Below are 115,343 nucleotides of genomic sequence, written 5' to 3' on the forward strand. Positions count from 1 at the left end.
GACAGCGGACCTCCGATACTACCTCCGAAAGTGTTGAAATGTTTCGGTGCCTTTTCCGTAAAATTCAGTACGCGAGCATCAAGCGCGTCATTCTGCAGATACTCGAAGAGGCTCCCGTGAAACTGATTTGTTCCTCCCTTGGTCGTAAACGTCACATCGCCAACCTGGGAAAACTCAGCATTGTTGTTATAAGCCGAGACCTTGAGTTCCGCGATGCCCTCTGCGGATGGATAAGGGTTTGTTCCTGCGGCACTCAGGAAGACGTTCGCCGTTGAAATGCCATCCACGGAGAAGCCGATCTGGTTCGCAGTCGCACCACCGATGGCGGTATTTCCCTGGCTATCTTGCTGCACATTCGGCGAAGTCGTTAATGCCGCAAGTGGACTTGTCGACGATGCGCGGAAATTCAGCGGTAGCTGGCCTATCTGCGCCGTATCCTTTGAATCGCCAATCGTGCCATTCTCCGTGTTGATCACAGTGGCAGAGGAGTTCACTTCGACGGTGGTTGATTGCTCAGCAAGCTTCATCGATAACGTAAACCGTAGAGCCTGCCTCGCATCCAGTGTAATGCCGTCAATTACCGTATCCGCGAAGCCATCATGGTGAGCGCGAAGACTGTACTTGCCAGCCAGGACATTCTCGATTGAATAGCTGCCAGTGGCGTCGGCCTTCACGATACGGTCGGTGTTCTGATCTGTGCTGTGAAGTGTGATCTGCGCATCTGGGATTGCAGCCTCAGAACTATCCAGAACAATTCCTCGAATACTTCCGAACGTCGACTGAGCATCTACAGTTGGAGCAGCCAGAAAGAGCATGCTCAATAGAACAAGGAACGGACCTGATAGATGACGTTTCCGAACTCGCCGTGATGAAAGGATCTGGGAATTCGCTTTATCTTTTACTCGGGAAGATGCGGCCTGTTGCTCAATTAGAAGTGCTGCCTCCAAATGCAAACACATCAAAGAATGTGCGGAAATGAGTGAAGCATGATATACCGACCCTCTGGGAGAGGTCATGAGTATTCTCCAATCTGCCGATTCAATTAGCGGCGATGTCTCATGACAACTCTTCGCGCATAACTATGGCATAACGATCACCCCGGGTTTTACGGTTTACTTATAACTTTTAATTTGTGGCAACGATGTCTATGAAGACTCGTCCCAGAGCATTTGTTGTTGGGGGATAAATTGGCTAGAAATTATGCCCTGTAACTTGCCTCATTTCAAAACGGTTAGAGTATCTAGGCTCATTAAACTTTACGATTTGTTTACAACTTTTTAGTTCGGGGTCGAATATGCCTAACGATTTGGCGATATTCTGATCTTTCGAGATGAGATACACGCATGTAACCAGGCGTCTGCTCCGCACTCTCGCTACCGGCCCGATCGTAGTGTTAGTAACGACAGCGGTATACGGTAGCCATGGCAAGGCGTTGACTGCGGGACTTATCGATCTTGTCCTCATTATGCTAATCGCATTTCGATGGGGATTTATTGAAGCAGTAGCTGCTTCAGTGCTGTCCGTTGGATGTCTGGACTACTTCTATATGGCCCCGATCTTCTCTCTTTACTCCCGTGAACCTCAGGACTGGATTTCATCGGCCACATTTGTGGCAATCGCTTTGACCGCAGGTCATTTTGTTGACCGCATCAAGGAGAAGGCTGCACAAACCGAGAGTGAACGAACGAGACTGGAAAGACTTTACTTCACAAGCCGGGACATCATCATCTTGGACCGGAGTCAGGACGTTGGGGTGCAACTTACGCGTCTGATCGTTGATGCATTCAACGCCGATGCCGTGGCCCTGTGGGATGCCCGCGAGGTTCGGATGGATAAAGCTGGAAAAGAAGCCATACCGGATAGCGACGTACTTGCAATTTATTTTCACGAGCTTTGCGAAAACGATCTCACCGCATGCAGATTTAAACGAGTATTGAGACTAGGCGCAAGGCCCGTCGGTGCCCTCTATATCAAGGGCTCTCATCATGAAAGCCATTTCGATCCTCGATCGGTGGACGCGATTGCGTCCCTTTCCGCAATCGCCCTGGAAAGGGCACACTCGTTTATAGCGGAGAGCAATGCCGAAGCAGCCAAGAGGAGCGAGCAGTTGCGATCCGCGGTTCTCGACGGTCTCGCCCATTCATTCAAAACACCTTTGGCGACCATCCAGAGCGCCAGTTCAGGACTGATCGAGATCAGCAACCTTGGGGACGCAGAAAGAGAACTTGTGTCTCTCATTGATGAGGAAACAACTCGTCTGGTGAAACTGACCAACCAGATACTTCAAACCGCGAGATTGGATGAGGGGCAATTAGTGGTCCGTCACGAGAAGATCTCGCTGACGGATTTGGTTGAACTTTATAAGGAGCAACATAAGGCCCTTCTGGAAGATCATCCGCTGAGCGTTATTCATGAGCGTGGGGTGAACTACTTGTGGGCAGATCCCAATATGCTTCAGATGGCGCTCTTTCAACTACTCGACAACGCCTCGAAGTACGCTAGCCCAAAGTCGCCAATTACCCTTCGTGTCGCTTCCACCGACACCGAAGTCGTGTTTAGCGTTCAGAATGAAGGGTCTTTCATCGCTCCTGAAGAGAGATTACGCATCTTTCAGCGTTTTTACCGAGCCCCGGGTTCGCAGTACAAGGCTTCTGGGACTGGCATAGGTCTGTCCGTAACCAAGCGGATCGTGGAAGCTCATCGCGGCCGGGTGTGGGTAGAAAGCGATCCAGATACTATTACAACGTTCTTTCTGGCATTACCGCACATACGTAAGGAAGTTTTGAGATGGACGAATCACAAGGAAAATTGCTCATTGTAGAAGACGATTCCGCGCTACGTCGAAGTCTGCGTACTACTCTCGGTTCTCTTGGCTTCGATGTAGCGGAAGCGAGCAATGGCGAAGAGGCGTTGATGAGGGTACGCATGACGGACTTTGAGGCCATCCTTCTCGACATCAACATGCCGGGAATAGGAGGCATAGAGGCCTGCCGGCGTATTAGGCGGATCTTCACTAAGACACAGATTCTTGTGCTGACGGTCCGCGATAGCGAAGATGACAAGGTGGATGCGTTAGAGGCTGGGGCTGACGACTACGTGACCAAACCATTTCGGACACGAGAATTGACGGCCAGAATCCGCGCTGCTATCCGTCGATTTAGGGCACCTGAAACACCTGAGGATATGACGATCGTCAACGGAGTCCTCATGCTGGATCCTGTTCGTCGCCGTGTCGAACGAGCCGGGGTTGAGGTGCACCTGACACCAAGGGAATTTGATGCTCTCGCCTTTCTGATGGCACGTGCCGGACGTCCAGTCACACACGCCCGATTGCTAGCTGTCTTGCGCGGTCCTGGCTTCGGAGATGAACGCAGCTATCTGCGAGTTCTTATCGGTCAACTACGAAAGAAACTGGAAGACGATGCTGCCAATCCGACCTATCTCTTGACAGATAGTTGCATCGGTTACCGATTTCGTGCTCCGTAGTTAGCTCCAGTCATGAGCAGTAAGTGAAGGGATTCGCTTGTGTTTCTCACACACAGAGGTTTTAGTTATCGACACGATGGAGCTATGTTGCAAACTGAAGAAGATGATCCCGGCTCGCTGCCCCAAAAATCCCAAAATAGTTTGGTGAAATGCCTGCCGAGATGCGACAAGGAACAAGAGTTGCAGCGCAAGGGTGACTTCTCCACAATCTCGACGCCCCATCAGATCATCAGGCGCATCGCCATCGCGATTCTTGATGGAGAAGAAGTATACCGATATCGACCTGCCGGTACCGGCGACCTTCACGGTGACCCCCATCCATCACCGAAACCATCTAATGGGGAAAGGTCCGGCGATACGGCAGTATGTGCAGAATTTCCCGGAGAGTGTAAGGAAGATTGGTGTATACGATGCTGACGAAAGGAGAAAATTGCAGCAGCCGTCTGATGATTTTGCTACCAAGAAGCTTCCAGCGTTTCTCAAGGGCTGCTGTAAGCGATTGAAATATATGGCGGCCACGAACGGATTCGAACAGCTAACCTCTAGCGTCGCAGAATTTGGGCGCTGCTAATTCATCGACTCAAGGCGCCCTCGTTAGGGCGCTCAGGTCAGGGCTCCAGTCTAAGTGTGGCGCGAAGATTGGACGTTTTTTGCATTTTGCTTGGGGGCCGAGTCGTCGTCACTATGTACCGGAATTGGATAAGGGTTGGCATGCAGAAGTTCAGGCATACGGTCGTTACCTTTCAGGAGCTGCAGGAGAAACAAAGCGACGAATCTTGGGTTGTGCTTTAAGTAGCGGCCTGCGAGGCGACGCGGTTCTGATGCGAGGCGAAACGCCCACTCCAACCCGTTGCGCATCATCCAGCGCGGCGCCTGCCGCTTGGATCCCGCTAAGAAATCAAAAGCGGCTCCGACGCCTAACATCACGGCAGGAATTAGCCCTCTGTGCTCCATAATCCAACGCTCCTGCTTAGGACAGCCAAGCCCGACAAACACCATCCGCGCGCCTGAGTTGGAAATTTGCCGTGTTATCTCTTCATCTTCATCTGCTTCCAGAGGGTAAAACGGAGGCGACATCGTGAACACGATCTCTAAATCTGGGTATAGACGTCGCACTTCTGCGATGAGTTTGGCCAGTGTCTCCTCGCTTCCTCCATAGAAGCCCACCGGAATAGCCGCCGCTTGCGCGGCATCAAGGAGCACTTGCGTAGCGTCCGGTCCATACACCCGAGTTGCATCGCGCTCGCCCATTGCTCGGAGCCCCCAAACGAGAGGCATGCCATCCGGATTCACCAAATCTGCGGCATTCAATTTGGCGCGAAAACTCGAATCATCAAACGCTTCCATTACTACGTGTACATTTGCGAAAAAAACGGCGCGTGACTCTCTTTGCTTCGTCCATGCGACGCTCTTTTCCACAGTTTCACCGTAGCTACTCGCGGTAATTTTGACTCCAAGAATTTCACGCATTGGAGCTCCCTTCCACTCGGCTCAAGTTTTGATATCAAATTGTTTAATGCTGATCGGCACTATTCTTGAATGCCTCTGGTGATCGTCATTCCTCTCTGCTTTATTCCGTGTTGATTTGCAGGAAGCTCGCCGATGTGCCATGATTAACCGAAATCCAACTCGTGTAGGTGTCGTCGTAACTTAACCCAGGGCTCTCCCTCCGAAACGTTCAGCACTCAATTTCTTACATCAAGGATCAGGGTGGCATGTCAGCTCATTCAAAGCGACGCCATGACGTACGTGTTATTTGCGCTAGCACGTATCTGATCTGGTTTATTGCAACCAGAAGTGGAAAGTATTTCTGGTACTTGATTGGCGTTCTATTTCCCCGAGCAGAGTTACATTGGCTTCCCCTGTCTTGAAAAATTAAAAAAATAAAGGTGGTAAGCGTGCGTACTCCTCCCCATACGCTCATGCAGACGTGTTTTTCCGTGATGCTGACAGGTTTGATTGTCGGCTGCTCTAACCCAGCTAACCCTCGTACTGCCGATGTTGAGAGCAATCACCGCAGGGCATCCGGTGCAGTCAATGCGAGCGGAACCTCCGAAGGAACACCCACATCAACGTCAACACCCACATCGACATCAACACCCACATCGACATCAACACCCACATCGACATCAACATCGACATCAACATCAACACCCACATCAACACCCACATCAACATCAACATCGACACCCACATCAACAGCGTCAGCAACGCCCACTGTCACGCCAGCGGCGGGCTCTGCTGTCACACAGCCGCAGGCTGCCACGACCGCCAATGCAATTCAAATCGACCCATCGATGAGTCAGAGTCAGATTCAAAGTAAGATTAATGAAAGTCCGAATGGGGCTACGATTGCTTTCGCAGCCGGAACCTATAGCTTGGCTGGCAACGGATCGAATCCGAATGGAGCTGCACTCAATCTAGTCGCTGGGCGGATTTATACAGGGCCTTCTTCCGGATCGTCAGCCCATCTTGTAGGTGCTGGTGGATATCCACTGGTGTACTTTTCTGGAACAACTGTGACCATTGAATATCTCACCCTCGACAACGGGACCTTATTTTTGGAAAATGGGGTCGCGAGCGCAACCATCGGCAACAATATCTTTGAGAACATCGATTGCGGAGTGAATGCCTCTCAGACGTCAGCCATCTTTGTTGCGGGAGGACTCAATGATTCCGATATTTCGTACAATACATTCAAAAACATCGGACAAACCTGCAACTCGCAGTTCCAAGATGCCCAAGGCGCGGGCGGAATTCAGATGTACGGATTCCATAACCTTAACATTACTCACAATACCTTCGACACGGTTTATGAAGGAATTGCGATCGTCATCAGCAACAGCGATCAATATGACGGTGTAGGGGGTCACATCAACTACAACACCTTCACCAGAATTCATCGCATGGCGCTCGAGCTACTCGGTACTACTACCAATCCGAGCGGACTCGAAGTCGCCTACACGAACTATTCCAACGCACTTCTCCCATGGGCGTACACGTTTGGCCTGTCGCTTACGGCTGGTCAGAATATGATTGTTCATGACAACGTCTTGAATGGAAACAACAACCAGCCTGGTTATGTTCCTTATGCCGTCGAAATTGGCGGCGTCAACTCTTCCGCTTACAACAACACTATAGAAGGCTACTGGGGATGGGGTTTCGCTATCGGCACCAATACCCCCATCAGCATCACAAACAATCACATCTGCGGGCCGGCAATGGCAGCAGCAGCTCCGGAATCGGGTAGTATTCCGGTAGCAGGCAATGCAGGTGGATTCATCTCGTGGCAAGGAAGCGCCGTGGATGGGACGTTTACAGGCAATGCAACATCGTCTGCCTTGACCTGCGCGCCATAGATCTGGCATGTGGGATAACAAATAAAGAGGTGTGCTGGGGAAAATGCCCAGCTCACCTCTTTTATTTTCGGAGTTAGTGCGCGCCTACAAATACCAACATTTAGGCAGCGCCAAAGATACTCCCGGTATGTTATCCATATCTAGCTTGTGTGGGAAAACTACCTGGGGTTTCGTCCGGCTCACCCGCTTCTTATTGAGAAAAGTGAATTCCATGCTTCTTGGAATTTCAAGGTCGCCGTATCGGAGGCATCCGTCGTAGCCATTTGGATGGATGTGCGCGACATGGAATGATCCGCACAGTCTCTCGAAGCACGACGAAATAAGACGAAACGCAAACGGATCGAAGAGCCTATCTAAATTGTGAAATTCGATCACCATGATCCTGAACTGATCGAGCAGGTTATCTGGCAAGCTGAGAATTACTTCGTACTCGGAACCTTCAATATCCATCTGTAAGATCAGATCGCCGGTATAGTCCTTAAGATACTTAGCCTTCCAGGATGCAAGAGTGAAATAATTTTCCTGATCAGATGAGCCAAGGAACTTTCTGTCAAAGGTGAATTCCGGTCTATTGATCGGAGGCGAGGTTACTGAGTAATCCGCAAGATAAGACTTGATGCGGAGATCTGCCAAATAATTCTCGAAATCTGCAACAGTACTTACTCCCGGAGAAAAGCAATACTCGAGTCCTTCGAGGTCGTCTGGGATCAGATAGCCTCCATCACCACTACTTCCGATCCTGATCAAATTTATTCCGCAATCTTGAGGCCTTAGTTTTTTTATAAGATCAAGAATGTCCGCGAACTTAGTTTGTCCGGTCACACGAAAACCTAGCGCAAAAAGACCCGACCTTATCGCTGTCTTGACTTTGGGATTCATATCGACTTATGACCTCGCGGTACGATGAAGCTCTGCGGTGCATGTCCATAGGCTCGCTATCAACGTGTACTCAGGATGTCCACTCGGCGTGTCACACCTGCCTGACATCGCACGGTCGCCTCTTATGCGTTGCAGGTGCCTACGGCTATCCATGAGTACCTCTTAATTCTTTTGATCCGTAGACATGTGACTATATTCCGATGCTAACGACGGAAAAACTCCCTTAGGATCAAACTTCCAGTTTGATCCTATTGCATCCGCATAGCGCGAAATATGCAATTCGCCTGCTGGAAGGGGAAGCGCCGCTGCATCGGTAAAGCGTGTGTACTTATAACTGGCCATCAAATCGTAGAAGAGTTTTCGTGGAAGAACCCGCCAGAGTACCAACTTAGTGAGTAGCTTCAGCTGCTGAACAGGAGACGTAGTTTCCTTCAGGCGGCGTAGTACAACATTAATCCTCGAGTAGCTGGTGGAAACACCGCCGAGCGAAAATTCGCAAATGACGGCAGGGAAGAAGACGGCTCCACAATAGTAGATTCCTCGAGCTGTGAATTCCCCGTCGCCACCTACCGGCATGTCACAGCGAAATCGGTTAGTGTTTATGAAATGGCGTGGATAGAATGTCGCTTGGTGGCTTGGCGCCATAAATACATCTGTTTCCCTGCCAAGCCCTGGGCGTAGATATTTCCGTTTGCCGTATACTTCTGCCGAATACCCGAGGATCACCGGCGGGATTTCCTCTCCTTGAGATCGCAAAATTAAGGTTCGCAGACTTGCCATAGGAAACGGTGTTTGAAATCTGTCACCAGCGTTCAAAAACAAGACATAGCTTCCCGATGCGAGGGAAAGTCCTTTATTCATTGCGTCGTAAATTCCGTCGTCAGGACCGCTGATCCATTGAAGTCTTCCCGTACGCCGAAGCGACAAAAAATCTCGTACGTCGCTCTCCGTGCTGCCATCGACGATGACGTGCTCGATGTCATCCGCCAAGATAGGTTCCAGCGAATCGCAACTTGTAGTGAGCCCGGGCAAATCGTTGCGCACGATTGTAATGATGCTTAGTGTGACGGGGAGCTCAACTTCGTTGGCGGTTCTGTTGACGGTCTGATCCATGGATGACATAACACCTCACGGCACACTGTTTCGGGAAAGCCGCATCGCGTGGATGCTTAGCTTGGGCGTATGACGTGCGTTTGTATTGGAGGCCGTTCTTTATTCCGCCTCAAGATAATTCATCAGAAAAAGCGAGATTGGAAAGAAAAATGCGTTATATTGTTTGATCACCGGTAACGGGGGCAGGCATTCATTATGACGCGAATCCAACTCTTCGCCTGTTTGCTAGCGCCGCTGCTGTTCATACGTCCGGCACAAGGCGCTGTTTTGAAAGTAGACGCGAAAATGTCGGCCGCGGAAATTCAATCAAAGATCAACCGAGCCGTAGTTGGCGATACCGTTGAATTTGCCCCGGGAATTTATTACTTAGCGAGCAATGGACCAAATTTCTATGGGGCGGCACTTCGTCTTGCAGCCGGCGTAACTTATACAGGTCCCCGTCCCGGAGCGACAGCTCGTCTCGTCGGCACTGGTAGATATCCACTGATGTACTTCAGTGGAAGACGTGTAACTATTGAATATCTTACTTTTGACAACGGCCCATTGTTTTTGGAGAATCAAGTTACAAACGCAACCATTGATCATAACGTGTTTGCGAACATAGACTGCGGATCTGTCGCTTCTCAAACGACTGCAATCTTTGTAGCGGGAGGTCTAAATGATTCCGATATTTCGTATAATGCATTCCAAAACATCGGACAGACCTGCAACTCACAATATCAAGATAAGCTGGGTGCCGGAGGAATTGGTTTATTCGGGTTCCACAACTTGACGATCACGCACAATAGCTTCAATACGGTGTATGAAGGTATCGGTATATCCATAAGCAATAGCAATGAGTATGACGGTGCTGGAGGAAAGATAAATTACAACGTCTTCTCTGGAATACACCGGATGGCCATCGAGATTCTTGGGACGAATACGAATCCGAGTGGGCTGGAAGTAGCATATAACCACTACTCGAATGCTTTACTACCATGGGCATATACATTTGGTTTTTCGCTTACTGCCGGGCAGAATATGATCGTCCATGACAACGTCATCAACGCAAATAACAACAAGCCTGGCTATGTTCCCTATGCGATCGAGATCGCGGGAAATAACACACGCGCATACAACAATATTATTGAAGGCTACTGGGAGTGGGGCTTCGCGATCGGCAATGCCACGAACATGAGCATTACGAATAACTATATCTGCGGCCCGGCTATGGCTGCACATTCGCCAAATCAGGCTGCAGTCTCGGGCAATGCCAAAGGCTTTGTCTCCCATGAAAGTAACCCCAGACCAGGGACTGTGGTGTCGGGTAACACTACTTCAGCCAGCTTGACGTGTGCTCCACCGGAGCCTAAGCCTCAAAATGGTGTTCGCACAACGAAATGAGTTGAAAAATGCCAAGTTACTATCGACATAGTCGAAGACATTTCCCGACTCGAACCTCAAACTCAGGGACTCGCTTCCCAGAAAAAGAGTTGCTACCCTTTAACGAGCTCACCATAAAGGGCGTTCATCATCTCAGCCCTGCGCGGCCATGTTTGCTCGTTTGCAAAGACAGACGAAGCCTTCGACATCTTATGCATGGAGTCTGGATTCGATACGAGAGTGTCGATGGCGACTGCGAAGTCTCTGATGATTTGTTCGGGAGTTGTGACGGGAATCTTGATGGCTGCGTCTTCAGGAATAAACGCTCGCATGCCCTGATGGTTAAGAGTGATGATCGGGAGTCCGTGTGCCATGGCTTCCAGAACTACCGCGCCAGAAGTGTCACGCATCGAGGTGAATACAAATGCATCACAACGCTGAAACAGCGCCGGCATATCCTCATGCGGGATGCGCCCCAGAAACTCGACGCGATCTGTCAAGCTAAGCTCCCTTGTGAGGTCCTCCATTCTAGCGCGTTCGATTCCGGAGCCAGCCACGAGCAAGCGGGTCTGAACGTTCTTACATTTCGCTAACGCTCGTATAGCTATCACCAATCCTTTGGTCGGTTCAAGTCGTCCTGCCCAAAGTAGGGTGATCTGCTCTCCTGTTGATTGCCTCGTTGGCATGATGGGTTGTCCATCGACACCGCAATCCAAAAACAGCTCCACACCAGAGGCGCCAGCCTTCTTCAACAGGCTTTTTGTCTCGAAATTGGCAGCCAATACCATACCAACATTAGCAAGGGTCCTTCGCAGCCTTGGCGAAAAGGGGAGCATGCTTACATATAAGCTTCTAAGCTGCTCCGTAACTCGCTTTTCGTGAAGGAATGAAGTCAACGCAGGCGGAAATATCTGGCCGCCGCCAACTGGCCCCCAAAGAGACCGGACAGGTAGCTTCCAGAAGGGAGGGGAAATTGCCATCGTGGTCCAGCTAACGTGATGGACGAGATCGAACCTCACCTCTTTATTAAGAACAGCAGCCCGCTCGTAAGCTTCGCTCAACCAGAGCCAATAATGGAGCCTGATGCCTTTTTCTTGACCTTGGCCAGGAACCCAACAATCGAAGCGACTATCTGTAGTGACCCAATGGAATTCGAGGTTATCATTTGGCTCCGATTCTAGAAACCTGTCTACACGCTCTTTATATTCGGGATGAGCGATGACCCAGACCTGGTTTGTGCGCGACAGATGCCACGCCCAATTCCAAGTGTTTGCCGGTTCAGATCCTAGCCCCGGACCGCAAGGATGACCTATGATGAGTATCTTCATGATCTCAGAGATTTACTTTATTGCCCTGTGACGATCGCGATCCTTTGGGCCGACGAGTTCGAACCACTGAAAACAACGTTCTTGCGTGTGATGTGTCGGATAGTTTTACAAGGCAGAAAGTTGTACCGCCAAGCTTGGTTCAACGGTCGGTCGATGAGAAGAATGTGGCGCAAGAACTGTGATTTTGCCGCACAGGATCGGGCCGATGATCAAACCGATGGCTATGTAATTCGGAATCGATCCCATGGGAGACTCGAAAGAGTTGCCAAAAAGGGAGGCGGTCAATGTGGCAATCCAAATTGCTAAGCCATAGGATTGCCCAGTCAGCCTATATACACGCCACAACATGGCGAGGATAGAGGCTTGGAGCGATAAGAATAAAAAGACGCCGATCCAGCCTGAATATCCAAGCGCAAAGAAAAAAATACTATGCGGCGTTCGGATGTCCATGCCTTTGAGATATGGCACGAGATCCTTCAGAGGAAATCCATAGCCATTGCCAATGAGGGCTTTTGGGAAGGACTCATGCACAGAGTTCCAGATCGCACTCCACCACCGGGTACGCCAGGTAATAGTGCCAGCATACATTCCAATGTTCCTGGAGTCGGTGTACTCCTTCGCCAGGTCAGGGCTGACCGCCGATAGGCCACGAGCCGCGATCTCGCTGGAAGAAATTCTTCCGCCTCGTGCTGCAGGGCCGGGAAGATCAACATCGGCGATAAATCCTACCGACAGAAGTACTAGCATTAGAACGCCTACAGATAGCACCTTCCCCGTCTTCCGCTCCAGAAGGCCCCAAACCGAGAAAGCAACGGCCGTGCTTATCCATTCCTCTCGTTCCTGGATGGCCAGCGTCATGAATGCGCCAACCACCATCGGCAGCCAATAACGCAATGGTTTCCGTTCAAGAGAGAGGAGAGCTAGAATGATAAATCCGCCCCCGCCGACCTGATTAAAGATCATAACGTCGCTACCTGGCATCGTGAGTTTGATGTGATCCAAGAACAATAGGTAAGCGGGGCCATAGATCGCCAGCATCCATGCGTAGCACCGGATTATCTTGCGATACAGAGTTGGGTGTTCGGTGCCTACCCATAGACCGAGAAAAAAATAGACTGGATAGATATTGAAAGCGAGATTTTGGAGGGCAGTAAGAGGAGGGTAGTCGGAATAGAGCCCATAGAGTACCTCAAACATGCCGAACAGGATGGACAGCAACAGCGACCATGCAAACGGACCGAATACGCTACCTACGGTCAGAGCAGTCATCCAGCGGTCGAGGAGTGCTCTGGGACGAAGTGAAAAGAATAGGAATAGGACTATATCACCAATGAAAACCTTGGCTGGCGGAATGCCGAGGTAATAAAATGCGCGTCCAAAAAAAGAGCCGAGCATCATGAAGAACACTAACCTCGCCCATCCGTGGATGGATGAAATCGGTTCGGTCTCCAGCGGATGGATCGCGTGGAATCTGATCTGTGTTCGCATCCCCGTCCCATGGCAGTCTTGTCTGACCGCGGCTTCCTGTAGATTGCACTGCTAAAAGTGAAGTTGCTAGCCGATGGCGGGACAGATTGCTGCTCCAGAACTTTGGGAGGGAATTCCTCTGCGGATTTCCTAGGATCTACCGGTAGGTGCTGACGCCTCGCTCACCCATTTCTCTATCGTGACGAACTCATGCTCCTCTTGAGGCCATGATTCCAACATCATCCTCGTCGCCTCAAGCGTCCGCTCTCGGTCCACTCCCAAGTCTGCCTGCCCTCCGTCATGCAGAAGGATATTGCTCCCCTTCTTCCGTTTTTGGTTCATGCGCACTTTCTGCGCTACACGGCGGAGAATCTGTTCCGGTTGCAACGGAGTCCAATCACGACCTGTCACGTTCCACATCACTGGAATCAATCCCAACTCAGCTGCCGTATGGAGAACCCTTTGGCAACGCGCGCCATGCGGAGGGCGGAAGAAGCGTACTGGCTCACCCGTCGCATCCTCAATCGAGGCATTACATCCAGCCAACTGCTCACGTATTTCCAGCGGAGACAATTTGAGTAGGACTGGATGGGTCATGGTGTGATTGCCAAGCAGGTGCCCAGAATCTCGTATCTGACGCGCGATCTGGGGCCGCTGCCGGACAAACCGTCCGATGAGAAAGAACGTGGCACGAACATTGTGTTGGGCGAGAATGTCAAGCAATCGTAGAGTGTAAGGATCGTTCGGCCCATCATCGAAGGTCAGAGCGATCTCCCTTGCATTTTTGCCAGCCAGAACAGTCCGGCCAAAAATTTGCGAACTGGGGTAAGCATACCCGATGGAGAAAAGTGCAGCCGCCACTCGAGCGGTTGTCTGGTCGACAAGTGTGCGTCGTGCCATCGAAATCGAAGGCAAAATCTTTTCGAGCTCCCAGGATCTACTACTTGCGCGCATAGCTTGCTCTCGCTACTCCTAAAGCTTGCAATCAGACCGACGGTGAGGGCGCGTTATGTCATCCAGACAAGCAGGCTAATGATGGTGAGCTAGGCATCATACCGTCGATTGGAATGTCAACGTGCTGAATGGCCATCCTGTGGGCTCTCTGGCGAATCATTTCTCTGTGGACACGCCTTGTTGTTGAAGCCAGTAGTCTCGTTAAGCTGCCGCTCCAGGTGTAATAACTTTGTTGCGAGTGCTTTGGTCTCGAATTGCAGGCGGAGGAGAATTTCTTGCAGGCCGGCGGAATTGATCTCATCACTCACACTCTGGGGAGCCCCATTTTGTGCGCTCGAATTTCGGAGGAGCCACACATCCAACTCGTCGGCGAAAGCCACCACTGCAGTTCTACGGTTGTTGGCAGGTCTGTGGACAGGCATACCAAACCGCAACTCCCAACGCTGCGCTGTCCGCGCACCTCGTTCGATGTGGGAACTAATTTCTTTCCAACCGTTCAGAATTTGGTGTTCCATTTGTCTCCAATCTCGGGAAAAGTAGAGGAATTTTTTTCCGAATTGAATTTGCAGGATCCACAATGTTCTTCGATCTATGTAGATCAAAGCGCAGACATAACGACCTTCGGTTTGTCTGTTCTTTCTGATTTGATTGAAGAAACGTAATTTCGACTAAAAGGGCCGGATGACTCGCAATGGCTGTTCAATACCGCACCGTATATGCCAGTCAAAATAGCATAGTTGGCTTTGGCTGTATATTTCTTTTCGTATTCTTCGCGGCAGGCTCGACGCATCTGCCAAAGCAAATCAGGGTTTGTGAATAAAAAGCGGACCTTGTCGGCGAGCTCAGCGGCATTTCCTGCTTCAAACTGCACGCCGGTTTTTTCCTCCTCAACTAAACCGGCCAGACTTCCGATGCGGCTAACGAGAGCTGGCAAGCCGGTTGCAAATGCCTCAAGAAGAGTAACCGGAAAACCTTCGTACCACTCGGAGGGAATTATCAACATGTCGGCGCGTTGCATCCGCGCCAGTACCTGGTCTTTGGAGAGCCAGCCATGCCAGCGAAGATTGGACATGGTAAGTTGCGCGGCCTTGACCTCTGAAGACAGAGGACCCTCGCCAATAATTTCAAGCTGAAATTTATCTCCGAGTTGCCTCCATGCTCTGAGCAAGGTGACGATTCCTTTCTCTTCGGTCAACCTGCCCACAAAAAGCGCATAACCACCATTCCCGGATCCCATGCCGGGATCGAGTCGAATGAAGTTTGGTTTTACGTGCATTTTGCAAGGATCGAAGCCGTTCTCAACGAATTTTTGTCGGGCAAACTCGGTGAGTGCGATGTAGGCAGCGACACGCCGGTGCCATGAACGCGCAAGACGATGTGCTCTTAACGTGACCGCAGCGGCTGCGGTTGCTAAGTGGCTGTGGCGGTAACAGGCGTGAAACACGGCGGGCAGGAAGTTTCGGCTGTGTACACACTCCTCGCAAACTTGGCCATCTCTGTAGAAAATCGCTGCTGGACAAAGGAGTCTGTAGTTATGGAGCGTATGTACGACCGGAACACGTTCCTCTGTGGCCGCGTAAAGCACCGCTGGGGAGATTACTGGAAAAGTGTTGTGCACGTGAACGACATCTGGCCGAGTTCGTTGGACAAGAGCACGCAATTCACGAAAGCTTGTCTGATTCCACACCATTTGACCAAGTACTGCAAGTGGATTGTGGATGTCTGCGTTGGTCGCTTCGTACAGAAGAACTTCGTGTCCATAAGATCGAAGTAGATTCGCCTCGGCATTAACGACCTGGTCTTCTCCGCCGGGTTGTCGGTAGGAGTTATGAACAAGGAGCACTTTCGAAGCAACACTCGTTTCGAGCGACGAAGACGCTATCACGCTTTCATGTGAGCTGTACATGTGAACCCCAGGCATGGCGCCTGTGCACCGCACGCCAGGCATTCCTTCCATCTACTCTGCATTTGTAAAAGATCGAAATACTTTTAGAGAAGGCGCGACAGAGACAGATCGCGCCTCTAAGAAAATTTTCCATTGACGAGGAATTCAGTTCAGTAAATAGTCTCGCCGCATAGGATCTCATCAGGCCAGTGCGACGGAGTACTACATGCCAACAGTCGCGTCGCCTATTGCTCGAGCAGCTGTTGTTGTATCGCTAGAGAATCTTTCAAGTTGTTATAAAGGTCTCGCCACGCATTGACAAAACGTTCTTCCGAAAATCTCCCTGCCGACTGCTGGGCATTGTGTCCCATCGCCTTGCGTTCTTTTTCGGGGAGGGCCGTAAGGTGTTCCAGGGCAGAGGTTATCGAGGATTTGCTGCGAGTTACTAAAAATCCATTTTCTCCGTCCCGCAATAGATCACATATTCCATTTAAGGGTGGAGCGAGGATGGGAAGTCCAGCTGCCGCGGCCTCGTATGTTACAAGGGAGAAAGATTCATAGGCTGAGGGAAGGATAAACGCATCTCCACTCCAGAGGAATGGTCGCACGTCGGACTGCATTCCTACGAAGTAGATGCGATCTCCAATTCCCATCGCATCCGCCCGCCGCCTGTATTCTGAGATTAGGTCGGGCTCGCCACCGACCACCAACAATTTTGTCTGCACTTGGCTAGGCGCTTCCAGAGATTCGAAGATGAGTGGGAGACCTTTACGGTCGAATTGACCCAGGGCGGAAAACACAAGCACAAAGTCTAAAGAAGTGAACCCGAGTTGGTGTCGGAAATTTTCCCGCTCGAAATCGTCGGGACGCTCCATGCGTTTGACGGGAATTGGATTTGCAATCACGTTCACTCTCTCGGGCGCGACCTGGAAATCGCGTTTCAATTCCTCAGCGAGGCCCGTAGAGGGAGTCACTATGAGCTCGGCAGCGGGATAGCGAAAGTGCTCTGCCCGGGCATGGAGCCAATTATCGATCCAGCGCAACATCCCGCGCAAGCCGTGACGAGTTGTCATATGGTGGCGTAGGTAGGTCGTATGTGAGAAGTGCGAGTAGACGACACTGCCGAAGCACAAGTCGCTTTCCACTGACTGTACGAGATCAAAACGCTCTCCGGTCCGGATCTTGTACATGATGTACATTACTGGAGCCAGCAAATGAAATACCACAAACAGCAGGGCCAGGGGTCGTGTTGGTGCAGGCACGCGGATCCAAGTAATTGCTTGCGGATCAGGATTCTCAAACTCCACCGAGAAGACGGTGAACCTATGTTCCTTCGAAAGTGAGCGCAACAGTGTGAGGTGGCAATTCCCGCTCGGATTGCCAGGTATGATTTTGTAATCGAAAATGGCAATCCGCATGCTTCGAGTCCTATCGTGAGCACGCCCTATCATTGAAACGCGACAGCCAACGTTGAGCGTGAAGTTTGTGGAGCTTGTGCAACGATATGCTTCGCAATCTCCAGCGAAGCGGTTGCTGCTGGGGATCGCGCATTCAATACGTGTAGCGGGCTTTCCACGAGAATGTGTGAGCAGTGGAATCGATTAGCGAGCTCCGCCGCTGTAGCCAAGCCGGCAATTTCCCCCACCGACAATCCCACCATGCATATCTCTAGACTGCTGCCTCGATGGCTTCTATCGGCATCACTGTGGCACGGACTCCATGACGTTTGAGATCAGCCCCGATCTCTGGGATATAGATAGAATTCATGGCGATGACGACCTCAGGCCGATAGGCCGATAGGAATGCCGGTTCTACAATCTCCTGACCTGTCCCGGGCATGAAGTAGCCCTTGCGGTAGGGATTGATGTCCACCGCGTATTCGATACCACCATCGTCTACATGTGCCCCTAACGCAGAGAGAAAGGCGACACCCTTTGACCCTGATCCCCAGATAACAACATGCTGACCTTCTTGCTTCAGACGATTCACTGCATGTTGCCACAGATGGATGCGACGTTCTGCCTCGAACGTGAAACTGCGAACCGCACTGACCTCAGTTTTAGAAGGTGGAATTAGCGACTTCGCATCGCTAAGGTGCCGTTTCGTCGGGCGAGCAGTAATCATTAGATACTGATCGTCGTAATCCGTCCAGACATCAACCACATCAAATCCTGACGCCACGAAGAGATTTCGTAATGCACTGGTCGTGAAATAGGAGCAGTGTTCGTGATAAACATCCCAAAATGCGACATCTTTGAGTACTCGGCTCATGTCTGGGACTTGAAAGAATACTGTAGTGTCGAAATTCTCGCCGACCGCGCGACGAACCATTCTCACAAATTGGTGTGTGTCTGGGATGTGCTCAAGCGTCATCTTGCATGCAATGAAGTCAGCTTTGATGTGCATATACTTTTCAGAGTAGAAATCCTCGATAAATTCAACCGCGTCCCCCCCCCGCACCGGCCGTCGCTGCGGCACGAATGCGGGATCAAAACCGACGCCGCGATTTTCGCCCATCGCGCAAAGCATCGAGATGAATTCGCCTTTTCCACAGCCGATCTCTAACACAGACTTATCATGCAATCCGTATCGTTCGATCAGGTCTTTCGCTAAGCGGTCATGGAAGCATTGAAATGTAGAGGAAAAGCCCTGCGTCTCCTCGCACTTCGGCGAATAATTCATCTTGGAGTCGTCGAATGACGTGTTGGTGATGAACCCACAGGCATTGCAAAACCCTAACGTGATCTTACCGGCCGGAAAGTGCAACGCCTCCTCACGCGTAGGTACAAGCATGACACTATGGACCGGTACCGGATCAACTGTATAGAAGGTTTCGACGGATTTCTTCGTGCAGTTTGGACAAGAGGAGATCTGTTCCATAGGTTGGACCTCGTCAATGTGAAGGATGAATAAAGCGGGCTCGATTGCTCTAAGTTGATTCAAAATTGAGATTAAGTCAGCGACTCCTAGAGGCAATCTGAAGTTGGCCTGTACGCAAGTAGATGTGTGTCACTGTGCTTTACGTCAGGATTTGCTTCGGAAAGTTGATACCCAAGCTCTACAAGAAGAAGCTTGCAGTCCTGACGAATTGCAGGGAACTGGGGAATCCACTGGTGCGTCTCCAGCGAGAGAGTTGGATGTCTTCGTCTGAGCATCTTCCGAGCCCCTTCCAAGATTTTCAACTCTGCACCCTCAGCGTCGATTTTGATGTAATCAGGTTCCGGCAAAGCTCCAGAGTCGATCTCCGTATCAAGGCTGATGGTACGAACTTCCAATGTTCCTGCTGAAGAGAGATGTCCGGCAACCAAACTATCTGCACAATCGAAATGAGAAACGCCGCTCGTGTCGGCAACCGCCACATCCACCACTACTGTGTTGGTAAGATGGTTCATCAGCAGATGTTGTTTGAGGTGCGCGAGGTTGGAGGGGGCAGGTTCAAATGCGAAGACGCGTCCAGAGGGTCCCACGAGCTCTGAAGCATACATAGTGTGGTAACCCGCTTGCGCACCGATGTCGAAGAAGACATCTCCAGGCTGAAGTCTTTGTTTCATCAGCTGTGATTCTTCCGGCTCGTAGGTTCCGTACCAGCAGGCGTGCGTACTTGATCCGACGATCCATCCTTTTCCTTGAAGTGGCCCGCGCATGACAGTGATCTTGAGGCCGGCTGGAATTAAGTTCAAAGGTGTACGCAGCAGCCATTTAATTGGACTGCTACCGGGGGCCGCGGAGAGATGGTCGATGACAGACCCAAGTCTTAAATTCATCGTAGCTCCGTTCGACATCGAGGATTGAAAGCGAACTGACTGGCGTAGAGCACAAGCCAATAACACAAATACAATCTCTACGGAATGGCCGCTACCGTCTGCTCGGGCGCGTATATCAGCACGCCTTCCTTGACAACCGCGTTGTCATACATGGCAATGATGTCGTCAGGCAGTCGCGTGAGATCACTACCGCGCATGAAGTCGCGCAGAGAAGTGCCCAGTGGGCTAGAGTCGATATTCGCAGCTGCTCTCCGTTCGCGAAGATCACCGAGATGAACGGTTCGGAAATCGATGCTGAAGCGAGTACGTCCAGACGTGTTTGGCACTGTAGAGTGCATTTGAGCCGCAGAAAAAAGAATAGCTCCCCCAGGATCGGTTACAAGCCGAATCTGCGGATCGAGTGCGATCGGTTCTAGAGGCTTGGGCTGTGGCCGCGTATCGCTCTTGACATGCTGCGCGGCAGTCGCGCGACTTGTACTGTTCCATTCGTAATAGTTGAAATCTGCCGATCCATTAGCGACAGGCTGGCTCCAATAGATCGGATGAAATGCCATGGAACTCTCTGAAGTCATGGGGAAAATAGGGAGCCACCAATTGATCTGACACATTGGAGCTGAATACCAGGTGTCACGATGCAGATGATGGGCATAACCAACACCAGACGTCAGATAAGCGTCTGACGTGACGGCGCGTAGTCGCGGCACGTCCAAGTAAGTATCATCCATGTCACAGCCGAAATCGAGTAGCATCTCCTGAATTAATTTCTTTGTTTTGGCGTGATGGATGAAGGCGGGCTTCATCGGTGCGAAGATCTTAACGAACTCCTCTACCGGCATGTCGAACTGCGCTAATGTCGGATCGGAACAGTTGAAGCCTTCGCAGATCATTTCGCGGGCGAACTCAGTAAACTGCAGAGCCGTTTCCTTTGGAGGATAGACAAATAACTGTCCGTCATACAGACGGTCGCGGCGTTGATCATCCGTCATTTTTGCATCTACATATACAGTATTGTTCATATACAAAATCCTCCTAAACAATCGCAGGTGACGGAATTGGAACGATAAATTTGCCCCCAGCCTCTTTGTAGCTTTGTTGCTGATTCATGATTTCTGATGCGAAGTTCCAGGCGAGCACCAGCAAGTAGTCTGGCGGATTTTCTTGTAGCCTGTTGGGCGAATATATGGGTAAATGGTTGCCTGGCATGTAGCGGCCCTGTTTGAATTCATTCAGATCGACGATATAGTCGAGAATAGAGTTATCAATATCGCAGAATGAAAGCAGAGTGGTCGCCTTGGCGGCCGCAGCGTAGCCAGCAATCCTCTTACCCGATTCTTTCAGTTCCTTCAGCATCTTGACCAAACTATCGCGCACACCTTCCACGCGGGATGCGAAACTCTGGTAAAACTGGATTTTGTCGAGACCCATTTTTTGTTCTTCATCGAGGAGAGCCATAACGCGCTCACTAGAATGGCCATGATGCTGTACAAACAGGCGTAGCGAGCCGCCGTGGATTGACGTGCGTTCGACATCTGTGAGGCACAAATTGTGCCTCTCGAAGAGACGAAGGAGCGCCGTTACGGAAAAATAGCAGAGGTGCTGATGATAGATGGTGTCGAATTCACACTTCTCGATCAGATCGACGATATATGGACACTCGATGACAGCGACCCCGGATGGCTTGAGCAGTGTGCGAAAGCCTTCGACGAAACCATTAAGATCAGCGACGTGGGCAAGCACGTTGTTCGCGAGGAATATATCAGCCTGTTTGCCTTGCGCCTTTAGATCCTTGGCGAGATCTTCAGTGAAGAATGCGCACATACTCGTGACTCCCTGCTGTTGCGCCTTACTTACTGGCCCTTCTGCAGGATCGATGCCGAGGACTGGAATCTTCTTAGCCGCGAAGTTGCGAAGCATGCAGCCGTCATTTGAAGCAGCTTCCACCACAAGGCTATGACTGTTCAATCCGTGCTTTTCGATGATCAAATTGGCACTAGCCGCGAAGTGCTCGCTTAGGCTCTTAGAGACGGATGAGAAATAAGGATACGACCGACAAAAGAGAATCTCAGGTGGTACGGTCTCTGTAATCTGCACCAAGGAGCAATCAGGGCAGAAGACCAGGTCAAGCGGTGCAGTAACCTCCGGTGCCTCCAATTCTCCTTGGGTAAGCAAACTGTCCGCGAGAGGTGTTCGGCCAAACGAAATAATAGGAATCGCATATGGAGATGCACATGCTCGGCAACGAAAAGTAGTATCTGCCATGACTAGGCTGCCTCGCTGGTTGCTGATCCTCGTTGCTCCGTCCAGCGCAGAGTCGGGTCAAGTTCCTTGTTAGCCAGAAGCTTCTGAATATGGGCGATGCGTTTATAACGTTCGCCCTCAAAGTCATCAACCGTTAGATTTGTAGTACAGAATGTTTCGTAGAGTTCAAGCGCTCCCTTGCGTGCATCCCATTGTGGCTGAAAAGCTGGGAGCATGCGATTTATCTTGGAGCAGTCGACGCGGTAACAGCGCTGATCTGCGGTCCCGCCGCTTGCGTATTCGATCGTTGTGTTCGGGACAGTAGCCTTCACAATGTCTGCGAGATCGCGAATCTGATAGTTGTCTTCAGTGCGACCTACATTAAATGCTTGATTGTGTACGATGGCGATTGGTGCTTCCAAAACCGCTAGAAAGGCTCGCGAGATATCTTCTATATGAACGATTGGTCGCCAGGCGGTGCCATCACTCTTGATATGAACGCGACCGGTAGCATGCGCCCATGCCACGAGGTTGTTCAATACAAGATCAAATCGTAACCGGGGAGAGACACCGAATGCGGTAGCATTGCGCAGGAAAGTCGGACTGAAACGATCGTCCGCGAGCTTCGATACATCCTGCTCGACACGAACCTTTGAAATGCCATAAGGAGTAACGGGGTTAAACGGAGATTCTTCGGTCAACATATCGGTCCCGCCCGCCGCCCCATAATTACTGCAGGACGATGAAAAGACAAAACGTTGAACGCCCGCCTCCTTGGCAAGTTGCGCAAGTCGGACGGACGCGATGTGGTTGATCTCATACGTCAACTCGGGATTGAGGTCGCCGAGCGGATCATTAGATAGACCAGCCAGATGAATGATTCCATCGAAGCCGTCCAGCTCCGCGAGACAAACATCACGCACGTCCTTCTGGATGGAAGGTATAGCAGGAACACCATCGGAGAAGGTGCAGCGCTCGAATAAGTTGGAATCGAGACCAACGACCTCATGCCCTGCTGAGAGTAGCAGCGGGACCAGTACCGTTCCGATATAGCCTTCGTGACCCGTCACTAATACGCGCATCGTTTTCCTCCCAGATCTTCCAAGGTGCGTGACCTTCTTCCCACAGACTTTCCAGGTAACGTTTTTCGCGGATCGTATCCATGCATTGCCAGAAGTCCGAATGGCGATAAGCCATGAGTTGGCCATCTCGCGCGAGCCGCTCGAGCGGTTCCTTCTCCCAGTGCGTGCTGTCGCCATCAATGTAATCGAAGACTTCAGGCTCAAGCACGAAGAATGCACCGTTGATCCAGCCCTCTTTGGTCTGAGGCTTCTCGGAAAACTCGACGATCTGGTCTCCAAGCATTTCAAGGTGTCCAAAACGTGCTGTCGGCCGCACCGCGGTGAGCGTTGCCAGTTTTCCATGTCGGCGATGAAATGCCAACAATTCATTAATATTCAGATTGGAAACGCCGTCGCCCCACGTCAGCATGAAGGTACCTTTTCCCATAAACGGTGCGAGCCGCTTGATTCGCCCACCGGTTTGCGTCTTAATGCCGGTATCGATGAGGTCAACCGTCCAGTCTTCTACCGGAGAGCTTCCCATTTTTACTTTTCCGGTTGCCGTGAAGACTGTCAGATCATGATTGAGTGAACAGTAATCGAGCATGTATTTCTTGATGACCTCGCCTCGGTAACCAAGGCCGATGACGAAGTCATTAAAACCGTAGTGACCATAGTGCATCATGATGTGCCAAAGGATAGGCTTGCCACCGATCTCCACCATTGGCTTGGGACGGACATCAGTTTCTTCGGCCAGGCGGGACCCCAGCCCTCCTGCTAGGATGGCGACTCTCATACCGTTTTGCCTCCTTGAGCCTGCGTCGTGAGTTCCATATCTGATTTCACATCTTCTCCCGGACTTAGTATTTCGAGTCGTCGCACCGCGTGCCGGTTCTGGTAATTGAAGATGATTTGGTCAGCCGCTATAAGTAAATCTTTCGTTATGCGGCGGAAGTGTTTTTTGGTCCAAGGAAACAAAAGGGAGTATGCATGGAGCTTTTGCACGAAAGAAAGCGGAGCTCGCTTCACCGAGGCAGCGTACTCGTAAAGCTGGCGAAGCTCCGGAAAAGTAACTGCATGACTCTTTGCCGGGTCCCACCACTCCGGACACGGTAAAGTGCCATGGCGCCGTATCAACCGAAACCCATCAGATTTAAGGCGAACAGGTAATGTTTGCATCGATTGGCTCTCGTGGCGGGTGCTGATAAACAGAAACTTATCCGATTCCCAAAAGTGTCCAAGGAAACCGACCTGCGCCAAAAGCACGCCGTCGGAATTGACATAACTGCCCTGCGGCGGGCACTGACGAAGGGCCTCAAGCCGGAAGACACCGAAGATTTGAAAGCACATGTGATCGTTCAGCAGAAGATCATGCCAGCGGATCAGCGGGTCCGGTGAATCGAACCGGAGAGGTAAGTTGTAATATTCGACTAACTCACCCGTCAGTGACACAACCTTGGTTCGAGCATGCGCCAACACCAGGCTGGGATTGGCCTCTAGCGCCGTAATACATTCCTCAAGAAACGTAGGTTCTAGGAAGTCATCATGGGCCGCCTGCTTATAGTATTTCCCGGTCGCTTGCGAATAGACGCGTCGGAAATTCCACCCAGCTCCCATATTCTTTTCATTTTTGAAATACCGGATACGTTTATCTCGGGAAGCATATTCGCGGCAAATCTCCTCAGTACGGTCGGTTGAAGCATTGTCCGATATCAGCAGTTCGAAGTCGGTGAAGGTCTGGCTCAGGATAGAATCCAACGACTTGGCGAGAAAGCGATCAGCGTTATAAACGGGCATACCCACCGTCAACATCGGTGATGAAGGCATTGAAAACCTCCTGTGCGTAGAGGAAGGGAAGTAAGAATTACAATGATGTGCCTGGTCGTCTTATTTAGATGATCATCAGGCGAGACCTCGGAGTCTTGCGAGGATCTCTTTGAAGAAACTCTGCCGGTTCATGAGATTAATCATGCGTTCGAATATGAATGATGGAAAGTGGATCGAATTCTTCCAAAACCATAGCATCCGGGCGTCCGGATTAGCCTGCGTGTCACGGATATAGCGCTGGTGGTATAGCGGTGTTAAAGGCGATCGGGAAAGGCGCGCGTGAAGATACTCAAGATATAAGATGTAAGAGCTATCTTCCAGAGGCTGCAGTTGCGGAGCCAGAGTGGGATCGCGGGATTCGAGGAAATCGCGCTGCGCAATCCACAGATTCTGACACATCGTGATCTCCCGCAAGATGGATTCAGCGGTCATCTTCGATCTCTCATAGCTATTTGCACCGTGCAGCCGGTATTCAGCCAACACCTCCTGCCTCCGCAAGATCGATGTAAGCAGCGGAGCGAAACGGATGATGACTTGATCCGCACAGATCCTGAAGCTCTCCGGCAGCGGAAAGATATGTTCCGCCACTGTGCGATGTAAACTCAATCCCGAAGTTGGAGGCATATAGCCCAAGGCGCCGCCATCTTTTAGCATCCGCTCGCCTTGCCAACCTTCCGGAAGCCTTGATCCCAACGGCCAAACACCTTGCGACCGCCTCCGCGTGTTGACCCTCTGCACCCGATGCACACCAAAACCTGCGTCCGGGGCAAGCAGGTGCGCCTCCACCATCAACGCGAGTTTCGTCAGACGGAAAAGGTCGTCTGAATCAAGAAAACAAATCAGTTCGCCCGCACTCGCGGCGAAAGCCGCATTGAAACCTGAAGCTTGGCCGCCATTCTCTTTTGCAATCAGATGAATCCGCGAATCCCGTCGACAATACTCGGTGATAATCGGCTTCGAATTATCGGTTGAACCGTCGTCACAGATAATGAGTTCAAAATTCTCATAGGTCTGAGAGAGAACGCTCTCGATTGCTTGGCTGATGTACTTATCGTAGTTGTAATTAGAGATAAGAACGGAAACCTTTGGCCGCTCCGACAATGCCCTAAGCTCGATTGGCGCAAGAAGAGTGGCAGTCGTCACAGCGATTCTCCTGAGGAAGCAGCTTTCTAAACTAGTAGGCACCTGTACCCCTCAGCACGATTGCGGGAGTATCGAGGATGATTCTGATGTCGAGCAGCAGAGACCAATTTTGGGTGTACTCCAAGTCCAGACGGACCATCTCTTCGAATGGAAGTTCACTGCGTCCTCGAATCTGCCACAGGCCAGTTATGCCAGGCTGCACACATGCACGACCTTCAGCCCACTCTGCAAAAGCCCGGCTCATGCCATCGGGGTCAAGATCGACCGCAGGTAGGGGGCGTGGTCCCACAATGCTCATCTCATTGAGCAGGACATTAAAAATTTGCGGTAACTCGTCGAGACTATGACGGCGTAGCCAATGGCCTATACGTGTAACTCGCGGGTCATTCTTCATCTTGAAGATGTGCCCGTCTTTCTCGTTAGCGGTCGTTACTTCAACGCGGTCCGAGACCGTGTACATCGAGCGGAACTTAAAACAGATAAAATGTCGTCCCCCTTTGCCCACGCGGGGTGCACGGTAAAACACCGGTCCTTCCGAGTCCAGTTTAATGGCGACTGCGATTATCAACATCAACGGAGCTGTTATTACAAGGGCAATGCTGGCCAGAAGTACGTCGAACGCCCGCTTCAACAGTTCTTGTGTCTTCGAGACACTAATTGGCACGATCTCCAGAATTGGGAACCCATAGAAGGTGGAGAGATTCATCCGAGCAGGTCCCGTTGCAAGGTCAAAAGCAAAATTCATTGACATGCCCATTCGCTTGCACACCACTCCGCATCGTTCCACCTCCGTGTGGGGCATGGAGCTATTTAGCACAATGATCTCTCTAATTCGCTCGCGGTTGATCACTTCTGCAAGTTGGGTCGTGGTTCCCAGCACACGCAGAGTCTCGGGGGCTTCTGCCGTAGATTGGCCCTCGGGAACGATCAAGCCCGTGAAAATGCTATCTCCGCGAACCGGTGATATCTGGCCAAGCAACTGCGCGGCAACCTGACAATCTCCAAGCAGAGCGGCACGTAGAGGTGGGAACGATATGTTTTCCGTTTTGAGACACAATAACAGTGTGCCGAATCTTGCCAATGCAAGTGTGACGAAACTCACCGGCGCGAAGAGCAGCATGAAGGATCGCGATGCCTCGATCCCGACGCTGCGATCAAAGACAGTGACCGACACGACAATCATGCTAGCTAGAAGACTCTGGTCGATGACAGCGAGCAAGTTTCTATGCCAGCCCTGCTTTTCTGGTGCACCGTAGTGACCAAGCCTCCAAGCAAGTACGGACCATAGAGCCAAGACGACCAGCAGAGAAGGCGCCCAGAACGTCGCCTCCACGATGGTGACCTGCTGAGAGGCTACAGGATTTAGCAGTATGCGGATGGCGACCGTCAATCGCCACGCGCAGGCAATTGCAATCGCGTCAGCCAATAATCGCAAGACTTGATAAAGATGTAGATTTCGGAGGCGCATTGTTGCTTCTCCATAGAGCGAGTCAAACGATAACGATGATGCCGCTGCGGCTCACTCACTGGCTGCGGCCGATAAAACAGGGAAGGTGTTAGGCCGAGGTCTTACCAACATAGCTCAAATAACTGTTGTAATGAGATGACCCTTCGCGCTGGGAGTCATAGTCATTCAAAATGGTACCGATGATATAAGTGCCGTCTTCAGCCAGAAGTCTGCGCGCTTCTGTCAGATCGTCGCCACTGGTGTGGCCTGCACGGCAGATAAAGATCACGCCATCTGCAAACTTGCCGAGGATCCGCGCATCCGCTAGTCCAAGTAGGGGTGGAGCGTCTATGAGAACAAAGTCGAATCCGCTGCGCGCCGTATGAAGGACTGAAGCAAGGCGGCTGGAGTGTAACAGCCTGGTTACGTTTTCTTTAGCGTTGCCACTTGTAAGAATGGAGACGCCGGGGAAAGCGGTGGTTTGTATTAAGCTGTCGAGATCCGCGCACTCGGCTTCATTGAGCGCATTTGCCAGGCCTTCGATATTTTGCACTCCGAATAGTAGCGGGAGAGCTGGCCGCCGCAGATCACCGTCGATAAGAAGTACGCGTTGGCCGCTTTCGGCTAGGCTTATCGCGAGGTTCGCAATAGTGATCGTCTTCCCGCATCGCGGGTGAGGACTCGTTACCAACAGAACCCTGGGAATGACGGGACCATGCCTGCTGAACAAGATTGATATCCCCGCCGAGCGATAGGTCTCTGTCAAGAAGGTTTTGTCCGCTTTTCTCCAATGCTCGAGCATAGGATGCACTTCTTTGGAGCCAACACCAACCTTGAGCACCCCGCGGGCAAGAGCTTTAGAGCTCTTGTTGAGGAGGCGGGATCGTGGAATTACTGCCAGCTCTGGGCGATCGACATATTGTTCACTCTCACCTGGATTGCGCACGCTATTGTTCTTGCGTTCGGCGATGAGGATATAGAGCAACGACAGGACAACACCGAGCAGTGTGGCCAGAGTTATGCAAATAGAGAGTTTGGGCGAAGTAGGAATCAGGGAAGCCTTTGCAGGACTGACCACACGGGCATTCGCTGCTCGCAGTGCCGCAATGACTCCAGCCTCCTTTGCCTTCTGCAGCATCGACTGATAGACCTGCTCGTTCACGTCCACTTCATGCTTGAGCATATCGAAGCGGACCTGTTTGCTCCCTTGGTCGGCCGCGACTGCGAGTTGCCGATCATATTGTTGCTTGAGTAGTTGCTGCCGCCGTGCCGCTGTGCCATCCTCCACAGAGAGCCGGTGCACGATGATGGACCGTCGCCGCAGCATCTCTGCTTCGATGTCCTTTATCTGCGCTTCAACCTTCTGCACCTTGTAATTTGAAGGGGTAAGCGTCGTGCTTAGATCGGCCAGTTGCCTGCGTAGTTCAGTCAGCTTGGAGCCATCCTCGCGTATTGTCGGATCATCCACAACTTGGGGCAACGTATCAGCGGCGGCGTTCTGAGCCATTTCCACAGCCGACTGCCGATTTGCGCGGTCGACCTCTGCTTGGGCAAGACCCTGCTGAATCTCGCGCAAATGTTCTGCAGCCACTGGCTCCTGAGTTCCGCTCGTCAGGACGATCCCGCTGGCTCGTGCATACTCTTGCAGCGCATTTCCTGCCTCCTGCAGCTTGTGCTTCGCATCTTCCAGCTGCTGCTTCAGGAAAGTGCCTGTTTCCGACGCCGCCGTCAACCGGGCATTCTGTCCCTGCTGAATATATTGATTGGCCCATTCGTTGGCTGTATCTGCCACGAGGTGTGGATCGGGTCCGATTAGACTGATCCTGATCAGATTCGACATCCCTTCTTCCTTAGCCTTCGCGTTTGACATCACATTGCGGATCAATCCTTCTCGGCCCGCATCATCGGAGGCTAATGAGGAAGGTACCTTGGGCACCATCCCTTTCACCACACGATCTACGACAGCCTCATTCTTCAAGAGCATGATCTGGGTTTCAAGATAGCTGTCTGGTGTTACCCCATTTCCGTATGGATCCGCATCCCGAGTGTTCATGAAATCCTGATTGATACCCGTGACTTCGAGCACCGCTTGGGCTTTGTAGGACTTGGGAGCGAGGAAGGCGTAGAGCACGCCAGCAAGTGCACAAAGTCCGAAGATCATCATGACTGCGTGACGATGCCTGCGCAGGAGAAGGAAGTAGTTAATCTGCTCTTCAGGCGTGCCATAGACGGTCGAAGTGTGAAGAGTGTCCAAGGCACCACCGGACGGCAGCCTGGGCTCGGCTGTTTCTGCGGGAGAGATGACTCTTAGCTTTCCATCCGGTGTGCGCATAACTGAAACTCCGAGCAACGGTGGATTATTTCCAGATCAAAAGACCCGTCCCCACGCTCACAGCCGTTTCTATCGTACGAAGGGTCACAGCCTTAGTAAGGCTGTTAGGTACATACAAGATGTCATCGGCATGAAGGGGAATGTCAGGAGATTTGCTGGCCAGAATCTTCTTCAGGTCGATCTGGGTCTCGGTGCGAGGCGAGCCGGTTTCGGTTGTGGGTCGTAGGATTCTGGTACCACCGTACGCGGCAGACTTATTGACTCCGCCTGCGAGAGCGACAGCCTGAAGCACAGTGAGCCTGCTTCTATGTCCGTCAAGAACATACCCTCCGGGCCTTCCCACGTCTCCAATCACATAGACCATCTTTGCTCTAGGCACCGAAATTAGATCTCCCGCCTCGACGATCAGGTTGGCAGAGGGGTCCGTTCCATCGATGATCGTTAGAAGATTGATCTCTTTCAGGTAGAAAGAAGAGTTCGGTTCGGCTAAACCTGGAGAAGGAGGAGCCGGAGCAACGTCGTTGGAGGGGAGCCGGCGCGTGATCAGTATCTTGTCTCCAGCTTCGGGTTTCAGCCCGCCCGACTGAGAGATTACGCGCATTAATCGCGTCGGCCCGCGTAACTGAATGACACCAGGCGCGTTGACCGCGCCAACGACAGTAATTGCTTGGCTTCGATAGTCCGTCACGGTTACGGAAATCTGTGGATCTTTGAAATAGGTTCGATATCGAGCCGTCAGGTCGGCTTCGAGGTCCCGCACGGAAACACGTGAAGCTTGAACCCTACCGACCATTGGTAATTTAATCATTCCATCGGAGCCAACCTCGATAGGGCGATCGGGAATGTCATCCGCTCCGAATACGCGTACCGACAACTGGTCACCTGTGCCAAGAACATACGCACTTTTATCCGCTGGCAGGTTATCGATTTCTGCCGCCGCGAGTTTGTCACCCGTGGTCTGCGACTGGAGAGCTGTCATCGACGGATCTCCCGTTGTCGCTGTCGTCTGTGCAAGTGCTCTAGTAAAAAGCATAGGAGTTAGTAGTAGAAGAATGATCGATTGAGGAGCACTGACGTGAAGTTGTGACATGCTAATGCCTCCTCATTGCCTGACTCCATTTGCGGAACAGTGTGGAACACGTATGAGTAACTGATTGCAGGTCGTCCAGTAGTTCGCTTCGAACTTTAGTTTCTCCTTACCTTTTCTTCCATTTCAATCGCGATGCGCTTGCCCGATTATGTTGCGGTAACTCCCGAGAGCTTCTCAAAAGGTGGAGTGGGAAGATCGGAGAGTACGTAGCTTACACAAGCAACAGAGGAAAGTGGCACTTCCACCAATACTGACCTGCAGAGCAAATCGACGGAAAGGATCAGTCGTTCTTTGCCGCGCACTTGCACCAGCATTCCATCCAGTCCGTTGAGCGGCCCGGAAATAATTCGTAAACGCCCAGCTGTAGACGGATCGATATAAGGCAAACTCTCAAGCTCGAGTTCCGCCTTCGTTGCTTTGCGTAGGCCTTCGATTTCCGCACGATCAGCTGGCAGCGGCATAGATCCGGCACGAATAACATCAAGGATCCCGCGGGTACAGCGGATTTTGCCAATCTCAGTGCGCTCAGTGTCGCAAAAGATGTAGCCCGGAAATAATGGCATTTCGATGATTGGAGATCGATCCGCCCATTTACGTTTTGATTTAGTAAGAGGAAGGAACTCCTCATATCCTTTTCCGCGTAGCGACATAGAAACGAGCTTTTCATGACGAGGTCGAACGCGGAATGCATACCAATCTCGGGATTCGGAAGTCGAGTGCATAGACTCCTCCGCTACGTTCTCGAGGTGAGTGCTTCTTCTGTAGGCTTGTTGTTATCAAGCCAAAGCAGTAGCACTCTCGGTTACAGAACCGAGTACAGAATCATTTAATGTACTTAGCGGGCCCTTGGGGAGTTGGAGTCCCGATATTAGCATGAACGACATTTGCGATACCACAAAAGTCGTACGTCAAACTGCGACATTGGATGTCGCACCGTATTTCCTGCCTGGAGCTATTGGATACTCAGCGCATTTCGTATGTCAGTAACGCAAGTAAAAACTATATGTTACGGACAACGTGGCTCCCAAGTGCGTAGAAAAAATAGGCACGCGGAATGTCCGTGTTTCTGCCGACCGGGGCAAATCTTCGAGCAGAAATACAGCGTCATGTCGTTGTGAGCCTCTTTCCACAACCATGAATGAAATTCTAATCCGCTGGCGTATCAAGGTAAGGGCGAGCCTTCGGCCACGTAAACCCGGTCGGTAACTGATTTGAGAGATTGGCGATGTGCTGGACGCTGTCTTAGCAGGTGTACATGCGTGGGGACGCAAAAGTGACGATTCATTCCGAGACACACAGGGAAACGGGAGGGTCAAACGCTGGGGTCCCTATCAGTAGAAAGACACCCTCTCAAAACTCTTTGTACCAATTCCATCCCCTCGGGTCCGGTCCTGTCTTTTGCAGCGCAATCATCGACCCCTTGATGCCCAGCGAGGCATCGGGATTCAATCGGGTGCTCGCAAACATCTGGTCAAGATAACGCCTGGGTATGACTGCTCCTAGCCCCTGCATACAACCGTCAACAAGCCGTCTTAGCGAAGCCTTCTGGTAGCGGTCGAAGTCTGTCGTGCTTCCTACAATTTTATAGTTGGGATAGTTGAGTATGTACCGAACGGCCCTTCGCACGCCATGCAGATGGAGGTCGTCGATAACCACGATTCCGCCTTCCTCCAGCAACCGGTCGATATAGAAAAGATCGACGAGCGTGTGATCGAAGGTATGCCAACCGTCGATCAGTGCAAACTGAAACGTTCTTCCCTCCGCCAGAAGAGCCGGAAGAGCTATCTCTGACGGCTTCTCGACCAACTCAAAAAAATCAAAGCCCGCTCTTTTCAGATTCGCAATGCCGATTCCATGAAACTCACCATACTGGCCCGGGTCAAGGATGGTGTGATGGCCAGAACCCTGCTGGGACAAGGCTTCACAGATATAAAGAGAGGAAATTCCGAACGCACAACCAACCTCGAGCGTTCGCGTAAATTTGTGCTGGGAAATAAGAGAAAAGAGAAGAGCCCCTTCCTCCGGGTCGATCCCATCCCTCAGTGCGTGAGTATTCCCTTTCTCGTCCGCCACCTGGCTTCTTTCGAAAATGTCCTGGATCAAATGATTCGGATACATGTGGGTAGGATCCTAAAAAGAATTTAACTGTTGTGCGGTAAAGTTCAGGGCCTTAGCGACTCTCTTGCATCAACTGAGGACGCGGTCTCCTCCCCAAGTCTGATACCCGATGGAACTTTGATAGGGAATAGCGATCATATCGAAGGGCTTGACGCGACTTCATTGATCGTAGTCTCGAGGGTGCGGCTCTTACCTGCGGCAAAGATGCGCCGCACCGCCCACTGCTGGATAGGAAAGAAGAAGAGGAGCTTGCTGATCCCCATCGCGGCAGCGACGCCGCTCAGGCCAATCCAGTGGCCGAAGAGGATACCAAATCCGATGGTGCCAATAGCGCAAAGAGTAATGGAAAGTGTTGGTCCGTTCAATCTCTCCAATCCGGTCAGCAATTGTCCCCCTGCCATCAGCACAATGCAGCACAGGTTGTACAGACTTAACCAGAGGATGAGCGATGTATCCGGTACGGCCGCTGAACCCGCCCAAACGCGAATCAACGGCTTCGCCATCAACGCGATCGCCAACATGACCGGTACTCCGGTTGCCACGGAAGCCAGCGTTGCGTTGCGATAGGCTCCTCGGATCCACCTCCAGTCATTACGTGCTTTTGCTTCACCAAATGCTGGAATCAAGGGCGCGGTAACCAGGTAGATCATATCCACCGGTAGGGTGATGATCTTCTGCGCCACGACAAAGATCATGACTTGGGTCGGTCCCAGGATCTGCGTGATGATCATTGGCTGGCTCTGGTAAATGCCAAGCGCGCCCAGTTGGAGCACTAAATACTTGGACCCCACTCTGAAAAGTCGGAGTATGCAATGCCAGCGTACTGCGATGGGCGAAGGACGCAGCCAGCGATAACGCCTGAAGAATAGGTAATAAACATTAATCAGTGCAAGAATCGTTCTTGTACCCGAGAGAGCCAATACCAGCTCTGGCAAACTGCCATGGAAGCGGCTGACGATAACCAAAGCCACAAGCGAAGCTACATTGATCGCGATGCCCCAGACATTCGACAGGAACCCATCCTGATACGCGCTGTAAATCGAGTACTGGACGCTAAGCGGCACGCTGATAATAAAGAACGCAAGCGTGAGGGCGCAGGCCAAAGCCAGCTCATGTGGTGGTATGGTCGTGACCTTGAATACCGAGCTCCACGGGATGAAAGGAAAGCTTGCAAGCGTTATGACGGCCAATAAAACTGCGATAGCGATCAGTGCCCAAACGGCTGAAGAGGTATATTCCTGGGCTGCCCGTCTGTCTTCTTTTCCATGGGCTTCGGAGAGCACATTGACCAGTGCGTTCCCAGCAAGCCCGAAGTCAGTCATCGATAACCAGATCAAAAGACTGCTGATCGTGAGCCAGACGCCGTACCGTTCTGCGCCAAGGTAATGTACGGTAAGCGGCACGGATATGAAGCTGATAGCGATCGTCAGCGTTTTCTGAATCAGCGATGCCGACGCTGTGATACTGGCTCTCCGATAGCGTTCGCGGCCCGGGTTGTGGTGTGCTTTGAATAGGGATCGTAGCGCCCGCGGATTCATCAATCCAATGACCCGATTAGCGGTGCGCTTTGTCGATGAAAGCGCGTGAGACAAATGCAGCGACATGTGTCCCTCGGAAGGATGCAGAACGATCACTGCTCTGGCGGTCGAAGCAGAGTCATCGTGGTTTATAAGGTGCAGGTTGCACGAGTGTGGTTACCCAGGAAGACGCGCTTCACAATATTTTGGAACCCGGGGTGGCAGGCAGAAAGGAAGGGGGCTTTGCGCGTAGCTCCGCCCACTCAATTACGTCGGAGTATTCCAAAGTGGGCGCACCATGTCAACAGAAGAGTATGCATTTTGACATATCTTTAAGCACAAAGTTGCTCTTCCTGCCCGCAAAATCTGCGCCAATTATTCCTGGTCAGGAGCTACGGACAAGTAACAAGTAAGCCCTGTTCCAGGAGAATGTTAGCTGCCTTTCGCAGATCGGAAAATGCGAACTGCGACATTTCTGCGATGTCGAGTAGTGAGTGTTCGCCATCGGAGTAGTTTAAGACCCATAATAGGTGGATCAAGTTCTGTTCGATACTTGGTCCGCCCATTTTGCGGTAGATACCACGTTTGCCCAATTGTGGTTCACCCTTCGGGCTCGTGTTGAGGTACGTTGCATTTCCCTCAAGAATTGTGACGATCCTTGCTGTGAGAGCTAGGCTACCCGCGAGTCTTTCTGGCGACATAAGTGTCAGATCGTCGGCTGAGGTATGGTTTTGCGGGTAATGATGGGAATAGGTTCGGAAGAGGCAACCGACAGGTAAATTGAACCCAGGTGAGCAGAACTGTCGCTCGTCGTAGCCGAAGGGATCAAAGCCCCAAAGCTTATGTTCTTCTTTGCTTTCACGCAACGCACACTTGACCGCCCGGTCAATTTCAGTGCCCCCGCGGCGCGTTTCCTTCCAGGTAAACCCTCCATCATCTCCGATGCAGGTCAAGGTGAAGCCATATTTAATCTGGTCAAGAGTTTCTTCATTGCGGCTGAGCCAGGTGATCGATCCAATTGTTGTTGGGATGAAAATAAACCGATACGAGAGACGTCGATTTTCGACGCGAGATAGGTATTGAGCAAGAAATGTCGCCACAGCTACGCCGGAGAGATTGTCATTGCACATCGCCGGGTGATCGATGTGAGTGGAAATTAGAAGCTCATCGGTGCTAGACCCGGGCAGATAGTATTCACCATAAGTAAGAAGACCATCTTCCAGCGAAGAGTCGATGAGTACCTCGTACTCGCCGTCCTCCAGCTTCTCGAGGTCCCTATGGGCCAAGCAGAATCCCCAATTTCTGTCGTAGTAGGAGTAACGGAATGGAATCCAGTCAGGGTGCTCAGGTATGGTGAACAGGTGTTTCTTCAGCTCATTTAGATGGAATCTCCCGCTCACCGGCGTACTGTATCCTACGACATGCAGGCAGTTCCGTTGAAAGTCGATCACTCGTTCTCCGCGCGCGTTTGCCACATAGGCGTCGCGGATGTTCCATTCTTTGGGAACCGTCCAGTCGAGCGCGGGAGTTCCGCTGGGAACTTCATACTGCTGCAACGGTATGAATTGTGTCATCACCGAGAGCGTCTGGCGAACTCCATCACCAGTGATGCTCCGACATATGGGGTACAGATCAACGATCAGGTCGAAAATTTCTTGGCCAACGTTTGAAAGTTCACAAAGTTGTTGAAGTTCGGTAAGTTCGATCGATTCAGTTTCCAGACCTTCTTTCGGCAACGTCACGCTAGTAGGTAGAAGATCAAACGCAGGCGCTCGGAAATCATTCATGCTCTCGCTCCCAAAAAAAAGATAGTTCCAACGCTGATGTATGGTTGGCCCATGGTGCGATTCGCTAGGGTCTTACCGGAACTGGCAGTGACGTTAGACGTCAACTAATGATGTTTATTTTCGACTGCGAAGCACCTGAGCCCGGGGCAGGAGGGGTAACGAATGAAGCGATCCAACGCAGCACGCTTCCCGAAAGTATCTACCCAAAATCAATCTTTTGGGGATATATTTTTGCAACAACCTCATTTTTGAGGATGGACCCAAAGATGAATCGTCGTCTTAAGTTCAAAACAATAGCTCACCATCGGAACGGAGCGCAAGGCCCGATAAACGTAACGCGCTGGTAGTTCTTTCGTGTTGCAGTACCAGCGAAGGCGTAGATGTCTACTCGGGCAAACGTTCTCGGTTGACACTTTCAGTTGGGTCACGTGCGGATAAGCTCGCGATTGCGATTTCAGGGCAAAGCGCCGCCTTCTTGGCAACCAAAAGAAACTTCTGGGCAACCCAAAAACAGTCGGAGGCCTCATGAACAACGAGACCGCTAGCAGCAGCCTTTCTCTAAATCAACTCGGGCATCATGCGGATATGCATTCGTCGGCTGAAGAGGACATCGTCAATGCTCTTTGTCAAGCATTCGAGAACTCAAGTCTACCGCTTGCTCAGCGCCTCGAGACCTTTCCTCGGCATGTTCGCAGGCAGGACTTGGCACGTTTTCTCGTGCGTTACGAGATTTTTAAACTGAACCTGGGAGTACACGGAAGCGTTGTCGAGTGTGGAGTCTTCGCAGGCGGTGGCTTGATGACGTGGGCGCAATGTTCTTCAATCCTTGAGCCTTACAATCACACCAGACGTGTGATTGGCTTCGACACCTTTGCTGGATTTCCAACGATCCACGAAAAGGATACCTCCTCAGGAACTTCGGAGCACCTTCACGAAGGAGCGTTCGACACCTCGACAAAGATAGTTGAAGAATTGAACCACCTCGCTTCGATCCACGATAGAAATCGCCCGCTCGGCCACATCCCGAAGGTCAACCTTGTTCAGGGTGATAGCTGCCACACCATACCCCAATATCTGGAGTTGAATCCTCATCTTTTGATCAGCCTTCTTTACCTGGATTTTGACCTATACGAGCCAACGAAGACAGCTCTTCAACATTTCTTACCCAGGGTGGTACGAGGCGGGGTGGTTGCCTTCGACGAGTTGAATTCTGCGCATTTTCCCGGAGAGACGGTGGCATTTATCGAATCAGCCGGCATCACCCTGGGGCCGCTTCGCCGTTTTGCCTATGATCCTAATATTTCTTATGCCGTTTTGCCTCTGATGCTTGTATCTCTTTTTCTGTGAAATAAAAAAATCTCATTAACTCAGGCTTGGTTTATTGCCCGAGCGCGTGATCGCAGATGGAAGTCAATAAATAAATCAATAAATTGGACGCGCCGTAAGGATTTGATTTGGAGAAGCCACCATTCGATGGCCACCTTTCACCTTACCTGTGCCTCTTCAATACTTGGACATCTGTTAAATCTCACTTTGAACGATCAGACCCTGTTTCATGAGTCTTCGGAGGGGGCACGTATATTTGCGTCTGCCAACACTAAATAACTGCTCCTGAAGGGAATTTCCATCGAAGTAACGAGTGAGGCTTCAATGTATAACTTAGCTACTAGTCTAGGGAGACTAGTGTGTTGACCTTCTAAATCTGCGCACAGGAGCGGTTTCTATGCCTTCATGTCCTATGTTGACCGTTGGTATGCCCGTTTATAACGCCGATCGCTTTCTCGCCAAAGCGCTGGATTCCATCTTAGGCCAGACCTTCAAAGACTTTGAGCTGGTCCTCTCTGATAATTTTTCAACCGATCGCACAGAGGAAATCTGTCGGGACTACGCTGCTCGGGATCCATGCATCCGTTATTTCCGAAATGCAGAGAACATGGGTGCCGGCTGGAACTTCCGCAGGGTCTATTCGCTGGCAAACGGAAAATACTATAAGAGCGCAGCACATGACGATTTGATCGAGCCGACCTTTCTGGAGGAATGTATCGGGGCGCTCGAGGCCGATCCGGGCCTGGTTCTGGCACACTCGCGCACGAAGATAATCTCACCTGCTGGCGACCTTGTGGAGTATTACAACTTGCCGCTGCGGCTTGACTCACCTGATCCTTTGGTCCGCTGGCGTGATCTTCTGTTGAACGATCATATGTGCTTTCCAATCTTCGGTGTCTTTCGTCTGGATGCGCTGCGTCAGTGCCCGCCGCTAGGCAGCCATGTGAACTCTGACGGCATCTTGTTGGCTCAGGTTGGGCTCATCGGTCGGTTTTGGGAATCGGACAAATTCCTCTTCAGCTACACCCGTCATGAGAACCAGTCGTCGCAGACAGCTCCTGCCCGCCTCAAATCACAAGGTTTCCGCTTGATACGACGGCACGGCACTCTCCCTTGTCCAGAGTGGTGGGACCCGGCGAAGACTCACGAAGTGAATTTCCCGGAATTTCGTCAGTTTTACGAATACGCAGCCTCCGTGAAAAGGTCCACGCTTTCTCCTTGGCAAAAGGTGCGTGCCTATTTGCTCCTTCTGCCATGGGTGAAAAAACATTTCCGTCGTATGGCGAAGGACCTGCTTATTGCGGCTGACCAGATTCTCTTCAACTACCAGAACCGGCGTGCGGCGCGGCGACTGGAAACGCAGAGCGGAGCGACGAAGACGAGGTCGGACGCGAGCTAACAGCAAAACTCAACAAAAAACTTGAGAATCAGCGTGCCGTAGAAAAATGTGTTGCAACGAACGTCACAAAGAACCGTCAGCTGAGCCCTCCTGTGTCGACCAAATAAAGAAGCCCCACAATGTGGATGGGCTGTTGGTCCGTCCCGATGTAGGGATTAACCCAGTCGACTGGATCGGCAAGAGAAATCTGCGGCAGCAGGGAAAACAGGTTGCTAGAACTATGCGTGACCCGACGGGAACGTTTTCATTTGGGCGTGCTGACGAAACGAGCGTCAATCATCGAGTCGACATAGTCGGCGAAGTCCTGCACCGGGCAGGCATAAGCTGGGCCCGGTCCGCTGCATCCCGGAACAAAGACAGGCGCAATGGAGGGCTGCTCGGTGCCCGTTAGCGGACGCAGTTCGCGTATCTGGTCCAATGTCTGGCTAATAAAGAGAACTCGTACCGTTGCAGCGCCTGTCTCCTGGTTGCCGTGAACCTCGAAGACTAGAGCACTCCCTGGCGGCGTGGCATTCAAGGTCTGGTCAGGCAGCACCCAGTCAAGACGAAGCAGGCCGCCAAGCCAAGTGAGGTTAGCGTCATGTCCATCAAGGAGGATGAAATGGTCGTCTGGCGACCCAAGCTGGTACTTTGTAGGCTGTCCGGAAGCGGCAGCGAGGACGGTGTCCTTTAGGTGTATGGCCAGGTCTGACGCTGCGACCTGCGCACCGTATGGAGTACGCAGCATGAAATCGTGGTACTGCGTGTTCATCTGCATCAGATCGTTGAGCTTCGCTCGTGACACTCTTCCCCAACCGACCTGCGACATCGGCATCCCTTCGGTGTATTGAAGCAGGAAGTTCTCAGCGAAGTCCGCTCCAAGTGTGACCGGGTTTTCTTCCCGTAGATCCCGGGGAGCAGCGGGACCATTCTTTACCTTGACGCTGCGGAAGTCCGGCACGGACGCTTTGCAGTCTTTACCTGTGCAGGCTGTAAGAATCTCGTGCATCTCGCCCAGAGGACGGGCGAACGCGGCGGTGAACCAGTCTGGTCGATTCGCCATCCTGCCTAATGTGGCATCCGCTGAGCGCTGGTGATCAACGGCACCGCTCTGAGACGGTGAGAATAGAGGATTCAGATGACCTTCGGTGACATGAACTTGGATCTTGCATTCAGGCGCAAGCCCAGGCAGAAGTGCATTAGTAGAGGCGATCGTGCGTGACGTTGTATTCGCTTCGATATAAATACCCGGATGCTCGCACGAGTTTTCCTGCAGCAACTTCGGATAGCGCGACCGATAGAAGTTGGCTATCAAGCGTAGAGCCTGACCGCCATGCGGCGTGAGGACCCCAGGTTCAGTTGGCCAGGCGGGCCAAGGTTGTGCGTTATAGGCTCCGGAGCGAGTCTCACTTTCAATAGGTGTGCGCACCCCATGCCTCATCAGCACGATGACTGCGCGAAGATCGCTCTGGTCCGAAGTCGTTGACTGGCCAAGAAGCGCTGCCGGCCCCCCAAGCGCTATAAGCAGCAAACCCCTGCGGATGGTTCCGCTGCGCATTCTAAAGAACATTCATGCTCCTCTGAAGGGTTGCAATGCCTGGCGAGGGCTCGACGCCTGCGCTCTGATCGAAGGTGGAGTAGCTATTTGCCCGATGCAAGAGCGGTTGCTGGACGAAGCTCTTTCGCATCCTGCTTTAGGTAGGTGGCGAGTCCTTCGTACTGGTTTGTGGCGATGAAGTTCACGCCAGCAGCGATGGCAGCCTTCCAACGCGGAATAACTGCTTCTCGGGAGCCAAAGTTGTAACCCTGGCCCCATCCCTGATCCTCAGAGGGAGCGAATCCGTCGAGCGCATAGAAGCGCACCCAAAACCCCATCTTGTGAGCATGATCTACCAAGGCTTTTAGGCGCTGGTTGTCACCCGCAGTCCATTCCCCGGCCTTAGGCTCTCCACCCTCTTCTACCGTGTACCAGGAGCTGTTCCACCAGCGACGATAGTTCGTGGGCCGCTCGCTCAGCAGCTCTTCCGGTGTGACGTTAACGGCCCAGTGCATCAGCTCATTCTTGGGCATGCCTTTGGGTGTCGGATGCGTGTGAGCGGAGCCAAAGAGACGCAACCGCCCACCAACCGGCAGGCTGTCATAGAAGACCTTCTGTTGCTCGTCGGACTCTTCTGTCACCACAAGGATCGGTTTGCGCTCGATCGGCGAAAGCTTGCTCGGATCATCCGTCTTTACCGCAGTTGAAAGCCACTCTTGGTGCTCCCCGAGAACCTGCCAGACCGCCCGCAGCAGTGGTTCCTGATTGTCCTTGAAATCGAAGTGCAGGAGAATCAGTGGCCATTGATCCTTTTTGTTTTCAGCGATTGCCTTCTCTACAACGGGCCGTACCTGCTTGAAGAAGTAGTCTTCCAGCGTCGGTTCCGTTCCCGTGGTGTGCGGTGTGTGCGAGACGACAACACGACCCTTTCCGGTCGCCGGATCGACATACCAGGCAAGGTCCTGCTCGATCGAGACTGGATATCCCGAGTTGAGGGCACGCTGAATACGGTCGCTCCAATGCCCCTCGTAGGGATAACAATTATGGGCATCGAGCAGTGGCTGATTATGGTTGAGAAAGTCGAGATCCGCCCCCTGAGCACGAGCTGACACGGAAGACAACGAAACAACCATGAGGGCGAATAGCGAGATAGCCTTATAGCGCATGCCTGGATTTCCTTTTCTCTTGCGACTGCACGTATGGTATCGAACCAACCAACGTGCCGCGGTCCCCAAGGGTCCGCGGCTCCAGCTTCGATCTTAGAACGACAAACGAAGTGCGAATTGCATGATGCGCGGGTCACCCGCAAGCGATGTAATCGTGCCGACACCGCTATCGCTTAAACCGGAGTCGGGCTGAGCAAAGAGTACGCTGTTCGTCAGGTTGAAGACCTCCCATCGGAACTGGAGCTTAGTCCTCTCCATCACATTGAAATCGCGCATCAGAGCAAAGTCGAACACGTTCGTGTGCGGTCCGCGCAGGTTGTTGACACTCCCGTTTCCATAGGGGTTTTCCTTCGTAGGGAGTGCATAGGCGTCAGTAGCATTGGGTGCGAGTGCGGTGCAGGTCTTGTTCCGTGTGGTATAAAACCAGCAATTTACATTGCCAATGATCTTGAGGGTGCCGGTCATGTTGGGCAGCGAGGTTGCGTTTCCGTTGATATCGATGAGACTGCTAAAGTTTCCGGCCGACGTAACCGTGAATGGAGTTCCGGACGAATGCGTGTAGACGCCCGAGGTGCGCCACCCCCAAGCAGAGCAGAGCCTACCCCGGTATTCAAGAATTCCTTGTTGCGCCCGAAAGGCAGTTCATATAGATAGGACACTACTAGATGTTGAGGGACATCTGACCCGCTCAAGGCATGTCCAAAGGTCTGATAGTACGTCGTTCCTGTGTTCTTGGACCAGGTATATGCGGCCTCCAAGGAGAGTCCTTTGTTGAATCGACGCTGCACCGACGCTTCGAGACCACTGTAGTTCCCCGTTCCGACTGCTTGGGAGTACTCGAGATAGCCAAAGTTTGGATAGGGGAAAGTCTGGGTACCTGGAAGGTATTGATTCAGGTCGTGGATGACGTCGAGATTGGAAGACTTGGTACCAACATAGTCCATGGTGAGAACCAGACGCGCCGGAAGTTCACGCTGGAAGCCCACGCTCCATTCTTGCGTTTTGGGTGTGGGCGAGGCGGTCTCCATGGCATGGATATGGAGGCTCGACAAGTTGACGCTGGCAGGGTCAAGCGTATTCGGTGCGAATCCGTTCTTCAGCAGGAAGGCAGGCTGGTTCCCCTTTGGATTGACCGTCACCTCGAGAAGGCCTGGAGGATTCAGTGCCAGCTGGTCCTCGCTGCCGGCACGCTTGAACAGAAGATAGTAAATGCCGTAGCCGCCCCGGATAACGGTCTTGTCGTTCAGCGAGTAAGCTACGCCAATACGAGGAGCAAAATCCGTCTTGTCCACCTGAACGAGGCTTCGATTGAAGAGGGACCCTCCCGACGCCGTCACAAGCGAACCAGAGCCGGCTGGATTGAAGTTTGCCAGCTGGTTCTTCGCCGAATAGGGCGGGGTCGCGAAATCATATCGCAGTCCTAAATTCAAGGTGAGTTTCCTTGTGATCTTCCAGTCGTCCTGAGCGAACGCAGACGCCATCCATATGCGCTGATCTACAAAGAAAACATTAGAGAGCCCACCCTGATAGACATACCCTAGAAGCCCGTCGATATAGGAGTCTCCGGAATAGATCCCAGCAAAGCCGAGACCGCCGTTCATGTAGTCCTGGTCTTCGTAAAGATTGCGCATGGGAGCGCGAACATCCGCTCCAAACCGCAGGAAGTGCTGACCTTTGGTCCAGGACAGAGTATCGGTGTATTGGAATTGCTGTGGCACTTGTTGCTTGGGCAGATAGACGGGCGATCCGATGATGGTGTGATTCACATATTGCGTGATGCCAATTCCACCTGCTGTCGCCGCGCTGAAAGGCACTCCCGGGATGTAGTCAGAGGGAGCATTCATACCGAGGGCTGTTGCTGGTCATACGAGAAGTTACGGACGAAGCCGAAACGGAAGTCATTCGTGAGAGTAGGACCGAATATGTGTGTCCAGCCAAGAGCGGCTGCCCAGGACTTGAGGGTGGAGTTTCCCCAGGACGAGGTACTGCTTCCATCAGCGATGCCGCCAAAGTTTCCGGGAACGTCTCGTGTCCGGTTAGATGTTGTATAACGAGCGAAAACGGAGTCTTTGTCGCTGGCCGCCCAGTCAACTCGACCGTCATAGCTGTCGGTATCGTCTACCACCGACCCGGTACGAGCGTAGTTGTTGAAGTCACCGGGCAGGTTCGGCAGTGGGAACGCATTGAGGATCTTCGATCCGAACGGATCCCACATGGACTGAGGAACCACGTTGTTGACAAACGGCTGGCCCGTAGCTGGATTGCGAAGCGTCGGATACATGACTCCCACCGCCGCAGCAGTCGCGGGGCTGTAGTCGCCTATGCGCTCGTTAGGAAGGGGCACTGTGGAGATACGGGTCACGCCTTGGCGAATGCGGGTGCCTTCGTAGTCAAAGAACCCGAAGAGGCGCTTATGCAAAATTGGGCCGCCAAAATTTCCGCCAAACTGGTTCTGGATCTCCTTGGGCTTGGGTAATCCAGCTCCATGAGTAAAGTAGTCGTTCGAGTCGAACACGCGATTGCGAAGGTACTCGAACACTAGTCCATGGAAGTCATTCGTCCCGCCCTTGGTTGTGACGTCGACCTGGGCACCGGGGCTTCGGCCGTAGATCGCGGTGTACGGGCTGCTAATGAGCTTGAACTCGCTAATAACGTCGACGGACGGTCGCGACGCCGAGGCCGAAAGCTCCTGTAGATTTCTGAAAAAGTATTGTTGTCGACTCCATCGAGAATGTAGTCGTTCTGCTCGTTGCCCACTCCGTGAATCACAAACAAACCGGTGCTGCCTGAAACGCTGCTTCCACTCTGCTGGGTGAAGCGCTGCATCTGGACACCTGGGACCAGGCGGATCAGGTCGTCCCAATTGCGTTGATACAAGGGGGTGCCGACGATGGTCTCGTTGTCGATCACCGTACCAATCGACGCGTCGTCCGTCGCCAGTTCAGGTCCGCTTTCCGAAACCTCGACCTGCGTGGTCATACTCGACACCGCCATATGGAAGTCCTGACGGCCTCTTTCGGAAGGGTCCAGCATCACGGTAGCTTCCTGGGTTTGGAAACCACTTTGTACAACTGCAACTCGATAACGACCGACGGGAAGGCCGACGAAGATGAAGTTACCCGATTTATCGGTCACGGTGGAGCGAGCCGTCTGCGTAGCGATATTGGTCTCAGTGATCTGGGCTCCCACCATGATGGCCCCGGACGAATCGGTAACCTGACCTGTTAGGGAAGCTACTCCAGCTTGTGCAAGGAGCGCGGAAGGGAGCAGAAGGAAACTCGACGCAAGAGAGAGTAGGCGAAGATTGGGAGCAGTCATTAGGATGGCTAGCCTTGATGAATAGGGGTTAAAGACACTACTGTGTTACTCGATTGGCTGTTCTGCCAAATGATTGGAACGTATCCGATGGCTATAGGGCATTTCTAGTGAACGGGTGTGTATACACCGGTCTACACTGAGGAATTCTCGCTGTGGAGGGCGCGTTTCTAGGAGCTGGATTGCAATATCAAAATTGCGTGACAGCAATTTCGAAGGCCAGTCTCTGCGCTGGGTAATCGGCATGTGTAAGTGCCAAACAGGTGGATCCGGATGTGACTGTTACAGCGAAATGAATCCTTAATCTGTCGTTGATAAGTGAACCGTAGGATTGAGTGGAAGAAGCGTATACCGCAATTACCGATGGCAGCTCCTTCCACCGCCACCCCTGATATTCCCTCCGTCGCCTCGATTGGGGTCAGCGACGAACATGCTGCAGTGCGGAACATCGTTGCAAGCAAGCACTTCCTCAAAGCACCTCTGCTTTCTTCATTTCTTCTTTATGTTTCCCAATGCGCACTTGACGAGGGAATGGTTCGTATCTCTGAGTATGAGATCGGCATGACCGTCTTCCAGCGGGACGATACCTTTGATCCACGACAAGACAACATTGTTCGCACCTATGCTCGGCACCTACGTAGTCGTTTGCGGGACTACTACGAGCAGGAAGGCCAAAACGATCCGATCCGCGTCGAGTTGCCGAAGGGCACGTATGTCCCCGTATTCCATAGAGTCCAATCTCGCTTGCCTGAGGTGGAGCAAACAGCGGCCTCCCCGCAGCAGGCGGAGCTTGTCCAACTCCATTCGCCGGTGAAACCAGGAAAGCCTATCTGGCTTATCTTGATCGTGGTCGTCTTGTTGTTAGTGGGCTACTCCGTCGGGCTGTGGCGACTGGCTGCTCATACGACTTCCCCCGCAAGAGAAGGAACACCAATCCGCCAAAGTAGCTCGCATCAACTCTGGACTCAGGTTTTCTCCCCTGACCGGGATACCTTCGTTGTGCCGGGCGATATCGGATTGGTTGTCCTCCAACAGGCAAACCGCCGCACTTTTCCATTGACTGAATACGTGCGCTGGTTTTCCGGAGAAAACACGGATAGCCATCTGGCGATGTCCTATCTCAAAGACGAGACGTACACGAGTATGTTGAACCTCAGCGTGTTGTTGAACCTTCAACAACTGCCAGAGGTAGTGAGAGAACGCTTCATCGTTCGCGCAGCCAAAAATATGCGGCTCGACAACTTACGCGATGGAAACGCAATCCTTCTGGGATCGAACTACAGCAATCCCTGGACGGAACTCTTCGCCGACAAGCTTAACTTCCGCTTCGTGAATCGCCCGCAAGACAATCGATTCTGGATCGTGAATCAACATCCCAGCCCAGGAGAAGCGGGCGTCTATGAATCCACGACAACGGCCGTCTCACACCGCACCTATGCAGTCGTGGCCTTCGTCCACAATCTTAGTAAGAGCGGCCATGTCTTGTTGCTTCAGGGACTGGATGCAACCGGAACGCAGGCCGCAGCGGACATACTCTTCAGCGGTGACGAGATGCAGAAAATTGTCCAGAACTCCAATCAACGACATGCGCCCGTGGGCAGCTTCGAGCTCCTGATCGAGGTCAACAGCCTGGACGCAAATTCGCACCCCACGGGAACCCGAATCGTCGCAACTAGATTTTTCGATTAACGATGACAACTCATCTTGAATGGAATTTCGCTGGGCTTGAAAAACTATGACTACTTTGTCAGGTGTTCCATGTAGTTATTTGGATATGTGGCAAATTGAAAGTCAAGTCCGAGATAGAATGGCTGGGCATCATGCGTAAGTAGGGCGACTCGCTTAAGAGACTTGACGTCAGGATGTTCAAGGACTGAGCGAACCAGCCACGATCCCAACCCCTGTCTCCTTCGCAAGGCTACAATGTAAACGTCACATAAGTATGCATAGGTGACGTAGTCCGTAATAACTCTTGCTATACCGATCTGTTGATTCTCTTCCAACAGAGAAAAGCAAAGAGAGTTGCGCAGCGCACGATCCAAGGACTCTGGAGTAAGGTCACTCCACCAACTTGTCTGCGCAAGGAACCCAAATACTGCCTCGCAGTCCAGGAATTGTGGGTTTGTCGTAATTAAAAAGCCGTCCTGTTCTCGAAGAAAATAATTCACATCAGGCACTATACACGTTCATGATCAAGATCGCTTGATGATAGGTGTCGCGTCTTTTTAGCCGTAATCTGGAATAAAAAATGGATATGTGGGTCAGTAAACAGCTTTGTTAATTATTAACAAAATCCTCAGCTCGAAGAATTTCGGGTTGGTTGGAGGTATCGAAGAAGAACAGTATGCCGGTGGCGAATAGCACAATTGCTGAACCAGCAATTGTGCGGGGTGCCAGACGTTCCTTCAGGATGCAGAAGGCCAGCGCCACACCGGCGATTGGTATGAAATAGAGTGACGCTGAGGCGGTAATAACGTCGACAGCCTCGAGCGCTTTTAGGAAGAACACCATTGCAAGCCCGTAGAAGAACACTGCAAGATATCCAAACGCCCCCCACTGCGTGAGGGTGAGATGCTCCAGTTTGTCAAGGCAATGTGGTTCCACTAGAAAGAGTACGGGTAGGCTGAAGACGGTCGCCGGTAGATAACTGAAGAATAGCGTCTCGATGCCAGAGAAGTAGTTCAACAGGCGCTTGGAGTAGACGTTGTAGAAGGCTGAGCCAATGCATCCGGCAGTGATTAGCAAGTCACCTAGAAGTTCATGGCGACCGTTTCTAGTGATGGACATGTTATGCAGCGGGGAGAGGATGAAAACTCCCGCCAGCCCCAACGAGAGGGAGCTGACACGAAGTGACGACAAGCGCTCGCGCAGCAGCCACGCGGCAATCAAGGCGCCGAAGATTGGGATGAGCAGGCTGAGGATCGCTCCATTGGAGGCCGTGGACCAGCTTACCCCGACTGTCATACCTACCTGAGCCATCAGTTGACCGCATATACCAGCGAGGAAGAATTCGCGATGGAATCTCCATGCAGCTCTGAACTTTTGCACGACACCGGGGCGCAGGATGAGAAGTCCCAAGCCCACGATGGTAATGGAGTAGAGCGGAAGCAGGGCAATCGCTAGCGGGCTGTCGTTTACAGCAAGAATTTTGATCGCGACTCCTTGGCCTGCCCAAAACAGGTTGGCGGCGATCAGAAGCAGGAGGGCGAAGGTGACGCGAACATTCCGCGCTGAAAACACTACCGTCTTCTCCGGAGAAGATCGGGCCGTAAAACTTGAACGCCGAAGATATCAACTCCGTCAGAGCTGCCTTGGAAGATGTGGGGCACATCTCCGCGCTCTTTGCCGTATGCTTCAGCGATAGCGTGTACGGTCTGCTCATCGCCCGAGCGGCAAAGGATGGCAACGACGCCGCCACCCCCACCACCGGTCATCTTTGCTCCAGCAAGGCCGGATTTCACGGCATGTTCGACCAGATCGTCACATGCCTCGCTTCCCAAGCCGCACTCACTGTAAGCCAAATGAGACTGACAGAATAGTTCACCGATCAACCGTAAGGCGCTCTCCGATCCGCTCCGTACCATGGACTCGAGAAGTGTACGTACCATCTGTACGCGAAGATTCTCCTCGGTAGCGTATCGCACGGCAGCGCGGACAGGGTATTGTGTCTCGGGATCGACCTTTGTGAAGGGGTCGACGTGTTCTCCGCCATAGCCAAGAAACTCGCTTCCCTTGATCGATTCGGGCAACAGTCGCTCGTACCTTGCACGAAACTCCGATGGCGCGAGATTAGAGAGATGACCATGCCACCGCTCCTCTGTCCATCGCGGTATCTCGGCGCCTTGCTCTAGAGTGATTTCGATTCCTTCATGCTGGCAGATCAGCTTGTATCCAATGAATGCAGCGGCTCTGGCCGTCTCGTATACGGTGCTGGTCGTCGAGCGGGGGACCATCGAGTCGATTCCCATAAAATGGATTCCGGCAGGCAGCGTCACTAGAGGGCAGGGCTGGCAGGGCTGGCAGAGCACGGGAAGAAGATGACCTTTCTTGCCTAGAACGATCGCCGCCTGATCCATGATTCCGCAGGCAGCGCCTACAACGACGTTCTCTACCCATTGTCCGGCGGTGGCCAGAGTTGTGCCATTGAGGGCGACTCTCCAGGAGGCCGAAACAGCTTTCAAGGCAGCAACTTCCAATGCTGCCGAGGAGCTGACTCCTTTATTTGGAGGCAGGTCTGAGGCGAGAAACAAGTCGACTCCGCCCGTTTCCCCGAATCCTCGAAGGTTCTTCAGGAAGTAGAGCGCACCCAGAATGTAGCAGACCCAGAGCGAGCTGGGATGCGATTTGCATAGCGCTCGCACACTGTCTACATCGCATAGATCGCTCATGCGCGCTTCGAATCTGGTGTTCCATCCGAACTGCTCGGCGCCTGGGTTTACGATACGAATAACTTCGTCGGATCGCGCCTGTGCCGCAACCCATGCGGCCTCGCGTAAAAGTCCCTGCAGTACAGTGCCGCCAGTGTAGTCGACATTGCCACCCATCACGTCCAATCGACCAGGAGCCCGGGATATATAGATGGGCCTCTCCGCAGAAAACAGATCGTCCTCAACGGAGGTTGCGATCTGATCCTCGAAAGAGCGAATGTTCGATAGTGCCTGAGCAGGAGACGGCATCTCATTCAGGCTATCGAAACGCTGTACAAAAGGCGTTAATATTCACTCCAGATCGGCGATCTGAACCTCCGTCACGCGGCGCAGGCGTGCCAGATTGTCATCCGAAACCCCTTTGTCTGTCAGGATGAGGTCACATTCTTCTATTCCGCAGAGCTGATAGGTCGCTTCGGTTCCAATCTTACTGCTGTCGACGACTAGCACCTTCCGCCTGCCGGCTCGCAATAACTCATGTTGTGCATCTGGATCATGAACCATGACACCGCGGCTCAAGGAGATGGCCGCGGCTCCGAAGATCACAGTGTCGGCATAGATTGAGGTCAGACTCTTTGCAACTGCGTGGCCGATCAGATCATGGCTGCTGGAGCGGTAAACCCCGCCAGTCAGCTCCACACGAATGTGTTCCGCCGAGGTCAGCTCTTCAAGGACTGCGAGGGAGAAGGTAAAGACGACCACATTTTTGCGGGTTCGCAGCTCTCTTGCCACATAAAGTGTGGTGGTTCCAGAGTCCAGAACAACCGATTCCCCATCTTTGATCAGCGAGGATGCGGCGGCTCCTATGCTCCGTTTGGCATGCCCCATCTTCTGCAGCCGCTCGAAGAAGCTTCGCTCTGCGCCGCGCCAGTGCTCAATACGCGCTCCGCCGGGAATACGAATCACCTGACCGGTTTCAGTTAGCTTCTGCAGATCTCGCCGGATGGTCATTTGCGAAACGTGACATGCCTCCGCGATCTCCGCGATGGAAGCGGAGGTGTTTATTTTTAACATCTCGACGATGGAGTTAAGTCGGGAGCTCTCGGTAAATTCGCTCATTGAAATTTCATTCTCGTGTAGTTGTATTTTCGCAAAATCTAGATTTTATGCAATAAATTCTCATATTTTCGTTCGAAAAATTTATTTTCGAGAGATTGCGCATGAACCGGACTTGTAAATTTCGACCACTTAGCTGGCTTAATTTGTTATTTATTAACATTTTCCTGTTATTTTCTGATCACTCGCACATGATCGCTCGATTTGTACTTCCGATGTAGTCAAAGTTTCCTCTTCCGGTTTTCCAGCTTCCACTTTTGAATGCCAAATTTCTGGAGTTTTTATGAATTACCTCTCCCTTGTTTCCCGTTGCGATAGCTGTATGCGAACCGGCATCGGCCGCCGGTTCTATGGTAGCGGCAGCGAAATTTTTCGGATCTTTGGCGGCTTCGCTTTCCTGCTCGTGCTTTTCAGTTTGAGTGGCAATCTCGAAAGCCAGACCTTTTATGGCTCAATCAGCGGTGTGGTGAAAGATCCCACTGGAGCGGTCGTTCCCGGCGTCGCGGTGACGGTGCATGAGAACGGCACAACTACCGAATATAAGACTGTCTCGAACAAGGCTGGCGCGTATCGTATCTCCTTTCTTAAGCCAGGCGGCTACACCGTCCGCTTTGAGAAAGACGGCTTTGCTCAGTACGTTACGGACGAGCTCAGTATCGTGCTCAACCAGGAGCGCGTCGTCGATGGTTCGTTGAAGCTGGGTGCGACTTCGGAGATCATGACCGTCTCCGGCACTGAAAGCTCTCTTAACACCTTCAATTCTCAGGTAGGCGGCGAACTCAGCACTCAGGAGCTCATCGATCTTCCGGAATCCACTGGGACGAAAGGTGCGAACGAGTTTCTTATCACCAAGACTTTCGCCGGAGCTGCCAGTTCCAGCCAGGATTACTCGAACGTCAATAATCTCTCCCTCGGCGGAGGCAGGGCCGGCACCAATCCCATCATCATCGACGGTCTGCCCAGCAATATGGGTATCGATGGTACCTACGGCCTAATCCCCACACCCGATTCCACCGAAGAACTTCAGGTCCTCACCGCCCCTTTCTCTGCCCAGTATGGTCAGAGCGGTGGGGGTGCCATCCTGACCACCACGAGATCCGGTACTGAAAAGTTTCATGGAACTGTCTTCGAGTCATACAGCTCCCAGAGCCTCAGTGCTCTCGGTTACTTCACCAAGCCCGGTACGATCATTCAGCCTTCCTACTTCCACTACTTCGGTGGATCGATCGGCGGCCCCGTAATCTTGCCGAAGCTTTTGGATGGACGGAAGCATCGCCTCTACTTCTTTACCGATTGGGAGTACACCCTTAGCCACGCCAACGCACCGTTCACCACAACCGTACCCACCGCGGCGGAGCTGAACGGCGACTTCTCCGGACTATCTCCCGTCGGTATGCCGACTGCACCTATCTATGACCCCTTGACCACAACGACTGTCGGTAAGGTGACTTCGCGGACGCAGTTTAAAGGCAATATCATTCCGCAATCGCGAATGGATCCCATCGGCCGGAACATCGCAGCGTTTTTCCCCGCACCGAACTGCACCCCGACTCCGACCTCTCCATTCAACTACTGCTCCAATCCCATCTCGGCGACCAGCTGCCTCTATAATGCCGACCGGGTCGATTACAACGCCTCCGATTACGATCACATCTGGGCAAAGTTCTCGCGTGACGGCCCACGAAATCAGCCCACCATCAACATTCCCAACGTCGCAAACACCTCTGCGTACGGCGGCTGGACCGACGATCACTACGAGATCTCGTGGAGCCATATCTTCTCGCCCAGCTTCTCGAATGAAGCTCGCGTCGGTTATGTCTCGGAGGTCAACTTCGCCTCGCCATTACCCGCAGACGCAGGCTCGATCGGACTGCAAGGTGTGCCACTGACTCAGTTCCCCACTATCAAGACTAATCAATACGCCAGCTTTGGTGCGGGCGGCTACTCCAGAACGAGAGATGGTCACTACATCCTGAACGATGCGATGGTTCTGCAGATGGGACGTCACACGCTTTCAATTGGCGGCGAGTTCATGCGCTACGCCTACAGTTCTTACAAGCCCGGAGTTCTCTCCGGCAGCTACAGCTTCACAGGCGGCTTTACAGCTGTGCCTGGGCAGAGTGGATACGGCTTCGCCGATCTTCTCCTTGGCCTGCCTGCGACCACAACCATCAGCACAACCAACACCGTCTTCCATTACAACCTGAACTACTTCGCTGGTTATCTGCAGGATGACTACAGAATTTCATCCCGGCTCACCGTCAACCTCGGTCTGCGTTACGAGTTCGATGGCCCGGCCGTGGAGAAGAACAACAACTACTACAGCTTCAACCCGAACATCATCGACGCCACCACTGGCAAGCAGGGAGGCATCGAGTTTGCCGGGTTCAACGGTCCCCACCAACTGATTCCGAATACCTATACCGGAGTCCTTCCCCGTGTCGGCTTCAACTACCGTCTTCTCCGCAATACCGTCGTACGAGGCGGCTATGGAATCTACCAGCTGCCCAGTATCGGTTTCAATGCGTTGAGCAACACCTCAACCTCAACCGTATCGACAACGTTTCAGACTCCAACGGGAAGCTTTACCCCCGCTTATCAACTCTCTCAGGGAGTTCCTCATTACTCGCCCAATGTCGGTCCAAATGGTCAGCCTCTGATTCCCTCCAGTCTGACGAATCCTACCTCCAGCCCTGTCCAACTCCAGCTGACCGCAGTCCTTCCGTATCTCCAGGAGTGGCAGATTGGAGTACAGCAGGATCTCGGTCATAACTGGATCGCTGAAGTCGACTACATGGGTGACCACGGAGTGCATCTTCCTGTCGTGCTTCCGGTCAACCAGATCGCTCCTTCTCCTAACTGCTGCTTCAATGTCAAAACTGCTCAGAGTCTCCGCCCCTATCCTCAATTCCTCACCGTTTATAACGTCACGAATGGAGGAGCTCAGTCCTATGCGGCCCTCTTCGCAACTCTGAGTCACCGATGGAGTAACGGGGTCTCGGTACGCGCCGCCTACACCTTGGCGCACACGCAAGACGACGTCGATGGGGGCACCCTGACTCCACTGCTCCAGAACTATTACAACCTGCACGCGCAATGGGGAACGGCAAAGCTGAGCATCCCCCAGCGCTTCTCCCTCTCCGCGGTCTACGCTTTCCCTATAGGTTCGGGAGGCAGATTCCTCCAAAGCACACCCGTCGTCTCGCAGGTCATCGGACACTGGAAGGTCAGCACTGTGGCACAGTTCCAGGTCGGATTGCCGTACAACGTCTCACAGGCAGACCAACTCCAGATCGGTTCAGGAGGACAGTTTGTAACCGAGACAGGTAATCCCAATCTTTCTCGCGGTTCGCGCTCGGTAGCAAAGTGGTTCAATACCTCTGCCTTTTCGATCACCCCTCCTGACACTTTGGGCAACGGCCCGCGTGCCAGCTTCTATGGGCCCGGTCAGAATGTATGGGACATAAGCCTCATGCGGGACATCCCCCTGTGGGAGCATGCCGCCTTCACCCTCCGTGTCGACGCACATAATGCCTTCAACCATCCGCAATTCTCCGGTCTCAACACCTCGTTGTCTGCAACGAACACCGCATTTGGCACAGTTACTGGCGCACAGGACCCGCGCTCACTACTTCTCGTCGGTCGTCTCAGGTTCTGAGCCGGAACACCTTAGACATTCATTAGATAGAAAAGGAAAACAAAAATGCGTAACCTCGTCCTGAAGTGCCTCATCGGCTCTACCCTTACCGGTAGCGTAACCTTCGCCCAGACAGCGTGGATCCCGAAAGAGGACGGCAAAACCATCAAGGTCATCTCTCACCGTGGAGAGCACCTCCATCATCCTGAGAACACCATGCCTGCCTTCCAGGCCGCCATCGATGCAGGCGCTGACTACTTTGAGCTCGACGTACGCACCACCTCCGACGGCAAGTTTATTCTCATGCACGACGGCACCCTCGATCGCACAACGAATGGAACTGGTGAAGTTCATAAGCATACCTTCGACGAGATTCGTGCCCTAGACGCCGGTTCGAAGTTCTCTCCCTCCTTCGCCGGAACGAAAGTCCCGACCCTCGACGAAGCCTTCGATCTTGCCCACGGCAAGATCAACGTCTACGTCGACACCAAATACGCCGACCCTCAGCAGTTAGTCGATACGATCGTCCGCCACGACATGCAGGACCATGTCGTCATCTACGGCAACCCCTTCTTCCTCTATGAGGTCCGCAAGATTCGTCCAACCTTGAAGGTCATGCCTGAGACCATCAGTCCCGACATCTGCAAGTTCATGGTTCGGGCCATGCAGCCGCAGGTTCTCGCATTCGATGCCCATGACTTCCAAGACCCTGTTATCGACTGCGCCAAGGCCGCAAACGCAAGAATCTTCGTAGATCGTTTAGGAGATGCCGACAACCCGGAGACATGGCAGAAGGCGATCGATCTTGGAGCCGATGGTATCCAGACGAATCTTCCCGCAGAGCTTGCAGGGTACCTTCGCGCCCATAACCTGGCCACGCACTAAGACATATCGAACCAAGCAGTCATTGACCTGTTGGGAAGTCCCGGCATAACAGCTGGAACGATCCCGTGTGTTCACAAACAGAGATGCAGAATTTCACCGATGGGGATAGAAGTGAAGCGAAACGAGCGAAGATTTCGGCGAACCAGTTGGGTGCTGGTCAGCTTACTGGGCACGTATTTCCCCGTGCATGCGCAATCGGATACCAGTTCGATTGCAGGTTTTGTTAAAGACCCCTCGGGAGCCGTGGTTCCCGACGCGCAAGTTACGTTGATATCCGAAGCAACTCAGGAAAGCAGGACCATTCTTACAAATAGCAATGGTTATTATTCTCTTTCCAGTCTCCCGGCGGGCCTCTATACCGTCGCTGTTCGGAAGCAGGGATTCAAAGCCTTCGAAAGCGTCCACAACAAGTTGGACGCTGTGTCAACGTTATCTGTCAGCGCCTCGCTGACCATTGGAACTCCCAACGAGTCTGTTGAAGTAACCTCGAGCGCTGATTTAATCCAGACCGATTCCGGGGCCGTCCAGCACCAAATCACCGGGGAACAGATCCAGCATCAGGAGCTCAATGGCAGGAACCCGGTCTTCATGACTGAACTGCTGCCGGGTGTTATTACGGGAGCTACACTGGGTGACTTCAACTTCGGCGTAAGCAAGCCGGGCTTCTCCATCAACGGTGCGCGTTCGACAGACACAACCGTAACCATTGACGGCGCAGCGGCCGTACGGACTCGCGCCAACACGTACGTGATTGGAGCGCCGAATGTAGATTCGACCGCAGAGATTCAAGTACTCACAGCGGCTTATGCAGCCGAATACGGTGGGGCGGGCGGCGGTCAGGTCCGCATGGTCAGCAAAAGTGGCACGACCGACTTCCATGGAACGGCCTATGAGTATTTGAGGAACTCGGCGTTGAACGCAAACACCTGGTCGAGGAACCAGAGTCCGTCAACAAGGTTTGCCTCGCCCTTCCGTTATAACGACTTCGGTTTTGCCGTGGGCGGCCCCGTGTGGGCTCCGGGTTTGCCTGAGGTCATGCGAAAGAAGCTCTTCTGGTTCGTTGCCGAAGATTGGATCCGGTACCGGTTTACGGATACTGTGCTCCAGACCGTTCCCACGGCGCTTATGCGAACGGGTAACTTCAGCGAATTACTTGGCCCGAACCCGTTTTACAGCTCCGCTAAGATCATCACCGATCCGTCGCATTGCACGACAACGAACGGAAAGAAGACCTGCGCCGCATTTGCAGGAAATATCATCCCGCAGAGCATGTTAAGCCATAACGGGATGGCCATCATGAATGCTTACCCGGCGCCGATTCCAGGTCTATTGATTAATGGAAACAAGAACTGGCAGGCGGTTGCGCCTCATCCGATTGACCAGCGAAAGGGATCTTACAATTTCGATTTCATTTTGAACGACAAGCACCGCTTCACCTATCGCCGATCGGACCTCTCTTACAATGAGTACACCGCCCTCGACCAGGGAGCGGGACTCACAGGTAAGTTCAAGACGTGGCCGAACCAGACGAACACGCTTGCCTGGACCTGGACCATCACTCCGACCATCATCAATGAGCTTAACGGAACTCTTAGTATCGACCGCGTAGCGAATCCGATCGATCCTTCCCAGCGCGGATTCGATCGTAGCAAGTTGGGAATCAACTATAACTACATCATTCCCGGTGGTAAGGACGTAGATAAGATTCCCAGTCTTAGCCTTCCGAGTCCTTTCTTCAGTTTGAGCGGCGGCCCTTATCCGTCCCACTCCGGCGGTCCAATCTATACGTTGAGTGACAGCCTATCGAAGGCAGCCGGGACCCATATGTTCAAGGCTGGGTTCCAGGTCGATTATCGGGGCGAGAATGATGACGATCAGATCAACATTACGACTGTTCCTGGGGGCAGCAGCAATCAGAACGGAACGTTTGCCCTTACCGACTCCTATGCGAACGGCAGTGGTTTAGGTGTCGCCAATCTGGCCATGGGACTGGCCGATAGCTATACCGAGATCGGACCGCGAGCCTATACGATCTGGCGCAGCGCCATGTATGAAGGGTTCGTGCAAGATTCATGGAAGATCACCCCAAAATTGCACATCGACTATGGTGTACGCGATACGATTGTCTCCCCTTATCACGCGCTTTGGGGAAACGCTGCTTACTTCGTTCCCAGCCTCTATAACCCGGCGGCTGCAGTCAGCATCAACCCGAATACCGGTCTCGTTGCCCTGGGCAGCGGCAATCAATATAACGGCATGGTCATTCCGGGGCTCTCCGGCTTCCCGAGCGGTGCCGCTCAGCATGGAGTCTTTCAAGCTACTACTCCGGGGGACTATGCCGCTCTTTTCAACAAGAACCTGCCGCGTGGCTTAGTTGATATTCAAAATGCCTTTCAACCGCGCGCTGGGATCGCGTACCAATTTACCGAGAAGACGGTCGTCCGTGCCGGTGCCGGCCGGTTTGTGACCCGGATGGGTCTGTTGGACAACATCTTTCCCGGTGGAAACTCTCCGTTCCAACCCTTTGTCACCGTGACGAATGTCTCGGTGGACAACCCAGGGGCCGAACTGACTTCTACCGCGGCACCTACGATGTCAGTGACAACCTATGACCGTAGCATGAAACAGCCGGAGGCATGGAACTGGAACGTTACGGTGGAGAGACAGCTTCCGTGGCAGTCGGTGCTGTCTGTCGCCTATGTCGGCCGCCGCGGGCTGCACCTTTGCAATTCGGCAAATATCAATCAGGCTCCTGCCGGAACCACGTATGCGAATCCACACACAAACATAGCCGCGTTGGTACCATACAAGGGATTTTCCCAGATCCTGATGGAACGGAGTGCTGCCAGTTCCAGATATAACTCTCTGCAGGTCTTCTGGAACCGAAGGTTCACCAGGGGATTGGGCTTCTCTGCAGCCTATACGCTGGCCAAGAGCATGGATAACAGCTCCAGCTACAGCGACACGGTCCCGGACACCTACAACACAAGTAATCTTTGGGGACCGTCTACGTTCGACGTTCGCCATGCCTTTGTCACTACCTTCACCTACGACCTTCCCTTCCTGAGGAGCCAGCAACACATCACTGGAAAGGTGCTGGGCGGTTGGCAGCTCAGCGGTACCGCCCAGTATTTGAGCGGAGCTCCTGGAACTGTCTACAGCACGAATATCGACTATGCAGGAACGGGTGTGCCAGGTGTGCCCCAGTTCTGGGTGATGCATGGATCGCCACAGTACCCACGTCAATTCTCAACCAGTGCTAATAGCTCGGCGACTTACTTCGGTACGACGACCTCTGACGGCCAGCCTCTGTTTACTCCACCCGCTCAGGGAACCTTCAATCTGCAGCAGGGGGTCCGAGATGCGATCTACGGTCCCGGCTACCAGGATTGGAATGCAGGGTTGTTCAAGAAGTTCGCCATCGACGAACGCAACGTCTTTGAGTTCCGAGCCGAGGCTTACGATGTCTTCAACCATCCCAATTGGTCCAGCCCCAACTTCAATGCCAGTACTTCCACCTTCGGTAAAGTTACGGGCAAATCCGACCTTTCACGACAGCTCCAGTTATCTCTACGCTACTCGTTCTAAGACGAAGGTAGGAGACGGTATTTCTACCGTCTCCCACCTTCGTCTTCATGCAAAGAGGGATTCAGGCAGCCTGAAGCGATTCGGCGGCGAAAAGATACCGGACGGTTTTTATGCAAGTTGTTTTGGGGAGATTTAAATGGTCGTTGTTTTCCGTGTAGTTTGCGTTACCGTCCGGCGCAGTTTGCGATTCGTTGTAACCGCAGCAGCGATCCTTACCTCGATCACTATCGCCGACGGCCAAACGATGGCAACACCGGACATCACAAAGACTCCTACACTTTTCGTCGTCCCTTATGCCCATCTGGACACCCAATGGAGATGGGAGTTTCCGCAGAGCATCAGCGAACACCTGCTCAAGACCATGCGGGTGAACTTCGATTACATGGATGAGTATCCGCACTATGTCTTCAACTGGACCGGTGCTAACCGCTATCGTCTGATGAAGGAGTACTTTCCCAGCGACTATGCGCGAATCAAGATGTATGTCGCGCGCGGACAGTGGTTCCCTGCGGGCTCTTCCATGGAGGAGGGCGATGTGAACTTGCCCAGCGCCGAAGGAGTATTTCGCCAGGTGCTGTATGGCAATGCGTATTTCCGTCACGAGTTCGGCAAGGCAAGTAACGAGTTCATGCTGCCGGACTGTTTCGGATTTCCCGCCTCCTTACCCACGATCCTTGCTCATGCCGGATTGAAAGGATTCTCGACGCAGAAGCTTGGCGGGCGCTGGCCCGCGGGTCCGGAGGTAGGTGGACCCGATTCGCCGGAGCAGACACCGGTCGGCGTGCCCTTCAACGTCGGTGTATGGGTGGGGCCAGACGGCAGGAGCGTCGTTGCAGCATTGCATCCAGGAGCGTATGGCAGCAGTGTCTATACCGACTTGAGCGAGCCCCCCAGTACGTCCATGGAGAAGACGCTGCTAAACAACGCGCAAAAGCCACCTCTCACCTCGGAACAGGCGAGCGCACTTCGCAAGCTGGTTGCCCTTGATACGGACTGGGTGAAGCGCATCGATCTCAATGGCAAAGCGTCGGGCGTAACCGCCGATTACCGCTATGTGGGCACTGGAGATACCGGTGGGGCGCCGCAGGAGTCTACGGTCAAACTGCTTGAAGCCATCGCAACCAAGAGCGAGACCGTACTGCCGTCTCTGCCAAAGTTGAACGGTGCATCGTCCTTTCCTGCACATTCGGTGATGGTCCGTGTAGGAGAAGGGCCGGTGCATGTGGTCGAGTCCTCCGCCGATCAGATGTTCAGTGCCATTACGCCTGGGATGGCTGCCCACATGCCGCGCTACGAGGGTGATCTGGAGCTGACGGATCACTCCGCAGGCTCGCTCACATCGCAGGCTTACCATAAACGCTGGACCATCAGGAATGAGAATCTCGCTGACGCAGCAGAGAAGGCTTCGATCGCTGCCGAATGGCTTGGTGCTCGCGCATATCCGCAGCAGCGGCTGAATGATGCATGGATGCTCGCGCTCGCCGGGCACTTTCACGACACCGGCGCCGGAACGTCGACGCCGCGTGCCTATCAATACGCATGGAATGACGACGTGATCGCAGCGAATCAGTTTGCCGCTGTGCTCACCGGCGCAAGCGCCGCTATCTCGTCCGGTCTCGACACAGGCACGCAGGGCGTGCCTGTGGTGGTCTACAACCCGCTCAATATCACTCGCAAGGATCTGGTCGAGGCTGCGGTCGTCTTTCCCGGTCCGGCTCCCAAAGCTGTACGCGTCTATGGTCCAGACGGCAAGGAGACACCGGCGCAGTGGGAAGACGGCAAGGTGGTCTTCCTGGCGTCGATGCCATCTGTCGGCTACGCGGTGTTCGACGTGCGTCCGGTCAAGCAACCAACACCAAACAACGCATTGCGCGCATCGGATCGTTCGCTTGAAAACCAGCGTTATCGCGTGCTGCTCAATGAGAACGGCGACCTGTCGAGCGTCTATGACAAAAAGCTCGGCAGGGAACTGCTCTCGGGCCCTCTCACATTAGCGATCTCCACTGATGTGCCTCGTAATTATCCGGCGTGGAACATGGACTTCGCGCAGGAGCAGGCTGCTCCGCGCACTTTTGTCAGTGGACCTGCGGAGATTCGCATCAGCGAGAATGGCGCGGCGCGCGTCTCGCTCGAAGTGACGCGGCAAGCAGAAGGTTCCCGGTTTGTGCAAACCGTTAGCCTTGCTGCGGGCGATGCCGGTAATCGCGTTGATCTCCACTATGCAATTGACTGGAAGACTGCGTGTGCCAACCTCAAGGCCGCTTTTTCGCTGAGTGCTTCAAATCCCCAAGCGACCTACAGTTGGGACATCGGCACCGTCGAGCGAACCAATTCGCAGCGGCGGCTGTATGAGATGGGTTCACATCGTTGGATCGATCTGACCGACAAGAAGGGAAGCTTTGGAATAGCTCTGCTTACCGATGTGAAGAATGGCTCTGACAAACCTAACGATCAGACGATTCGCGTGACATTGCTGCGTTCTCCCGGAGCGAAGCTTACGGCCGACGGCCATCCCGGTAGCTTCAGTGACCAGACGACTCAGGACTGGGGACATCACGAAATCGTACTCGGCCTCGCGGGGCACTCCGGCGACTGGCGCCAGGACCAGACAGTGTGGCAGGCATACCGTGTAAACGATCCGCTGGTCTCGTTTATAACGGAAAAGCATCCAGGCACACTCGGTAAGAGCTTGTCACTTGTGCGTGTCAGCAATCCTGCTGTCCGCGTGCTTGCGCTTAAGAAAGCCGAGGACAGTGATGAGATTGTTCTCCGCGTGGTGGAGCTGAACGGTAAGCCGGCTCCGGACGTGCACGTGTCCTTTGCTGCGCCAATTGGGTCGGCGCGCGAAGTCAATGCGCAGGAGGAACCAATTGGGCCAACCGAAGTAAGCCACGGTGATTTGATTGCATCCTTAGCTCCGTATCAGCCGCGCACCTTTGCTCTGCGCCTGGCATCGCTGCACCCTCTGCTTGCCCGACCCCATACGCAGACCGTTGCGCTGCATTACGATCATGCTGTTGCAGGCAACGATGATACGAAGACTGAAGATGGCGGCATCGACGGCAAGGGAAACACAATGCCTGCTGAGATGCTTCCGGCTGAGATCGATTACGGTCCGGTCAAGTTCAAGCTTGCCACAGCTAAAACCGGCGCTCTGAACGCTGTCACTGCCAGGGGCCAAACGCTTGCATTACCCGCCGGCCGATTCAATCGCATTTATCTGCTAGCGGCTGCATCCTCTGCGGATGATCAAAAGGCGCTCTTCCGCGTTGGGAATCGCGCTGCTGAGCTAAACATTCAATCGTGGACTGGCTGGATCGGCCAGTGGGATACGCGCCTCTGGAAAAGCGCTCCAGACCGTGATTGGGCTGTCTCCGCCAATCACGCTGTATGGCCTCCCCTTCATTCGTCGAGCGATCCCAAACCGCCCGCTTGGCGCTATCCAGATGACTATGTCGGATTGAAACCTGGTTACATCAAGCATGCTTCACTTGGCTGGTACGCGTCTCATCACCACACGGCGGAGGGGCTCAACGAGCCATACCAGTATTCCTATCTCTTTGTATACTCACTGGATCTTTTCGCGGGTGCTAAAACGCTTACGCTACCGAACAACGACAGAATTCGCATCCTATCGGTCTCAGCTGTTGATGACAATCCGTCCCTTATTCCTGCAGCTCCGCTTTTCGACACGCTGGGCCGATCGGAACCCTAAAGCTTTCACTGGCTGCCGATAGAAAAGGCATCGTTTCTAATATTCAGGACACGAGTGGGACCGGATCGAGCTCGTGGGCAAGGCTATCGGTGTTTACCTTATCCTTCTCACCAGTAAGTGGTGGCCACTAGCTCAGGATCATGGATTCCTTTATCGGAGGCGATGCGAATCACGAACTGCAAATTTTTCTTATCCCAATTTTCAGGGGCGAATTTCAGTACCTTCTCCAGAAAGGCCGGACTGACAATCAATTCGGCTCCGATTCGACTACCGTACGCCCTCAGTCCAGCGACGCAGATGACTGCTTTTCGGGAGTTTGAACCTATAAGACGTGTGATGACGACATAGTCTTCCGAGCTTTTCACCGAGTTCGTTTCTTTAATCTCCCAGAAGCGTGCCGGATTATCTCGATCAACAATTCTCGGTTTGTTGTCGATGAGTTGGAAGGCAAACCTGAGGTCTTGTGTCAGCGCGAGGGTCCAGCGGTTGAATCTCGGTCCCCCAATCAGGACGATGGGCGACACCTCCAGGTCCGAGGCGGAGACATCGTTTGCTATTTCTATTCGGCTTGAGCGTCCTAAGTCCTGGAGTTTTTCGCTCAGATAAAATCCCTCAGAGGCATCTCCTTTGCGGGCTAACCGATCCAGAGAGAGATAGTAAGCGCCTGGATGGGATATACAAATGATGGGTTTGTCGCGCCCCAGAAAGGGTCGCCAGAACTTCTTCAAGGGAGACGCGGCTGAAGATACCGCGTAAATAACTCCGGCGAGAATCAAGAGCAGAGCCGTTATCGCCGTCATGGGAATAATTCTTCCGGACGCCCGTTTTGGAGCTGTGTCCGCGGTCAGCGGTTCTGGAGACAACAGACGCGTAATCTTCGGAGCATAGGAACCAGGGCTGAGTTCGATTGCGACCGACCTCTGCGGATTTGCACTCTGATTGTACTGAGCGAGCCGCCGTCGAACCTCGCTGGCCTTGACTCGTACTATGGCATCCGTACCAGTGTCGTAGTCCGGAGCGCGACCAAATACCGCAATTCCAATATTGCGCTCTTTCAGAGATTCTCGAGACTTCGAGCAGGCAACATACACCACATGCTTCAGAAAATCCTGACAGCGAGCACTACTCTTAAAGAAGTCGCTTGCGAGGATTCGCTCTAATTCTGATTCAATCTCCGCATCACTATATATAGACGACAGATTTTCACCATCTCTCTGTCTTAAATCGTTTTGTTTTATCTCAAACATCTGGGGGCCGAGCACCTGGAAGTTTTACACGCAAATATCGATCGGCTTGCGTTCTTGGACTACCCAAGGGTGCTCGAGGTCTTCAACCTTGAAGCCTGACATTGGATAGACGCAAAGCCGCTGTTCCTATGAAAGCACGATTACTTTAAAGAAATGTGTCGTGTCTTATGAATGGCGTGTTACAGAAGCGGAAAAAGGCGGCCCGTTACGGGCAGTTACGCTCAGCAAAGCTTCGGGACTAGAAGTCGAGCACACGTTGAAGTTACTGAGATATTACCGTTTGTAACCTTGTGCGGTTTCGACGCCTTTCCTAGAGTTGGTCTATCGCAGCACACATCAAGAAAAAATTCAGCGTAAGTCGCGGGACTTACCGTGGCATCTTTTGTGGAACTTATTCGGCAGGACGCGCTTCGGAGTCAGATAGCGGCTCGGAGACCTCTGGGACTACAACGACACATCGATCAAGGAATTTGGCGCTACATAGCGTTGGAGAACGATTTGAGTAGTGCGCGCATAGCAGAGGGCATGTCGCACGGAGGCTTCGACGGGGAACTCTCTCGCCGTCGCTTCCTTTCTCTCGGCGCGTTGACTGCCGGCAGCCTACTGCAATTCGGAGGATCTGCCTTTGCGACAGTGAAGCCGGAGATCTCTCTTCAGATATCACCCTGCCAGATCGAGGTAGCTCCAGGGCACATTATCCATACGACGGCCTATAACGGCAGCGCTCCCGGCCCTCTTCTTCGCATCCCTGAGGGCAGGTCCATTCAGGTCGAGATCCGCAATGAGTCTTCGACCAACGAGTATGTTCACTGGCATGGCTTTTCTCTGGATGCTGCACTGGACGGAACGGCCGAGGAAGATAGCCTTTCAGTCGGCCCTTCGTCCCGATTGAGTTATCTGCTTCCCGCACAGTCTGCAGGCTCCTACTATGTTCACTCCCATACGATGGCACACCACGATATGGGTGCGGGAATGTATGGAGGCCAATTCGCCTTCGTCTACGTCGAGCCCGCCCGGGAAGCCGGGGACTATGACCAGGAGATATTCCTGAGCAGCCATGAGTGGGAACCGTACATGGTGAATGAGACGCAGGACGAAAGATCGATCGAGGAGATGCACCATCTCCGGATCGACCCCGAGGAGGGTGAGGGCGAAGCTCCCGGCGAAGGCGGGTGGGATATCCGGTACCGGATTGCCTCCCTTAACGGAAAGGCGTTGGGCCATGGAGAGCCGATTCGCGTAAAGGAGGGGGAACGGATTCTCCTGCATCTTCTTAACGCCAGCGCTACAGAGAATATACAAATCGCACTTCCTGGCCATGAGTTCCTTGTCCAGTCGATGGACGGACATCGCGTCCCCAATCCCACCGCCGTCACCGCACTCGACCTGGGAGTGGGAGAGCGCATCGACGCGATTGTAGAGATGACCGCCCCGGGTGTATGGATACTTGGCTCAACCGACGAGGAGACTCGCAATAAGGGGCTCGGCGTCGTGATCGAGTATGCCGGAAGACGCGGAGATCCTGTATGGACGGATGTGGTGGCGCCGGAATGGGATTACACGCTCTTTGCCAGCCAGGGAATGGACCGTATCGCGGAAGAGATCTGCATCGCCCTGCGCCGGTTGCCTCTCACGGAAGAGGGCACTGAGAGATGGGAGATGGCGGGCCGGGTGAACGGGCAGAATAGTCCGCTTCCGACCGTATTGCACCGGGATAATCCCTATCGCCTTCGCATCAGGAACGAGAGCAACGAATGGCATCCCATGCATCTTCATCGTCACTGCTTCGAGTTGATCCGTTTTCGGGGGAGGACGAATGCAGGGTTGATGAAGGATACCGTTGTTGTTCCTCCCTATAACGAAGTGGAGATTCTCATGATTCCCAGGCAGACAGGTCCTGCTTTGTTTCATTGCCACAACCAGATGCATATGGATGCGGGCCTCCAGACGCTTTTCAACATTCACTCAGCGACAGATCTATACCACCGAAAGACGGAGAGACAGTAATGCATCTCGGTACGACCTACAAAGGGCTTCTTCTCGGCGTTCTCTTTTTCTCAGGATTGCTCGAAGCACAAACGATGGACGAAATGCCGTCACCGAAGATTGCGATCTCTGACGATCTTCTTCAGAAGATTCCTTCAGGATATCGAGAAGAGGTGGTTAAGCTTCAACTAACGGCGACCGCACAGGATCAGGAAAAGATTCTGAAGCAGGCCGCAATGTATCCGGATGCTCCGCTGGCGCTGGCTCTGAAGGGAATGTCGATCAATCCCGAGGGCTTCGATTTCATGATCCAGCAGTTGGCGCAGGAGAGCTCTGCTGAGCGTCGCAGCCTCATTCTCAAGTACGGAATTCAACCCTATGTGCGTTATGCCCATGAAGGAGAGCAACGCGACAAGGTTCGCGAGACATTGACGCGTCTTGCATTACAGGATAAGGATGCTGGAGTATCGCTGGACGCGATTCAGGCTCTTCGCCGGCTGGAGTGGGGCCACTCTTCTCAACTCGTTGCGGCCCGTGCAAACCGGGCTCGCTCGGATGGCGATGTGGCCGGTGCGATGAAACTGCTGGATGAGGGGGACAAATGGACGGCGTGGGATGGACAGATGAATCTCCCGAACTTTATGCGAACGCCGCCACCTTTGTTTCAGATCTCTTCGGAGGAGAAGCCGATTCGTGTGCTTGCTTTTGGCGACTTCGGCACAAGTTCGCCGCAGCAGGTTCAACTGGCGGCAACGATGAAGGAGTATCAGAAGAAGAACCCATTCGACTTTGGAATTACTTTGGGCGATAACTTTTACCCAAACGGCGTATCCAGTCCCGACGATCCACAGTGGAAGGCGAAGTGGGAAGACATGTACAGTCCGCTCGGACTCTCGTTCTACGCCACACTTGGAAACCACGATTATCTTCGTCCGGACGGACCCGCGGCAGAGATTCTCTACACCCAGAAAAGCCCTTCCTGGAAGATGCCGGCTACTTACTATACCTACACGGCCGGGCCGGTTCAATTTTTCGCAATCGACACAATCGAGTTATCGGACTCCGCCTTGCCGAACAAAGAAATGGCATGGCTTGACGCTGAGATCGCAAAGAGTAAGGCGCGATGGAAGATCGTCTACGGTCACTACCAGATCTACTCGGCAACGCGCGGCGATGAGCAGAATCTGATCAAAAGACTACTGCCGATTCTGCGGAATCGCGTCGATGTGTATCTATGTGGGCACGATCATAATCTGCAGGAGTTGAAGCCCGAAGATGGCGTGCACTTCTTTGTAAGCGGCGGCGGCGGCGCAGGGGTATATCCATTCCGGCAGCCCAACTATTCGCACTCTATCTTCAAGCAGGAACAGTACGGGTTTACCGTCCTCGATGCAGACAGGGATCAGATCAAGTTGCGATTTATCGGTCTTAGCGGGGAAGAACTATATTCCTCGATCATTCACAAATAAGTAGCGCATTGATCTCGATCACTCGCAAAGATCCTCGACATCGAACAGAGCGGCGCACTTCGCTCCCCGGTTGAGATCTGTCGAGGCTTTGCAAAAAATGCCTTTAGCCGCAATGCAGGAATTCACTGCTCCATGTGATTCCACGGAGTTCAAACCTCTCTCCGAAAGGAAGATCTATGAAGAATCAGAAGACGAGCCGAACGCCCTGTCCGAATAGAATGCGTCATCGTTTTATTCATGCCCTTCTCTTGTTACCCTTGATTGCTAGCTGTTTTCTTTCCCTTCCGGCGCAGGAGTTTCGTAGCTCCATTGCTGGCGTCGTCACTGATCCCGGGGGTAACGCTGTCAATAGCGCCGCTGTCACGGTTCGAAACACGGAGACAGGCGCGCTTTTCAGAGCAAAGACGAACGACCATGGCAACTACATCGCCCCATCCCTTACGCCTGGCACATATGAGGTGCATGTGGAGGCTCCCACGTTCCGTGCTTTCCTGCAAAACGGCATCAGGCTGCAGGCCAGCCAGCAGTTGCATGTGGATGTAATGCTGCAGCTTGGCGATGTGAGCCAGGAGGTCCAGGTGACCGCTGATGCTCCTATCGTGGATGCGTCCAATGCAGCAATTGGCCAGGTTATTACGACGCGCGAAGTGGAAGACCTTCCGCAGAATGGCCGTACGCCAGTGGTGCTCGCGCAGTTGACTTTGGGTGTCGCGAGCACAAATCACCCAGGACAGACACGTCCATTCGACAATGCGGGTGCGGCGTCGATCTCCATCGCGGGTACGCCCACGGAGAGCACGGAGATCCTATTAGATGGCTCGCCCGATACGGATAACTTGCTGAAGCTGGCATATAGCCCCCCGCAGGACATCGTACAGTCGGTTAACGTGAATGTGTTCCAGGTGGATGCGGGATATGGACACTCCGGCGGGGGCGTACTAAACCAGGTAACCAAGGGCGGGACCAATCAGTATCACGGATCGGTATATGAGTATGCTCAGTTCGCAGCGCTGAACGCCAATACGTATTTTGCTGATCAACAGCATAAGCCCAAGCCGAACAATCACTATCACCAGTATGGTCTTTCTATCGGTGGTCCAGTCCGGATACCAAAGCTGTTCGATGGACGCAACCGCGTTTTCTTTGAGTTTGCTTGGGAGGGGATCCGCGATTCGCAGCCTGCAAATGGATTTCTAACTGTGCCTACAGATGCAGAACGAGCCGGTGATTTTTCTGCATTGCTTGCAGGTGGAACGAAGTACCAGATCTACGATCCGGCGACTGCCACGGTCGATAGCAAGGGCAACGTCACGCGTCAGCCGTTCAAGAACAACGTTATTCCACAAAGCCGCTTGAATCCAATCGCACTGGAATTGATGAAGTTCTATCCGGAACCTAACACTATTAATACGTCTTTCGACGGAACGAACAATTACTTCACGAGTTTTCCAAGCGTTGACTTGTACGACAATCAATTTGGACGTCTTGACTTCAATCTAGGCACCAAGGACAAGCTGTTCCTGGATGTGCGGCATAGCCAACGTACACAGACCACGAACAACTACTTCCACAACATTGCGACCGGCGATCCGTTGGATCGCGTCAACTGGGGTTCAGGTGTCGACAATGTTTACACGGTCAATCCGACAACCCTGATCAATACGCGCGTCAACTGGAACCGCTATGTTAACTACGCTATTGCCGGAAGCCAGGGACTGGACCCGACCCCGCTTGGATACCCGGGCTATTTGACCGAAAACACGACCCTGCTGGAGTATCCATCCATTCAAATCAGCACTTGCAAAACGACTACATACGCATGTCTATTCACGCCGAATAATCTTGCAGCATCAACCTACACGGAAAGTTATCACCTGTTGAACAGCCTCACCAAGGTGATTCACGAGCATGTATTGAAGATCGGTGTGGATGCACGCCAGTACCGGGTGGCCAATATTGCTTATAACTACTCGGCGGGTCAGTTCACGTTCGGGAATACATTCACCCAGGCGTCCAGTGGTTCGGCGTCTGCTCCGCTCGGGCAGGATCTTGCTGCGCTGCTTCTTGGGCTGCCAACCGCAGGCGAGTACGACCATAACGTATTTCTCTCGACGCATAGCAACTATCTTGGAATTTATGTGCAGGATGACTGGCGGGTGTCTAAGACCCTGACGCTAAACCTCGGGCTCCGTTTCGATCACGATTTCCCGCTGTACGAGCGCCATAACCGTGCCATCAATGGATTCGATCCCACAATCACGACGCCACTCAGCGCGCGTGCCATGGCCGCTTACAATGCTAAGCCTATTCCTGAGATTCCGAGTGGGCACTTCAATGTTCCCGGAGGCCTCACTTACGCCAGCGATGCCAAGCCACAGTTATACGACACTCCGTCTAAGACCTTCAGCCCACGCGTGGGCTTTGCGTGGAGTCCTGACTACCTTAATGGCAAGACTGTACTGACAGGCGGATTTTCCATCTTTGTCTTCCCGCTGCTCGATGTAGGTACTGTGAACAGCACGGGCTTCAGTTCGACCACGCCCTACGTTGCGACAAACGACAACTTCGCGACAGCGGCTCACAGTCTGAGCGATCCGTTTCCCGCAGGCTTTGTACAGCCGACGGGATCGTCGTTAGGCACTTCGACGTCTCAGGGACAATTGGTCTACTGGTTCAATCCAGACTTCCACAACGCATACTCGGAGCGGTATGCGTTCTCAATACAGCAACAACTCGACGCAAATACTTATATGCAGATCGCATATCTAGGCGCTCATTATGTAAAGCTGCCGGTTCAGCGGTCGCTCAACTTTGTTCCGCGTCAGTACCTCAGCACGAGCCCGATCCGCGACACTGCGCTCGTCAATTCATTGAGCTCAAACGTTCCAAATCCGTTCAGTGGTTTACTGCCGGGCACAACGCTGAATGGTTCTATGATCGCGCGGGCGCAGTTGCTACTACCCTATCCACAGTACCCCGTCGATCAGGTGATCGAGCAGAACGTCAGCAACGGTTCGGTGAACTTCAACAGCTTCAATGCGCGCATTCAACGCCGGTTGACGCACGGTCTCTCCCTGCTGGCGAACTATACCTGGTCGCGCAATATCGAGCAGGATTCGCTGCTGAACGAATCGGATGCCAAATACGAGAAGCGCATCTCCAGCTTCGACTATCCGCAACACCTTGTGATCTCGTTCACCTACAAACTGCCTTCCTCAGCATTTAGCGGAGATGGAATAGTGGGGCATCTTCAACATGCACTGTTGGGAGGCTGGGCGACTAGCGGTACCTATCTTCTGCAATCGGGTGCACCGCTTTCCTGGGGAAATGTTGTCTATCTGGGTGGGGAACTTCATCTTAATCCAAAGAAAACTGTCGGTGCGGCGTTCGATACCAGCCGGTTTGACATGGACCCGAGCCATCAACCCACTTATAACGTCCGTACGTTTCACACCACCGATTCCCGGTGGCGCGGGGATATCACGAACAATATCGATGTGTCTCTGGCTAAGCAAGTCAGCTTTCGCGACCGCATCACCGGAGAACTACGGGTCGAAGCATTCAATTTTCTCAACCACGTTACCTTCAGTAACCCTAACCTGACACCCACGAGCGCCGCCTTCGGCACGATCACCGGACAGGCTAACGAATCCAGAACACTACAGGTCTCCGCACACATCCGTTTCTAGATGCGGTCAGCCTGACTCATTGACAACCTGAAGGCCGGCCTGTCGCGAAGACGGGCCGGGTCCCAATCTTTTACTTACGGCGGAAACGGGAGTTTGATGAGCACAAATCGTAGACAGATCCTGAAGTTCGGCAGCCTCGGTCTCGCAGCAGTTAGTCCTGCAACGTACTTCGGTGGGGTGGCCGCCGCCCAGGAGCCGCAGAGAATTGAGGCGTCCGCTCTACTTACTCCAGGTCCACGTGCCGCCACTGAGACGAGCGACACGAAGCGTTTGCAACGTGCAATCGACCAGGTACATGAGCGCGGCGGTGGAACGGTGCATCTTGCCGCGGGCCGCTATGTGTCCGGCTCTTTGCTGTTACGGTCCAATGTCTCGTTGTGGCTCGACAATGGTTCGATCCTCGCCATGAGTCCGGATGTTGCTGAGTTTCTGCCCGCGGAGAAGCTGACCTACGAGACCGGAGCGAACCAGGCGACCTCGGACTTTCACTTTGCGTTACTTGTGGGTGACGCCGTCGAGAGCATAGCGGTATTTGGAGAAGGCGTCATCGAGTGTGAACAAGGCAAACAGAAAGGTGGAGGCCCCAAACCAATTGCACTAAGGCGCTGCACACGCGTGAGCCTGCGTGGTATCACCATCCGCAATGCTCGGAACTACAACATCAGTATGCTCGGCTGCCAGTTTGTCGACATGGATGGCATCACGATACAGAGAGGCCACGCCGACGGGATTGATCCGGACTGCTGTCGCTACGTACGTATCGCTAACTGTTTCGTTGAGTCGGCGGACGATAGCCTATGCCTGAAGGCGAGCGGCTCGCTCGGCGAACGTGGCGCAACGGAGCACGTGACGGTGACCAACTGCGTACTGCGCACGGCAAGCATCCACTTCAAATGTGGGACGGAAAGCTGTGGCGATTTTCGGAACATCACCATCTCAAACTGTGTCTTTGAAGGCGGCTTGGGCATGCGACACGGCAACCCAGGCATCGCTTTGTACACGGTAGATGGCGGAAACCTCGATGGTGTTGTTGCTTCCAACATCGTCATGCGGGACGTCGGTACTCCTCTGGCGATCATTCGCGGCAACCGAGATCGCTGTTCGCTCGGCAAAGGCCCGGGGCCTCTCGGTTCTATTAGCGTCTCGAACATCATCGCTACCGGCGCGAAGTTTACAAGCGTCATCGCAGGCTTGCCGGATGCCCCTGTCATGGGTGTTCACATCAGCGGAGTTTCAATTTCCATGGCGGTCTCGGGCACCGGCCCCAAGACTTTGGAGGAGGTGCCCGAACAACCGATCGCCTATCCCCAACCCGTTATGTTCGGCAAACTCCCCGCCTTCGGCCTGTTCCTGCGCCACGTTGCGAATCTGGTTCTGTCAGACGTGAAGCTCAAGGCACCCGCCCAGGAAGATCGTCCCGATATCGTGGCTGACGATGTTGTGAACCTGCGGCTCCACGGCTATGAGAAGGAATTCGGTATGAATGCGACGCATTTGTGGCTGAATAATGTGAGAGATTCCTGGCTCGAATGTCTTGCGATCCTGCCGGTACCCGCTCGTTCATATCGAGTGAGTGGGGCGAAGACGAGCAATCTCTTCTTTAAAGGAAATGGCGTCCTCGATTGGAAGACGAACCTCGCGGTCGACACGAGTGTTCCGCGCGGAGCTGTGCATACGTCGAGTGTCTAGTGAGTCGTTTCCCCGATCACTTCAGCGTCAGGTAGCCGGTTTGTGATGGCGCGGGAACAGTTGCGCTTCAGACTGTAGCTGAGAAGGTAACCAAAATCGCTTGATCTATGTGAAGTGTGTAATTACCGTGCGGTTATCAGCGGTCGACTGAATCATGCCAAAAAGGCAATGCTAAGGAAATCAATCAGTTGCTGGAAAATGCCTCCAATAAGAGGCAACACAAGGTCTCACTTTTGCCAAATGGACCCGACGTTTGGTGGCTAACTGTTCCCACGCAAACCCTATCTGTTCCCAGATTTTGCTGTAAGTGCTTGAAGATATGGTAGGCACGAGCGGATTCGAACCGCTGACCTCTACCGTGTCAAGGTAGCGCTCTAACCAACTGAGCTACGCGCCTATATCGCTTCTATCGATGCCTAAGACGTAACCGCTGCTTCGTCGTTCTATGTTCTCTGACGATCACTCCGACCGTTAAGGAACGTAAGTCGCTGACTGGACAGTAGCCCTGACCACTAATTTCGTCCTCAGAGGGTCAGAAAGCTGTTTCGATTCCGTACCTCAATTGTAGCAAACCTTTAGCCATCACGGAGCCCGGCTGAGTTCGACGTTCTTTATGCCGCAAGGGCGATTCCTGTTTTGCAGTTCTCGCCTCGCAATGAGAGGCGCTGCTTTCATTTACGATGAACCTTAGCGACAGTGCCGTTCCTCACTCAAGTTCGAGCCACACCAAACCTCCTCACGCTGTTGCGGCTGTTCATCCTTCCGTTTCTGGCGATCGAAATCCTGGATAACAATTATCCGGCAGCCTTCGCGCTCTTTGTTTTTGCAGGAATCACGGACGCCCTGGACGGTCTTCTTGCCCGCTGGCTGAGCCAGAAGACGACGCTGGGCCAGTATTTGGATCCCATCGCCGACAAGCTCCTGCTCAGCACTCTCTTCATCGTCCTTACCCATACAGGACTGATTCCGCGATATGTGACGGTTCTGGTCTTTAGCCGGGATCTTGGAATCCTGCTGATCTCTACCTTGCTCTTCGCTACTGGGACACTCCGGGATTTTCGTCCCAGCCTGTTAGGAAAGCTGAACACGCTCGTCCAGATTCTGGGAGTAATCTCGGTGTTGTTGGAGAGGCTTTGGCCGACAGGCTGGCTCAACGCACTTACAGCGGTGCTGTTGCGCGTGATTGCTGTTCTTGCGCCGGTCTCGGCGGCTCAATATGCGTGGATTGTCTTCCGGCGGCTCAACTCCGGCCCGGCTGCAGCCTAGCTCTCCTCTTCCGTGGCTTCAGCCTCGACCTCCTCTTCGATTGCAATATCGCGAAATTCAGTAGAGTCAAAGATTTCGCCACATGCCTGGCACTCGACGAACTCTGCATCCTCGTCTCGGGAGACGATCTTTACGATGGGGTGTTTGCAATGGGTGGTCATGGATCGAAGATTGAAAAAATTAGGGGTAGAACGAATAAGTTTGGTTGGATTCTGCCCCTACCGGTGCGGGTTGTCAACCCATGGCAGAGGACTTGCGATTTTTTTACGGTGAATCAAAAGACGGGTCTAGCATCGGTCCGTGGCGGCTCTCTCAAGAGCCGGAATGATCCCGCCGAAGCAGGTTGCGATCACCATCCTCCAGTCGTACACTATGGTATGAGGTTCGTCCGTCGCCGGAAGACTCTCCAGTCTATTCATTGGAGAGCTATGACTTATCCTGCTACGGGCATGATTGGGCGCAGATGCTTCGGCTAACCAAAAAAGCGGATTATGGTCTGATGGCCCTTAAATACCTGGCCGAGCAGACGAGCGGCTCTGCGCATAGCGCAAAGGACATCGCCGAGGCCTACCATATACCTCCGCAGCTTTTGGCTAAGATCCTGCAAACCCTTGCCAAGGGCGGACTTCTGGTCTCCCATGCGGGAACCAACGGAGGTTATGCGCTGGCGCGGCCGGCGAAGGAGATCTCTGCATTTGAGGTCATCCGTACCATCGACGGCCCTTTGTTTATCACCAGCTGCATCACGATTCACGGCGCCTGCGATCTCACCAGCACCTGCACGATCAAGGAGCCGTTGCGTAAGGTAAACGACAGCATCAAGGATCTGTTGGGCGGCATCTATATTGCAGACCTCGTCGAAAGCGGGGAGGCCGAACGCGCAGGGTCGAATGCGGTCGGCGGCGGCCTGGTCTCGATCGCGCTTTAGCGCGTCGAGCATTACAAAAAATTCTTAAAGCAAGTGAAAGTCAGGAGTGGGAGCTTATGAGCACGAATGGAACTGGAGTCGTCATCGCCGAGTCGGCAACGTCATTGCCGGAAGGCGTGCGCCTGCCGATCTACATGGATAACCACGCTACCACTCCGCTCGATCCGCGCGTTCTCGAAGCGATGATGCCCTATCTGACCGGCATCTTCGGAAACGCCGCCAGCCGCAATCACAGCTTCGGCTGGGAGGCGGAAAAGGCTGTAGAGAAGGCTCGTGAGCAGGTCGCAAAGCTGATTGGCGCAACGGCGAAAGAGGTGATCTTTACCTCGGGCGCGACGGAATCCAACAATCTCGCCCTCAAGGGCATCGCGGAGATGTACCGTGAGCGCGGCAATCACATCATCACCCAGGTCACCGAGCACAAGGCAGTTCTCGATACCTGCAAGAAGCTTGAGAAGCAGGGATATCGCATAACGTATCTTCCCGTCCAGGCCGATGGGCTCATCGATATTGAAGATCTCAAGCGAGCCATCGACGATAAGACGATTCTCGTTTCGATCATGTACGCCAATAACGAGATCGGTGTCATTCAGCCCATCCGCGAGATCGGCGCCCTCTGCCATGAGAAGGGAATTCTCTTCCACACCGATGGCGTCCAGGCCGTAGGCAAGATTCCTGTCGACGTGCAGAAGGACAACATCGACGTCCTCAGCCTGAGCGCTCATAAGATCTATGGGCCGAAGGGAGTCGGCGCGCTTTATGTGCGTCGCCGCAACCCGCGCGTGCAGATCTCCGAACAGATCAACGGCGGCGGTCACGAGCGCGGCATGCGTTCGGGAACGTTGAACGTGCCCGGAATCGTCGGTCTTGGTGCAGCCTGCGAGATCGCGATGAACGAGATGGAAGCGGAAGCCAAGCGAGAGACCGAGCTGCGCGAGTACTTGAAGAAGAAGTTCGAGAATGCTCTCGACTACGTTCACGTCAACGGCAACATGGACCATCATCTGCCCGGCAATCTCAACATGAGCTTCGTCTATGTTGAAGGTGAGAGCCTGTTGATGGGAATTAACGACATCGCCGTCTCGTCCGGTTCTGCCTGCACATCAGCCACCCTCGAGCCCAGCTACGTACTCAAAGCCCTTGGCCTTGGAGACGATGTTGCGCACAGCTCGATCCGCTTCGGTCTCGGTCGCTTCAACACCAAGGCTGAAGTCGATTACGTCTCTGACAAGATCATCGACGTCGTTCAGAAGCTGCGTGAGCTGAGCCCGCTGTACGAGATGGTCAAGGAAGGCATCGACCTCTCGAAGATCGAGTGGGCTGCGCACTAATTCGTTCAGCAGTTTTGAGACAGGCGCGGCTTGGATAGCGCGCCTGTTTTCTTATAGGCCGGTGCTGGCCGTTTGCGATACTCTTGGCGGCAGGCCAGAATGTCAAAGCTCCTTCGTCCCTTTTCCTCATTGCTTCTTCTTTGTCTGTTGTACGCTCGTCCCGCGGATGGCTATTCGCTGCTCACCCACGAGCAGCTCATCGATCTCACGTGGGATACTTCCATCGTCCCTCTCCTCAAAAGCCGTTATCCCACGCTGACGGCGGCTCAGCTTGAGCACGCCCGCGCCTACGCCTATGGCGGATGCGTGATTCAGGACATCGGGTATTACCCGTTCGGCGACACTTTCTATTCCAATCTCACCCACTATGTCCGTTCGGGAGACTTCGTCGTCAACCTCTTTCGCAATGCCGGAAATGCGGATGAGCTTGCCTTCGCAATCGGTGCGCTATCTCACTACATCGGCGACAACATCGGGCATGCAGATGCAACCAACCTCGCCGTACCCGTCGAGTTTCCCAAGCTTGGCCAGAAGTACGGCCACTCGGTCCGATATGCCGAGGGCGGCTCGCAACACGTTCGCACCGAGTTCGGCTTCGACATCAACGAGATCAGCCACGCACACTTCGCGCCCGCGCATTACCTCAGCCACGTCGGTCTCCAGGTACCGCAGCGGCAGCTCGAGCTTGCGTTCTACCAAACCTACGGTTTAGCCGAAGATTTCAGCAAAGGCAAAGGGAACCGGGTTAACGTGAAGGCCTATCGGTTCGCCGTGCGCACCTTCATCCCCCGGATCGCCTTCTCCGTGAACCTGCTGCACCGGCATAAGGAACCGCCTGTCGTCGACTCTCCTGAACTTCAGCGGCTCACGACCGAGCTTGCCGACATAGCTGCCAAAAACGACTGGGCTGCCTATCGAAGAAAAGCCGGCGTCGGGACATACACCCTCGCGGGTTTTCTCTATATCCTGCCCAAGGTAGGCGCCCTTAGCCTCGTTGCCGTCAAAGGCCCTACCGTGGATACCGACCGCGAGTACTTACGTTCGGTCCTGCGCTCGACCGACGCCTTGAACTTCACGTTGCGTCGTTTTACCCCTCCCAGCACATCGGCAGGTACCGCCGCGGCAGCTGCGAAGGACGTAAACTCACAGTCGCCCCCGTCTGATCCGTTGTCCGCAAAGCCTGGGTCCGCCCAGGCCGTTCCTCGCGGTTCTTCCGATCCCCAACACCCTCTAAGGAACCGCGACCTTGATACCGGCAGCATCGTCAGACCCGCCGGATATCCGCTTACGGATGCCACCTATTGCAAGCTCGTCCATCGCCTGGCCGCCAAGCCTGCCCAGGCAGTTCCGCCCGGCATTAAGGAAGACATCCTGGCATACTATGCCGATCTCAATCTGCCCTTTGCTACAAAATCCCACCCCTCAAGCTGGCGCACCCTGCAGGCCGATCTTGCCACCCTGAGCGCCATGCCGACCAGCAACGAGCCGCTCCCATATCCAACCTACGGTCCCGAAGGAGATCCTACCGAGAGTCCTGCGCCGTAAGCTGAATTGGTTGAGATCAAGCCATCTGTCATCCTCCCAGCAACTTACGCCATCGATTTCTAGTCAAGTAATATGTGGTATTTAGGAAAAACAAGCCATCCTGGCGAACCAAAACAATAAGAGTTATCATCTAAGACAGTGAGGACTATCCCATGGCATATAGCGACAAGGTCGTAGACCATTACAACAACCCCCGGAACGTAGGCACGCTGGACAAGGGTGCTCCAGAGGTCGGTACCGGCCTGGTTGGTGCGCCGGAGTGTGGCGACGTTATGCGCCTGCAGATCAAGGTAAATCCCGAGACCCAGGTGATCGAAGATGCCAAGTTCAAGACCTTCGGTTGCGGTTCGGCGATCGCTTCAAGCTCCCTCGCGACGGAATGGGTGAAGGGCAAGACCGTGGCCGAGGCGATGGCAATCTCGAATACGGACATCGTCAAGGAACTAGCGCTTCCCCCCGTCAAGATTCACTGCTCGGTGCTGGCCGAGGACGCAATCCGCGCCGCAATCGGTGACTGGAAGAAGAAGAACAGCGTCGGCGAGACAGAGGCAGTAGCAGTCGCGGCGCACTAAGGTCTGGCGTTTTTACAAGAACATGGCACCCCGCATCGAGCGATGATTTCGCGCCGAATCGCGGGGTGCATTTCCATCATCAGTAGAGTAGGGCTTTCGAAGAGCGGTTCAGCCCTGCGTTCCTTCAATTCAAAGGGACGCGAAAGAAGGTTTCTTCATGTCCATGGTTTCGATTCAGCCGACGACTTCGCAGGACGCAACGGCCGCTGTGGCCGAGCATCCGAAGGATCCCCTTGCGGGGATGACGCTGCTGACGGCTGAGGGGCAGCAGCCCCGGGCGAAGGCTTCGGTCGAGATCACGAAGAATGCCTTGAAGCGCATCCGCGTCGCCATGGCCAAGGAGGGCGTCTCGCCGGAGCAGGGTGGCCTGCGCCTGGGCGTCATGGGGGGCGGCTGCTCGGGACTGAGCTATTCGATTCGCTTCGATTCGCAGCCGCGGGAGCGGGATCGCGTGTTTCTCTTCGGTGCAGGCGTGGAAACCCCGGGGGATTCTACGGGCGGCGGCGCAGTTCGCATCTTTGTCGATCCGAAGAGCTTTCTCTATCTGGCCGGAATGGTGTTGGACTTCGAGGAGACCCTGATGCGGCAGGGGTTCAACTTCATCAATCCGAACTCAACCAAGAGCTGCGGATGCGGGTCGAGTTTCACGGCCTGAGGCGTCTCTACCCTGTTTCAATCTGTGTAACCTGCCCCAAGGGCTGAAGCAAGCCCCTTTTCGTTCGTTGCGGAGCGAGACGGAGCCGCAACCGCGTCCGTCGACGAAGATGTGGCGGCAACGATGGCGTGGCCTGTTGTACGAGCTGATGGTTCGTGGGGTACCCCTCCCTATCTTTTTTTTGCGCAAAGTATTCGAAAGGAATGCCTTAGGTCCGGACCTCCAATCGCACGGGGTAAAAAGAAAAGCCCGGCCGGTGGCCGGGTTTCTTAATTCCCTGATTTAAGCGTAGCAGGACAAGTCAAGATTCTGGAGCGGAAAAATGGGTGGAAGGGGCGTGGGGATTGGGGTTCGTGATGTGCCGAGGAAGCGTGGAGTTCGGGTAGAGAAGCGGATTTCTCCGCTTCGCGCCTCACGATACAGCTGTGAGTGGCTTCGGTCGAAAGAACGGTTCCAGCAAGTGTTGGCGCCATTTCAAAATGGATGTGGGATATGCGGCTTCCATGGTTGAGAGATACCCATAGAATGAGGGGATGCCCCGTCGTTTGTCTTTATTTTGTGGTGTCGTTGTCTGCCTTTTTGTGTTCTCGTCCAGTGAGCTATCCGCCATGCAGGGTCCGGCCAGTAACAAAAAGCCCGCTGCGTGGGAGATGGAAGTGAAGAATCGGCAGGATGCCCTGGTGAAAAAGAATGGGGCGGGGACGGACGTTGCCCTTCAGCGAGAGCTGTTGCGGATGCGCGATGAGGATCAGACGGCGCGAGGGTTTATGCGTGGGCAACGAACTTCGAACATGACTAAAGCGATGGTTACGGCGCTCTCTGCAACGGACAGCCGTCTGACCGAAGAACTGAAGCAGATTGTGGCGAAGAGCGGCTGGCCGGTGATCTCGCTGGTGGGGTTCGAGGCGTCGAATGGCGCGATGCTTATCTTGACGCACACGGCGGACCACGCGTGGCAGAGGAAACTTTTACCCGAGTTGCAGACACTGGCCGCCGAGGACAGGATTGACGGCTCGATGCTGGCGCTGGTGGTAGATAAGGAACTTGTGGCAGAGGGGAAGCCGCAGCTCAATGGCACGCAGTTCAAGTTCATCAACGGAAAGATGGCGATGCTTGCGGTGGAGGATCCGTCCGACCTGGATGAGCGGCGCGCAAAGGCCCTTCTGCCACCGATGAGCGTGTACAGGCAAGAGTTGGAAGAGACCTATCATCTGCCGACGACCGATGATGTGGTGATGCCTACCAAACCGCCAACGCAGTAGGGCTCGAGCCCTACTGCGTTGGCGGGCCCTAGGTTTTGGGAAGGGCCATATCGACGGGGTCGGTGGCGGGGAGGTGATCTTTCCTGCCGTACTCGGTGTCCCACCCAGGAAGCTCCTGAGAGCCGGTGATGAGGCGGGCTCCGTCCTGGAAAGTGAGATAAGTCCAGAACCACTGCCGGAAGACTGCAAGTCGGTTCCGGAACCCGATGAGGAAGAAGATGTGGATGACGAGCCAGACGACCCAGGCAGGGAAGCCGCTCCACTGCCCGACGAAAGGCCACTTGATGTTGGCGACAGCCGCCTTGCGCCCGATCGTGGCCATGTCGCCCTTGTCAAAGTAGTGGAAGGGTTCGTTGAGCCCGGTCCCGTCGCTGCCCATATCGCGGGCGACGAGGCGTGCAATGCGTTTCGCGGAATAGACCCCCATTTGCATGGCGGGCTGAGCGACTCCCGGGACTTGTTTCCCGTTCTCTTCCACGTGGGCAAGGTCTCCGCAGATGAAGATCTCTGGGTGACCGGGAGGGTTGAGAAACTGGTCGACGATGACGCAGCCACGGCGATCCAGTGGGACGCCCAGCATCTTGCCGAGTGGGGAGGCCTGGACTCCAGCCGCCCAGAGGGTGACGGTCGAGTCGATGCGCTCGTCGCCGACCATCACGTAGCCGGGCTGGATATCGGAGACATGGGCGTTGGTGCGGATGCTGACCCCAAGGGCGGCGAGTTGCTCTACGGCCTTCTTCTGAAGTTTGGGAGAATACGCGGCCAGGATAGACGGCGACCCTTCAAGAATCAGAACATGAGCCGAAGCCGGGTCGATGTGACGGAAATCACGGGCCATGTAGAGCCGGGCGATGTCGCTGATCGCTCCGGCCAGCTCGACCCCGGTAGGGCCCCCGCCGACGATGACGAAGTTGAGAGGGGGGTGGGTTCCGGCCTCCTGCATCTGGCGCTCGGCAAGCTCAAAGGCAAGCAGAACGCGACGGCGGATCTCAGTAGCGTCTTCGATCACTTTGAGGCCGGGGGCGAGCTTTGCCCAGTCGTCACGGCCGAAGTAGGAATGGGTGGATCCGGTGGCGATGATCAGGTAGTCGTACTCGATCAGGGCTCCGGTCTTGAGCTGGACGTATCGCCGGGTAAGATCGAAGCCGACGGCCTCGTCCATGAGGACCTCGATGTTCTGGTGGTCGCGGAGGATGGATCGGATGGGTTGCGCGATTTCAGCCGGCGAAAGTACAGCCAGGGCGACCTGGTAGAGAAGGGGCTGAAACGTGTGATGGTTCTTACGGTCGACAAGAGTGATATCGACGGGGAGCTTTGCAAGGCCGATCGCTGCGTTGATGCCGGCGAAGCCACCCCCGATTACGACTACTCGCTTGCGTACAGTGCTATTGCCAGTCGCCATTGTCTCTGGCTCCTTTGAGCTTGTCTGCGCTCTCTTTGTTCTCTCTTATTTGATGCATGAAGGTGTGTATATGACGCTGGATTGAGGGCTTAGAAGTGCTTCTGAAGACGGAAGGCAAGGAAGCCCTCTGTACCGGCAACTACTGCGATTCGGGTGATTTCCGGGAAATCTACAGTCTCCAGCGGCGCCAGCGAAACGGTCCCATCGAGTCCGGAGATCAGGGTGGACGTCGAGGATTCATAGGTAGGTGCGATGGGACAGCGGCCTTGCGGGAGACATGGATTCGACCATGGTTGGAGGGTCTGGTGAATGGTCACCGATGCTCCGGAGACGGGATGACCGGCGGAGTCGGTTACGAGGATAGTGACAGGAGCAAAGGCAGCGGTGCGGATGGATTGGTTGGCCCCGCTGACGATGGCGAGGCGCAGGTCAGCATCGTTGACGCCGTTGACGGTGAAGGTGGCGCATATCGAGGTCCAGGCACATGCCGCCGCAGTGGCCTGCGTATTCCTGCCGAGGGGACCGGCGGTGGCGGTGGTTTGAGCGATGGATTGCGCATCTGCGAAGGAGCGGGTGGGATTGAAGGCGATTGGACCCGAGAGTGCCGTCCACTGGACAGGAACTCCCAGAGTAGTGGCTGCATTGTCGGCGAGCGACGCCTGTGGGGTCCAGGAGATGACGGCCTTCTGCGCGAGGTAGAGCTGAGGGTTGAGAGCGGTAATGGTCTGTATGCAAGGGATTGCGTTGAAGCTGGCCTTAATATTACCGACGCTGCTGGATGCCGAGAGTGTGATGGAGCCGGATGCAAGCGGTGTGACGGCGGAGGTGACGATGCCTGAAGCGTCAGTGGACAGCGTGCAGCTTGTGCGCCCGCAAGCCTCGAAGCGAACCTGTCCGGATGCGGTGAGAGTGACGACGGTATTGGGAAGAGGTGTGACCCCGTCAGCGGAGAGAGCTTTTACCGTGAAGGGGAGAGGCGCCTGCATCTGGGCGAAGACGGTGCCTGAGGGGGCGGAGAGCAATGTGAGCTCAGGCTGAGGCGCGTCATATTGGAGTGCAGCGATCATGGTGGTGGTCCCGCCGGTAGCAAGATCGCGGATCGTCACGTCGGCCGTAGTGGCGTCGCTGGCGTGCAGGGCAGGGGCGATTACGGTCAAGGTGTTTGAGGTCCAGCCTGAGACGGTCGCGGGGAACCCATGGATCGACACCGTGTTGCCTGGGCGGAAGCCCATGCCGGAGATGGTGATGGAACCCCCCTTTGCCGGGACGGTAGTGGGACTGATGGAGTCGGCGTAGAGTACGCGAGCCTGGTAGGCGAAGTCGGGACGGCCATCGCCGCGCTGGTCCATGATGGCGATCCGGAGTTGTTGCGACTGAGAGGATGCCTGGCTAGAGAGCGAGGTCATGCCGGTGACCGATGCGTTGAAGGCTTCAGGGGTGGAAGCAACGGAAGGCAGAGTTCCCATCGCGTCGCCTGCGTTCCATATGCCGATTACGGGCAGGCTTTTGACTGTGGTGGCAAGAGAGTCTTCGTCCTGAGCGGTCACTTCGACGGCGAAGCTACGACCGGGCTTGATGGACAAGGTGGACCACGCGGTGTGGCCGTAGCTGCATAGGTTTCCGGTCCACCAGCCGGTAGAGGAGAGTGCGGCTGGTGCGGCTTCGATTCCATCCTGATTTGTCTGGCAGCCACGGGCAGCGTCGGAGATGTTGAAGTCGACCCTTGCCTGCGAATAGGGAGAGCTGACGTAGTAGGTGTTTGTCGTGACCGACCCGGAGGGGGCGACGGAGTTGGAGTCGTATGGGCCTACGGCATAGGCCCCGATATAAAGAGGATTGATGGGCTGCGTCGAAACGACGAGATTTTGCCAGGGCTCCCAGTCGTAGAGAGGCGTGCGAAAGATATCGTAGGCTCCCTCCAGGGTGGGCTTGGGAGATCCCATATTGGCGGATGGTGATGAGGCGACGCTTTTATTGATAGGTGTCGCGCTGCGGCGACGAAAGGAGGCACCGGATACGGCGGAGGTGGACTCCCATGCCTCTGGAGTGTTCCAGGAGGGTTCGAGCCGATGAATGACAACATTCACTCCCTGCATGCCCTGCCCGTTAGGAAATGTAATAGTGCCATAGACACGGTTGGCGCGAGCGAGCGTATCGGTCTTTCCGGGGACTGACGGAGCGATGGATCCGACAGGATAGAGCTGGCCCAGGCCGGAGACGTCATCATCGCGGAGAGTAAACGGCTGGGGCATGCACTGGTACGTATAAGGACCGCAGATCACGTCGATGGGGTGCATGACGGGCCAGTGCAATGCCTGCTGAATGGTGGGACGTGGATTGCCGGTAAAGACGTTATCGTTGGTCTGAGACCAGCTGGCCCGGTGCAGCGCCCGTTGAGGACGAGAATTGCGTGCTGGATCTTGCCGGAGGTCGAGATGGAGTCCACACTCTCGGTAACCGCATTCTGTCGGCAGCTTGAGGGGGAGCTGGCTCCGCTGCCGAGCATCAGGTCAGTGATGGATCCGTCGGAGTCGTAAAGGATCGCAATCTGCTTGTTGAGATAATTTGCGCTCTGGACATCGCTGGGAAAGACGATGCCGGTCGTGGTCGGATAAACGTTTGCGAGGCTTGCATGTTCTGCCAGCGCGCCTCCATACAGAAGGTTGAAGTTCGCCGTGGGAACGGTCCAGACGCTTGCTGCGGCGTTGACGAGGGCGTCGGCGGCAGCATGGCTGACATAAGGACTGAGATCTCCGGGATCGGTGAAGTACCGCGGACTTGCGGTGTACCAGACAATGGAAAGACCCTCGGGATAGTAGTACGGCTGCCCGGTGACCCATCTGGGTCCACTTGCATGAACGATTGCGGGGAAAGTAAAGATACAGAGGAGCGCGATCAGCGATTTCCGCACCCTTTTGGTGAGGATCATGGAGCGGCCTGTTGCCAGGAACGAAGCATCCCAACGATGTCAGAGACGGGAATTTGCCGCGGAGGATCGGGTGTATCCGTAAGAGAGTCCTGGGCTTCTGCGGTAACCAACCCCTGAGCCATCGGGGGAGGCGAGGAATAGGGGACCCGGTGCAGGAGGCGTGTTGTTACCCATCGGAGATCCACTGTGAGCGGTGCGGATTCTGTTGCCGCTGTAGCCAGGGAAGACGTTGTCTCTGGATGAACAGGCATTGCGCCGTTCATGCGTCCTACGGGAGACGTAAGACCAGTGGTGCCGGGCGCGTGCAGCATCATGAGAAGCCGCTGGCCGGGACGATAGCGCTCGTCTCCACCTTCCCACAGACCCGCCCATTCGCGCAGGGTGTAGGTGTTGCCAGGGGTGCAACCGCGCACTGCCTGATCGATGCGGAAGTCGATTTCTACGATGCCTGAGGCACCCTGTTGCCCGGGGCGATGGCGGATGGCGATGACCTCGCCTACGAAGATGACTCCGGCGAGATCGGACATCTGATGCAGGGCGTCCTCAACGGTCTGGGGAGGGAGGCCGGGCTCCTGTGCAGGGGCGGAAAGTGCGAGCAATGCGACGACGAGGCCGGCGATTCCGAATCTATAGATTGTGTGAATCACCATGGGCCTCCGAGTACCCTTATTTCTTCGTCAAAATGACTCGGATTGAGGCACGTGACCCGTTTTGCTACAGGTTGGGGAATTGGGGAGGCTCGGGAGAAAAATACGGTCGATGTAAAAATGCGGTCGATGATCGGTCAAGCCGCTAACCGATTGGGGGTGAGATGAATCTATTGCGAGGTAAGGGAGCGATGTGGGAAGACCTTCTAAATTTCTTCGCCGGAGTGAGTCAGAAAAATCACTATTTTCACACTCACCTTTTGCAATTCCGTGCATCCTACCCCAATACAATAGTGCGAACAGGAGAATATGTTCATGGCCATAGAGCCCATCACGATCCAAGTCATTCAGTCACTTCGCCCCATTGACCCGAGCACCTTTGCCCTCTTTGAACCGTTTCCTTTCGAGGAAGTCTTCACCGCAACGCGTAGCGTGGACGATGACGACGACGAGGACTATGACGAGGATGACGACGAAGAGGATGACGAGGACGACGACGACGACGAAGAAGAGGAAGATGATTCCGACGATGAGGATGACGACGAGGATCTAGAAGACGACGACGAAGATGACGACGAGGATGATGAGGAGGAGGAGGACGAGGACGAAGGCTACTACGAAGACGACGATGAGGAAGACGACGAGGAAAAAGATGAAAGCGAGTACGATGAGGATCTTCCCCGTATGCCTCGCGGTCGCCGTATGTAGTGATTTTCCAGTGATGCTGGATGTCTGATGTCAACCTAGAGCTTGGAAGTACAAGGCTGCGCCGTTAGATTCTGGCGCGGCCTTTCCATTGCTCAATATCCTGCATCGGTGACGAGGTTTTCAAGCGGCTCACCGGCTAGATAGCGGCGAATCTGAGCAACTCCGAAGCGAAAGGCGCGGTGGATGAACTCCGGTGTGGAGCCGGCGACGTGAGGAGTGATGAAGCAGTCGGGAGCTGACCAGAGGGGATGATCCGCGGGCAGTGGTTCGGGATCGGTGACGTCGAGTGCGGCTCGAATCTTTCGAGCATTCAGAGCTGCGAGTAAGGCATCCGTATCGACGACCGGGCCGCGGGCGGCGTTCACAAGGAGAGCGCCGGGTTTCATCAGGCTTATCTCGCGATCGCCGAACAGCTTGTGGGTCTCGGGTGTGAAGGGGACGATTGCGATGACGATGTCTGCCTTCGGCAATAGCTGATGAAGCTCGGAGACGGGGAAGACCTGCGGGGTGTTTCGCGAGCTTCGCGCTACGCGGACGATGTCCACTCCGAAAGGGGTGAGGCGAGATTCGATTGCGGCACCGATGGAGCCGTAGCCGACGATCAGCACCGACTTACCGGAGAGGTCTTCGCCCATAATCCGATATTGACCGGTCTGAGGTCCGCTTTCCCCTAGGAAGCCATCGCGCACGGAGGCTTGGCCTCCCCATTCGTGCCGGTTCTGCAGGTCACGATAGAGAGGGAAGCGCTTGAGGGAGGCGATGATGGAGGCGACGACCCACTCCGAAGTGGAGATGTCATGGATGCCGCGACCATCGCAGAGGGCGACGTCTTTCGGAAGCCATGGCGTGATCCAGTCGACACCCGCCATCATGGACTGCACAACTTTCACCTCGCGCAGGTGGGCGAAGGTGGTTGCGGCGTCTCGACGGGCGAAGGGAAGGATCCAGAAATCGATTGCAAGTTCTTCTGTGGGATGACGAGGGATACGAACGATTTTGGCTTCAGGGGGGAAATCTATCAGCAGTTCCGAGGAGAGATTTTCGTCGACACCAACGCGCACCATTCATCGAGTTTGCATGAAATAGCTGTAAAAGGAAAACTGAATGAGTGTGAACTGGCTGTGGTGTGCCTGGTGTTTTCCAACTGATTTACACTGGTTTCGCCTTTGACTGTATGCATGCATTGCTTAGCGTGCTGGATTTGAGCGAGTGGATTGAGAGCGAAGGAGCCTACGTATGTCAGCAGTTGAGATTTCACTATCGGGAGTTTCCCTGGTTGGAAATAGTGCAGTGGCGCCGGGCAAGACTGCCTTTCAGGGGATCAATCCTGCTACGGGGCAGAAGATGGAGCCGAGATTTTATTCGGCTACAGAACAACAGATCGACCAGGCGGTGGAGCTGGCCGGCGCTTCGTTCTTCGCCTTTTCTGGAATGACCGGTAAAGAACGAGGCGCTTTTCTTCGCAGAATTGCCGCCGGTCTGACAGAGCAAGGGACCGCGATTGTGGAGCGCGCTCACCTGGAGACGGGCTTGCCCTTGCCTCGCCTGCAGGGAGAGCTGGCGAGAACGACGAATCAGCTGTCGCTCTTTGCGGAAGTTCTGGAGGAGGGATCCTGGGCGGACGCGAGGATCGATGAGGCCGATTCGGCGCGCAAGCCGTTGCCGAAGCCGGATGTGCGCTCGGTGTCCAGAGCACTTGGACCGGTCGCAGTGTTCGGCGCGAGCAATTTTCCACTGGCGTTCTCTGTTGCTGGGGGAGATACCGCTTCCGCTTTGGCTGCCGGATGTCCTGTGGTTGTAAAGGCTCACCCGGCACATCCTGGAACGAGCGAGCTGGTGGGAAGAGCGGTACAGAAGGCGGTGCAGGAGAGTGGCTTGCCGGAGGGAGTTTTCTCCCTGCTATTCGATGCCGGTATTGATGTTGGAGTGTCGCTGGTAAAGCATCCTGGCATCAAGGCAGTTGCATTTACAGGTTCGCAAAATGGCGGCAAGGCTTTGATGCGTTTAGCGGCGGAACGTGAGGAGCCGATTCCCTGTTATGCGGAGATGGGGAGCACGAACCCGCTGTTTATTTTGCCGGGGGCGATGAAGGAGCGCAGAGAGGCCCTTGCGCAAGGACTGCAGACTTCGTTCACGCTGGGGTCGGGACAGTTCTGCACCAAGCCGGGACTGGTGTTTGGGCCAGCGGAAGAGATGGAGTCCTTTGCCGATCAGCTGCGAACCGGAGTTAAAGGATTAGGGCAGCAGGGAATGCTGACCCCAGGGATTGCCGCGAAGTACACGGAGGCAGTCAAGGAGCGAGCGAAGAAAGGGAATGCCGAACAGATTGCCGGTGTAGACACTGTTGTCGACGAGGGAATCGCCGCGGGAGCTGCTTCTTTGTTCAGGGTGACGTTGAAGGAATTTCTCGGGCACTCTTCTCTTGAAGAAGAAATCTTTGGACCGACAACCTTGTTGATCCAGTATGGCGAAAAAGATGAGCTGGTGTCTGCGGCGGAGAGACTGCATGGCCACCTTACGGCGACGATCCACGGTACGGAGGAGGACATCGCGAATGCCGCGGATCTAATTCGTGTACTGGAGACCAAGGTGGGACGCATTCTGTTCAACGGATATCCGACAGGCGTCGAGGTGTGCCATGCGATGGTCCATGGCGGCCCTTATCCTGCGACCTCGGATAGCCGGACGACTTCGGTAGGAATGAAAGCGATCCAGCGGTTTGTGAGACCGGTCTGCTACCAGGACTGTCCGGATGCTTCGCTTCCGGCGGAACTGAAGCGTGCAAATCCTCTGGGGATTATGCGGCTGGTGAATGGCACTCTCACGCGCTCGTAGGAACGCGTGAGAGGGGCCGATCGTCAGGCGACGGTGTTTTCCAGCGTTCCAATCGTATCAATGGTGATGCGGACCACGTCTCCACTCGAGAGGGTGAAGTCATCCCCGGGCACGATTCCTGTTCCAGTCATGAGGAAGGCTCCTTGAGGAAAGGTGTTGTCGCGGAAGAGATAGGCGGCGAGGAGTTTGGGGTCGCGCTTGAGCTCGGCGAGAGTGGTGGCGCCGGAAAAGACCATGGATCCGGTGCGCTCTACCTGGAGCTGGATTGAGGTAGAGCGTGGAAGCGGATCGGGGCTGAGGAGAATTGCGGGGCCAAGAGCGCAGCTTCCGTCGTAGACCTTGGCCTGGGGGAGATAGAGGGGGTTTTCTCCTTCGATATCGCGAGAGCTCATGTCGTTTCCGATGGTGTAGCCGGTGATCTCTCCGCTGGAGCTGATGAGCAGCGTGAGTTCGGGCTCGGGCACGGACCATTTGGCATCAGAGCGGATGCGGACGGGCTGGTTGGGACCGACGACGCGCCGGCCGGTGGCCTTGAAGAAGAGCTCGGGGCGTTCGGCGTTATAGACGCGGTCGTAGAAGGTTCCGCCACCGGCATCTTTGGACTCTTCGATGCGCGCATCGCGGCTGCGGAAGTAGGTGACACCTGCCGCCCAGACCTCCTGATTGCCGACGGGAGCGAGGATCTGGGCACCGTTAAGGGAGGAGAGCTTTTCGCCGGAAAGCGCTGCTTTTACGCGGTCATACAGATCGGGACTCGCGATCAGATCGTCCCAGTCGGGAGCGTCGACGGAATAGTAGCTGTTGTTGTCTTCAGCGTAAAAGCCAGTTGTCGTGCGGTAGAGCTTCATCTTGTTTCCTTCCCGGTAGGTGTGTGTTGTCGGTTGGCTTCTTCGCCGAGGCGCAGGAGGTTGACGATGGCGTCGGTGTCGTAGACACAGCCGCCCCATGTGCCTCCGCTTGCCTGGACGAGAGCGGCCCAGAGCCTCGTCTGGGAGGGCAGCATGGGATGCGGGGCGAGATCTTTGCGAGGGGGGCGTGCGGCGAGACGGCGATGGCCTTCTTCTGCGGAGAACTGCTCGTTGCCTTCGCCGATAAGGTTTACGCTGCCGTGAAGAGCATTGCGGTCGACGACGATCTCGATGATGTCGCCTTCGAGAACGCGCCCGATGGGACCGCCTGCGAGAGCTTCGGGAGAGATGTGGCCGATGCAGGCGCCGGTCGAGACTCCGCTGAAGCGGGCATCGGTGAGCACGGCGACGTGCTTGCAGGTCGGAAGGTTCTTGAGAGCGGAGGTGATCTGGTAGATCTCCTGCATGCCCGCGCCGGCGGGGCCTCCGCAGATGAGGACGATGACATCACCTTTGCCGATGGAGCCTTGTTTGATCGCGGCGATTGCGGCTTCTTCGGTGATGAAGACGCGCGCGGGACCGACGTGGCGATACTGGTTTGTGTCATCGATGATGGAAGGATCGATCGACGTGCTCTTGATTACTGAGCCTTCGGGGGCGAGGTTTCCAACGGGGAAGCAGACGGTTGCGGTGAGGCCGCGGCTGCGAGCCTGGTCGGGAGAGAGGATGACCTCTTCCGCGTGGACGCCATCGAGTGCAAGAAGTCTCTCTTTGAGAGCTTTGCGTCGGTCGCTCTGCTGCCACCAGTTGAGATTTTCATCGAGGGTTTCGCCGGTGACGGTTCGAACTGAGGTATCGAGCAGACCCGCGCTGCGGAGGTGAAGCATCACTTCGGGGACAGCTCCGGCAAGAAAGACCTGAACGGTGGCGAAGTTGTTCGGTCCGTTTGGCAGGGCGTCCACGAGGCGTGGGATCTGCCGATTGACGTGGGTCCAATCTTCTACAGTTGGGCGGCGCAGACCAGCGGCGTGCGCGATCGCAGGAACATGTAAGAGGAGATTCGTCGAGCCGCCGAATGCGGCGTGAAGCACCATGGCGTTCCGAATGGCGGCGTCGGTGATGACATCCTTTGTTCCGATGCCGAGATGCTGCATGCGGAGCATAGCTCGCGCGGAGCGCACGGCACTGTCGAGCCAGATGGGTTGACCGGAGGGAGCGAGGGCGGAGTGTGGAAGGGCGAGTCCGAGTGCTTCGCCGACGACCTGCGAGGTGGCGGCGGTGCCGAGGAACTGGCAGCCTCCGCCGGGAGTGGCGCAGGCGCGGCAGCCCATCTCGGCGGCGTATTCGAGGGTGATCTGATTTTTTGCGTAGCGAGCGCCGATGGTCTGAACTTTGCCCGCGTCTTCGCCTTCGTCGGCAAGCAAGGTGACGCCGCCTGGGACGAGGATGCTGGGAAATGGGCCGCAGCCGGCGAGGGCCATCATCATGGCGGGCAATCCCTTGTCGCAGGTCGCGATGCCGAGGACGCCTTTGCGAGTGGGAAGAGAGCGAATGAGCCGGGAGAGGACAACGGCGGCATCGTTGCGGTAGGGGAGCGAGTCCATCATGCCTGCTGTGCCCTGTGTGCGGCCATCGCAGGGATCGGTGCAGGCTCCGGCGAAGGGGATGGCGTGCAGGTTCCGGAACTCGCGCGCGGCTTCGGCGACGAGCAGACCGACTTCCCAGTGCCCGGTGTGGAAGCCGAGGGCGATGGGAGTTCCATCCTGCGCACGAAGGCCGCCATGCGTGCTGAGGATAAGGAACTCCGGATCGAGGAGCCGAGATGGCTCCCAGCCCATGCCTGCGTCCTGGGTGAGGCCAAAGAGATTTCCTGAGGGCTGGGTGAGAAGCATCTCCGGCGTGATGGGAAGTGAGCCTTCCGGACCACGGGCGTGCGTTTTTACGCTCTCGAAGAGAGAGGGGTCGGTTTCAAGGATGCCGGAGATGGAGACGGTGCTCACAGGGTATGCTTCCTATCCATTTTGTATTGCGCTTTGTTGAGGTTTCTTCGGAAGAGCGAGAAGAAGCAAAGAAGAGCATATCAGCGAGAGGGACATTAAGAGATAGCCGGGGCGTGAGCTTCCGGTAAGTGCCTGCAAAAGCCCTACGAGATAGCTTCCGGCGAATCCTCCGAGGGCTCCGCAGCTATTGATGAGAGCCAAGACTTCGGCGGTGACGTTTTGCGGCAGACGCTCAGGGATGATTGCGAAGTATGGGCCGTAGGGTGCGTACATGCAGCCCCCTGCGATGACAAGGCAGACGAAAGCGGCAGGGAAGCTTTTGTTTGCGAAGAGGAAGGAGCCGAGTAGACCGATTCCGGAGAGAAGCAGGAACGGCCAGACGAGAGCTTCGCGGCGAAGCGTTTTATCCGAGAGGTAAGAGACGACGATCATGAGAATGATCGCTGCGAGGTAGGGAATCGCAGACAGCAGGCCGGTCTGGCCCATGGAGAGTGAGCTGCCTTGCCTGACGATGGTTGGAAGCCATAGGACGAAGCCATAGATCCCGAGGCTCCAACAGAAATATTGAAGAGAGAGCAGGAGAACATCGCCCCGAAATAGCGCCTGACGGACGGACCCTACCGGATCGAGGACAGTTTGTTCCTGGGCGAGCCGCTGGTCTAAACGTTGTGCTGCTTCTGCATCGAGCCAACGAGCTTCCGTGGGCCGGTCGCGGACCAGAAAGATCCATGCCAAGGCCCATGCGACGGAGGGTAGACCTTCGAGGATGAAGGTCATCTGCCAGCCGACTGCCTGGATCAGATAACCGGTGATGGCTGACATCCACAGAACCGTGGTTGGGTTTCCGAGGATCAGGATGGAGTTAGCGCGGGAGCGTTCTCCGCGGGTGAACCAGCGCGTGAGAAGGAGCAACATCGCCGGGAAGATGACGCTCTCCGCGATTCCAAGCAGAAAACGGTCGATCGCGAGCAACCAGAAGTGCCGGATGATGCCGGTGAGGGCGGCGAGTGTACCCCAGAGGATCAGGGCGGCGAAGATGAGCCAGCGGGCGCTACGGGTTCTTGCGAATTTCGCGCCGGGAATCTGAAAGATGAAGTAGCCGAGAAAGAAGAGGGCCCCGAGCAGGGAAGTCTGCGAACCGGTGATGTGGAGCGTTTCGGCCAGGCCTGCGGCGGCTCCAAAGCCATAGTTGGCACGATCGAGATAGGCCAGGCTATAGGTGATGAAGGCTGCGGGGAGTACATAGATCCATCGCTTTCTAAGCGATGCCTGAAGCCTGGTCGCCGTTTCGGACGAGGGGGCGACGTTGGAGACCGGTTCCGAATTGAGAGGAGAGGATGTCATTTTCAGGGTTTGAGACGCGATCCAGAGCGGAGTTCGAGAGCCTTTCTTAGCTCATGTACCAGCCACCGTTCAGATTAAGGGTTTGGCCAGTGATGTAGCCATTGCGTGCCAGAAGAACGACTGCATCGGCTACTTCTTCAATTGTGCCGAATCGACCCACTGGAAGCAGATCGGGCCGGATGGACTTGTTGTTGCGAATCATATCGGTTTCGATAAGAGCCGGTGCGATGGCGTTCGAGGTGACGCCTTCCCTGGCGAGCAGGTTGGCGTAGCTGTGCATAAGCCCCAGCATGCCCGCTTTGCTCGCGGCATAGTGGGGACCGATAACTCCTCCGGTCTGGGCAGCGACGGAGGAAAGGAAGATCAGACGACCCCAGCCTTGCTGGCGCATGCCGGGAACCACGGCCTGTGAGACCAGGAAGGCGGAGGTGAGGTTGGCTTCGATGGTGCGATTCCAGTCGTCCAGGTCGAGTTCGAGGAAGGGTTTAGCAGGATTGATTCCCGCATTATTAACAAGGATGTCGATTGTGCCGAGATCGGATTGGGCCTTCTCGATCAGACGTTTCACGTCTACCAATTGTGATACGTCCGCGCGGATGGCATAAGCGCGTCGTCCCAGCTCTTCAATGGCATGGCAGGCAGAAGCTGCTTCTTTTTCCGATTTGAGATAGTTGACCGCGACATCGCAGCCTGCGGCGGCGAGAGAGAGCGCGGCAGCACGGCCTATGCCGCGGGATGCGCCTGTGACGAGGGCCGTCTTTCCGATAAGCGATTCCAATAAAGAGTCCATTCCTGACGAGAAGACAAGGTGCGGCCATCGCCTAAGGTGCCTCCAAGGCTAACGCGGTTGAAATCACTCGACAAGCCGCTGGACCATAGTGCTATTACATTGCTTATTGCGCAATATTTATTGCACGTTGAGCATTTTATTATTTTTTTTTATTATTTCTAACTGACCCCGCGATCCTTCGAGCATTTGGCAGATTCAGTCGAACGGGCTATTACGCGTATGCAGTTCCCGAGCAATCACAAAAGAAGAGATAGATTCACACTCGACGTTCGTCAGAGAGTGTTGAAGCCGAGAAGCTTGATTCAAGTTGAGCTCCTCGGCTTTCCTGGTGAAGTGCTATTTGCCGACCCATCCTCCATCCACGTAGAGCGATTGTCCGGTCACATAGGCGGCTTCCTCTGAGGCAAGAAAGGCAGCTACGGCACCGATCTCACAAGGAAGGCCGGGACGGCCAAGCGAAATCTGGGCTACGACTTGGGGAAGGATTTCCGGACTCTCGAGGACCCAGCGAATCATCGGGGTGTCGATCAGTCCTGGGTGAATACAGTTAACGCGGATACCGTGGCTTCCAACTTCCGCCGAGATATTGCGGGTAAGCGCTTCAATTGCCAGCTTACTGGGAGCATAGTGAGTGCGGCCGGGCAGTACGCGCGCCGCTTGAATGGACCCTATATTGATGATTGCACCTTTTCGCCCTTCAGCGATCAGCCGCTTACAGAGGGCCTGCGAACACATCCACTCACTTTTCAAGTTTGTATTGGTAACTTCTTCCCACTGCTCGTCTGTGAGCTCGGTGAACGGGATGATGGTTTCTATTCCAGCGTTATTGACGAGCACGTCGACAGGGCCTAATTCGTTCCATGCCGCTTCGAAGAGATTCTCGACGGCCGCACGCTGGGAGACGTTGCCGGCAATGACGACAGCACGGCGACCTTTGGCCCGGATGCTTTCCGCTACTTTTTCGGTGCGGTCATCTTCTACAAGATCATTGATGACGACGTCCGCTCCTTCGTTCGCGAAGGCTTCCGCGATTCCTCGCCCGATGCCCTGACCCGCCCCCGTTACAACAGCAATTTTGCCCTTCAGCTTCATAGATTGTCCTTTAGCTTGTTCTTCAGCGAAGTACACGTTTCCTGAAGCGAGATTGATTCGCTTGATCGATACGGCAATTAGTGGATGGTCCAACCGCCATCGACCATCAGGGTGTGACCGACGATCATGTCCGCAAAGCTGCTGGATAGAAACAACACTGCACCTACGAGGTCTTCTGGCTGATTCCATCTTCCGCGCGGAATCATGTCCTGGGTGGCCCATTCCTTGTAGCCCGGACGCTCCAGGATATTTTTGCGCGATTCAGTTTCAGTGATGCATGGCGCGATGGTGTTTACGAGAACTCCCTGGTGAGCCCACTCCAGAGAGAGAGCTTTCGCAAGATGGTGAACCGCGGCCTTCGCGGCAGCGTAGACGGCACGTTTTTTGAAGGCTACTTCTCCGAAGTTCGACCCGATGTGGATGATCCTGCCACTTCCCTGGGGCAGCATAACGCGTGCTGCCGCCTGCGATGCGAAGAAGACACTTTTTACGGTTGCATCAAAGGTCTTGTCGTACTCTTCTTCCGTTACATCGAGCGCATCTCCGGTACCTGTCCAGCTGGCATTGTTGACGAGGATATCGATACGGCCAAATTTCGCTATGGCCTGCTCCATCAGGGACCGGCAGTCCTCGACTTTATTTACGTCGGTAGGAACAATCAAAGCCTGTCTTCCGAGGCCTTCGATCTCCTGCTGCAGTTTTTTTATCTCTTCCATTCGGGGGCCTGGATATTTTGCCAGTACGAGATGAGCGCCTGCCTGCGCAAGTCCTGCAGCGATAGCTCGGCCAATGCCTTGAGAGGCGCCGGTAACGATCGCAATCTTCCCTTCGAGGCCAAAGCTGGAATAGTCCGCCAAGAAATCACCTCCACGTAAACCCCGGCTCCTTCAGGACGGCCAGGGAGTTTAGCCTATTTATTTGTATTGCATAAAGCGAGAATTATATTGCGCATAATGCAAACACGCAAAAAATCTTATCTTTCGCATGGGAATGCGTCAAGGCTTGGTGTTGTTGTGAGCGTGGCCAAAAAAATCTTAGAGATCGGGGATGTTTTCTTGACAAGCATAATGGCATCGTTGCAGATTTATTGCGTGGTACGCAAAACTAATTGCAATGTGTGCATTCTATCCAATGCAGCTCTATTGCTGGAGGTGAATCTTTGAGCCCCTTTTTGAGCCGTCGAACGTTCCTTTTTCAGACTGCATCGGCTGCGACATCCCTGACGATCACGCCAAGTTTTGCGGCAATGGTTCAGAAGAGGAACATTCCTATTGGATATACCGGCATCACATGGAGAAATACTGAGGTCGATCAGGCTATTCAGTCGGTTGCCTCGCTGGGGTTCTACGGTTTTGAAACGTTTGGAGATGTACTTGCGCAAGCGGAGGATCAAGGCGGCTTAACTCCGGTTCTTGAGAAGAATCGTATTCCCCTGATCTCCAGCTATTGCACGATCAATTTGACCGATTCTTCCCGAAAGAAAGACGAACTCGCAAAGGCGATTCGCTGGTGTGATCTGATCAAGAGATCAAAGGGCCGCATTTTTGTGGTTGGCCCGAATCAGGTGCCGCGGGCGTCCTACGACTTTGCCTCGAATAGAGAAAATATAATCGGCATGCTGAATGATTTAGCCAAGACTGTGACCGACCAGGGACTAACCCCGGTGCTGCATCAGCACACGGGAACCTGCATTGAATCGCGCGATGAGACCTACGCGGTATTGAATGCGGTCGATACGAAGTATCTGAAGTTTGGTCCTGACGTGGGGCAATTGACGAAGGGCGGCCAGGACGCTCTCAAGGTTGTCAAAGATTTTTTGCCTTTGGTCCAGCATATGCACCTTAAAGATTTCAATGGCAAAGATGACCATCTGTTGGGTTATTGCCCACTGGGGCAGGGGCGAGTCGATGTGCCGGGAATCCTGGATCTGATGGAAGGACGAAAGATTAGTGGTATGGTAATGGTCGAGCTTGATAACGATTTCAAGGATCCGTCTCCAGTTCCATCCGCAACCCTGGCAAAAGAAAGCCGGGACTATTTGCGATCGATTGGAGTCAGATTCCGAACGTAAGCAGCAGGATTCATGCCAAAGAAAGTAGCCCAGGTACCCTTCATTCAGAGTCTCGATCGCGGTCTGACGATCTTGCAGACCGTGGCAATGTCCAAGCAGCCGGTGAATCTAGGCGAATTGTCGGAATTACTTGGAGTCGATCGAAGCAGTGCTTTTCGCCTGGCGCAGACGCTTCGGCGACGTGGCTTTCTGTCCACACCTGCTGGACGCAAGGACTACATCCTGGGATCGGCCATGTGGACTCTCTCGCGTCAATATGACTGGGGCAATATGTTGGTCCGTGTGGCTCACCAGGAATTGAAGGCGCTGGTGAATGGTTTGAATGAGACCGCACACCTTGCGATTCGAGAGGGTAGAAATGCGCTTTTCATTGATTCGGTCCATGCTCGCCATGTGATCGTGGTTGCGGGGCAAACAGGTGAGCTAGTTCCGCTGTATGCGACCGCGCATGGGAAGGCGCTTCTTGCTGATTTTGAGGAGAAGGAGCTGCGGACGATCTTTGGCTCCGATCCACTCCAGAAGTTCACGAAGACCACAATCAAGACCGTTCCGGCGCTGGCGAAAGAGTGTGCCGGGATTCGTGAACGTGGTTATGCGTTGGACGAGGCGGAATATATGGAAGGAATACGCTGTGTGGCAGCTCCGATTCGCCTCAATAACGGGATGATCGTCGGATCCATTGGTATCTCGGCTCCCGACTCCCGATTCCTCAAAGAGCATTATCCTGCTCATTCAAAATCGGTCATCCAGTGCGCAAAAAAAATAGGCCAACTTTTAAGCGCATCGGAAGAGGTTTCGGAACAAAGCGCCTAGATTAGCTTCCCCTCTGATCGCAACTCTTTTCCTTGTTTTAAGGAAACCAGGGTTCAATTTTTTGGTTCTTGTGCCAATATGCAATTCAAATTGCGTAATATGCAAATTTAGCCAAGGAGAGATGAATGCGAAATCCCATCCTGGACTTTCAAATCGACAGGTCGAAAATGCAGTACATCGGAGAGGGGTTGCAACGCCCGGAGTGCATCCTTGCGGAGAGCGATGGGACGTTATGGTCCGCAGATTCCCGCGGTGGGGTAGTTCGATTGCACCATGATGGTACGCAAGAGATCATCACGCAGAAGATCTCATCGCACTTTTCCAATGCCGATAACGAAGCAACGCGCTATTTAACTGGAACACTCCCGAACGGCCTTGCCTTTGCGGCGAATGGCGACATCCTGATCTCAAATTTCGGAACTGACCGGCTCGAAATGATGACACGTTCCGGAGAATCGAAGGTTCTTGCGGACAGCATCGACGGTGAGGCAATCGGGAAGGTAAATTTTGTTTTGCGTGATTCCAAGGGACGTATCTGGATCACGATCTCGACAAGGATCAAGAACTGGATGCACGCGTTGAAGCCGGATCTTCCTGATGGCTATATCGCTCGATATGTCGATGGCAAGTTCCATATTGTGGCTGATGGATTTCATTTCACAAATGAGATTCGCATGGACGCGAAAGAAGAGTACATGTACGTCGTTGAAACAACCGGGGGCTGTATCAGCCGGTTGCGTGTCCAGGACGATGGATCGCTGGGAGAGCGAGAGGTTTTCGGGCCCTCGAGTTTAGGGAAGGGCGCCTGGCCAGACGGAATCGCCTTCGACAGTCTTGGCAATCTGTGGGGCACTTGTGTCTATTCAGACAAATTGTTTGTACTGACCCCGGAGGGTGATTTGCGGGTTCTTCTGGATGAGGGAGATCCGCTGAAGGTAGAAGCGCTGGAGAAGCAGTTTTTTGCCGGCTCGGTGACGCAGGATGTTTTATTTGCAACGGGGCGTGGGGTCGCTCCGTGGATGGCGAGCGTTACCTTTGGTGGGCACGATCTTCAGACCGTGTACATAGGCTCGCTTAGAGCCTCCAATATCCCATATTTTCGTGCTCCAGCCCCGGGTTTACCCATGGTGCACTGGAACGAACGTCACTGAGCTTCAGTGATTCTTCGGATCACAACCATCGGGATGTCATCTCTGAAAATTCGCTACGGGCTAATCTCTGGCCGCACGACGACCTTGTTTGCTTGCAGGGCGATGACGGCTTCCTGAACGGCTTCGAGAGAGGTGTATCGAGGAGAATAGCCAAGCAATTCGCGCGCTTTGGCAATACTGCAATTGGGCGAGTGCGCGATGTGATCCCAGGTCGACTGTGCATCCTTGTCGCTGACGGTAAGCTTCCATTGTTCCCATGGCAGAAAGCCAAGATCTACCGGTCGGCCGAACCAGGTCGACATGCGTTCTGCGAATCGACGAAGGGTTATGGCAGACGGAGAGACAACGTGAAAGCTTTCTCCGACCGCAATATTTCTGCGAACGATTGCTCGTATGAAAGCTTGCGCGACATCGTCAGCATGAACATGATGAACTGTTTCCATTCCGAGGTTTGGAAGGGAAATTCTTTTGCCGTGTGCAAGGTCGGAAAAGACGGATGAATTGAAGTTGCCCTGCGGATTGATCGGGTTCCATCCCATTCCAACTAAATGTCCAGGATGAAGGATGGTTACGGGAAAGGATTCCCGTCGAGCTTTGGAGAGCAGGTATTGCTCGATGTTGTGCTTCCTTATGCCATATTCCCCGAAGGGGATTCGTAGAGCGTCCTCTGTGGTAGGAACTTCACTGTTGTGACCGTGAACCCAGATAGTTCCGCAGTGAAGAAGATGCGCGTTCCTGTCTTTCAGCGAAGTCACAAGCTGCTCTGCGCTCTCTTGTCGATAGCAGGTCAGATCGATTACGGCATCGGGATCAAGCGCGGCAATCTTCTCTCCGAAGTTGCCGCCCGCCTCTTCCGCATCCCGGTCAAGCGCGATGTTGTGAATCTTCGTCCAGGAGGAGTGCGGCCGATAAGGGGTCTTCAGCCCTCGACAGATGCACAGGACAGAATGGCCAGCTTCTGCGAGCCTAGGGGTCAGATAGCTTCCAATGTGGCCTGTTCCGCCGATAATTGCAATTCGCATTGCTGTCTCCTCAACCATCCAATTTTATTGTGAAGTCTGTCGTTCAATCCGCTGGAGAGGACGAACTGCTTTAATGTTGTCCTTGACGATGGCTCATCCAGCCTCCTATACTGCCGATCAAATCGCGCAATATAAATTGCATATTGTGCAAATTGATTTCAATCAAAGAGATGAAGAGCATGAATGTCTCCGCCCTCGCTGCAACAGAACCCAAGGCGCAACGTCGTGAATTCTCTGTGCATTCAGATGCCGTATTTCAAGCAGGTCTTTTGAAGCTGCTGGCGATCAAGGATTCGGATATTCGAATCCTGACGCTGGGGCAGAGTCGTGATGCTGTAGATAAGGGACTTCATGCCGGGGGTGCATTCTCCGCAATTGTTCCGCTTGTATCGCTCTTCTATGGCGGGTTTATGCGGTTGGATATTACGGATCCGACCAGAAGGGGACAAGACCTCTTTACTCTTAGCAAGGGACATGCCGTAGCGGCTCTTGCATCCATTTATGCGGAGTTGGGCTATTTTGACGAGAAGGTTCTTCACGGCTCCCGTTCTCACAAGAGTATTCTCAATGGTCATCCGGGGCCGATATTGCCGGGTGTTCAGATCGCGACTGGACCAATGGGACAGGGAATTGGAGTGGCAGAAGGTTTTGCGATCGCCGGAAAGGGCAATCCAAAATTTGATTCCTACTGCATGGTGGGTGATGGAGAGCTGCAGGAAGGCTCCTGCTGGGAAGCCATTATGTATGCGGCACAGCATAACCTGGATAACTTCTGCGTTCTGGTCGACCGGAACAATGGGCAATTAGACATACACGATCGAATGCTGTTTCCGATGCCACCTCTTGAAGAGGTATTTCGTTCTTTCGGGTGGAACACCTACAACGTCGATGCGACTGAATACGATGGCGTGGTTGCATCGTTGAACAGGTTTCGCTTCGGCACTCGGAATGGACGGCCCACCGTAATTCTTTGCAATACAAAGAAGGGATATGGAGCCTTCTCCGATTTTTTCAATAAACACAAGGTAACGGTCTCTGAGGCTCTGTTCGCACAGGAGTTGTCGTTGCAGCAGCAGAGGAGAGCTGCACGAGTGAAAGAATTTCTTGTTTATCTCGACGATCTATCCAGCGGGTCGGATGGAGAGGCGATACGAGAATCCTTACTGAGCGAAGCGGAGAGAATGCACCTGACGACAAAGAGTTCCTCTGGCAGCAATTTGCTTGATTCTGTCGTTGGCCCGGTTATGACAAGGCGTGTGCCGAAACGTGACAAGACGATTCAGTACGATGCGTCTACACTGCCAAAACTAGATAGAAGCAAGAGCTATAGCGCGGCTGAGATTGTGACTGCGGCGATGAAGGTGTTTGCACAAGACGGACGCGTGGTCTCTATTGACTCTGATCTTGCATCGACGAGTGGACTGGAAGCCGGCGTAGGGGGAGTCGATCAGTCTCGCGCTCTGAACGTAGGAGTGGCGGAAGCGAACATGATGTTGATCTCCGAAGCGTTTGGTGCACTGGGATACAACACCTGGTGCAGCACCTTCTGCCCCTTTTTCAATTGGCAGGTCTTGAGACGCATTGCTGTAGGCCACCAGGAGAGACTGGAAGCAATCGCAGGCAGGGATGGATGGTTAAGCGAGGGCCACGGCCTAGATATTACATTTCTGGCTACCGCTGCGAATTTCGAGACTCGGACCAATGGTGCGACGCATATGGGTAACGATGATTCCACGACTTTTGATGGAGTGGCACAATTGAAGATCGTGGATGTCTCCTGCCCGCAACAAATGCTCTCCATCATGAAGTGGACGATGGAGGGGAATCGTGGGCTGCTTTATCTAAGGGTAATGCGGACAGGATCTGCTGTTCTGTATGGGAATGATTACGAATTCGAGTATGGACGCGGTTATGTTCTTCGGGAAGGAGAGTCGGATCGTGCAATTCTTATCAGCAGTGGGCGTGGAGTTCATGAGGCGCTAGGGGCAGCGGGGGTCTGTGCTAGTAAGGGGATTGCGGTGAGGGTCGTAGACATGCCTTCGGTCGATGAAGAACTGCTGATGAAGCTTTATCGCACGGGATTACCGATCCTCTTTGCCGAGCAAAACAATGGCTACCTATGGCAAAACTGCCTGAAGGTGCTTTATCGTCATCGTGAGAATGCCGAGTGGAAAGGGATGAGCCAGATCGCGTCGATCAACACCCTGGACAAGGATGGAAACAAGCAGTTTATTCATTCCGCCACTTACGAGGAGCTTGTAGAAGTCTTTGGTCTCACTCCGGTCGCGATTGCGGATGCAATCGTGAGATTGATGAAAGTTTAGAAAGCGAGAGATGCCCGTGTCGATACCTATTGTGGATGAGAGCACCATCGAAGAGGTGGATGTGCCCGGAAGGAAGTTACGTTGGGTGGTAACGGGCGAGAATACAGGTTCGCAATACTGCACTATGGCCATTATTCGTGTTGCGCCGGGCCAGAAAGTTCGGCCCGCTCACTCGCATCCGAATGGAGAAGAGGTGATTTATATTCTGACAGGCCATGGCCGGGTGCTTGTAGACGGCGAGGTTGAGCCAGTAAAAACAGGCTGCGCCGTCTTATTTCCTAAAGGAAAGATCCATATGCTTCAGAATCTCTCCGATGTGGAGATGAAGGTCGCATGTTTCTTTGCTCCTCCCGCGAGCTTTGAGAATTACCGGTTTTTTGAGGATATCGATTTCCCGGAAGATTCATAATTACATTTGCCGATGTCATTTCGTCGCTGTAGGCTTTTTACACGCCTGAACCTTGAGATGTTTACCGGGCCGAAGCACTTAGATTGCATTTTGTGAGATGGAGGGTTGGTCGGCGAATGAATCGGCGAAGTTTGCTGCTCAGATCTATGGCCGGTGTCGCCGGAAGCATGATTCCATTTGCAGGGGCGCGGGGCGCGCTGGCGACGTATTCTTCTGATGGCTTGAAAGGTGTTACGCCACAGAAGATTGTTGCCGTGGAATTGATCGAGCTGCACGGGCACTACGAAGTGCAGAGCGGTCTAGATGGTCAACGGCAGGTCAATCCCCTCGATATCTATGAAGACCAGCGTCCCGAGATTTACAAAGATGTCCCCGGGGGGATGAAAAGCGTCAACACTTCTGCCATCTATTTACGCATCAAGACCGGAGACGGGTTGGAGGGTTTGTACGGTCCGATTGAACGGGAACCGGCGATTGTAGTTCATGAAAACCTTCGTCCCTTCCTGATGGGAAAAGATGCCTTAGCGACCGAGCTTTTGTGGGATCAGATGTATCGTTCGAATCGACATTCTCGTGATGGGTTTTTCATGATGGCAATCAGCGCCGTCGATAACACCCTTTGGGATCTTAAGGGACGCTTTTTTGGCGTGCCGGTATATCGTCTTCTGGGTGGCCCAACGAGGGGGTCGGTAGAGGTTTATGCAAGTTGCCTCGGATTTTCTTTAGAACCCGAGGCAGTTCGCAAGCGATGTTTAGCGTTGAAGCAAGAGGGATATCGGTATCAGAAATGGTTCATGGGGTATGGCCCAGGCTCCGGTTTCGAGGGCATGGGAAAAAATGTCGAGCTTGTTCGTATTCTTCGAGAGACTCTGGGCGACAGTACTGAGTTGATGTTCGACGCTTTTAGCGGATGGGATCAAACGTATGCCCTGGAGTGGGCGCATCAGGTGGAGCAGTATCATCCCCGGTGGATGGAGGAGATCGCACATCCAGAGAAGATACAGTCCTTTACCGATCTTCATCGCGAAACGACGATACCGATTGCGTCAGGGGAGCACTTCTATGGCCGGTGGGAGGTGCAGCGATACCTGCAGGCAAATGCTCTTTCTGTGGTGCAGGCGGACCCTGAATGGTGTGGAGGAGTCTCCGAGCTGCTGAAGATCGGCAGCGTTGCGTCTTTGTATGATGTTCCTGTCATACCGCATGGACATAGTATTCATGCCGCAATGCATGTGATCGCGAGTCAATCGCCGATGACCTTTCCCCTTGGCGAGTACCTGATTAACAAGATGCGCCACTATTATCATTTTGAGAAGAGTCCACCGATGGTGAATCGCGCACACCTGATGCTGCCAACATCAGCAGGATTTGGAATCGAGCTGGATGCATCCAAGATTGATTCGCAGAAGGTATTGCATTGGTCCTAAACAGTGAACCCGGCGGTACGGGGCCTACCGAACTGAAGGGACAATGTGCTGTGGTGCTCGGCGGCACATCGGGAATTGGCCGGTCACTTGCCTTAGGGCTTGCGCGGCGGGGAGTCTCCGTGATCGCATCCTCTCGCAATGAGAGGTCAGTCGACGAGGTCAGCTCGGAGATAGAGGCGTTTGGTGTTCGGACGCTGAGAATGTGCAGTGATGTATCCGATCGGACGTCTCTTTTGCATCTGCGTGATGCGGTTCTCTCAGAATTCGGCTGTGTCCAGATCCTTGTTAACAGTGCGGGGATTACGAAACGCGTCTCGACTTTGGAGGTGGACGAAGAGACATGGCGTGGCATTCTGGACATCAATCTTACTGGGACATTGCGAGGGTGCCAGGTATTTGGTGAAGCGATGCTCGAGAGCTGCTTTGGTCGGATTGTAAATATTGCGTCTCTCTCAACCTTCGTAGCTTTTCATGAAGTTGCTGCTTACGGAGCGAGCAAGGCCGCAGTAGGTGCGCTGACGCGATCTTTGGCAGTCGAGTGGGCTCCCTTTGGGGTGACCGTCAATGCTATTGCTCCTGGTGTGTTTCCCACGGCCTTGAATCGCAGGATTATCGACAGTCCGAGGGGACAGGAGCTTTTGCAAAGAACTCCTATGCACCGGTTCGGGGAACCGGAAGAACTGGTCTCAACTCTTATCTATCTCGTCGATCCGCAAAACGGCTTCGCCACAGGACAAATCGTTAGTGTCGACGGAGGTTTCTTGGCGAGCGGGGTCAATCAGTGACGGACCGAACTCATCTTGTATGATCCTGTACCAATCATCGAGTCTGAATTGTGACTGCAGAAAAGAGGTACGGTTATGTATGAATCTTCCGAGAGTGCCTGCTCAATGAAATCTGTATCCTATCTTCTCTTCTTCGTACTTGCACTTGGAGTTTCGGGTCATACGCAACAGAAACCTGCTTCAAAGCTGCCTTACCAAGATTCCTCATCTTCCATACAGCAGCGTGTTGCTGATCTTGTCAGTCGAATGACGTTGGATGAGAAGGCTCAACAACTCGTCAACACAGCCCCAGCAATTCCGCGTCTCGGCGTTCCTGCCTATGACTTCTGGAGCGAAGGTCTGCATGGGGTAGCTCGATCCGGCTATGCGACTCTCTTTCCGCAAGCGATCGGTATGGCGGCTACCTTTGACCAGCCTCTGCTAGGAAAGATAGGCGAAGTGGTATCGACGGAGGCCCGCGCAAAGTACAACGAAGCCGTTCGACATGACATTCATTCCATCTACTACGGACTGACGATCTGGTCGCCTAATATCAATATTTTTCGAGATCCTCGATGGGGCCGTGGGCAGGAGACTTACGGTGAAGATCCGTTTCTTACGGCACAGCTTGGTACTGCGTTCGTAAAGGGGATACAGGGGACCGATCCAACTTACTTCCGTGCTGTTGCTACCCCGAAGCATTTTGCCGTACATAGCGGCCCGGAAAATGACCGCCATCGTTTTAACGTCACACCCAGTGCTTATGATCTGCGGGATACATATCTCCCCGCCTTTCGCGCCACCATCGTCGATGGGCAGGCTTATAGCATCATGTGTGCCTACAATGCCATAGACGGCAAGCCAGCATGCGCAAGTGACCTGCTGCTGAAAGACATTTTGAGACGGGACTGGAATTTCCAGGGGTTCGTTACTTCCGATTGCGGGGCGATCGATGATTTCTTTCATCAGAACGGTCATCGGTTTTCTCAAGATGCAGAACATGCGTCTGTTGCGGGTATTCGCTCGGGAACAGACACTAACTGCGGAGCGACCTACAAAGATCTTGCAGACGCGGTCAGGCATGGGGTAATTCGCGAGGATGAGCTAGATGTCTCGCTTCGTCGCCTCTTTATGGCCAGATTCAAGCTGGGGCTATTTGATCCTCCCTCCCGGACGAAATATGCTTCCTTGCCATTCAGTGAGAACATGTCTCCGGCTCACACTGCGTTGGCTTTACAAGCGGCGCGAGAAGCTATGGTGTTACTGAAGAACAAGGATCATATTCTACCGTTGACCGGCAAGGCACACACTATCGCCGTTATTGGGCCCAATGCGGCAGAACTCTCTGCTATTGAGGGTAATTACAACGCGGTTCCAAAAAATCCAATGATGCCTCTCGACGGCATCGCTCGTGAGTTTCGAACTGCAAAGATTCTGTATGCACAGGGTTCTCCTTATGCCGAGAATGCTCCCATTGTTATCCCGCGGACACAGTTTCGGACGTCCGCCGAATCTAAAGCAGAAGGTCTCAAGGCTGAGTACTATTCGAACGAGAAATTTGAAGGTAAGCCCGCTCTGGTCCGCGTTGATAAACAGATCAATTTCGATTGGAACGCTACATCCCCAGCTACGTCGATCGATCCAAAGGCATTCTCCGTGCGCTGGACGGGAACTCTGCAGGCTCCTGGACCGGGAGATTACGAGATCACTGCGAATCTGGCACATTGTTATCCCTGCAATAACGCGGAGAACCTAAGTATTCATTTCGACGGTAAAGAGTTGACGACGTTCCACATCGGAGAAGACTTGGAGTATCACGAATCGACCACACCTCTCGTGAAGCTTCACTTCGACGACACCAAGCCTCACACGTTTGAGGTTACTTATTCTCATCATGCTCGATTATTCGGAGCTGGTCTCACTCTGAAGTGGGTTGCTCCCGTGGAGCCACTCTTGAAGCAGGCCATGGACACGGTGAAAGAGGCTGACACCGTTATTGCGTTCGTAGGTCTTTCGCCTGATCTGGAAGGCGAGGAGATGAAGGTGCAGATCCCAGGTTTTGCCGGTGGAGATCGCACCGACATTGCTCTTCCTGCTGCCCAACAGAAACTCCTGGAAGCTATCAAAGAGACCGGGAAACCTCTCGTCGTAGTACTGCTCAATGGATCTGCACTCGCGGTCAACTGGGCACAGCAAAATGCCGATGCGATTCTGGAGGCCTGGTATCCAGGCCAGGCTGGAGCGCAGGCTATCGCGGAGACATTAAGTGGGAAGAACAATCCGGCGGGTCGACTGCCGGTAACCTTTTATCGCAGTGTAAGCGACCTGCCTCCATTTACCGACTATTCGATGTCGAACCGTACCTATCGTTATTACAAAGGGCAGCCACTCTATGGTTTCGGATATGGTTTGAGCTACACGAGTTTTGCTTACTCCAACATGAAGTTGAGCAAAAGCAGCCTGTCTGCCGGAGAGAACCTCGAGGTTGACGTCGATGTGAAGAACACGGGTGATGTACCTGGAGACGAGGTCGCACAGCTCTATTTAGTTCCGCCGAAGGAAGAACTGCTGCCGAAGTACTCGCTTGAGGGATTTCAGAGAATTCACCTTGCATCAGGGGAGGTGCGTCATCTCCAGTTTATTCTGGATCCTCGGCAACTTTCTTATGTTGATCAAGAGGGGCTGAGGGCAGTGCGCGCCGGATCGTATTCAATATCCGTAAGCGGGTCGCAACCGGGTGAATCGGAGGGGGTCACAACTTCTGTTGCGATTACTGGCAATAAAGAGATACCACGCTGATGGAAGTGTCTTAAGGGAGCACCGATTAGAAACATGAAAATCGTAGATGCGAGAATCATCGTATGTTCGCCCGATCGTAATTTTGTCACGCTTAGAATCGAGACAGATGATGGAATTTATGGGCTAGGCGACGCTACGTTAAACGGCAGAGAACTCGCTGTTGTCGCCTATCTTGAGGAGCACGTGCTCCCATGTCTCCTTGGAAGGGATCCCTTCGCAATTGAAGATATCTGGCAGTATCTCTATCGTGGCGCCTATTGGAGACGAGGTCCTGTAACGATGACGGCGATCTCTGCCGTGGACGTTGCTTTGTGGGACATCAAGGGCAAAGCCTTGAACACTCCTGTATATAACCTTCTTGGGGGGAAAAGTCGCCAGGGCGTACTGGTCTACTGTCACGCAAATGGTGCCGATATTCCGAGTGCGGTTGAGAGCGTACAAGAGCATATTAACCAAGGATATCTAGCCGTTCGGGTCCAGTGTGGAGTACCCGGTACGCTCTCAAGCTATGGCGTTCCAAAGGGAGATAAACCCTACGAGCCTGCAGAGAGAGGTTTGCCTTCGGAATCTTCGTGGTCGACCGAGAGATATCTAAATTTCGTTCCCCAGCTTTTTCAGACGATTCGGAAGGAGGTCGGCGAAGATATCCACCTTCTTCACGATGTCCATCACCGGCTTACGCCGGTTGAGGCTGCCCGTCTGGGCCGCGCACTGGAACCGTACCACCTCTTTTGGATGGAGGATCCGACGCCTGCGGAGAACCAGGAGGCGTTTCGTCTGATTCGGCAGCACACCGTCACCCCTATCGCCACCGGGGAAGTCTTTAACTCATTCTGGGATGCGCACGATCTTATCCGCAGCCAATGGATTGACTATATCCGCATGACGATCGTTCATGGAGGCGGCATCAGCGCTCTCAAAAAGACAGCTGACTTTGCGGCAATCTATCAAGTGAGAACTGGATTTCACGGAGCTACGGATCTATCGCCTGTGACTATGGCGGCTGCGCTTCATTTTGGGATCGCAATTCATAACTTTGGCATCCAGGAACATATGCCCCATACCTCGCTAACGGATCAAGTGTTTCCACACGCCTATAGCTATGACGCGGGATACATGTATCCGGGAGATACGCCGGGCCTTGGCGTGGATATCGACGAGCAGCTGGCCGCTAAGTATCCCTATCAGCGAGCGTATCTCCCTATCGCTCGTAAGCTCGATGGAACCCTTACGGATTGGTAAGGCTCAATCTACGGTCGAAGCCCTTTCGCGTTTAGCCGAACGCTTAGAACTGAGTCGGTGGTCGTTGTATAAAGCGTCGAACCATCTTCGCCTCCCCATGCGACATTCGCTGTCGCCTTGTCTGTGAGGATGGTAGCAATGTGTTTGCCAACCGGTGAGATGATCCATACACCGCCCGGTCCGGTGGCATAGAGATTTCCCTTTGTATCGAGCTTCATGCCATCTGGAGCGCCTATCCGCTTGTCATTGGACGCGTCCAAAAAAGTTCCCCCTGGGCCGAGAGTGCCATCCTCCTTGATTGGATAGCGCATCCACTTCTTAGGCTCGGAGTTACTGACGTAGAGCCATCGATGGTCAGGAGATATGGCGATACCGTTGGGGCGTTCCAGATCGCTCACCAGAAGCTGTAGCGAATCACGATTCGGAGGAGTACCAGCCTTTTGCCTGAGAGCATTTTGAATACGATAGACCCCATTGGTCTGGAGTTCCTTGTGTGGATCGGTGTCGCTTTGCGTTCTCAGGCCATAGGGAGGGTCTGTGAAGTAGAGCGATCCATCCGGACCATAGACTAAGTCATTTGGGCTGTTGAGCTTTTTTCCCTTATAGCTATCGGCCAGGACCGTGACTACGCCGTGTGGATCCATTGACTCAAAACGCATCACATTTCGCGCGGCATGGCCGGCTACCGTGATTCTGCCGGTTGAATCCAGCGTCATTCCATTGGTACCTGGCTCTTTGCCGCCGTATGGCTCTTCTCCCCGATACCCGCTGGGCTGCAGCCATATGGAGACATCGCCATTGGAATCGATCTTTCGGATGCTGTTACTCGCGATGTCAGCAAACATAAGGTATCCGGAGTGGATCCATACCGGTCCTTCAACCCAGGTAAAACCCGTCGCCTCTCTACGAAAGACCGGATGTTCCGGAACGATGGCGGCTGCCGCCGCGTCCAATCGTTCGATCTGAGCGGGGTATACGAAAGGGTTATCTCTCGGTCTTTCGATCACGGGTTGGTCGCTCCGAGTGTTCAAGTTTGTCAACAACAGAAGAATACCGGTTGAAGCGAAGGCAATTGCTCGAAGCATCTCTAAGGTTCCTCCAAGGTGATCTGTAAGAATTCGCAATTTTTGTGAAAAAGGCTCTCGACAATTGTGCCTGACCCAGTGCTAGTATGGCTTCGTTTCAAAATCTTTCATTGCATAATATGCAAAATTAATTGCTAATAATGCTTTTTCTGATTTGATTCGAGGATGAATTTGATGTTGATGTTTCTCCGATTGGCTGGTGTCGGGATTCTCATGCCGGCCGGCGCAGTTCATGACAATGCAGGCACAGTCCCCGAGCTTTGCTCCAGACGACATCTTTCAGGGATCTTCTCTGGGCGGGACTGGACTCGTCTCGGCGATGCTAAATGGACCGCATCCAAGGGTGAAATTACCGGTACAGGCGATGGCCTGCTGGTGTTCCATAAACCCACGCAGGATACCGGCGTTTATCTTCAGTTCCGTTGTGAGGGGGATTGCAATGCCGGAATTGTTCTTCGCCTCGAAAAAACCGGCAACGAGACGAGGGGTGTCCTGCTTTCGATAGAGCAGAAGGCAACCTGGAGCTCATTGATCCATTTGGAGCTAAAGATATGCGTCTCACGAAAAAACGCATTCTACCCACGGCTTCGAAGTGGGAAGCCACCCATCGCGGGATAGGCGTTCGGGTCTGTCTCGCGATTGTCCGCGATGGAATACCGGCCTGTCAGATGGTCTGAATTTGGGAGCTGGTGATCGATGCGGATGTCGCCTTGTCCAAGCTGTTGCTTCAGCTTGTTTGTGAGAATGGCTCGCCCAACGCCATTGACCACAGCGTTCGCACGAGGCCTGTATCGAAGCAGATATGCGGATTGGGGAGACGGGGTAAAGGTATTGGGCCCACGTCCATCGTTAGCATTTGCGCCGGTGATCGGATTGCGGATGGTTACATCAGGCGTTGCTGAAAAGTCGGCAGGCCAGTCCTGCGAAGAGTAGCCCGGGCGAGCGGACCGGTTGAGCGTCGAAGTGTTCTATATCCTTCGCGTAGGGTCATTTGTCTTTATCTTTCAGATACGGATAGAGAAACTGCGCCGTCTTGCATAGACCGCGGCCATTAGGCAACACGAAGCTTGTGAGGTCGATTCCCGATCCTTTTTAAAAATTGAGCCAGCCCGGCCATGACGTCGAAGTTGAAGATGGAATAGCTGTACGGCTTGGTTCGCGTCAACTCCTTAGGGAATGATCCATCCTTTCCGAGCTGATTTGGGAGCAAAGTCTGGGTGAACCACTCCCGAATCTCATTTCGAGTTCTTCGTCGCCAATCAAACGGGCATACTCTCTTCTCCAGGAGAGCATGCGGAAGTGTTGCGCGCCCTCGAGGAGGTTCTGGAAAGCTCGTATTTCAGCAATAGCAGGCGCTATCCAGCCTTATTCAAGTATGTGGTGGAGCAGACTCTTCTTGGACGCGGAGATGAACTCAAAGAGCGAACGGTCGGAATCGACGTTTTCGGGCGTGCGCCAGACTACGATACGAACCTAGATACGGTTGTCCGCTACTCCGCAGGAGAGGTTCGCAAACAGCTGGCACTCCATTATCATGGCGCGCCGGACTCTCAGATTCAGATAAGCCTTACAGCGAGATCGTATCGGCCCGAGTAGCACCGGTACGGGGGTGGCGTCGGATCAATCCAGCACCAACCCATATCTCTCATTTGAAAATGGGCTTGCGATGGGAAGGGTAGCCGCTCTTCTCAACGCGCGTGGAGGTGATTATCGGGTGCAGTCGGCAGCATCCACGACTCTCGCACAGATTCGAGAGAACCCCACGGTCCTGGTAGGAGCCTACAACAATGACTGGGCCTATCGGATGACGGAGCCTCTGCGTTTCCATTTTTCCCGTCATCCGCAGGAACGAATTCTGGATTCCCAGATGCCAAGTCGGTTTTGGGCACGAGATCTTTCTAAACCGTTTAGCGAAACACCTGACTATGCTCTCGTCCCGCTTTCGCAATCCTTCTACCGATAGCATCATCGTGGTTCTCGCTGGACCGCAACGTTTCGGAACGGATGCAGCGTCTCAGTTTGCAACCTCGCACGATCTACTCGCAGAGTTCAATTGTCAGGTTCGGGTGGAATTGAAGTGACAAAAATGTCGAGGTCGTTTTGCGCGTGGATGTTGTGAATGGTCGGGCTGGCGCTCCAATTATTGAAGCTTTCCACATATAGTGAGCGCCTGCACGTAGAAGCGTACAGGCGCGACTTCCATCAAAGTTCACCATTGAAGGAGGACAAGTTCCGAGCAGAAGGCTGGCCCCATGGCTGCGAGAATGCTGTAAGAGCCGGGTTTTCCAGGATGTACTTTGAGATAGTCTTCCATCACTGCAAGAACCGAGGCAGCTGAAAGATTTCCTACCTCGCGGAGACTCTTCCAGGAAGGCGCGAGGGCATCGGCTGGTAGGCCAAGTGATTTCTGCATAGCCTCAAGCACCTTCGGTCCGCCGGAGTGAAAGATGTAGGTAGAGATATCCTCGCGGGTGAGATTGTTATCTGCGAGAAACCCTTCAACATTTTGAAGCAGGTTTTCTTCGACAACTTTCGGGACATCAGGAGAAAGGACAATCTTGAAGCCAGATTCAACAATGTCCCATCCCATGACACGCTCTGTATTGCGATAAAAAGTAGAACGGGTGGCAAGCACACGTGGGCCGCGGTTCTGGCGGGCAAGTTCTGTCTCTGCTCCGGCGATGACAACGGCGGCCGCGCCATCACCAAAGAGACCGCTGGAGATAAGGTTGGCTATGGACTGGTCATCGTCCTGCCATGTCAGGGAACAGAGCTCGACTGAAAGAAGGAGAGCGTAATGATCGGGAAAGGCCCGGACATAATCAGCGGCGCGAGCGATTCCGGCGGCTCCGGCGACGCAGCCGAGGCCGAAGATCGGGGTTCGCTTTACATTCACAGGAAAAGGTAGCCGGTTGATAAGCCGAGCGTCGACGGTCGGACTGGAAATTCCAGTGACCGAAGCAAAGAAAATTGCAGAGATGTCCTCCGGCGAGATTCCCGCATGGTCCAATGAGCGGCAGATGGCCTGTTGTCCCAGATCCACAGCAGCCTTGATCCAGGCGTCATTTGTCTTGCGGAAGGTATCGAGAGTGGGATATTGCTCGAGAGGAAAGACGGTGTAACGGTATTCGACGCCGCAGTTCGCGTGAAGACGGGTAAGAAGACGCGGCTCCTCCATCTTGTGTTGCCATCGGTCCCGAAGAGCTTCGGCAATGACAGTCTGGTGATAGCGATGAGGAGGATATGCTGTTCCAACGGAAGCGATGCGCATGCTGATGAGGGCCTTCTGGGTCTTCTTGAGATGATGTACCGATTCGAATATACGAGACCCATTCAGCGTACATGCTTTGGCTCGATTCCGATGCAAAAGTTTTTCACCCGCTAATGGATCAGTGCGAGTTGGCGATCATAGAGGGAATTAAGGGGAAACTCGTGTTTAAGAGCGATAAGAATGGAGCGGGCTTCCTGGGGGCGATTTTCACGAAGAGCGGCCACGGCGAGCATCATCCGGGCGAAGGGCGCTAGATAATAACCCTGGCTGGCGGTTAACTTCAACAGGCGAATCCCCTCTTCGCGACTGGTGGACGCACCAGTAAGGTTGAGAAGCCAGCGGACCGGGGCAAATTTCAGGCTTAGCATGTAATTCTCGACTCCCGAAGCCAGATAAGCGTCATACATGTGAGGATTGGCAGCGAGAGTCTGCTTGGAATAAGCACTTGCTTCCTTGCTGTAATTCAGCGCGGAGATATCTTTCTTTTCAATCATCAAGGCGTAGTCGGAACGCATTCCGCTAACCAGCGTTTTTACATAAAGGGCTCGGGCATCCTGAGGATTTTGCTTGAGCGCAGTATCTGCGAGATTTGAGGCCTGATTAAGGTGGTCTTCAAAGGACTTGCGCACTTTTTCGTCCGGGGTGAGCCGGTTTCGACTGTCAAATCGGTCCTGGTTCGCGAAGAGTTGGACATCGATTATCTTCAAACGTTCGAATTCACTGAAGAGCGAGGCGGCTGCGTCTGAAACCGGTCCCATTGGATCTTGAGGATGCACTGACATCCATTGCTGAAACTTTATATGTGCGTCGGGGAAGCGAAGGTTGTACATGTCGCGATAGCCGTCATCGAGAACGCTCCCAGTCAGCGGCTCACTAGCGAAGGCCGAGTGTGCGATGCCGAGCCACAAAAGAAGCATAAATACATAGAGATATTGGCTGGCACGTCTAATTGGAACAATGCGGAAGGGCATATCTTTGGTCATCAGGTTCCTGTCTGGAGCGTATTCCTCCATTTAACTAGGACGAAATAGAAGAGGTTAAAGGCCACCACGGTCACGAATGCCGTACCAAAGATTTGTTTTGGCTCCGAAAGTACCCGATAAAAGCATGGATGGAGACTAAATGGATTTTATGGAGCGGAGGCAATGAGTCTAAATTTTCTCACTTTGATGGGCAAAGGTTTGCACACCCGAATCGAATTTCCCTGGTTAAGTAATTGACTCTATTGATTTTGTTTTTGGTCGTCAATCTGCACAGAGATTGTTGAATCGGTCGCCGCATTATTGGGGACCGAGATCCGCTTTTTGAAGTATGTCTGTCGAGTTGTCCCTCTCGACAGGTGCCGGGAGCCCTGTCGCAGCTGATCGATTCGAACAGATCCAATCGCGAGTGAGGAGAGACATCTCCTCACTCATTTTTTTTGAAATTTATTGCTATACCGTGGTTGAGTCCGAGGCTAGCCGGCGCGTAAAGCGGTCAAGGAGATAGTTAAGCGGGGTAGCGACCGGCTGGGGGCACGCGTTTGAGATAACTCTGAATCGATCCCGATCTTCAGGCTCAAGTATCTTGAAGCTGTATCCGAGCGCGATAAAGGTGCCGGTGGCAATAGCGCAACCGGCTATGAGGCCGGGTAAAGGCGTCAGCCGGAAAGTAGCGATATAGGCCGCAAGTGAAGAAAAGGCACTCATGGCCGTGATCTTCAAGATGAATCGCCATGGAAGTTGAATGTTGTAACGGCGAATGCCAACGGACCACATGAGGCCAACGGCGGTAAATTGCGCCGCACCGCTTCCAAGACAGGCTCCAAGGGCGCCATGGGCTGGAATAAGCAGCCACGCGACACCAATATCGACGAAGGAGGCAATCACTGTGGTGACGAGGAAGTATTTTTGACGATCGACACTTTCGAAAAGGCTTTGGATGGGGCCTAGAAAGGCCTTGGGCAGGCAGAGCAGGGGAGCGACAGAAGCGACTAGAAAAGCTCCCACATACTGTTTGCCGTAGAGCACATAGAGTACAGGTGCGGCCAACGGGACCGCGATGAGATGAATGGGAATAGAGATCAGCGCGATATAACGAGCGGCTGCCGCAGTCATTGCCGGGAGCTTGGTGCGGTCGCGGCCGTATTGGGCAAGAATACTGGCTCCGGTAGCGGCGGCGAAGATGGTGGGAAAGAGGAGAAGGCGTTCAGCAAGATTGAAGGCGACCGAATAAAACGCGAGCTGACGAATATCAGGAGAGAGATGCTTGAGAAGGAAGAGCTCCGATCGGTCCCAGACTACAAGCGTTAGAAGCATTCCCATGACGCTCTGCGAGGCAAATCTTTTCATGCGGTTCCGTAGATCTTCGGGCGGATGGGCGTGGCCACTGTCCCAGGAGAGGATGCGACGCATCGTCGGAATGAGCCGAACGAGGAAGTCTGCCAGTCGCATGGCAAGCATGGCAAAAGCGATTCCGTTGACTCCCCAGCCAAAGATCACCGCAAGCAAGGTGAGAATAAAGTAAGTGGCAGTGGAGGCGAGAGACGCAGGAAGATTTGCCGAT

At 53.8% G+C, this 115,343-nt stretch carries 88 protein-coding genes, 1 tRNA gene and 1 pseudogene (2 of these 90 cut by a window edge); 34 read left to right on the forward strand and 56 right to left on the reverse strand.

All coding sequences use genetic code 11. From position 1 onward, the window contains the following. Nucleotides 1-815: the 5' end (the start) of an outer membrane beta-barrel protein gene (locus AC5S26_RS13895; protein ID WP_494185508.1), read on the reverse strand. The gene continues 2,533 nt to the left of window position 1, outside the view; the window shows 815 of its 3,348 coding nt (coding positions 1-815); it begins with the start codon at nucleotides 813-815; its stop codon lies off the left edge, out of view. Between the two features lie 515 nt (nucleotides 816-1,330). On the opposite strand from AC5S26_RS13895, the gene AC5S26_RS13900 reads away from it, so the two are divergent. Both AC5S26_RS13900 and AC5S26_RS13905 read left to right on the forward strand, forming a co-directional pair. Beyond that, a complete protein-coding gene (locus AC5S26_RS13900) occupies nucleotides 1,331-2,821 on the forward strand; it encodes a sensor histidine kinase (protein WP_494185509.1) in 1,491 nt (496 codons plus the stop codon). Next, nucleotides 2,788-3,486: a response regulator transcription factor gene (locus tag AC5S26_RS13905; RefSeq protein ID WP_494185510.1), complete on the forward strand. Its 699-nt coding sequence runs from the start codon at nucleotides 2,788-2,790 to the stop codon at nucleotides 3,484-3,486. The genes AC5S26_RS13900 and AC5S26_RS13905 overlap by 34 nt, the downstream gene beginning before the upstream one ends. On the opposite strand, the gene AC5S26_RS13910 is transcribed toward AC5S26_RS13905, so the two are convergent. From AC5S26_RS13910 to AC5S26_RS13920, 3 genes are all read right to left on the reverse strand, one after another. Continuing rightward, nucleotides 3,487-3,792 carry a hypothetical protein gene (locus AC5S26_RS13910; protein ID WP_494185511.1) on the reverse strand — a complete coding sequence of 102 codons (306 nt, stop codon included), beginning with the start codon at nucleotides 3,790-3,792 and terminating at the stop codon, nucleotides 3,487-3,489. 315 nt (nucleotides 3,793-4,107) lie between these two features. Next, complete coding sequence (locus AC5S26_RS13915) at nucleotides 4,108-4,956, reverse strand: WecB/TagA/CpsF family glycosyltransferase (RefSeq protein ID WP_494185512.1); 849 nt, start codon at nucleotides 4,954-4,956, stop codon at nucleotides 4,108-4,110. A 541-nt stretch (nucleotides 4,957-5,497) separates the two neighbouring features. After that, the gene (locus AC5S26_RS13920) at nucleotides 5,498-5,710 is read right to left on the reverse strand and encodes a hypothetical protein (protein ID WP_494185513.1); all 213 of its coding nucleotides are present in this window, start codon (nucleotides 5,708-5,710) and stop codon (nucleotides 5,498-5,500) included. Nucleotides 5,711-5,783: 73 nt separating this feature from the next. Here AC5S26_RS13920 and AC5S26_RS13925 point away from each other — a divergent pair, with 73 nt between their 5' ends. Next, nucleotides 5,784-6,845: a hypothetical protein gene (locus AC5S26_RS13925; protein WP_494185514.1), complete on the forward strand. Its 1,062-nt coding sequence runs from the start codon at nucleotides 5,784-5,786 to the stop codon at nucleotides 6,843-6,845. 84 nt (nucleotides 6,846-6,929) lie between these two features. Here the strand turns inward: AC5S26_RS13925 and AC5S26_RS13930 are convergent, their stop codons facing one another. Continuing rightward, nucleotides 6,930-7,724, reverse strand: coding sequence for an FkbM family methyltransferase (locus AC5S26_RS13930; protein WP_494185515.1), 795 nt, complete (start codon nucleotides 7,722-7,724; stop codon nucleotides 6,930-6,932). Nucleotides 7,725-7,886: 162 nt separating this feature from the next. After that, entirely contained in the window at nucleotides 7,887-8,837 is a 951-nt protein-coding gene (locus AC5S26_RS13935) for a glycosyltransferase family protein (protein WP_494185516.1), read from the reverse strand. Nucleotides 8,838-9,032: 195 nt separating this feature from the next. On the opposite strand from AC5S26_RS13935, the gene AC5S26_RS13940 reads away from it, so the two are divergent. Then, nucleotides 9,033-10,220, forward strand: coding sequence for a right-handed parallel beta-helix repeat-containing protein (locus AC5S26_RS13940; RefSeq protein ID WP_494185517.1), 1,188 nt, complete (start codon nucleotides 9,033-9,035; stop codon nucleotides 10,218-10,220). 92 nt (nucleotides 10,221-10,312) lie between these two features. Here AC5S26_RS13940 and AC5S26_RS13945 read toward each other — a convergent pair whose 3' ends face one another. From AC5S26_RS13945 to AC5S26_RS14040, 20 genes are all read right to left on the reverse strand, one after another. After that, complete coding sequence (locus tag AC5S26_RS13945; RefSeq protein WP_494185518.1) at nucleotides 10,313-11,527, reverse strand: glycosyltransferase; 1,215 nt, start codon at nucleotides 11,525-11,527, stop codon at nucleotides 10,313-10,315. Nucleotides 11,528-11,632: 105 nt separating this feature from the next. Beyond that, on the reverse strand, nucleotides 11,633-13,015 hold the full coding sequence (locus tag AC5S26_RS13950) for an O-antigen ligase family protein (protein ID WP_494185519.1): 1,383 nt from the start codon (nucleotides 13,013-13,015) through the stop codon (nucleotides 11,633-11,635). A gap of 129 nt (nucleotides 13,016-13,144) precedes the next feature. Further along, on the reverse strand, nucleotides 13,145-13,894 hold the full coding sequence (locus tag AC5S26_RS13955; RefSeq protein WP_494185520.1) for a polysaccharide deacetylase family protein: 750 nt from the start codon (nucleotides 13,892-13,894) through the stop codon (nucleotides 13,145-13,147). Between the two features lie 652 nt (nucleotides 13,895-14,546). After that, entirely contained in the window at nucleotides 14,547-15,854 is a 1,308-nt protein-coding gene (locus AC5S26_RS13960; RefSeq protein WP_494185521.1) for a glycosyltransferase family 4 protein, read from the reverse strand. Between the two features lie 224 nt (nucleotides 15,855-16,078). Beyond that, the gene (locus AC5S26_RS13965) at nucleotides 16,079-17,251 is read right to left on the reverse strand and encodes a glycosyltransferase family 4 protein (RefSeq protein ID WP_494185522.1); all 1,173 of its coding nucleotides are present in this window, start codon (nucleotides 17,249-17,251) and stop codon (nucleotides 16,079-16,081) included. A gap of 250 nt (nucleotides 17,252-17,501) precedes the next feature. Next, nucleotides 17,502-18,713, reverse strand: coding sequence for a class I SAM-dependent methyltransferase (locus AC5S26_RS13970; RefSeq protein WP_494185523.1), 1,212 nt, complete (start codon nucleotides 18,711-18,713; stop codon nucleotides 17,502-17,504). Between the two features lie 86 nt (nucleotides 18,714-18,799). After that, nucleotides 18,800-19,597 carry an FkbM family methyltransferase gene (locus AC5S26_RS13975; protein ID WP_494185524.1) on the reverse strand — a complete coding sequence of 266 codons (798 nt, stop codon included), beginning with the start codon at nucleotides 19,595-19,597 and terminating at the stop codon, nucleotides 18,800-18,802. Between the two features lie 77 nt (nucleotides 19,598-19,674). Then, a complete protein-coding gene (locus AC5S26_RS13980; RefSeq protein WP_494185525.1) occupies nucleotides 19,675-20,613 on the reverse strand; it encodes a phytanoyl-CoA dioxygenase family protein in 939 nt (312 codons plus the stop codon). A 13-nt stretch (nucleotides 20,614-20,626) separates the two neighbouring features. Then, nucleotides 20,627-21,856 (reverse strand): methyltransferase domain-containing protein, encoded by a 1,230-nt coding sequence (locus AC5S26_RS13985; protein WP_494185526.1) that lies wholly within the window; start codon nucleotides 21,854-21,856, stop codon nucleotides 20,627-20,629. A gap of 2 nt (nucleotides 21,857-21,858) precedes the next feature. After that, the gene (locus AC5S26_RS13990) at nucleotides 21,859-22,917 is read right to left on the reverse strand and encodes an NAD-dependent epimerase/dehydratase family protein (protein WP_494185527.1); all 1,059 of its coding nucleotides are present in this window, start codon (nucleotides 22,915-22,917) and stop codon (nucleotides 21,859-21,861) included. Then, nucleotides 22,841-23,692, reverse strand: a complete 852-nt coding sequence (gene rfbF, locus AC5S26_RS13995) for a glucose-1-phosphate cytidylyltransferase (RefSeq protein WP_494185528.1) — start codon at nucleotides 23,690-23,692, stop codon at nucleotides 22,841-22,843. Before rfbF ends, AC5S26_RS13990 begins: the two co-directional genes overlap by 77 nt. Next, the gene (locus tag AC5S26_RS14000) at nucleotides 23,689-24,723 is read right to left on the reverse strand and encodes a glycosyltransferase family 2 protein (RefSeq protein ID WP_494185529.1); all 1,035 of its coding nucleotides are present in this window, start codon (nucleotides 24,721-24,723) and stop codon (nucleotides 23,689-23,691) included. Before AC5S26_RS14000 ends, rfbF begins: the two co-directional genes overlap by 4 nt. Before the next feature lie 75 nt (nucleotides 24,724-24,798). Next, a complete protein-coding gene (locus AC5S26_RS14005; RefSeq protein WP_494185530.1) occupies nucleotides 24,799-25,866 on the reverse strand; it encodes a glycosyltransferase in 1,068 nt (355 codons plus the stop codon). A 31-nt stretch (nucleotides 25,867-25,897) separates the two neighbouring features. Beyond that, a complete protein-coding gene (locus AC5S26_RS14010; protein ID WP_494185531.1) occupies nucleotides 25,898-27,334 on the reverse strand; it encodes a sugar transferase in 1,437 nt (478 codons plus the stop codon). Between the two features lie 88 nt (nucleotides 27,335-27,422). Next, nucleotides 27,423-29,645: a GumC family protein gene (locus AC5S26_RS14015; protein ID WP_494185532.1), complete on the reverse strand. Its 2,223-nt coding sequence runs from the start codon at nucleotides 29,643-29,645 to the stop codon at nucleotides 27,423-27,425. 25 nt (nucleotides 29,646-29,670) lie between these two features. Next, nucleotides 29,671-30,735 carry a polysaccharide biosynthesis/export family protein gene (locus tag AC5S26_RS14020; protein ID WP_494185533.1) on the reverse strand — a complete coding sequence of 355 codons (1,065 nt, stop codon included), beginning with the start codon at nucleotides 30,733-30,735 and terminating at the stop codon, nucleotides 29,671-29,673. Nucleotides 30,736-30,881: 146 nt separating this feature from the next. Next, nucleotides 30,882-31,457: a transcription termination/antitermination protein NusG gene (gene nusG / locus AC5S26_RS14025; protein WP_494185534.1), complete on the reverse strand. Its 576-nt coding sequence runs from the start codon at nucleotides 31,455-31,457 to the stop codon at nucleotides 30,882-30,884. Nucleotides 31,458-32,085: 628 nt separating this feature from the next. Further along, nucleotides 32,086-32,808, reverse strand: coding sequence for an O-methyltransferase (locus tag AC5S26_RS14030; RefSeq protein WP_494185535.1), 723 nt, complete (start codon nucleotides 32,806-32,808; stop codon nucleotides 32,086-32,088). 179 nt (nucleotides 32,809-32,987) lie between these two features. Then, a complete protein-coding gene (locus AC5S26_RS14035) occupies nucleotides 32,988-34,457 on the reverse strand; it encodes a lipopolysaccharide biosynthesis protein (protein WP_494185536.1) in 1,470 nt (489 codons plus the stop codon). 305 nt (nucleotides 34,458-34,762) lie between these two features. After that, nucleotides 34,763-36,157 (reverse strand): DUF4910 domain-containing protein, encoded by a 1,395-nt coding sequence (locus AC5S26_RS14040; RefSeq protein WP_494185537.1) that lies wholly within the window; start codon nucleotides 36,155-36,157, stop codon nucleotides 34,763-34,765. A 585-nt stretch (nucleotides 36,158-36,742) separates the two neighbouring features. Between AC5S26_RS14040 and AC5S26_RS14045 the strand changes: the two genes are divergently transcribed. Both AC5S26_RS14045 and AC5S26_RS14050 read left to right on the forward strand, forming a co-directional pair. After that, entirely contained in the window at nucleotides 36,743-37,504 is a 762-nt protein-coding gene (locus tag AC5S26_RS14045; protein WP_494186116.1) for a TylF/MycF/NovP-related O-methyltransferase, read from the forward strand. A gap of 376 nt (nucleotides 37,505-37,880) precedes the next feature. Beyond that, complete coding sequence (locus tag AC5S26_RS14050) at nucleotides 37,881-38,882, forward strand: glycosyltransferase family 2 protein (protein ID WP_494185538.1); 1,002 nt, start codon at nucleotides 37,881-37,883, stop codon at nucleotides 38,880-38,882. Nucleotides 38,883-39,126: 244 nt separating this feature from the next. Here AC5S26_RS14050 and AC5S26_RS14055 read toward each other — a convergent pair whose 3' ends face one another. From AC5S26_RS14055 to AC5S26_RS14075, 5 genes and pseudogenes are all read right to left on the reverse strand, one after another. Then, nucleotides 39,127-40,431: a histidine-type phosphatase gene (locus AC5S26_RS14055; protein ID WP_494185539.1), complete on the reverse strand. Its 1,305-nt coding sequence runs from the start codon at nucleotides 40,429-40,431 to the stop codon at nucleotides 39,127-39,129. 71 nt (nucleotides 40,432-40,502) lie between these two features. Further along, nucleotides 40,503-41,564: a PI-PLC domain-containing protein gene (locus AC5S26_RS14060; protein ID WP_494185540.1), complete on the reverse strand. Its 1,062-nt coding sequence runs from the start codon at nucleotides 41,562-41,564 to the stop codon at nucleotides 40,503-40,505. Between the two features lie 93 nt (nucleotides 41,565-41,657). Next, nucleotides 41,658-43,408 (reverse strand): annotated as a pseudogene (locus AC5S26_RS14065) (TonB-dependent receptor domain-containing protein). Next, complete coding sequence (locus AC5S26_RS14070; RefSeq protein WP_494185541.1) at nucleotides 43,405-44,103, reverse strand: outer membrane beta-barrel protein; 699 nt, start codon at nucleotides 44,101-44,103, stop codon at nucleotides 43,405-43,407. The pseudogene AC5S26_RS14065 and the gene AC5S26_RS14070 overlap by 4 nt, the downstream one beginning before the upstream one ends. After that, nucleotides 44,103-44,882, reverse strand: coding sequence for a carboxypeptidase-like regulatory domain-containing protein (locus AC5S26_RS14075; protein ID WP_494185542.1), 780 nt, complete (start codon nucleotides 44,880-44,882; stop codon nucleotides 44,103-44,105). The genes AC5S26_RS14070 and AC5S26_RS14075 overlap by 1 nt, the downstream gene beginning before the upstream one ends. 360 nt (nucleotides 44,883-45,242) lie before the next feature. Between AC5S26_RS14075 and AC5S26_RS14080 the strand changes: the two genes are divergently transcribed. Next, entirely contained in the window at nucleotides 45,243-46,568 is a 1,326-nt protein-coding gene (locus AC5S26_RS14080) for a hypothetical protein (protein ID WP_494185543.1), read from the forward strand. 50 nt (nucleotides 46,569-46,618) lie between these two features. Here AC5S26_RS14080 and AC5S26_RS14085 read toward each other — a convergent pair whose 3' ends face one another. From AC5S26_RS14085 to AC5S26_RS14100, 4 genes are all read right to left on the reverse strand, one after another. After that, a complete protein-coding gene (locus AC5S26_RS14085) occupies nucleotides 46,619-47,056 on the reverse strand; it encodes a GNAT family N-acetyltransferase (RefSeq protein ID WP_494185544.1) in 438 nt (145 codons plus the stop codon). 100 nt (nucleotides 47,057-47,156) lie between these two features. After that, nucleotides 47,157-48,119: a DMT family transporter gene (locus tag AC5S26_RS14090; protein ID WP_494185545.1), complete on the reverse strand. Its 963-nt coding sequence runs from the start codon at nucleotides 48,117-48,119 to the stop codon at nucleotides 47,157-47,159. Beyond that, complete coding sequence (locus tag AC5S26_RS14095; protein WP_494185546.1) at nucleotides 48,119-49,555, reverse strand: galactokinase; 1,437 nt, start codon at nucleotides 49,553-49,555, stop codon at nucleotides 48,119-48,121. The genes AC5S26_RS14090 and AC5S26_RS14095 overlap by 1 nt, the downstream gene beginning before the upstream one ends. A 42-nt stretch (nucleotides 49,556-49,597) precedes the next feature. Further along, a complete protein-coding gene (locus AC5S26_RS14100) occupies nucleotides 49,598-50,365 on the reverse strand; it encodes a DeoR/GlpR family DNA-binding transcription regulator (RefSeq protein ID WP_494185547.1) in 768 nt (255 codons plus the stop codon). Nucleotides 50,366-50,684: 319 nt separating this feature from the next. Between AC5S26_RS14100 and AC5S26_RS14105 the strand changes: the two genes are divergently transcribed. The 4 genes from AC5S26_RS14105 to AC5S26_RS14120 all read left to right on the forward strand — a co-directional run bounded on the left by AC5S26_RS14105 (nucleotide 50,685) and on the right by AC5S26_RS14120 (nucleotide 62,187). After that, entirely contained in the window at nucleotides 50,685-54,020 is a 3,336-nt protein-coding gene (locus tag AC5S26_RS14105; protein WP_494185548.1) for a TonB-dependent receptor, read from the forward strand. A gap of 45 nt (nucleotides 54,021-54,065) precedes the next feature. Further along, a complete protein-coding gene (locus AC5S26_RS14110) occupies nucleotides 54,066-54,884 on the forward strand; it encodes a glycerophosphodiester phosphodiesterase (RefSeq protein WP_494185549.1) in 819 nt (272 codons plus the stop codon). A 111-nt stretch (nucleotides 54,885-54,995) separates the two neighbouring features. Next, a complete protein-coding gene (locus tag AC5S26_RS14115) occupies nucleotides 54,996-58,472 on the forward strand; it encodes a carboxypeptidase-like regulatory domain-containing protein (RefSeq protein ID WP_494185550.1) in 3,477 nt (1,158 codons plus the stop codon). Nucleotides 58,473-58,608: 136 nt separating this feature from the next. Next, nucleotides 58,609-62,187, forward strand: coding sequence for an alpha-mannosidase (locus tag AC5S26_RS14120; RefSeq protein WP_494185551.1), 3,579 nt, complete (start codon nucleotides 58,609-58,611; stop codon nucleotides 62,185-62,187). A gap of 107 nt (nucleotides 62,188-62,294) precedes the next feature. Here the strand turns inward: AC5S26_RS14120 and AC5S26_RS14125 are convergent, their stop codons facing one another. Continuing rightward, the gene (locus AC5S26_RS14125; protein ID WP_494185552.1) at nucleotides 62,295-62,915 is read right to left on the reverse strand and encodes a hypothetical protein; all 621 of its coding nucleotides are present in this window, start codon (nucleotides 62,913-62,915) and stop codon (nucleotides 62,295-62,297) included. A 1,017-nt stretch (nucleotides 62,916-63,932) separates the two neighbouring features. Here AC5S26_RS14125 and AC5S26_RS14130 point away from each other — a divergent pair. From AC5S26_RS14130 to AC5S26_RS14145, 4 genes are all read left to right on the forward strand, one after another. Continuing rightward, nucleotides 63,933-65,441, forward strand: a complete 1,509-nt coding sequence (locus tag AC5S26_RS14130) for a multicopper oxidase family protein (RefSeq protein WP_494185553.1) — start codon at nucleotides 63,933-63,935, stop codon at nucleotides 65,439-65,441. Further along, complete coding sequence (locus tag AC5S26_RS14135; RefSeq protein WP_494185554.1) at nucleotides 65,441-66,889, forward strand: metallophosphoesterase; 1,449 nt, start codon at nucleotides 65,441-65,443, stop codon at nucleotides 66,887-66,889. The genes AC5S26_RS14130 and AC5S26_RS14135 overlap by 1 nt, the downstream gene beginning before the upstream one ends. 176 nt (nucleotides 66,890-67,065) lie before the next feature. Further along, nucleotides 67,066-70,578 carry an outer membrane beta-barrel protein gene (locus tag AC5S26_RS14140; protein ID WP_494185555.1) on the forward strand — a complete coding sequence of 1,171 codons (3,513 nt, stop codon included), beginning with the start codon at nucleotides 67,066-67,068 and terminating at the stop codon, nucleotides 70,576-70,578. A 96-nt stretch (nucleotides 70,579-70,674) separates the two neighbouring features. After that, nucleotides 70,675-72,267, forward strand: a complete 1,593-nt coding sequence (locus tag AC5S26_RS14145) for a glycoside hydrolase family 28 protein (RefSeq protein WP_494185556.1) — start codon at nucleotides 70,675-70,677, stop codon at nucleotides 72,265-72,267. A gap of 320 nt (nucleotides 72,268-72,587) precedes the next feature. Here the strand turns inward: AC5S26_RS14145 and AC5S26_RS14150 are convergent. Beyond that, a tRNA-Val gene (locus tag AC5S26_RS14150) sits at nucleotides 72,588-72,664 on the reverse strand. A 299-nt stretch (nucleotides 72,665-72,963) separates the two neighbouring features. Between AC5S26_RS14150 and AC5S26_RS14155 the strand changes: the two genes are divergently transcribed. Then, nucleotides 72,964-73,533 carry a CDP-alcohol phosphatidyltransferase family protein gene (locus AC5S26_RS14155; protein WP_494185557.1) on the forward strand — a complete coding sequence of 190 codons (570 nt, stop codon included), beginning with the start codon at nucleotides 72,964-72,966 and terminating at the stop codon, nucleotides 73,531-73,533. On the opposite strand, the gene AC5S26_RS14160 is transcribed toward AC5S26_RS14155, so the two are convergent. After that, nucleotides 73,530-73,694 (reverse strand): hypothetical protein, encoded by a 165-nt coding sequence (locus tag AC5S26_RS14160; protein ID WP_494185558.1) that lies wholly within the window; start codon nucleotides 73,692-73,694, stop codon nucleotides 73,530-73,532. The two genes, AC5S26_RS14155 and AC5S26_RS14160, sit on opposite strands and share 4 nt — an antisense overlap. A gap of 302 nt (nucleotides 73,695-73,996) precedes the next feature. Here AC5S26_RS14160 and AC5S26_RS14165 point away from each other — a divergent pair, with 302 nt between their 5' ends. The 6 genes from AC5S26_RS14165 (at nucleotide 73,997) to AC5S26_RS14190 (ending at nucleotide 79,826) form a co-directional block, all read left to right on the forward strand. Then, the gene (locus tag AC5S26_RS14165) at nucleotides 73,997-74,461 is read left to right on the forward strand and encodes an RrF2 family transcriptional regulator (RefSeq protein ID WP_494185559.1); all 465 of its coding nucleotides are present in this window, start codon (nucleotides 73,997-73,999) and stop codon (nucleotides 74,459-74,461) included. A 56-nt stretch (nucleotides 74,462-74,517) separates the two neighbouring features. Further along, nucleotides 74,518-75,792 (forward strand): IscS subfamily cysteine desulfurase, encoded by a 1,275-nt coding sequence (locus AC5S26_RS14170; RefSeq protein ID WP_494185560.1) that lies wholly within the window; start codon nucleotides 74,518-74,520, stop codon nucleotides 75,790-75,792. A gap of 99 nt (nucleotides 75,793-75,891) precedes the next feature. Next, nucleotides 75,892-77,337: a zinc dependent phospholipase C family protein gene (locus tag AC5S26_RS14175; RefSeq protein ID WP_494185561.1), complete on the forward strand. Its 1,446-nt coding sequence runs from the start codon at nucleotides 75,892-75,894 to the stop codon at nucleotides 77,335-77,337. Nucleotides 77,338-77,489: 152 nt separating this feature from the next. Then, nucleotides 77,490-77,909 (forward strand): Fe-S cluster assembly scaffold IscU, encoded by a 420-nt coding sequence (gene iscU, locus AC5S26_RS14180; RefSeq protein ID WP_494185562.1) that lies wholly within the window; start codon nucleotides 77,490-77,492, stop codon nucleotides 77,907-77,909. A 157-nt stretch (nucleotides 77,910-78,066) separates the two neighbouring features. Then, nucleotides 78,067-78,564 carry a HesB/IscA family protein gene (locus AC5S26_RS14185; RefSeq protein WP_494185563.1) on the forward strand — a complete coding sequence of 166 codons (498 nt, stop codon included), beginning with the start codon at nucleotides 78,067-78,069 and terminating at the stop codon, nucleotides 78,562-78,564. A gap of 650 nt (nucleotides 78,565-79,214) precedes the next feature. Further along, a complete protein-coding gene (locus AC5S26_RS14190) occupies nucleotides 79,215-79,826 on the forward strand; it encodes a DUF6624 domain-containing protein (protein WP_494186117.1) in 612 nt (203 codons plus the stop codon). Nucleotides 79,827-79,854: 28 nt separating this feature from the next. Here the strand turns inward: AC5S26_RS14190 and AC5S26_RS14195 are convergent, their stop codons facing one another. The 4 genes from AC5S26_RS14195 to AC5S26_RS14210 all read right to left on the reverse strand — a co-directional run bounded on the left by AC5S26_RS14195 (nucleotide 79,855) and on the right by AC5S26_RS14210 (nucleotide 84,807). Next, nucleotides 79,855-81,228: an NAD(P)/FAD-dependent oxidoreductase gene (locus tag AC5S26_RS14195; RefSeq protein ID WP_494185564.1), complete on the reverse strand. Its 1,374-nt coding sequence runs from the start codon at nucleotides 81,226-81,228 to the stop codon at nucleotides 79,855-79,857. Nucleotides 81,229-81,317: 89 nt separating this feature from the next. After that, nucleotides 81,318-83,540 (reverse strand): IPT/TIG domain-containing protein, encoded by a 2,223-nt coding sequence (locus AC5S26_RS14200; protein WP_494185565.1) that lies wholly within the window; start codon nucleotides 83,538-83,540, stop codon nucleotides 81,318-81,320. Beyond that, nucleotides 83,507-84,157 (reverse strand): hypothetical protein, encoded by a 651-nt coding sequence (locus AC5S26_RS14205; protein ID WP_494185566.1) that lies wholly within the window; start codon nucleotides 84,155-84,157, stop codon nucleotides 83,507-83,509. The genes AC5S26_RS14200 and AC5S26_RS14205 overlap by 34 nt, the downstream gene beginning before the upstream one ends. Further along, the gene (locus AC5S26_RS14210; RefSeq protein WP_494185567.1) at nucleotides 84,154-84,807 is read right to left on the reverse strand and encodes a hypothetical protein; all 654 of its coding nucleotides are present in this window, start codon (nucleotides 84,805-84,807) and stop codon (nucleotides 84,154-84,156) included. Before AC5S26_RS14210 ends, AC5S26_RS14205 begins: the two co-directional genes overlap by 4 nt. Nucleotides 84,808-85,119: 312 nt before the next feature. Between AC5S26_RS14210 and AC5S26_RS14215 the strand changes: the two genes are divergently transcribed. Further along, on the forward strand, nucleotides 85,120-85,512 hold the full coding sequence (locus tag AC5S26_RS14215) for a hypothetical protein (protein ID WP_494185568.1): 393 nt from the start codon (nucleotides 85,120-85,122) through the stop codon (nucleotides 85,510-85,512). A gap of 92 nt (nucleotides 85,513-85,604) precedes the next feature. Here the strand turns inward: AC5S26_RS14215 and AC5S26_RS14220 are convergent, their stop codons facing one another. Continuing rightward, nucleotides 85,605-86,576 carry a 2-hydroxyacid dehydrogenase gene (locus tag AC5S26_RS14220; RefSeq protein WP_494185569.1) on the reverse strand — a complete coding sequence of 324 codons (972 nt, stop codon included), beginning with the start codon at nucleotides 86,574-86,576 and terminating at the stop codon, nucleotides 85,605-85,607. A gap of 172 nt (nucleotides 86,577-86,748) precedes the next feature. On the opposite strand from AC5S26_RS14220, the gene AC5S26_RS14225 reads away from it, so the two are divergent. Continuing rightward, on the forward strand, nucleotides 86,749-88,347 hold the full coding sequence (locus AC5S26_RS14225; RefSeq protein ID WP_494185570.1) for an aldehyde dehydrogenase (NADP(+)): 1,599 nt from the start codon (nucleotides 86,749-86,751) through the stop codon (nucleotides 88,345-88,347). 23 nt (nucleotides 88,348-88,370) lie between these two features. On the opposite strand, the gene AC5S26_RS14230 is transcribed toward AC5S26_RS14225, so the two are convergent. From AC5S26_RS14230 to AC5S26_RS14255, 6 genes are all read right to left on the reverse strand, one after another. After that, nucleotides 88,371-89,195, reverse strand: a complete 825-nt coding sequence (locus AC5S26_RS14230; RefSeq protein WP_494185571.1) for a fumarylacetoacetate hydrolase family protein — start codon at nucleotides 89,193-89,195, stop codon at nucleotides 88,371-88,373. Then, nucleotides 89,192-91,195 (reverse strand): YjhG/YagF family D-xylonate dehydratase, encoded by a 2,004-nt coding sequence (locus tag AC5S26_RS14235; RefSeq protein ID WP_494185572.1) that lies wholly within the window; start codon nucleotides 91,193-91,195, stop codon nucleotides 89,192-89,194. Before AC5S26_RS14235 ends, AC5S26_RS14230 begins: the two co-directional genes overlap by 4 nt. Before the next feature lie 12 nt (nucleotides 91,196-91,207). After that, nucleotides 91,208-92,539: an MFS transporter gene (locus AC5S26_RS14240; protein ID WP_494185573.1), complete on the reverse strand. Its 1,332-nt coding sequence runs from the start codon at nucleotides 92,537-92,539 to the stop codon at nucleotides 91,208-91,210. 46 nt (nucleotides 92,540-92,585) lie between these two features. Further along, the gene (locus AC5S26_RS14245) at nucleotides 92,586-93,317 is read right to left on the reverse strand and encodes a 3-oxoacyl-ACP reductase family protein (RefSeq protein WP_494185574.1); all 732 of its coding nucleotides are present in this window, start codon (nucleotides 93,315-93,317) and stop codon (nucleotides 92,586-92,588) included. 348 nt (nucleotides 93,318-93,665) lie between these two features. Then, complete coding sequence (locus AC5S26_RS14250; protein WP_494185575.1) at nucleotides 93,666-94,421, reverse strand: SDR family NAD(P)-dependent oxidoreductase; 756 nt, start codon at nucleotides 94,419-94,421, stop codon at nucleotides 93,666-93,668. Nucleotides 94,422-94,498: 77 nt separating this feature from the next. After that, nucleotides 94,499-95,278 carry an SDR family NAD(P)-dependent oxidoreductase gene (locus AC5S26_RS14255; protein ID WP_494185576.1) on the reverse strand — a complete coding sequence of 260 codons (780 nt, stop codon included), beginning with the start codon at nucleotides 95,276-95,278 and terminating at the stop codon, nucleotides 94,499-94,501. Between the two features lie 314 nt (nucleotides 95,279-95,592). Between AC5S26_RS14255 and AC5S26_RS14260 the strand changes: the two genes are divergently transcribed. The 3 genes from AC5S26_RS14260 (at nucleotide 95,593) to AC5S26_RS14270 (ending at nucleotide 98,456) form a co-directional block, all read left to right on the forward strand. Beyond that, complete coding sequence (locus tag AC5S26_RS14260; RefSeq protein ID WP_494185577.1) at nucleotides 95,593-96,492, forward strand: sugar phosphate isomerase/epimerase family protein; 900 nt, start codon at nucleotides 95,593-95,595, stop codon at nucleotides 96,490-96,492. 12 nt (nucleotides 96,493-96,504) lie between these two features. Then, on the forward strand, nucleotides 96,505-97,305 hold the full coding sequence (locus AC5S26_RS14265; protein ID WP_494185578.1) for an IclR family transcriptional regulator: 801 nt from the start codon (nucleotides 96,505-96,507) through the stop codon (nucleotides 97,303-97,305). 125 nt (nucleotides 97,306-97,430) lie between these two features. After that, nucleotides 97,431-98,456, forward strand: coding sequence for an SMP-30/gluconolactonase/LRE family protein (locus tag AC5S26_RS14270; RefSeq protein ID WP_494185579.1), 1,026 nt, complete (start codon nucleotides 97,431-97,433; stop codon nucleotides 98,454-98,456). A gap of 53 nt (nucleotides 98,457-98,509) precedes the next feature. On the opposite strand, the gene AC5S26_RS14275 is transcribed toward AC5S26_RS14270, so the two are convergent. Then, nucleotides 98,510-99,478: an NAD-dependent epimerase/dehydratase family protein gene (locus AC5S26_RS14275; protein ID WP_494185580.1), complete on the reverse strand. Its 969-nt coding sequence runs from the start codon at nucleotides 99,476-99,478 to the stop codon at nucleotides 98,510-98,512. Nucleotides 99,479-99,657: 179 nt separating this feature from the next. On the opposite strand from AC5S26_RS14275, the gene AC5S26_RS14280 reads away from it, so the two are divergent. The 6 genes from AC5S26_RS14280 to manD all read left to right on the forward strand — a co-directional run bounded on the left by AC5S26_RS14280 (nucleotide 99,658) and on the right by manD (nucleotide 108,443). Then, nucleotides 99,658-101,802, forward strand: coding sequence for a thiamine pyrophosphate-binding protein (locus AC5S26_RS14280; protein ID WP_494185581.1), 2,145 nt, complete (start codon nucleotides 99,658-99,660; stop codon nucleotides 101,800-101,802). A 10-nt stretch (nucleotides 101,803-101,812) separates the two neighbouring features. After that, the gene (locus AC5S26_RS14285) at nucleotides 101,813-102,211 is read left to right on the forward strand and encodes a cupin domain-containing protein (protein ID WP_494185582.1); all 399 of its coding nucleotides are present in this window, start codon (nucleotides 101,813-101,815) and stop codon (nucleotides 102,209-102,211) included. A 116-nt stretch (nucleotides 102,212-102,327) separates the two neighbouring features. Further along, nucleotides 102,328-103,638 (forward strand): enolase C-terminal domain-like protein, encoded by a 1,311-nt coding sequence (locus AC5S26_RS14290; RefSeq protein WP_494185583.1) that lies wholly within the window; start codon nucleotides 102,328-102,330, stop codon nucleotides 103,636-103,638. Then, nucleotides 103,629-104,423 carry an SDR family NAD(P)-dependent oxidoreductase gene (locus AC5S26_RS14295; RefSeq protein ID WP_494185584.1) on the forward strand — a complete coding sequence of 265 codons (795 nt, stop codon included), beginning with the start codon at nucleotides 103,629-103,631 and terminating at the stop codon, nucleotides 104,421-104,423. Before AC5S26_RS14290 ends, AC5S26_RS14295 begins: the two co-directional genes overlap by 10 nt. A gap of 105 nt (nucleotides 104,424-104,528) precedes the next feature. Then, on the forward strand, nucleotides 104,529-107,201 hold the full coding sequence (locus AC5S26_RS14300) for a glycoside hydrolase family 3 C-terminal domain-containing protein (RefSeq protein ID WP_494185585.1): 2,673 nt from the start codon (nucleotides 104,529-104,531) through the stop codon (nucleotides 107,199-107,201). A 33-nt stretch (nucleotides 107,202-107,234) separates the two neighbouring features. After that, a complete protein-coding gene (gene manD, locus AC5S26_RS14305) occupies nucleotides 107,235-108,443 on the forward strand; it encodes a D-mannonate dehydratase ManD (RefSeq protein WP_494185586.1) in 1,209 nt (402 codons plus the stop codon). Between the two features lie 8 nt (nucleotides 108,444-108,451). Here manD and AC5S26_RS14310 read toward each other — a convergent pair whose 3' ends face one another. The 3 genes from AC5S26_RS14310 to AC5S26_RS14320 all read right to left on the reverse strand — a co-directional run bounded on the left by AC5S26_RS14310 (nucleotide 108,452) and on the right by AC5S26_RS14320 (nucleotide 110,738). Then, nucleotides 108,452-109,528 carry an SMP-30/gluconolactonase/LRE family protein gene (locus AC5S26_RS14310; protein ID WP_494185587.1) on the reverse strand — a complete coding sequence of 359 codons (1,077 nt, stop codon included), beginning with the start codon at nucleotides 109,526-109,528 and terminating at the stop codon, nucleotides 108,452-108,454. 575 nt (nucleotides 109,529-110,103) lie between these two features. Continuing rightward, nucleotides 110,104-110,409 carry an outer membrane beta-barrel protein gene (locus AC5S26_RS14315; protein ID WP_494186118.1) on the reverse strand — a complete coding sequence of 102 codons (306 nt, stop codon included), beginning with the start codon at nucleotides 110,407-110,409 and terminating at the stop codon, nucleotides 110,104-110,106. A gap of 170 nt (nucleotides 110,410-110,579) precedes the next feature. Continuing rightward, the gene (locus AC5S26_RS14320) at nucleotides 110,580-110,738 is read right to left on the reverse strand and encodes an alginate lyase family protein (RefSeq protein ID WP_494185588.1); all 159 of its coding nucleotides are present in this window, start codon (nucleotides 110,736-110,738) and stop codon (nucleotides 110,580-110,582) included. A gap of 89 nt (nucleotides 110,739-110,827) precedes the next feature. On the opposite strand from AC5S26_RS14320, the gene AC5S26_RS14325 reads away from it, so the two are divergent. Then, nucleotides 110,828-111,124, forward strand: a complete 297-nt coding sequence (locus AC5S26_RS14325; RefSeq protein ID WP_494185589.1) for a hypothetical protein — start codon at nucleotides 110,828-110,830, stop codon at nucleotides 111,122-111,124. 613 nt (nucleotides 111,125-111,737) lie between these two features. Here AC5S26_RS14325 and AC5S26_RS14330 read toward each other — a convergent pair. The 3 genes from AC5S26_RS14330 to AC5S26_RS14340 form a co-directional block, all read right to left on the reverse strand. After that, complete coding sequence (locus tag AC5S26_RS14330; protein ID WP_494185590.1) at nucleotides 111,738-112,895, reverse strand: type III polyketide synthase; 1,158 nt, start codon at nucleotides 112,893-112,895, stop codon at nucleotides 111,738-111,740. Between the two features lie 14 nt (nucleotides 112,896-112,909). Beyond that, complete coding sequence (locus AC5S26_RS14335) at nucleotides 112,910-113,782, reverse strand: hypothetical protein (RefSeq protein ID WP_494185591.1); 873 nt, start codon at nucleotides 113,780-113,782, stop codon at nucleotides 112,910-112,912. A 450-nt stretch (nucleotides 113,783-114,232) separates the two neighbouring features. Beyond that, nucleotides 114,233-115,343, reverse strand: the 3' portion of a protein-coding gene (locus AC5S26_RS14340) for an oligosaccharide flippase family protein (RefSeq protein ID WP_494185592.1). 434 nt of this gene lie beyond the right edge of the window; the window shows 1,111 of its 1,545 coding nt (coding positions 435-1,545); its start codon lies off the right edge, out of view; its stop codon occupies nucleotides 114,233-114,235.

It is taken from the genome of Edaphobacter sp. FHG110511_03, from assembly GCF_059115365.1.

Coding starts and splice junctions, on each gene's coding strand:
- AC5S26_RS14215 (WP_494185568.1), top strand. CDS start 85,120: ATGGCCATAGAGCCCATCACGATCCAAGTCATTCAGTCACTTCGCCCC.
- AC5S26_RS14275 (WP_494185580.1), bottom strand. CDS start 99,478: ATGCGAATTGCAATTATCGGCGGAACAGGCCACATTGGAAGCTATCTG.
- AC5S26_RS14140 (WP_494185555.1), top strand. CDS start 67,066: ATGAAGAATCAGAAGACGAGCCGAACGCCCTGTCCGAATAGAATGCGT.
- AC5S26_RS13930 (WP_494185515.1), bottom strand. CDS start 7,724: ATGAATCCCAAAGTCAAGACAGCGATAAGGTCGGGTCTTTTTGCGCTA.
- AC5S26_RS14195 (WP_494185564.1), bottom strand. CDS start 81,228: ATGGCGACTGGCAATAGCACTGTACGCAAGCGAGTAGTCGTAATCGGG.
- AC5S26_RS14205 (WP_494185566.1), bottom strand. CDS start 84,157: ATGATCCTCACCAAAAGGGTGCGGAAATCGCTGATCGCGCTCCTCTGT.
- AC5S26_RS14045 (WP_494186116.1), top strand. CDS start 36,743: ATGCATTCGTCGGCTGAAGAGGACATCGTCAATGCTCTTTGTCAAGCA.
- AC5S26_RS13905 (WP_494185510.1), top strand. CDS start 2,788: ATGGACGAATCACAAGGAAAATTGCTCATTGTAGAAGACGATTCCGCG.
- AC5S26_RS14010 (WP_494185531.1), bottom strand. CDS start 27,334: ATGCGCCTCCGAAATCTACATCTTTATCAAGTCTTGCGATTATTGGCT.
- AC5S26_RS13960 (WP_494185521.1), bottom strand. CDS start 15,854: ATGTACAGCTCACATGAAAGCGTGATAGCGTCTTCGTCGCTCGAAACG.
- AC5S26_RS13925 (WP_494185514.1), top strand. CDS start 5,784: ATGAGTCAGAGTCAGATTCAAAGTAAGATTAATGAAAGTCCGAATGGG.
- AC5S26_RS14190 (WP_494186117.1), top strand. CDS start 79,215: ATGGAAGTGAAGAATCGGCAGGATGCCCTGGTGAAAAAGAATGGGGCG.
- AC5S26_RS14050 (WP_494185538.1), top strand. CDS start 37,881: ATGCCTTCATGTCCTATGTTGACCGTTGGTATGCCCGTTTATAACGCC.
- AC5S26_RS14110 (WP_494185549.1), top strand. CDS start 54,066: ATGCGTAACCTCGTCCTGAAGTGCCTCATCGGCTCTACCCTTACCGGT.
- AC5S26_RS14060 (WP_494185540.1), bottom strand. CDS start 41,564: ATGCGCTATAAGGCTATCTCGCTATTCGCCCTCATGGTTGTTTCGTTG.
- AC5S26_RS13945 (WP_494185518.1), bottom strand. CDS start 11,527: ATGAAGATACTCATCATAGGTCATCCTTGCGGTCCGGGGCTAGGATCT.
- nusG (WP_494185534.1), bottom strand. CDS start 31,457: ATGCACTCGACTTCCGAATCCCGAGATTGGTATGCATTCCGCGTTCGA.
- AC5S26_RS13990 (WP_494185527.1), bottom strand. CDS start 22,917: ATGCGCGTATTAGTGACGGGTCACGAAGGCTATATCGGAACGGTACTG.
- AC5S26_RS14265 (WP_494185578.1), top strand. CDS start 96,505: ATGCCAAAGAAAGTAGCCCAGGTACCCTTCATTCAGAGTCTCGATCGC.
- AC5S26_RS14290 (WP_494185583.1), top strand. CDS start 102,328: ATGAATCGGCGAAGTTTGCTGCTCAGATCTATGGCCGGTGTCGCCGGA.
- manD (WP_494185586.1), top strand. CDS start 107,235: ATGAAAATCGTAGATGCGAGAATCATCGTATGTTCGCCCGATCGTAAT.
- AC5S26_RS13985 (WP_494185526.1), bottom strand. CDS start 21,856: ATGGCAGATACTACTTTTCGTTGCCGAGCATGTGCATCTCCATATGCG.
- AC5S26_RS14035 (WP_494185536.1), bottom strand. CDS start 34,457: ATGTCGCTGCATTTGTCTCACGCGCTTTCATCGACAAAGCGCACCGCT.
- AC5S26_RS14250 (WP_494185575.1), bottom strand. CDS start 94,421: ATGAAGCTGAAGGGCAAAATTGCTGTTGTAACGGGGGCGGGTCAGGGC.
- AC5S26_RS14015 (WP_494185532.1), bottom strand. CDS start 29,645: ATGCGCACACCGGATGGAAAGCTAAGAGTCATCTCTCCCGCAGAAACA.
- iscU (WP_494185562.1), top strand. CDS start 77,490: ATGGCATATAGCGACAAGGTCGTAGACCATTACAACAACCCCCGGAAC.
- AC5S26_RS13980 (WP_494185525.1), bottom strand. CDS start 20,613: ATGAACAATACTGTATATGTAGATGCAAAAATGACGGATGATCAACGC.
- AC5S26_RS14240 (WP_494185573.1), bottom strand. CDS start 92,539: ATGACATCCTCTCCTCTCAATTCGGAACCGGTCTCCAACGTCGCCCCC.
- AC5S26_RS14105 (WP_494185548.1), top strand. CDS start 50,685: ATGCGAACCGGCATCGGCCGCCGGTTCTATGGTAGCGGCAGCGAAATT.
- AC5S26_RS14220 (WP_494185569.1), bottom strand. CDS start 86,576: ATGGTGCGCGTTGGTGTCGACGAAAATCTCTCCTCGGAACTGCTGATA.
- AC5S26_RS13975 (WP_494185524.1), bottom strand. CDS start 19,597: ATGAATTTAAGACTTGGGTCTGTCATCGACCATCTCTCCGCGGCCCCC.
- AC5S26_RS14185 (WP_494185563.1), top strand. CDS start 78,067: ATGTCCATGGTTTCGATTCAGCCGACGACTTCGCAGGACGCAACGGCC.
- AC5S26_RS13915 (WP_494185512.1), bottom strand. CDS start 4,956: ATGCGTGAAATTCTTGGAGTCAAAATTACCGCGAGTAGCTACGGTGAA.
- AC5S26_RS13970 (WP_494185523.1), bottom strand. CDS start 18,713: ATGGAACAGATCTCCTCTTGTCCAAACTGCACGAAGAAATCCGTCGAA.
- AC5S26_RS14095 (WP_494185546.1), bottom strand. CDS start 49,555: ATGCCGTCTCCTGCTCAGGCACTATCGAACATTCGCTCTTTCGAGGAT.
- AC5S26_RS14100 (WP_494185547.1), bottom strand. CDS start 50,365: ATGAGCGAATTTACCGAGAGCTCCCGACTTAACTCCATCGTCGAGATG.
- AC5S26_RS14300 (WP_494185585.1), top strand. CDS start 104,529: ATGAAATCTGTATCCTATCTTCTCTTCTTCGTACTTGCACTTGGAGTT.
- AC5S26_RS14285 (WP_494185582.1), top strand. CDS start 101,813: ATGCCCGTGTCGATACCTATTGTGGATGAGAGCACCATCGAAGAGGTG.
- AC5S26_RS13950 (WP_494185519.1), bottom strand. CDS start 13,015: ATGCGAACACAGATCAGATTCCACGCGATCCATCCGCTGGAGACCGAA.
- AC5S26_RS13940 (WP_494185517.1), top strand. CDS start 9,033: ATGACGCGAATCCAACTCTTCGCCTGTTTGCTAGCGCCGCTGCTGTTC.
- AC5S26_RS14160 (WP_494185558.1), bottom strand. CDS start 73,694: ATGACCACCCATTGCAAACACCCCATCGTAAAGATCGTCTCCCGAGAC.
- AC5S26_RS14135 (WP_494185554.1), top strand. CDS start 65,441: ATGCATCTCGGTACGACCTACAAAGGGCTTCTTCTCGGCGTTCTCTTT.
- AC5S26_RS14225 (WP_494185570.1), top strand. CDS start 86,749: ATGTCAGCAGTTGAGATTTCACTATCGGGAGTTTCCCTGGTTGGAAAT.
- AC5S26_RS14175 (WP_494185561.1), top strand. CDS start 75,892: ATGTCAAAGCTCCTTCGTCCCTTTTCCTCATTGCTTCTTCTTTGTCTG.
- AC5S26_RS13900 (WP_494185509.1), top strand. CDS start 1,331: ATGAGATACACGCATGTAACCAGGCGTCTGCTCCGCACTCTCGCTACC.
- AC5S26_RS13955 (WP_494185520.1), bottom strand. CDS start 13,894: ATGGCACGACGCACACTTGTCGACCAGACAACCGCTCGAGTGGCGGCT.
- AC5S26_RS14145 (WP_494185556.1), top strand. CDS start 70,675: ATGAGCACAAATCGTAGACAGATCCTGAAGTTCGGCAGCCTCGGTCTC.
- rfbF (WP_494185528.1), bottom strand. CDS start 23,692: ATGAGAGTCGCCATCCTAGCAGGAGGGCTGGGGTCCCGCCTGGCCGAA.
- AC5S26_RS14280 (WP_494185581.1), top strand. CDS start 99,658: ATGAATGTCTCCGCCCTCGCTGCAACAGAACCCAAGGCGCAACGTCGT.
- AC5S26_RS14080 (WP_494185543.1), top strand. CDS start 45,243: ATGGCAGCTCCTTCCACCGCCACCCCTGATATTCCCTCCGTCGCCTCG.
- AC5S26_RS14230 (WP_494185571.1), bottom strand. CDS start 89,195: ATGAAGCTCTACCGCACGACAACTGGCTTTTACGCTGAAGACAACAAC.
- AC5S26_RS14170 (WP_494185560.1), top strand. CDS start 74,518: ATGAGCACGAATGGAACTGGAGTCGTCATCGCCGAGTCGGCAACGTCA.
- AC5S26_RS14040 (WP_494185537.1), bottom strand. CDS start 36,157: ATGAATGATTTCCGAGCGCCTGCGTTTGATCTTCTACCTACTAGCGTG.
- AC5S26_RS13935 (WP_494185516.1), bottom strand. CDS start 8,837: ATGGATCAGACCGTCAACAGAACCGCCAACGAAGTTGAGCTCCCCGTC.
- AC5S26_RS14310 (WP_494185587.1), bottom strand. CDS start 109,528: ATGCTTCGAGCAATTGCCTTCGCTTCAACCGGTATTCTTCTGTTGTTG.
- AC5S26_RS14120 (WP_494185551.1), top strand. CDS start 58,609: ATGGTCGTTGTTTTCCGTGTAGTTTGCGTTACCGTCCGGCGCAGTTTG.
- AC5S26_RS14165 (WP_494185559.1), top strand. CDS start 73,997: ATGCTTCGGCTAACCAAAAAAGCGGATTATGGTCTGATGGCCCTTAAA.
- AC5S26_RS14335 (WP_494185591.1), bottom strand. CDS start 113,782: ATGACCAAAGATATGCCCTTCCGCATTGTTCCAATTAGACGTGCCAGC.
- AC5S26_RS14000 (WP_494185529.1), bottom strand. CDS start 24,723: ATGCCTTCATCACCGATGTTGACGGTGGGTATGCCCGTTTATAACGCT.
- AC5S26_RS14210 (WP_494185567.1), bottom strand. CDS start 84,807: ATGGTGATTCACACAATCTATAGATTCGGAATCGCCGGCCTCGTCGTC.
- AC5S26_RS14270 (WP_494185579.1), top strand. CDS start 97,431: ATGCGAAATCCCATCCTGGACTTTCAAATCGACAGGTCGAAAATGCAG.
- AC5S26_RS14075 (WP_494185542.1), bottom strand. CDS start 44,882: ATGACTGCTCCCAATCTTCGCCTACTCTCTCTTGCGTCGAGTTTCCTT.
- AC5S26_RS14055 (WP_494185539.1), bottom strand. CDS start 40,431: ATGTTCTTTAGAATGCGCAGCGGAACCATCCGCAGGGGTTTGCTGCTT.
- AC5S26_RS13965 (WP_494185522.1), bottom strand. CDS start 17,251: ATGCGGATTGCCATTTTCGATTACAAAATCATACCTGGCAATCCGAGC.
- AC5S26_RS14020 (WP_494185533.1), bottom strand. CDS start 30,735: ATGTCACAACTTCACGTCAGTGCTCCTCAATCGATCATTCTTCTACTA.